The organism is Sphingomonas sp. 77B (assembly GCF_056497825.1).
Map to the genome: position 1 here is coordinate 2,566,983 of NZ_JBWMBY010000001.1, position 105,518 is coordinate 2,672,500.

The following is a 105,518-nucleotide window of genomic DNA, read 5'->3' on the forward strand; positions in this document are numbered from 1 at the left end:
GCCGCTCATCGGATCGTCGGGGATCAGGCGCGCGCGATACTGGCCGTCGACGCCGCCGACCTCCATGTGATGGGTGCCGCCGGGCGCCAGATAGACATGGCCGGGCAGCAGCGGCTGGCCGTGACGCGCCTCGGCCACGGTGGGCTTGGACAGCCGGTCGAGCCGCGCGGCGAAGCTGGTCGTGAAGGTCGCGGGCATGTGCTGGACGATGACGGTCGGCGGACAGTTCGCCGGAAAGCCGCTCAGCACCTGGATCAGCGCCTCGACGCCGCCGGTCGACGCGCCGATCGCGATCAGCGAGCCGGGGATGGGCTTGAAATCGGCCATCGGCGTAGGCGCGGCGGGCGCCATGTCGCGCACGCGGATGCGGCGGCTGCTGGCGGCGGCCTTGACGCTTTCGGCGATGCGCGGGTCGACGCAGTTGGTCGCGGGCTTGGCGCAGCATTCGACCGCGCCCAGCTCCAGCGCGCGGATCGTGGTGTCCGCCCCCGCCTGGGTCAGCGTCGAGAGCATGACGACCGGCATCGGGCGCAGGCGCATCACGCGCTCCAGGAAGTCGAGGCCGTTCATGTCGGGCATCTCGACGTCGAGGGTGATGACATCGGGGTCGAGCGCCTTGATCATCTCACGCGCCTGGTGCGGGCCGTTGGCGGCGCCGACCACTTCGATATCGGGGTCGCGGCTCAGCATGCCCGCGATCAGCGCGCGCATGGTGGGGGAGTCGTCGACAATCAGGGTACGTACGGCCATCAGGATACTTTCTGGAAAGCGGTGCGACCGATGCAGTGAAAGCGCGCCGATACTTCCGGCGGGATGCGCTCGGCATGACCAATATAAAGGATGCCGCCGTCGACCAGCTGGTCGGCGAAGCGGGCGAGCAATTGGGCCTTGGTCGGTTCGTCGAAGTAGATCATGACGTTGCGGCAGAAGATCACGTCAAAGGGCCGCCGCATCGGCCAGTTGCGCAGCAGGTTGAGTTCGCGGAACGCAATCGGATTGCGCAGCGCGGGGAGCAGTTCGTCCATGTCGCCCACGCGCCGACACCAGGTCGATCGCATCGCGGCGGGCATGGCGCGGGTGGTGTCGAGCGGATAGCGGCCCGCGCGGGCCGTCGCGATCACGCTGGGCGACAGGTCGGTCGCGAGAATCTTGAAATCCTGGTTACCCAGCTTCTCGGCGGCGCGGACATCCTGGCCCGCGATCGTCATCATCAGCGAATAGGGTTCCTCGCCGCTGGAGCAGGCGGCGGACCAGATCCGCACCCGCCCGCCGCTCGCCAGGCGTTGCGAGAAGCCCGGCCAGAGCTGGTCGTGGAAATGCTCGAAATGATGATTTTCGCGGAAGAACGAGGTGTGGTTGGTGGTCAGCGAGTCGACCGCGCGGGCGCGTTCGGCCGGATCATTCTCGATCAGCGCGAGATAATCGGGAAAGTTGCTGAGCCCGCACGCGCGCAGGCGCCGGGCCAGCCGCCCATAGATCAGCTTCGCCTTGCTCTCGGGCAGCAGGATGCCCGATTCGGCGTAGATGATGTCGGCGATCGCGCGGTGGTCGGACGCCGAAAAGGCGAACTCCATCTCCCGCTGCGGCTCGCGCGACGCCAGGGCGGCAAGCGCGTTCACGCGGCCATATCCTCAAGGAAGGCGCTTGGCCCACGCCCGTCACGGCGCCAGCGGCCGATCAGCGCATCGACGTCGAGAATGAGCGCGACCCGGCCGTCGCCCAGGATGGTGGCACCGGCTAGCCCGTGGATGGCGCGGTAATTGGCCTCCAGGCTCTTCACGACGACCTGACGCTGGTCCTGGATCGAGTCGACCATCAGCACCGCCTGGCCCTGGTCGCTTTCGACCACGATCAGCACCGCGTTTTCGGGCTTGGCGATCGCGCCGGTCACGCCAAGCTGCTCGCCGACGCGGTGGACGGGGACATAGGTGCCGCGCACGTCGAGCAGCGGCGACTGGCCGCCGACCACATGCACTTCGTCGATGCCGGGGCGCAGGCTCTCGACGATATGGGTCAGCGGGATGACGAAGGTCTGGTCGCCGACGGTCACGATCATGCCGTCGAGCACGGCCAGCGTCAGCGGCAGGCTGAGCGAGAAGCTCGACCCCTTGCCCAATTCGGACTGGATGCCGATGCGGCCGCCCAGCGCCTGGATGTTCTTGCGCACCACGTCCATGCCGACGCCGCGGCCCGAGATGTTGGAGACGACGGCGGCGGTCGAGAAGCCGGGAGCGAAGATCAGATTGTCGATCTCTTCCTCGGACAGCTGCGCATCGGGGGCGATGATGCCGCGCTCGATCGCCTTGGCCTTGACGCGCGCGCGGTCGATGCCGCGTCCGTCATCGGCCACGGTGATGACGATCCGGCCCGACTGGTGCGCGGCCGACAGGGTGACGACGCCCTCGCCGTCCTTGCCCGCCGCCTTGCGATCGGCCGGGGTTTCCAGGCCATGGTCGACGGCATTGCGGATCAGGTGGGTCAGCGGCTCGCCGATGCGCTCGACCACGGTCTTGTCGACCTCGGTCATCTCGCCCTCGACTTCCAGGCGGACGCGCTTGCCGGTCTCGACCTCCAGTTCGCGGATGATGCGCGGCACGCGGCTGAAGACGGTCTTCATTGGCTGGGCGCGGATCGCCATCGTCGAATCCTGCAGCTCGCGCGTCAGGTGATCGAGGTCGGACAGCTCGGGGATCGAGCCCATTTCGTTTTCCGACAGACGCTGCGCCAGCATCGCCTGGGTGATGACCAGCTCGCCGACCAGGTTGACCAGCCGGTCCAGCTTGTCGAGGTCGACGCGGATCGTCTGCGCGGCGGCGGCGGCGACGCGCGGGCTGCTCGCCGCCTCGACGACCGACACGATGGGTGCGGCGGCGGGTGCGGGCGCGGCCGCCGGAGCGGGGACGGGCGGCGGTGGTGCGGCGGCGACCACCGGCGCGGGGGCCGGTGCCGCGACCGGCGCGGGCGCAGGGGCGGGCTCGGCCTGCGCGATCGGCAGCGGGATGATGTCGGCGGTCGGCTCGGTGGCGGCGGGTTCGACCTCAACGGCGGCTTCGACGACGGCCATCGCGGGATCGGCGCGGGTGACGGTCAGGCGGCATTGCGGATCAGCAAAGTCGAAGACCGCGCGGATATCGTCCTCGTCCAGCGTACCGGGCATCGCCATGGTCACGCCGATATAGGCTCGCTCGGCATCCAGCCCGTCGAGCTGCGGCAGCTCGGACAGGTCGGCCGACAGCGTACGGCCGCCCATGCGCGACAATTCGCGCAGCGCCAGCATCGGCTCGGCGCCATGGTCGAAGGCACGCGGGCCGGGATGGACCGAGACGATCCACTCGGCGGGACCAGCGGGCTCGGCGGCGGGCGCCGGATCCTCGAGCATCGCGAACAGCGCGTCGAAATCGTCCAGCGCGGCGGCCGCGACATCGGAGGTGGGCGCGGCGAAAGCGATATCGGCGACGGGTTCCGGCTCGGCGACAGTCGCAGCGGCACCACCGACCTCACCCAGGGCGGCGGCGGCCAGCCGGTCGAGCATCGCCTGGTCGGCGGGCACCCCGCCCTCGCCGCGCGCGGCGGCGACATGATCGGCCAGCGTGTCGAATGCCGCGACGATCAGGTCGATCAACGGCTCGCTGAGCGGCAGCGTGCCGTTGCGGATCAGGTCGAGCACTGTTTCATAATGGTGCGAGAAATGCTGGAGCCGCTCATGCCCGAACGCGCCCGCGCCGCCCTTGATCGAGTGGACCGACCGGAAGACGGTGTTGATCGTCTCGTCATCGTGGCGGTCGCGCTTCAGGTCGGCAAAGGCGGTTTCGAGCGCGCCGAGACCTTCTTCGCATTCCTGGAAGAAAATCTGCTGAATCTCGTCGAGGTTCATCGGGTCAGGCCTTTCAGGCTTCGGCAACGAGGCTGTCGAGCCCCGCCAGCGCGATCATCGAAGCCAGCGGCTCGGATGGACTGTTCAGTTCGAAATCGGTCGGGATCGACGCGGCCATCGCCTGCGCGCTGGCCAGCACCTGAAGGCAGGCCTGGCCCGCCTGGGCCACCTGCGACCCGTCGAGCGTGATCGGGTCACCCGACGCGATCAGGTCGAGCAGCGCCTGACGCAGCGGAACGGCGGCGGCGGTGTCGAGCACGGGGGCAAGGGACAGAGCGGTCACGGCGAGACTCCAGTCGCGGGTTTCGGGGCGCAGCATGGCGCAAAGGTCGTTAAGAAAGCGTGGGTTAATCGATTTTTACCCTTGAACCCGGCCGGGTGCCCGACCGCACCGGGCAAGGGCGATCAGAATTCGGTCCAGTCGTCGTCGCTGACCGCCAGCGCGGCGTTGCCCATCGCCTGGGGCGCCGCATGGACCGGCATGGGGGTGGCGGCGGGAGCGGGGGCAGGGCGCGCACTCTGGGCGATTCGGCGGCCGGCGGCGGCGACGCGCTGCTGCATCTGGTGGACCGGCTGGACGGGGGCGGGGGCGTGGCCCGGCTGATTCGCGACCCGGAAGCGCGCGATTTCACGGGCCAGGGCATCGGCCTCGACCGCCAGCGAGCGGGCGGCGGCGGTGGCCTGTTCGACCATCGCGGCATTCTGCTGGGTCACGCCGTCCATCGCGGACACGGCTGTGTTGACCTCCTGAAGCCCGGTCGATTGGCGCTCGGCGGAGCTGGCGATGTTTTCGACCAGCGTGCTGATTTCGCCGATCTGGCCGATGATCCGCTCCAGCGCCTTGCCGGTTTCGCTGACCAGGCTGACACCCGATTCGACCTGTTCGGAACTGGCGAGGATTCGTGACTTCACGTCCTTGGCCGCGTCGGCCGAACGCTGGGCGAGCGCGCGGACTTCGGAGGCGACCACGGCAAAACCCTTGCCCGCGTCCCCGGCGCGCGCCGCTTCGACGCCTGCGTTGAGTGCGAGCAGGTTCGTCTGGAAGGCGATGCCGTCGATGACGCTGATGATCTCGGAGATTTCGCTCGACGCGCGTTCGATCCCGGCCATGGCGTCGACCGCGCGGCGGACGACCTCGCCCGATTGCTGCGCCTCGATCCGCGCATCGGCCACGGCGCGGTTGGCGCGGTTCGCACCCTCGGCGGTCTGGCGGACGGTCGAGGTGATCTCGTCCATCGCGGCGGCGGTTTCCTCCAGGCTGGCGGCCTGCTGCTCGGTCCGCTGCGACAAATCGTCCGACGCCTGGCGGATGTCGCTGGCGCCCGCGTTGATGCCGTGGGTGGCGACCGTAACCGCGCTCATCGCGCGACCCATGGATTCCATCGCGCGGTTGAAGTCGACGCGCAGCTTTTCATAGTCAGCCGGGAAGGGCGTATGGATCGTATCGGTCAGATTGCCGTCGGCAAGTTCGCTCAGTCCCCGTCCCAGCGAGGTGACGACGAGCTGCTGCGCCTCGCCCGCCTTCTTGATGTCGGCGGCGTGGCGGCGAAAGACGTGCATCGCGCGGGCCATGCGGCCGACGCAGTCTTTATAATCGTTATACAGGATTTCCCGATCGACGTCCCCGGCGGCGAGATGCTCCATCGTCACGACGCTGCTGACATAGGGGTCGCAGATCAGCTTGCGGGCCACCCGCATCGCGACCAGCGACAGCACGAGGGCGACCGCGGCCGCGATGACGGGCAGCGAGAAGGAGAAACTGCCCTGGGCGGCGATCGTCGCTATCAGTCCGACCGCGCCGATCGCCCCGTATAGGGCGGTCAGCACGTCGAATTTCAGGCGAATGGGTGCCGTCTTGGCAAACCAGGACAACATAGCGGCATATCCTCCAAAAACCCTTGGCGAGCGGAAGCACTCGCCGGATGCGGCGGAGGATATGAGCTGGCTACGATCCCTCCGGCGTGTGTGCCCATAATGGGCAGAATCGGTAAATATCCCGTTTCGAAACTGTCACGACGCCGTAGGATTTTTCCTGAATTATTGACCTGGGTTAAGGCTGTCGGTCATGCCCTTGGCGGACAAGATCTCGATCCAATAGCCGTCGGGGTCGGTGATGAAGGCGATGTCCTTCATCTTGCCGTCCTGCGGGCGCTTCTTGAAATTCACCCCGAGCGTTTCGAATCGCGCACAGGCTTCGGCAACATCGGCAACGCTGATCCCGATATGGCCGAAGCCGCGTGGATCGCTGTTGCCATCGTGATAGCCCTTGAAATCGGGGTCCGATTCGGTCCCCCAATTATGGGTCAGTTCCAACGTCGTTTCGCGTTCGAAGATGAAACGGGCGCGCTCGGCGGGATCCTGCGGAATGGTTTCGCCCTCGCCCAGATAGGCGAGGAAATAGAGCGAGAAGCGCATCTCCTCGAAATCCAGCTGCTGGAGCAGGGTCATGCCCAGCACATCCCGGTAGAAGGCGAGCGAAGGCTTGGGGTCGCGAATGCGCAGCATCGTCTGGTTGAGCGCGAAGCTCTCGGTTCCGGCGGGGCGGGTCGTCATCATCGGGTCCTTGAAAAACGGCAAGGCCCTCCGCCGCTGGGGACGAAGGGCCTCGAATGGTGTGAAGCGGGACGGCTCAGGCGAGGGTCAGGCCGACATCCACATTGTTCCGCGTCGCGTTGGAATAGGGGCAGACCTGGTGTGCGGCGTGCATCAGCTTTTCGCCGTCGGCGCGGTCGACACCGGGCAGGTTGACCAGCAGGTCGACGGTGATGCCATAGCCGCCTTCCTCACGCGGGCCGAAGCCGACCTCGGCGGTGACGGTGGCGTCCTGCGGCACCTTCACGCCTTCCTTGCCCGAAACCGCCTTCATGGCGCCCAGGAAACAGGCCGAATAGCCCGCCGCGAACAGCTTTTCCGGGTTGGCGCCATCGCCGCCCGGGCCGCCCATTTCCTTCGGGACGACCAGCTTGACGTCGACCGAGCCGTCTTCCGACCGCGCCGCGCCGTCGCGGCCGCCGGTTGCCGTCGCCTTGGTCTTGTAGATCACATTCACGCCCATAGCGGATCTCCCATTGTTCACTCGGTTGGCAGTGTCGGTTCGGGGGCGTCAGCGCGCAACCCCGTGTCCGTGTTCCATCGACCGTTCCCAGTCATGAAAGCGATTGCGGTAACCCTCCCCGAATGCGCATCTATCGCGCCGTCGCCTGGATGGCGTCGGGCGACCAGCCGCCGCCCATCGCCTGATACAGGGTGATATAGGCGGTCAGCTGACTGGCCTGCGCCTCGGCGAGCGCCAGTTCGGCGGTCAGCAGCCCGCGCTGCGCATCCAGCTGCTCGAGATAGGAGGAATAGCCCGCGCGGTAGCGGTTGGAGGCGATGCGCAGCGCGTCGGCCTGCGCCGCACGCTGTCCGGCCAGCGCCACCGCCTGCTCGCCCGAGCGGCGGACGGAGGCCAGGCTGTCATCCACCTCGCGGAACGCGGTCAGCGCGGTCTTGCGATAGGCGAAGGCCGCCTGGTCGCGCCGCGCCGCGCTGGCATCGGCCTGCGCCCGCAACCGGCCTGCATCGAAGATCGGGGCCAGCACGCTGCCGCCGATCGAGAAGAGGGTGATCGGATTGTTCAGCGCATTGGAAAAGGCGACCCCCGCCGAGCCGGTCAGGCCCAGGCTGGGCAGCATCGCGGCCCGCGCGCTGTCGAGTGATCGGTCGGCGGCGACCAGTGCCTGTTCGGCCTGATAGAGGTCGGGGCGGCGGCGCAGCAGGTCGGCGGGCAGGCCGTCGGGAATGGCCGGGCGGACCAGCCGGTCGATCGGCAGACCGCGCGGGATCGTCCCCGGCGCGCCGCCGATCAGGACGCTCAGCGCGTTCTCCTGCCGCGTGACGGCCAGCCTGGCGGCGGCGACCAGCTGTTCGGTCGCGCGATACTCCCCCTCCGCCTGCCGCAGTTCGAGATTGGAGGTATAGCCCGTCGTCGCCCGCCGCCGGGCGATGCGCAGCGCGTCGGCGCGCGCGGCCAGCGTCTCCTCGGCGATGTGCAGCCGGTGGTCGAGTGCGCGCAAAGTCACATAGCCGCTCGCCACCCCGGCGGCGAGCGCGAGCCGCACGGTATCGCGCGCCGCCTCGGTCGCCAGCAATTGTGCGCGGGCGGCGGCGCGGGCGCTTCGCAGCCGCCCGAACAGGTCGAAGTCATAGCTCGCCTGGACCAGCGGCGTTGCTCCGAGCTGGTCGAGCCCGGTGCCGAAAGCGCTGACGGTGCGTCCTTCCGTCAGCGGCAGGCCCGCCGTGACGTTGGGCGAGAGTTGTGCACGCGCCAGTCGTTCCTGCGCCCGTGCCTCCTCGATCCGCGCCGCCGCGCTGCCCAGATCGGGATTGTCGGCCAGCGCCCGGATGACGAGCGCGGTCAGCTGCGCGTCGCCGAACGCCTGCCACCAATCGGCCGCGATTGGGCTGCCCGGCCCCAGCGCGGTACGCCAGGCGGGCGGCGGCACCACGGCGCTGGCGGCGGGGGCGGCCGGACGCGGGCCGATGCACCCGGCGAGCAGCAGCGCGGCGGCGAGGGGGAGGGCGGCGTGTCTCATCGCACCTTCGGCCCGCCCGCCGTGTCGACACTGGCCTGCACCGACATGCCGGGGCGCAGGCGCGCGGCCAGGGGCTGGCCGGGGTCGACGCGGATACGCACCGCGATACGCTGCGGCACCTTGGTGAAATTGCCGGTGGCGTTGTCGGACTTCAGCACCGCGAACTCGGACCCGGCGGCGGGCGAGATCCGCTCGACATGCCCCTTCAGTCGTGCATTGCCCAGGCCGTCGACGGTGAAGCTGGCGGGCTGTCCCACCGCCATGCGCGCGGTCTGCGCCTCCTTGAAATTGGCGATGACCCAGGTTTCGGGCGGCACCAGGAACATCAGCTGCGATCCCGCCGTCACATATTGGCCCAGCCGCACGCCGACCTCGGACAGGCGGCCGTCCTCTGGCGCGCGGACGATCGTGTTGGCGAGGTCGATCTGCGCCAGCCGCCGCGCGGCCTCGGCGCCCGACACGCCCGCCTGCTGGCCGCCGCGCCCGACCACGACGGTGCGGACATCCTGTTGCGCGATGTCGCGCGCGGCCTTGGCCTGGCGCAGCTGCGCCTGGGCCTGGCGGAGCGCGGCCAGCGTCTGGTCGCGTTCGCGCAACGATACCGAGCCGTCGGTCACGAGGTCGTTGACCCGCGCCATGTCGGCCTGCGCGCGCATCAGCTGCGCCTCGGCATTGGCGACGGCGGCGTCCTGCGCGGCGAGGCTGGCGGTGCGAGACGCCTGGGCCTGGCGGCTGTTGGCAAGCGTCGCCGCCTGTGCCGCGACCTGCGCGCTCGCTTGGTCGACGCGCTGGCGGTAGATGCGGTCGTCGATCTTCACCAGCGGCTGCCCGGCGCGCACCGTCTCGAAATCCTTGACCAGCACGGCGGTGACATAGCCGCTGACCTGCGGCGCGATCACCGTCGTCCGGCCACGGACATAGGCGTTGTCGGTCGACTGGAGGTCGCTGGAAAAGGGCGGCAGGCGCCACGCCGCCAGCACCGCCGCGATGCCGCCGATGACGAGCAGCGCGATCAGCGCGCGCGACCGCCACCCGCCCGAGGGCGGTCGCCAGCCCGATGCGGCGGCGGGCGGCGGCACGGGAGCGGGCGCAGGGGGCGGGACGCCCGCTTCGGCGGCGGCTTCCTCGGTCATCGGGGTGGGCGAGACGGGCGATCGCGTGTCGGTCATGGTTGCACCTTGGCCGCCGCACGGGCGCGGCGCGCACGCCGCCAGGTCAGCAGCGCGAGGAAAAGGGTGACGGCGGCCGCAAGCACTGCGACCAGGCGGAAGACGTCGTTATAGGCGCGGATATTGGCCTCGCGCGTGGCGGCCTGCGACAGGAGGGCGGCACCCTCGGCCCGCGCCAGTGTGGAGTCGCCGACCACGCCCGACACGCGCGCGCCGCCCGCCGCGATCCGCTGCGTCACCTGCGGGTCGGTCGGGTCGATATTCTGGACGATGGCGGCGCTGTGCGTCTTTTCGCGCACTACCTGATAGGTGCCGAGCAGCGCGGTGCCGCCCAGGCTGCCCACCGAATTGAGCATCCCGAACAGCGCGATGAAGCTGATGACGTGCCCGGCCCCCTGTTGCAGCGCGCGGGTCATGCCGAACAGCAGCGACGGGCCGAGGAAGAAGGTGGTGGAGAAGGCGATCACCGCCTGGGTCGCGTACAGCTCGGGCGCGCGGGTCAAATTGGTCGAGAAGCTGTCGGCATAGGCGGCGATGGCGACCAGCCCGATTGCGAACATCACCGGATGGGTCAGCCGCGTCACGTCCAGCGTCACCGCGCTGGCGATCACGCCCGCGACCGACGCCACGAAGGCGATGGTGAAGAGCGTGCCGAACTGGTCGTTATTCTGGCCCAGCGTGGTCAACAGCCCGACCGCGCCGAAATTCTGTTCCGAAAACACGATGCGCGCCATCAGCGTGACGATGGCGAAGCGCACGATGTCGATCGACCCCAGCCAGCGCGTGTTGAGCAGCGGATTGGCGCGGTGATGCTCGATCCACAGCGCCAGCGCCAGCAGCGGGATGGCGATGACCAGCGCCCAGCCGATCCAGGCGGCCTGCGTCCACCAGACCAGCCGCCCCTGGCCCAGCACCGCGCAGAACAGGCCGATGGCGGGCGCGTAGAGCGCGAAGGTCAGAAAATCGAGTGGCTCGAACGCCTTGAGTCGCTGAGTCGGCGGCAGGCGCAGCGTGATGATCGCGGCCAGGCTGATCGCCGCCAGCCCGAACTCGAACAGGTACAGCGTGCGCCACTGCGACATGGCGAGCAACTCGGGCGAGAAGAGCCGCGCGAGCGGCGCGGCGCATTGCGGCACGCCGATGCCCAGCACGATCGCCTTCAGCCGCCATTTCGACGGCAGCGCCTGCATCATGTAATAAAGGCCCAGCGACGACAGCGCCGCCGCCGCCATGCCGCTGGCCCCGCGCACCGCGATGGCGGTGGCGAAATCGCGCACGAACAGATGGGCGAAGGCCAGGATCGTGTAGAGCCCGGAAAACAGCAGCGCGAAGGGCCTGAGGCCGAATTGCTGGCGGAACTTGATGAGCAGCAGGTTGATCGACGCGTTGGTCATCACATAGACGATGGGCAGCCACGCGATCTCGGTTGGATCGAGCCCCAGCGCTCCTTGCAACTGCACGGTATTGACCTGGACCAGCGCATTGCCGAGGCCGCCGGTCAACCCGATCAGCACCGCGATCACGCCGTACGCGATGCGCCGCCGGTTGGGGTGATCGAAATTGCCCGGCGAGCCGGGAATGGTCGGCCGCTCATGGGGAGCGAAGGACCATTCCTCCTCGCTCCAGAATTGCCGAAACCGCGATGCCATCCCTGTCCTTTCGTCCCGTCGCGCTGAACGCGCAACCCGCCGACTCGGGTGCGTGGGGGTGACGGGGGCGTGCAGCATCCCCCGCAAGCCGCCGCCTGTCCGAATCCGGTTCGCACGGTGGAGACATATCCGATCACCCAGAACCTGCTTTTTCGGCCGTCAGCGTCTTTTTCGTAGACCTTGATGAAAATTTGGTACTTTTCGACCAAGGGTCTCACCGGCAAGCGGCCAATCATGAATATATGATCTACATTGGCGCTTGCCAGCAAGTCGATCTGCCCTCTTAATGGGCTGTCGACGATGACGGGCCGGTCTCGCGGCGTGGGCCGTCAGGCGATCAGAGAGGACCGGATTTGCGACGAGAAGAGTCGGAACCCGTCTATCGGGAACTCGTCGCCGGTCTGGCCGACAATGTTGTTCCGATGGTGGTCCTGTGCGCCATGATGATCCTGTCGGGCGCGCATATCCTGGGCAAGCACTTCAGTCCCGCCCTGCTCGCCGCGACGATCATCAGCGCCGTGACCATCCTCATCAAGATCGCGGTCATCCTTTATCACCGGAAATATCGCGACTTCTATCATGCGGCATCGATCGACCGGGTTCGAAGGTTGGAAATCGTCCACGCGGTGACGACGATCCTGGTATGCCTGTCGGTCAGCGCCTTTTCGGTCGTCGCCTATCTGATGCCCCAGGCGCCCTTCCACCTGGTGCCGGTATGTATCTGCTTCGGTTATAGCGCGGGTCTGATCGCCCGGGTGTCGATCCGGCCGCAGATCGCGAGCGGTGCGATCCTGTGCCTGGGCGTGCCCAGCGTTTCCACCATGCTCTGGCTGGGCGGCGAATATCTGTTCGTTGCGCTGGTCTGGGCCGTCTTTGTCGGCGCGGGCCTGCAAAGCGTGAATTTCGTCTATGCCACGGCCCGGCGGGCGGTCACGTTGCGGCTGGACATGGAGACCCAGGCGCGCCGTGACCCGCTGACCGGCGTGGCCAACCGGCTGGGGCTTCGCGAGGCGTTCGATGCGCTGATCCGCAGCGCGCCGTCCGCGATCGCGGTACATGCGTTCGATCTGGACGGGTTCAAGGGCGTCAACGATCGACTGGGCCATGCGGCGGGCGACCGGCTGCTGGTCCTGCTCGCCGCACGGGTGCAGCAATGCGTGCCGGACAGCGCGGTCGTCGCCAGGACCGGCGGCGACGAATTCATCGTATTGCAGACCGGGGATGACGCGGCGGCGCGGCGCCTGGCCGAATGTCTCCATGAGCGCCTGACCCAGCCATTCGACCTGGGCGACGGACGGGTCGTGTCGCTCGGGCTGAGCCTGGGCTTTGCCTTCGCCGCAGGTGAGAACTTCGGGCTGGAGGACATGATCCAGCGGGCCGATGCGCGTTCCTATGCCGCCAAGCGCGCGGGAGGGGGAATCAGGGGGCCGGGCGATCCCGTCGACGAAGCGCGGCGCCGCCGGTCGCTTGCGGCCGATCCCCAAGCCCACCCACCCCTCACGTGTCGAGCATAGACCGTATCCGCGCCGCCAGATCGGCGAAGTCGAACGGCTTGGTAATCAATGCGACCCCGGCATCCAGCCGCCCGCCATGGACGATCACGTCGCGGGCATAGCCGGTGGTGAACAGCACCTTCAGTTCGGGGTGCAGCGACCGCGCGGCCGAGGCCAGGTCGGCCCCCGTCATCCCGCCGGGCAGCACCACGTCGGAAAACAGCAGCGCGATCCGCGACGCATCCGGCGAATCGAGCAGCGCCAGCGCGGAGGCGCCATCCTCCGCCTCGACCACGTCATAGCCCAGCTCGCGCAGCGCCTCGGTCGAATAGCTGCGGACATCGGCATCGTCCTCGACCACCAGGATCGTCTCCGACCCACGTGCGGGATGCGCGGTGGGTTGTGCCAACTCGACGGGCGCGGCGGCCTCTCCCTGGAAGCGTGGCAGGAACAGGGTGACGCAGGTGCCTTGGCCGGGGCGCGATTCGATCTGCACCTGTCCGCCCGATTGCTTGGCGAAGCCGTACACCATCGACAGGCCTAGCCCCGTGCCCTTGCCGACCTCCTTGGTGGTGAAGAACGGCTCGAACACCCGGCCCAGCGTCGCGCGGTCCATGCCGGTGCCGGTATCGCTGACGTCGATCGCGACATAATCGCCCGGATCGGTGGGATAGGGCACCGGCCCCGCCGCCATCGTCGCCAGCCCGTCCAGCGTCGCGTTGCGCATCGTGATCGACAGGGTGCCGCCATGCGGCATCGCGTCGCGCGCATTGACCGCCAGGTTCAGGATCGCGCTTTCCAGCTGGTTGGGGTCGGCCTCCGTCACCCACAAATCGGGGGCGGACTTAACCGACAGCCGGACCTGCTCGCCCAGCGTCCGGGTCAGCAGGTCGGACAGCCCATCGACCAGCCGCCGGGCATCGACCGATTGCGGCGCCAGCGGTTGCCGCCGAGAAAAGGCGAGCAGCCGCTGGGTCAGCGTCGCCGCGCGCCGGGCGCCCGTCATCGCATTGGTCGCGGCGCGCTTGGCGCGGGGGTGATCGTCGGTCGGCAGGAATCGGTCGAGCATCTCCAGATTGCCGACCACGACCTGGAGCAGATTGTTGAAGTCGTGCGCGATGCCGCCGGTCAGCTGGCCGACCGCCTCCATCTTCTGGCTCTGGCGCAGCTGCGCCTCCATGTCGTGCAGCCGCTCCTGCTGCGCCAGCCGTTCCGAGACGTCGGTCGCGAACTGATAGGCCCCGATCGGTGTGCCTTCGGCGGAGACCAGCGGGCTGAAGCGCAGTTCGTAATGGTGCCGCTCGCCCGCCATGTCCTCCAGCGCCTGGATGACCGAGAAATCCTCGCCCGCCAGCGCGCGGGTCCAATAATCGCGCATCACCGACAGGATTTCGGGGCGATGGGCCATCGCCTCGCCCTTGTGCTGGCCGATCTGCGGACGCGTGCCGAAGATCCGTTCGAAATCCTCGGCGGCGGCGCGGTTGACCGCCAGATAGCGATGATCGAAGCCCAGCACCTGGACCATCGTGCCGGTCGAATCGATGATGTCGGCGAACAGCTTGCGCTCGGCCAGCGCCTCCATCACCCGGCGTTCCAGCACCGCATTGACGTCGCGCAGCGTCGCCTCCGCCCGGCGGCGCTCGTCGATATCGATGACCGACCCGATCATGCCCAGATAGGTGCCGTCATCGTCGAAGCGCGGAATGGCGGAGACCATCATCCAGTGATAGCCCGCGTCCGTGTGAGCCAGCCGGAACTCGATCTGGAAGCTCCGCGTCTCGGCGATGGCGTCGCGGAACGCCTGTTCGACCGGCTGGCGATCCTCGGCGTGGAGCATCCTGACCCAGCCGAACTCCAGCCCCTGCTCCACGTCCTGCCCGGTCTGAACCTGCCAGGCGCGGTTGATATAGGTGCAGTGCCCGTCGGCATCGGTCACCCACATGATGATCGGCGCGTGATCGGCGACGTTGCGGAACCGCGCCTCGCTCTCACGCGCGGCGGACAGCGCGACCTCGCGGTCCTGCCGGTCGCGCATCCGGGCGCTGCTGTCGATGACGGTCGCCATGATTCCGGCCGGGCGGCCACTTTCGTCGGCGATAGGGGTATAGTCCAGGTCCAGCCAATGCTGTTCGGGCTTGCCGTTCTGATGGAGCAGCATCGCCTGGTCGCGATAGGCAAGCGTGCGACCCGCCAGCCCTTCGGCGATGACCTGGGCATTGAAGGCCGCGGCCTCGGGCCAGACGCCGACAAGCGGCACGCCCAGCATCGCCGGATGCCGGTCGCCCGAAAATTCGGCATAGCCCGCATTGTAGATCAGGATGCCCTCGGGGCCCCAGATCGTGGCGATGGGAATCGTGGAGGCCAGCGCGATGGCGATGGCGGTCAACCGGCTTTGCGGCCATGCCGAAATCGGCCCCAGCGGTGTCGCTGCCCAGTCGTGCCCGGCGATCAGCCGTCCCATCTCGCCGCTGCGCGCCAGAACAGCGGCAAAACCGGCAGGGATGTCGGCAGGGTCGTGGGCAGTCGCGGTCATGCTTGGTCGGTCCCCCCTCGAAACCCGGCGCCCTTGCCGCTGTAGCGTTGCTTTTGCGGGAGGAATAGAGGGGGTGGGCGGTATCTTGCTCTGAATGGATGCAATTGTCGCGACGACCCCCCTCTCGTCTTGGGCGGGCGGCCACGCCATTATGACCAACGGTCGTCATCGTGGCGACATTTTGCGCCGTCATCCGGTCTTGGCCCAGGACGCACTTTGTCACGGAGCCGATAGGCATTTGTGATGTTGGACTGCTAAAGGTGCGACAAAGATCAAGGAGAGACAGGCATGAGCGCCCATGTTCACCCCGTTCCCCAATGGGCCGATAGCGCGTCCATGGATGCGCAAGGCTATGCTCGCGCCTATGATGCCGCGAAGAGCGACCCGGATGGCTATTGGGGCGAACAGGCGAAGCGGCTGGACTGGATCACGCCCTTCACCAGCGTCAAGGATACCAGCTTCGACGAGGCGGATTTCCGCATCAACTGGTTCGCCGACGGCCAGCTGAACGTCGCCGCCAACTGCATCGACCGCCATCTGGAAACCCGCGCCGATCAGGTCGCGATCCTGTGGGAGGGCGATGCCCCCGGCACCGATCGCCGCATCACCTATCGCGAACTGCACGAGCAGGTCTGTCGCCTCGCCAACGTGCTGAAAGATCTGGGCGTCGCCAAGGGGGATCGCGTCACCCTGTATCTGCCGATGATCCCGGAGGCGGCCTTTGCGATGCTGGCCTGCGCGCGGATCGGGGCGATCCATTCGATCGTCTTCGGCGGCTTCTCGCCCGAAAGCCTCGCCAACCGGATCGTCGATTGCGATTCGCGTATCGTCATCACGGCCGATGGCGGTTGCCGCGGGGGCAAGGCGGTGCCGCTCAAGGCCAATGTCGACGCCGCGCTGGAGCATGACGGCGTGGCGGTCGACCATGTCCTCGTCGTCCGCCACAGCGGTGTCGACGTGACGATGAAGGACGGCCGCGACCAATGGTACGGCGATCTGGTCGACGCCGCATCCGCCGACTGTCCTCCTGAGCCGATGGGCGCGGAGGACCCGCTGTTCATCCTCTATACCAGCGGCTCGACCGGCAAGCCCAAGGGGGTGCTTCACACCAGCGGCGGCTATCTGCTCTGGGCCGCCTATACCCACCAGCATGTGTTCGACTACCGCGAGGGCGAGGTGTTCTGGTGCGCCGCCGATGTGGGCTGGGTCACGGGCCACAGCTATGTCGTGTACGGCGCGCTGGCGAACGGCGCGACGACGCTGATGTATGAGGGCGTGCCCAACTATCCCGATTTCAGCCGCTTCTGGCAGATCGTCGACAAGTACAAGGTCGCGACCTTCTATGCCGCGCCGACCGCGCTGCGCGCGCTGATGCGCGAGGGCGACGAATGGGTGAAGAAGACCGACCGCTCGTCGCTTCGCGTGCTGGGGTCGGTGGGCGAGCCGATCAACCCGGAAGCCTGGGAATGGTATTACAACGTCGTGGGCGAGGGGCGCTGCCCGATCGTCGATACCTGGTGGCAGACCGAAACCGGCGGCCACATGATCGCGCCGATCCCTGGCGCCGTGGCGCTCAAGCCCGGCTCGGCCACGCTGCCGCTGCCCGGCGTCCTGCCGCAGATCGTCGATGCCGAGGGCAAGGTGCTGGACGGCGCGGTCGAGGGCAATCTGGTCATCGCCGATAGCTGGCCGGGGCAGATGCGTACCGTCTGGGGCGATCATGACCGCTTCTTCCAGACCTATTTCACCACCTATCCGGGCAAATATTTCACCGGCGACGGGTGCCGCCGTGACGAGGACGGCTATTACTGGATCACCGGCCGGGTCGACGACGTCATCAACGTCTCGGGCCATCGCATGGGCACCGCCGAGGTCGAATCGGCGCTGGTCGCCCATGCCAAGGTCGCCGAGGCGGCAGTCGTCGGCATGCCGCATGACGTGAAGGGGCAGGGCATCTACGCCTTCGTCACGCTGAACGCCGGTGTCGAAGAGGACGAGGCGCTCCGCGCCGAGCTGGTCCAGTGGGTCCGCCGCGAGATCGGGCCGATCGCCACCCCCGACGCGCTGCAATTTGCGCCCGCTCTCCCCAAGACCCGCTCGGGCAAGATCATGCGCCGCATCCTCCGCAAGATCGCCGAGAACCAGGTCGATGCGCTGGGCGACACCTCGACCCTGGCCGATCCGGCGGTGGTCGATCATCTGGTCGCCAACCGGATCGAACCGGGTAAAAAGGCGGCGTGATATGGGGCGGGGCCGCTGTTTAAGCGGCCCCGTCTTCCCTTGGCCTTCAATTTTGCTCAGGCTGAGCTGAGCGAGGGAGCAGGGCCACTCGCCGCAAACCTCCGTTCAGCCTGAGCGAAGTCGAAGGCCACGCCCCGACGCCAACCTCAGGGTGTCTTTCGAACCGGCGGCAAGGCCGCGCAGATATCCACACCCCCCGCAGGCACCGTGAAGAAGTCGTTCTTCCGATTCTCCCGCCCCTTGATCCACGCGGCGAAGCGCGGCGACACCGTCTCGCGATACTGGAAATGCGGGCGCTCGGCGGCGGGCATGTCGCTCACCAGCCGGGCCGACACGATCGGTACGCGTTGCCCTTCGTCCTTGTAGAAGCCCAGATCGCCCGTCCCGCGCGGCAGGGTGGACAGCGCATCCATCCCGTCGACCACGCGGCCGACGATCGCGACATTGCGGTCCAGCCCGCGCGGCGAATGACCGATGAGAGTGTATAATTCGGCACCCGTCCCGGTGCTCGGCGCCAGATCGCGTGCGACGCCGACCATGCCATAGCAATGCGGGATCCACTCGCGCGTCGCATTGCCCGCCAGCGGCCAGCCGTCGCGGCTATAGCCATCCCAGGTCGAATAGGGGTCGGCCTTGCTCAGCCGCGCCACCGCGCTCGCCCCTGCGCGATCATATTCGGCCGGAGGATTGGCGATGATGCCGGACGGCAGCGGCTTCTTCTCGGTCGCGTCGCCCCATTGCGCGACGTAATTCTCCTGCACGCGGTAGACGCTGGTCCCCGCATCCCACCAATGCGCCCGCGCCAGCGCCCGGATATTGGCGACATGGACCGGCGCTTGCCCCGGTGCCAGCCGCAGCGTCACCGTGCGTCCATTGGCCAGGGTGAAGACCAGCAGCTCGTCATCGGGCACCGCGATCCAGTCGCCGGGCAAGGGATCGCCCGGCTGCACGGCCGGAGCGGGGGAGGGCGAAGCCTGCGCCAGCAGCGCGGCGAGCAAGAGCGCGATCGTCATGATGGCAGACTGCATCACGCCCGGCCTCCACGCAATCGCTTGCGCGGCGCGAGGAAGCGCATTAGGGGCGCGTGTTCCAGGCATGGACTCATGCGGAGCGGTGGCCGAGTGGTCGAAGGCGCTCGCCTGGAAAGTGAGTATACGGCAAAACCGTATCGAGGGTTCGAATCCCTCCCGCTCCGCCATTTACCAAGCTAAGATGTTGAATCCCGACGATATTTTTTGCCGTGCATTTCGCCGGCCAACATATCGTCCAACTTCAAGATAACAGTTCGCATCGGGCCAGTATTTTTCGCTAAGAGAGGGTTGACCGTTCGCGCGTCTATCGTAAAGTGGATGACCATTTACGCGTTTAGCCCCTTGTTGGGGTGTCTGGTGTTTCGCTGGACGTAAGTCGATTGCCGAGTTTTATCGGTGCGAAAGAGGGTGATGTCTCATCGCCTTCGGCCGCTACGCTCGATAAGACATCACCCTCTTTCTCACCTTCACAGGTAAATGGCTGCCTTCCACCCCAACGACCTGATAGCAAGCATGAAGGCCGACAGCGTCCGCGTCCATGCCCCAAGTCAAGTTGTCTTTCTGTGTGGTGGAGCAATAGACGATTCGTTAGATACGCCGGTAATGCTGCGTGATGCTTTCCATCGAGCCGCAGTAGCCCTTGGTGTTCCGTATAGCATAGTACTAGCGGAGGCAGCCGAGCCGTTGACAACCGATGCCGGATATAAAGACCTTTTTAGTTTTGAATCTGACATTGCCCAAATTGTTGGTCTGATCCTTCTCTTTGCAGAGAGTGCGGGAAGCCTTGCGGAATTGGGCGCTTTTGCCGCAATTGATACCATTGCGCCGAGCCTGCTCGCTGTTCTCGACGAGTATTACTACAATCAGGTATCGTTCATCAGAAACGGTCCAGTTAAATTCCTTGAACATCGGTATGGTGACGAATGGGTTCACGTCCTTGATAGACTTGAGGTTGGCATTGATGAGAACGGCGGTATTGCCGGGATAAACAGTGCTAATTTTTCAGCAAGCATCATGCCTGCGGTGCAGAATCGCTTAGATTCGCGACCAAAATCGACTAAGCTTAATAACAAGATTGCCGGACACGCAATCTTGCTAATGGTGGGGCTTTGCAGGGAATTTGGCGCTTTAACTCAAGGTGAAATTAGGAAATATCTAACCCAATTTGGTTTTGCCGATATTAGATTCGACAACTTCTTTTATTGTGCCAATCTTCTTGGTTGGCTTGGCAAGGTGCGAAAAGGTAATCATATTTTCTACGTGGCGACGGGTGGAAACAGCGCCATAGATTACCATATTGTTGACACCGCGCCATTTAGAGAAAAGCTGCGATGGCGGAACGATATTCGGGCGTTTTGGAAAGCTAACGACACTCCGCGCTTCAATGCCATTGTGCAACTCACGCCGATGCCAACACTATGAGTAACCTTCTAGCAGTTCTCGTAACCGAAACCGGAATGGATCCTGGTGATATTTTGCGTATCATCCGGTCTGCGCCAAGCCGCTACAAGGTATATAACATTCCCAAGCGATCCGGTGGGTCTCGGGAAATTGCGCAGCCTGCTCGCGAACTTAAAGTACTTCAACGGGTTCTTGTAGATAAGGTTTTACGAGATCTTCCCGTTCATCCGGCGGCAATGGCATATCGGCAGGGTGTATCAATTCTAAATAATGCAAGTGCCCATAAGGGCGGTACTCCGATTTTAAAGCTTGATTTCGAGAACTTTTTTCCTTCGATAACTTCAAAAGATTGGGTTCGGTATTGCAACGAGCACAATATTTTGGATGAAATAGACCGTGATATGTCTGCTAGATTACTATTCAGAAAGGCTAAAGGGGAACGCATTCTTAAGTTATCTATTGGTGCGCCGTCATCGCCAATATTGTCTAATATTCTTATGTACAAATTTGACACTCTTGTACAGTCCGCTGCTGACAAGCGCGGGCTTAAATATACTAGGTATGCCGACGACCTGACGTTTTCCGGTCAACGAGTAGGTATGCTAAAAGATATGGTCAAAGAGGTTCCAGAGGCAATTAGAGTTTCAAAGTACCCGAGATTGAAGCTGAATATTAGCAAAACGACATTCGTTACTATGGCGACAAAACGTTCTGTAACGGGTGTTGTTCTTTCTAATGATGGTACGGTTGGCATTGGTCATCATAGAAAGAGGTTGATTTCTGCTAAGGTTCATCATGCGGTATGCAAAAAGCTTAACTCGGACGAGGTTCGGCAGCTTGCTGGCGAACTCTCTTACGTAAACGTTGTCGAGCCAAATTTTTTGCTTTGGCTTCGCAATAAATACGGTGACGCCGCAATTGAAACTATAAAGAGTGTTTCCAAACCAGATCAATGAACTATTCTGCTAGCCGTGATTGATAATATGGCTCTCTAATCGACCGCTTCTGATACACACGAATCGCGATGCATGCTCGTATCACGACAGCATTCAATCGGTCTTTTGAGGTAAACCCTAACGGGACAATCGACCGAGACAAAGGAATCGTCCCAATAGGGTTGACTCTTGACCAATGAGACATGAAAAGCTGAATGTCTAAGAGGCTATTGGGACATTCCGCTATGTCGACCATCATCGGCTACGCCCGCGTTTCCACAGACGATCAGGATTGTGAAATCCAAGAGGCGGCGTTGCGCGCCGCTGGTTGCTCGATCATCCGTTCGGAAAAGCGGACGGGCACGACTGTCGAAGGGCGTATCGAGTTAGACACGGTTCTTTCGTTCATCCGCGCTGGCGATACGCTCATGGTCACCCGGATTGATCGCCTCGCAAGGTCGGTCGCGGATTTGGAGAAAATCGTTGCCGTTTTGAAAGAACGGGGGGCGTTCCTTCGGGCAACGGAACAGCCAATTGATACCTCCACCCCCGCTGGCGTTGCCTTTCTTCAAATGCTTGGCGTGTTCGCGCAATTCGAAACGGCGATTCGTAAAGAACGCCAAGCCGAAGGAATCGCGAAGGCCAAAGCTGCTGGCGTCTACAAGGGCCGCAAACCTTCGGTTGATATCGCTGCCATCAACTCCCTTCGTGCCGAGGGTGTTGGCGCTACTGAAATCGCAAAGCGATTGGGTATCGGTCGTGCGAGCGTTTATCGGGCCTTTGCCGATGATGCCTACTGTCGGAGCGTGGCGGGTAGAACCCGTTTGAGGGGGCAATTGATGGATGCTCTAGTTGCCGCCGAGGAGGGTTGACGTTTAGCGGTCGTAGGAGCGGTGTATCCCGTGCTGCCATCCAGCGGATGGAGAAGCGCGCCGCTTAGTCGTTTGCCTCCATCCCTTTAACGCACAAAAACAGGCGGTTGCGAATCGTTCATGTTTTGTTCTAACTTGGCGGGAACAACGGAGCATCGGTCATGCAGCACGATATGCAGCTAAGGGCAGCAGCAGAGGCAATCTACAACGAGGTTTACCCATCGGAAGATTGGAGTCCGCTGCCGTTCGAGGCTGCCGAACGATACGGCACCATTCACTACCGACAAGCGGTAGGGGCAGCACAGCGAGCAAGGGCGGTATTGTCCGAAGATGGGGTGCAATTACAGCTAACCGCCGTTCTGTAAGCTGGTGTGCTGAACGACGACGAATACGATCACCTAAACCGCAAACTTCGCAATCTAGAGCATTGCGCCCTTCATCGGCGAACGATTGAGGTTACCTGTTTGCGGTGTAACCGAGTTAGACGGTTCGATGCCGTTGCCCTATGGTGGCTCTTTGAAAGGCGACATTGGGATGATAGCCTAACTGATGCCGCTAAGCGCTTTCGATGCTCTAGGCGCAATCATCCCGCAGCAGAACGCAATATGCTTATGTGTGATCTATATAAAAATGTGCAAAAAATCGCAATTCCTGCCCAGTATAGCGAGCATGGATATGTGTGCCTTTATTTACTAAACTAATCTTGCATATCATCTGAATTATACGCAAGTTTAATTAATATGTTAAAAGCCATATTTTAGCTTATCGTACCAGCATACCAGTTTTTTCCACGCCGTAACATAAAATGTCTCGGTAAAATGATGCTTATTTTCTTGGAGTTAACTACGAAGCACTTCAAGGTCTACGGCATTTCTGTCTTGGAACGGTAGTATCAAAAGAGACTCTTTCTGGTTTGCGGCGTTATCTATTATGCCTTTTGTGTCGTAATCCGAAAATCTGTCCTCGAACCGCTTCTTGTAATACTTCGTCAAGTATGCGTCTTCCCCACTCATTTTTGCGACAATCTTCTTCGCACCAAGAAATCTTGAAGATTCCAAGGATTCAAGATTTTCCACCCCAGCTTCTTTCAGGTATCGATACACAGGCGTAAAAGTTCTATTGCTTCTGCCCAGGACGGGATAGGCCCCGTCAAGAAGTGGTATGGCATCAAAGCTGCTTTCGACTTTTATAACATCATCGAATAATTCTTCGGCGGATATGCCTTGATAGCCGCGCTTTGCCAATGTGTCCTCAATTGCCGTTTCATACTTTTCCCGGTTTCCGGCAACACCAACGCCAACGACAAACTCTATATCGTCCGTTTCTTTCAGGCTTTCATAATCTATAACCGCTAACTTGGTGCTGGTAGCTTCGGGAGATTGAACAAAATCATACATTTGTTCTTTAAAGAATCTCAATAGTCTTGCGGGTAGCTTTCTCTTTCTTCCGCTAAGAGCCTGATACACATCGTCGAACGAATCAACCTTTGCTACCATCAACGATACGTTAAATTTGCCAAACTGTAGCGTAGTCTTTTCTATAGCGGGGGGATTTCCTTTTGCTCGCTGAATAAATACCAAATTTCTTTCAAAGTCGCCAATCTTTTCCTGCGGCAGGCACTGTGCAATAGATTCAATTATTGCTTGAATGTGAGGATCATTTATTGAATACCCCAAAAATATGATAGGATGTTCTACAAATATGGTGACAAGCTTAGCGGCTAGGTAAGGATTCTTCTTTTCAAAATTCACATAATCATCGGTGGTCAGTATAAGAGAATTTGGATCGGTAGCCGTTCCGTGTATTTTGTATATTTCGGCTATCGATTGTGGGTTTGAAAATAGTAACTCATATTGGCCAACATATACCGTGTAATCAGGGAATGCCTCTTCAATAAGTGTATCCCAGTTTGTAGTAATTATTCCATCGACAGATATATCTGCAAAATTTGCGATTTCATCAGCAAATCCTGACGTCTGAACGTCAAGAAGGGAGTGAGTGATAAGATAATTGCAAATTTCAATTTTCAGGGGGTCCGCTCTTGTTTGGACCTTTCCTGAAAAAATTTCGCGGCTTTCCTTGGTTTCGGCAGATTTCCACCACCATTCGTAATAGTCCTCGGCCATAAGGCTTGCGGCTTGCGGAAGATCGTTATTTGCCTTGGCGCGATAATAGTCGAAGCTTTCGATTGGTTTGCAAAAACGCTCCAATAGCCCTGCCCAATCTTCAAGCCCGAGATATCGGCGTGAAAAACCAGAGCCAATGAAAAGAAATGGCGCGGCAGGGTGCCGATCAAAAATATCTTTCAGAGACGCGATGATATTTGTCATGCCCAAACCCGAAGCTAAATTTCGGCAGAGTAGCAATGCAGTTTTTTGCTGCAAGTGCGTTCGACTGTCGTGCCGTGCTTTATGAGGCGAAAGTAGCAATAAATCGAATTTTTTGGGTGGGGTACCCATCATTCACTTTTGCTGCCCAGCAGCCTCGACATGGTATGCAGAGGGTTTCTGCCCAAGGTCGATGGCGACCGAAGCAACTGCAATAAGGCGGTTGTAGGGGATTGCCCGCTATTGCGCTGCCTTCAATACGTTGGCAATCAGCCTACGCGCTTCGGCAAATTCCGGGCGTGGGGCGTAGGAACCCCTTTGTCACGTAGCCTGGTCGAGTTTCTCGGCCGGGTGCCGTCGTGCTGTCCAAGGATTCGTCCCAAAAACGACGGGCCTTGTGCTACGTGCAGGGTTCCTAACACCCGGCTTTCGCCGGGTTGCCTCTTCCTAGTTTTCAGTGGGGTAGGAGAGGCAAATGAAGCTTCGATATGTGCTTCCGTTGTTCGTTTTGGTGGCAGGCTGTCAGCAAGCAGGCCCCAACGACAATTTTCAAATGGAAGTCGAACAAAAAGTTCGCAACGAATTGCGCGATCCAGAATCAGCGCAATTTAAGGACCACTATCTCTATCCCGCGAATGACGTTGCCTGTGGGTCTGTGAACTCCAAAAATGGATTCGGCGGGTACATCGGTTTCCACTACTATGCCTACGCTGATGGTAGGGTCTATTTTGCTGACGGCGATACCACCGGATTTTCCCGCGTTTCCGAGGAATGTTCGAAGCTCGAAATTGCTTCGCATCAGGCGGAAAGAGAAGAACGTCGAAAAGCGCGTGAGGCTCGTAAAGCCAATCGTGAATATTGAACCCTTCGGCCTGTGGCGCATTCCGGGGGCGGCCAATCCGCCCCCCTAAACCTTTTACTCGCCCGAACCGCTTAAATGGGCCTGTGCAGCGGCCTTAGCGTCTGCAACTGTCTTACCCTTACGAGCGGGCTTGGCTGCTGCCTTTGGGGCTTCCTGTGCCTTGGGGCTTTGACCGGGCTTACGACCCAAGCCGATCTTCTTCGCCATAGCTTGCCGTGCAGCGCTGTAGGACGGCGCAACAAGTGGATAATCTGCTTTCAGGCCGTAGCGCTCCCGATATTGTTCGGGGGTAAGGCCATGGGTCGAGAGGTGACGACGTAGCGTTTTATACGGCTTCCCGTCGATCATCGAGATAATGTAATCGTTGGACGCGAGCGATTTCCGCACCGATACGGCAGGGGTGTATTCGATAGGGGCTTCCGCTTCGACCTGTTGTGCTGCTCCACCGAGCAAAGCCGAAACCGTTTCATGCATTTTGCCAAGGAATGCGGGAACCTCACTCGCTTCGGTGCGGGTATTGGGGTTGCCCAACCACGCCACGGTCAAGTCGGTCGCCAATTCAACGGCATTAACGTTCACAGTTTCGTCTGTCATGGTAACTCCGATCGGATGGGATTTGGTGTAGATAATACCCAAATCCATAACGACCAATTGATTTTGCGGTTCAGCTAATGTGGATCGATCAATCTGTGGGACCAATTATGCTCTATTTTGCGATTTAAGGGGGGCATAGAGAGCCATTTGTGAATTTAGCCAATAATGCGCCTAGAGGCGACCAATGCGCCCTGTGGCGGCTTAAATCGCAAAGTCCTGCCATCGTTCTGTTCGTCGCGTCATCATAGGCGCTCACAGGTCCTAAGATCGCAATAGAACGATCCTGCCAACTCTCTCTCATGCAGCTTGACTCGTTCGCGACGAGTTGGAGCCATTAGCATCTGGTCCTGTTCCGCATCGGGTTTAGACGCAAAATAGCGCTCTCGCTTTATTGCCGCATCCCGTAATTCGGTAGGGCAATGCCAGCCGAATAAGCCCACGTCTTTGTCTGATAGGCGCTGTTTCTTGGCTGCCCTGATATATGGGGCCATGCACTCATGATAACGCACAAGCGCCTTAAACGACTGCCCCTCTAGCGGGGTCATGTAAATCCCTTGGGAGGCTCCCGGCTTATCCCAAGTGATAGCCAGCAAAGGTATCAGCATCATGGTGGGCAATATGCGGCGCATAGTGGGATGATGGCGGATGCAACCGAACGCTGCAACTGCACAAATAATATGCACCGGGTTTAGCAGGGGCGAAGTCCTAGAAAAATCCGGGGCGGCTCACACCAGTCCATTTACAGTAAGCCCCCCAGATTTCTATAGTGTGAGTATTCGCTATAAGTTTAACAAGCGAGTAAGCGGCCTAAGCCGCTATAAATCGCTCAATCCGTCGTTCCATAAGCTGTTCGCCGTGGATCTTGATCGGAATCACGTCCGCCGATAGATTGAAGACGAAATACTTGTGGGCAACCTCGACACCCAAATTGGCCAGCGCGGCTACAACGACTCCCTTCTTCAAAACATTAGCGAAGCTACTTTCGTTTACGATCCCTGCCAGTTCGCGGACTTCCGCCTTCGGAACATCGCCGACCCGCTCTTGTGCCCTTAGCTGCCTAACGGCGTCCACAATGTCCTTGGCTTGCCCCGTGAGAGCCTTTTTAACAGGCTCCCATGGCTCGATACGGCAATTGGGGAGTGCTTCTCTAACCAGCGTTTCCGGGGACGGATTTGGCGGTGTGATGAAATACACGTCGCACTTGCCGCATTGCCCATTTTCGCCCAGTCGAACCGTGCCCCGACTAAAGGCTTGAAGCAGGTTTCCCTTTAGGTGCCCCTGCCGCATTTGGGTCCATTCATCGCCTATGACGCTTTCAGGATCGGCACCCGTCGTCGCCATGTGCATGGCCTGATAAACCGTGTCGCGGTTTAGGTGGCAGCCGATGACCACCAGCCTATCAATATCCCGAAATTCGTTCGTGCCGTAGTGGTTGCCCCAATGCCGGAAGTGCAGCAGTTCGGGCTTGTCCAAGTAGGATTTGAGTTCTTCAAATAGACCGCAATCACCCTTATTCATGTATGCAACGAGCAAAGTAGCCCGCTCATCAGCGTTCATCATTTTGGCGATCGGTCGAAGTAGCTTGTCTCGATTGGTTGGGTTGGCCAGAAAATCCCGTCCGCAAGCTGTTTTCCAAATATGGACAAAAAGATTATCGTAATCGCGGACGAGTGGGTCCATGATTTCGACGTTACAGTCCACGTCTGCCCATAGCTGGTAATTCTCTACCACCCGTGCAGATGCGTCGAATATGAAGAGTGGTGCGATATCAGCCGGTAGCGGATGACCCATTCCGATAAGGGTAATCCCATATTTCTTGCCGCTTACCGCCTTGAGTCTTCTGCCCTTTGCGGCTTTTATATACCGTAGAGTTTCTAGCTGCTTATCCGTCAGGTGTGGCCCACCATGTTCAACAAACGAATACTGACGACCCTTGCCAAACCGATCAGGGAATCTAATTATGCTGTTTGGTTTTAGAGCATGAATATGGCTTGCGAATCTCTCCAATCCTTCGACCCATTCCGGGAAGTATGGTCGTAATGGCTCTATGACTTGTAGTAGGCTGTCGCGGCCTAGGTGAATATATTCCGCCCGATAAAGTGCTTCATCCGCGATACGAAGCCCGCGTGGCTTTCCTTGAAAATAGAACTCTGATGCCTTGCTGAACGACTTCTTCAAGGTACGAAATCTCAACATCGCATGAGTTGTTAGGACTAACCGGGATTGGTTAGGATTGTCATACCCTAATAAGTTTGCTTCCTCGTTTCTGGTGACGACGGCTATCTCATGCCGGTCAAATCCAATTGCCTCTATATAGCGGCATATCTCCTCAACGGTAGACAGGAATAAGATGCAGCTTTCTCCATTCTGAAATCCCTTGGCTTTCCACTCCCGGAGAAAGTTTTGGACTCTCGTTGACTTCCCTAAACCTGTATCGATTGGAAAGACCCTGATTTTTTCATCAGGGTTTGAAGTCAGATTTTTTCTGAAAAGGTCAAAAATATTTGAAAAATAGGATTGGTGCTTTTTGTTAAATTCTTCGGATTCTACGTAGATCTTCATTTTTATACCTAATAAAATTGTAGTTCATATCTCACTCCTATATATTATAGGGAAATGTGAAGTTGGTTAGGGGCGCGCAGCCACAAGCTGCGCCCCATCGAAAACCTAACCGGATGACTGTATATTTATCTATATTTAGTCATGTTTATAGAAAATGATAATTTTTTTCCCATTATTAAGTTATCGGTGTTGAAATTTCCGCCATTTAAACATGTCCCAAAAACCATTCCCGGTATGCCCCTTGGGGAAATATCGTTGAGTGATAGTTAGAAACGTTGATGGCGTTGTAGTTTGAGTTAGAAAAGCCAACCCTCACTCATCTTCCGGTTTTCAACAGGCGCAAGCCATCGCCCGGTAAACCGGGTAACGGCATGAGCCGTGTTGAGCGTGTTATTTGTTTGACGGGCCTGTCACCGGCTAGATTGAGTGTTCAATCCATCCGGTATCCATGTGTGTATGCGCGGTGCCGGTGGGCTGCAACCGTTAGCTCTGCCGCATTGTTAAACCTATCTTGCGGTTCTTAATGCGGTTTCGATTAGGCGTATCGGAGCTTGCATCGTCCCGATGCGATGCTGATAGCTAACTATTTAATAGGTCGGCGCGCTTCTTATGCGGATCGAACGACGAACGTCTTAATAAGGCCGATGTTATCGTTTTCTTCTAGCACGGCTTGGATCGCGTCACGAACCAATCGCATATCAGTGCCGTCAAAGCCGGTGTTTCCGTTACCGCCATCGCTAACAAGCTCACGATTGGTCAAAATGACAATCGTGCCGTAGGGCGACGGATCATCCAAATTCCAAGTCCATTCGATATTGGTTGAGGCAATCAAAGGGTTGATCAAATCATTATCAGGCAGCCTCGCCTTGATTATATCTGTCGTAATTGCAGTCACTATTAATATATTCCTTTATCATAAATCTAAAGACATCACATTTTAAAGAATTTAAAAGGTCGCTCGCGTCTTCCATCCACTTAACAACGGTGCTTAGGCGCCAACGCACTGATCCCGAACCAATGCGAATTGGGCGAGGGAAGGCGTTTTTCTTGATGTATCGGTAAAGTGTAGCGCGACTGATCGCGCACATGCGCTCCACATCGCGGCGTCTAAGAAGTTGGTCCATGTTTGTCTCCGGCGAGGGTGGCGCAATTAGGACGTTGGAAGAGGGAAATCAACAAAAAAATCGCAGACGTCAAGAAAAACGCCTGGAGACGCAAAACAATTCTTTGGATTGTATTATTTGTTGGGAAATTTTTTTGGTTCTCTTTCTTCGGTTTCTCTTCTTAAATATCACTTCTAATTTCCACTTTCTAATTTTAGGTAGTTGCTCCAATCTGTCATTAGTACGCGTCTCTTTTCAAAAAGGTCGGATCGCGCATAAGCTGCTTCTGCCTTGTCCTTAATGACGTGAGCCAAAGCGAATTCGATAACCTCGCGCGGATGGGTGGTCGTTTCCCCTGCCCAATCGCGGAAGGATGATCGAAAGCCGTGTGGAACGGCTGCAATCTTCAAATCCTTCATAAGCTTGGAAAGTGTCATGTCGGACAGGGGCTTAGTGTCCTTCGTGCCGGGGAAAACCAAGTCATCCGTATCGCGCTTCAACGACTTGGCTTCGACAAGGATGGCGATGCAGCGTGGTGACAAGGGTACACGATGAGGCTTCTTCGCCTTCATGCGAGCCGCCGGAATCGTCCATAAGCCCTTTTCCAGGTCGAACTCGCTCCATACCGCTAGTCGCGTTTCCGCTGATCGGGTGGCGGTCAGAACGAGAAATTCAAACGCCAGCTTTGTGGTCATGCCAGCGTCGCTATTCCGTATTTTGGCAATCGCGCTGCCGACCTGGTCGTAATGCAGGGCTTTCCGATGCTCGGTTTTCGACCTGTCGTGTTTCGGAAGCGCTTTGGTGATCGTCTCTGCCGGGTTGTCGGTGCGCCAGCCGCTCGCCATCGCCCATTTAAAAACCGAGCTTAGGCGTTGTTTGACCCGCTTGGCCGTCTCATGCTTTTCATTCCATATAGGCATCAGTACGGCCAAAACGTCCGCGCCGCTGACAGTGTCTACACGCTTCGAGCCCAACGTGGGAAAGGCGTAGGCCGTCAGCGTATTTATCCATTGGTCGCCATGCTTATCGTTGCGCCAGGTGGGCTTGGACAGTTCATGAACCTTACGTGCAGCTTCTTCGAGCGTCAGAATGCCGGTAGATCGCCGCTTAAGCGCTATAGGGTCTTCCCCCGCCCGTGCGGATTTTCGCTGCTCCAAGGCCAGTTCCCGGGCTTCCGATAGGCTGACAAGGCTGGCTGATCCCAAGCCGATATCGCGCCGCTTGCCATGAATGACGATGCGCTGGACCCATCGCTTTGCCCCGGAAGTATCCACTTTCAGGTAAAGCCCGTGCCCGTCACCATAAAAGCCGGGTTCTTTGATCGTGCGCACCGTGGCGGCAGAAAGCCGCTTCTCTCTATGCTGTCCTACGGGCTTCGTTCCGCTCATGCTGTACCACATATCAACCAACATAAATGTTGGGAATGGGGTAGTCCGAATGAGCCTATATGAGAATGGAATGTGTCTTAAGTATCTAAAAGATATGAATAAATGAGATTCTTCAAGATCGATTGAGAATGCTTGCTGGCGGACTCCCGCTCCGCCATATTTCAGAATTTTTCGTACCTTCAAAAAGGTCGGGTTTCGCTCTCGGCGATGTCCGCCATCGCGGCACATTCCCTCCGCCCCGGAGGATGGCAATGGCTCGGGATCGCGGCGCGGCTCTCCGGCCAGGCATTCGTGCCCTTCAGCTCCATTCCCCTTGCGATAACCATTTGCACCCGCCGCATAACCGCCTAGACGGCGCTATCCCCGGGGGGCCGCTGATGCGCGGTTGAGAGGTGGGCAGCAGCCCATGACCCGCTGAACCTGATCCGGCTCATACCGGCGTAGGGAGGGGTGGCGGTCCTGTCGTCGTCCCTCCGTGTGAAGTGGACGTACAGACGATGCCGGTTGCGATTTTCCGCCAATGCAAGCTGATGGGCCGAGGTGTCCTGCTGTTGTCGACCGCGTGGCCCATGGCGGCCGCAGCGCAGCAAAGTGCCGACGCCCCGGCCGATATCCGCGTGATCGGCCACCGCGATCCCGAAGGCCTGCTGCCCGATCAGACCGATCCCCATGCGGTGAGCGAGGTCGGGGCCGACTTCATCGTCAAGCAGGCGCCGACCCAGAACGCGTTTCAGCTGGTCAACCTGCTTCCCGGCGCGACCGTCGCCTCCAGCGATCCGTATGGCCTGTCGACCAGTTCGAGCCTGACGCTGCGCGGCCTGGGGCAGGACGAGATTGGCGTGCTGATGGAGGGCGCGCCGCAGAACGATATAGGCTATTATTACGCCTATCCGTCGCAATTCGCCGACCCCGAAAATCTGCGCCGGATCGCGCTGTCGCCGGGATCGGTGAATATCGACGCGCCGACGGTCGTCGGTGCGGGCGGTCTGTTGTCGCTGACGCTCGACGATCCCAAGGCGACGCGCCAGCTGCTCGCCGATGTGGCGCTGGGGTCCTATGGCCTGCGCCGGGTCTTCGCTCGGGTCGATACGGGGGAGATCGGGAATAGCGGGCTGAAGGCGTTCGTTTCCTACTCCAACACCCGTGCGGACAATTGGCGCGGTGCGGGCTTTGATACGCGTCAGCATATCGACGCCAAGCTGCTGCACGAATGGGGCAACGGCAACCGCGCCAGCCTGGCTTTGTCCTACAACAACGCCAATTCCTCCAGCTACCCCAGCCCGACGCTGGCGGAGTGGCAGGCGCAGGGACGCGGGTTCAATTACGACGCGCGCTACACGCCGGGCGACACCAATTACTGGCAGCTGTACCGCGCGCCCTTCCGCAACCTCTATGCCTCGGCGCCGGTGCATCTGGTGCTGGACGACCGGCTGACGTTCGACGGCACCAGCTATCTCCAGTTCGGCTATGGCAACTCGCCCTATGGCACGCAGCTGGCGACGACCGGCAATTTCCTGGGCAATGAGGAGCTGGCCGATCCGATCGCGCTGCCCGGTGCCGTGGACGGCGTGGCGACAGTGCTGGGTAACTATACCGGCGACCAGATGCGGCTGGGGCAGGTCGCCAGGCTGACCTTGCAGGCGGGTATCCACCGGCTGACGGCGGGGCTGTGGTTCGATTACGGCACCGACCGGGTGACGCAGACCTATACCTCGGTCGATGCGGAGGGCCGCCCGGCCGACCGCTGGGGCTATCGCAGCAGGGCGATCCGCACCGCCGACGGCCGCCTGCTCGCCTATGAGAACCAGCGCACCGTTACCGTGACGAAGAGCGTCTTCCTGGCCGACTCCATCGCGCTGACCCCGCGCCTGACCGTCAATGTCGGCTTCAAGGGCGTCAACCTGCTGCGCAACGGCCGCAATGACCTGCCGGGGCCGCAGAGCGCGGTTCGCCGCGACAGCTTCGTCGCGCTGCCCCGTGCCGCCGTCCATTACGAGATCGACGACCGGCAGCAGCTGTTCGCCAACATCACCACCAATTTCCGCGCGCCCAACGAGTTCACGCTGTATGACAGCTATTATGGCGGGGTCGTCACGACGCGCGGCACGGATGCGTTGAAGAACGAGTATTCGGTGTCGCAGGAACTGGGCTATCGCTATATCGGCCCGAGCCTGTCGGCGTCCGTCACCGGCTTCCACTATAAATTCCGCAACCGCCAGCTCGGGACCGTGATCGACAATGGCGGCGCGCTGGTCAATTCGTCGCTGAACGTCGGGGGCCAGACCTCCTACGGCGTCGATGGCGAGATCGACTATCGCCCGGCCAAGGGCGTCAGCATCTATGTCTCGGGCGAATATCTGCGCGCGCGGATCGACGACGACCTGCCGGTCGGGGCGGATTTCCTGCCGACGCGGGGCAAGCGCGCGGTGTCGAGCCCGACATTCCAGATCGGCGGCGGCGGCACCTATGACGACGGGCTGTTGTTCGGCAGCATCGCGGGCAAATATGTCGGTCGCCAATATGCGACGTTCATGAATGACGAGAGCATTCCCGGCTATGCGACGCTGGACCTGGCGATCGGCGTTCATCTGGCGGACTGGCTCGACGGCAAGCGCACCGACCTGCGGATCAACGCGATCAACGTCACCGACCCGCATGTCCTGGCGGGTGTTCAGGCGGTGACGACCAATGCCCGCGATACGATCGGGCGCGGGGGCACGGTCATCACGGGCAATGCTCCGGCCTATTATATCGGCGGCGGTGCGGCGGTCGTCGCCACCGTGTCGCGCGCCTTCTGAGCATGAGCGATCCGGTCGGCGAGCATCGTGTCCACGGCATGGGGCTGGCGCTGGAGGCGCCGACCTGGCCCGCGATCACGCCCGACGAGGCGGCGGCGGTGCTGGCTCTCTATCCGGGCGCGGCCCCGATCGAGGCGCTGCACTGGCATTCGCCGCGTCCCTTTTCCGCCGCGACGCTGATCCAGAGCAGCGACGATATGCTGCTGTTGAAACGGCATGACCGCCGGGTGCGGAGCGTCGAGGGATTGGCGGAGGAGCATGGCTTCATCGCGCATCTCGCGGCCGCCGGGATGCCGGTGCCCGAGCTTCTGCGCACGGCAGAGGGGGCCAGTGCGGTCGCGCTGGGTGAGGGGACCTATGAGCTCCACCGCCAGTCGGCCGGGTCGGATCTGTACCGGGATCAGCCGTCCTGGACGCCGTTCCGCGCCGATGGCCATGCCCGGGCCGCCGGGGCCGCCCTCGCCAAGCTGCACCGCGCCGCCCGGGGATATGAGGCCCCCGCCCGCCGCGTACAGCCACTGGTCGCCAGCTTCTCCATCCTGCCCGCCCCCGATCCGATGGCGGCGGCCGAGTCGTATGTCCGCGCCCGCCCGGCCCTGGCCGCGTTTCTGGAGAAACGGTCGTGGCAGAGGCGATTGGCGTCGCTGTTCGCGGCGGCGGACGACGGGCTGGCATCGCTTCTGGCCCGTCAGACGCCCTTGTGGACGCATAATGACTGGCATCCCTCCAACCTGCTCTGGGCGGCGGACGGCACGGTCGAGACGGTGTTCGACTTCGGGCTGGCCGACCGGGCTTGTGCGGCGCATGACCTGGCGACCGCGATCGAGCGAACCGCCTTTGCGTGGCTGGATCTGGGGCAGGGGCGGGACGAGGACATTGCCGACCCGGCCGCCGCCTTGTCCCTGATCGCGGGGTATGAGGCGATCGGCCCGCTGGACGCCGCCATGAGGGAAACGGTCCTCCGCCTCCTGCCGCTGGTGCATGTCGAATTCGCCTTGTCGGAGATCGACTATTTCGCCGGGGTGGTCGACGATTCCGACGCGGCGCTGCTGGCGTGGGAGGGGTATCTGCTGGGACATGCCGACTGGTTTGGGTCGCGGGCGGGGCGCGACTTCCTCGCTTCCTTGCGCGCTGGGTTGGGCATGTCATGACGCCGCTGGAGGGCATGGCGGTCGCGATCAGCTTTCTGGCGATCTGGCTGACGGCGCGGCGCGACATGCTGTGCTGGCCGTTGAACCTCGTTGCCTGCGCGCTGTATTTCAAGCTGTTCCTCGACGTGCGGCTCTATGCGGACATGGCGTTGCAGGCGGTGTTCGGCCTCGGCATCCTTTATGGCTGGATCGTCTGGCGCCGGAACAGGGCCGATACCGGCGCGGTCGTCGTCAAGCCGCTGTCGCGGGCCAAGGCCGTGGCGGGGCTGGCGGTCGGCGGCCTGGGCGCGCTGGCGATCGGCTGGTTCACCAGCCGCCATACCGATGCGACGCTGCCATGGCTGGACGCGACGCTGAGCAGCTTCAGCCTGGTCGCGCAATATTGGACGTCGCGGCGGCACCGCGAGAACTGGCTGCTCTGGATCGTGGTCGATATCGTCTATGTCGGGATGTTCGTCTTCAAGGGCCTGATGCTGACCGCCGGGCTGTACGCGGTGATGATCGGCTTGGCGGTCATCGGATACCGGGACTGGCGCAAGGCCATGTCACCCGATTGACCAACGAGGCCCGAGCCCTGCGATGACGCATTTCCAGGCGCCGTTGCTCGACCGATTCCAACAGCCATCCCGTGGAAAGGAAGGGGCCGACCAAGACGTTGCGCCGGGCAGGATCCTTGGCCTGCCCGGCTAGGCGGCCAGTGCGTAACGTCGGCAGTGGTCGAGATACCCGGCCTCGTGGCTGCCCGAGAGGGCGACGACGCTTTCCCACAGCCATGACGGCGTATCGAGCCCGCCGCGACGATCCGCCTCTAGCGTGGCCAGCCATCCGGCGCGGGTCGCTTCATCCATCTGGCGGCCATGGGCCGTTCCCACGACGAAGGCCAGATGGCGGGCGGCCCGGACGGCTTCGCCCTGGCTGAACTGCTCGACCTCCAGCTTCAGGTCCTGCGGGGTCAGTTCGCGGATGAACAGCGAGCGGTCCAGCATCGTGACGGGCATCATCCGCGCGCCGAGATACGGGGACAGGTGCCGGGCCGCCGTCACCACACGTTCGGCATGATCGCGGGGCATGTCCGCGCCGCGCGCCGCCGGGGCGACCGAGGCGGTCGCTTCCTTCAGGTCGATCAACGCATAGGACCAGTTGCCCTTGCGTGTCCGGAGCGCGACGATCGCGGCATAACGCAGCAGGCCGAGCGAGCTGCATCCCTTCATCCAATAGGCGGCGTCGACCAGCCGGACCTCGCGGTCCCGCGGCTTGCCCTTCAGCGACAGGACCATGGCGCCGACCCGTTCGTCGGCGAACAGCGCGGTCAGCGCGTCGCGTTCCTCGGGCGCCAGTTCCCAGAATTTCTTGCCGAGCGGAAGGCGCGGCTCGACCGCATCCAGGCGCTCCTTCGCCAGATGGCGCCAGCGTCGGCCGAGCGCCTCGCGCTCGACGCTGCGCACGACTTCCGATTCGATGACGGGTTCGCCGCCCGTCGGATCGTGGAGTGCGGCGGTATAACCGTCGATCATCGCCTCCATCATCCGCATCGTGACGACGCCGGGCAGGTCGGAGCCGCGCGCGGCGGTGGCCAACGACAGGCCCAGCCGGATCAGGTCATGCGCGGGATTGCCGATCACCGCCTGGTCGAGATCGCGGATTTGGATCTCTACCGAACCCTCGCCATCGGCGATCGGCCCCAGATTGCCGAGATGGCAATCGCCGCAGATCCAGACGGCCGGTCCCTTCGGAACGCGCCGCGCCGCGTCGGACGCCGCCAGCCATTCGTAGAATTTCGCCGTATTGCCGCGAACATAGGCATGGGCGGATCGCGCCATCTTCAGCGTGCGCCGGGATTCCAGAAGAGAATGACGATCGGCGGGCAGGGGCATGTGTAACGGTACCTCGGACAGACAGTCCTTCGACAACGCGGCATCGCCGTGAAAGTAACAAAATATTGCTGTCCGCCGAGGTCGCGCCGTTCAGGGCCGGGCCTGATGGCTCTGCCCCAGGCGCAGCGTCATCCCCCACAAGGTCTGGACCGGCTGGCTTGCCCGGACGGACGTGCCGGGCAGCATCGCAACCAGCCCGCGTGCCAGCGCCAGGCCCAGATCGCCCAGTTCCAGCGAGAAGCAGGTCAGGTCGGGGGACAGCGCGCGGCAGGCGGGGTTGTCGCGCAGACCGATCACCGCGACGTCGCGACCCGGCTCCAGCCCCAGGCCACGGAGTGCGCGGTAAGCCCCGACCGGCGCCGTCTCCCCCATCAGCAGCAGCGCGGTCGGCCGGTCGGACAGGGCCATCAGCTCGCTCGCCGTCGCCTCTCCATCGTTCTCGTCGGTTTCGCCGTGATGGACGAGCATCGGGTCATAGGCGATGCCCGCCTGCGCGAGCGCGTGGCGATAGCGTTCCACGACGATATGGCTGTTGTTGATCGTCGCGGGGGGCGCGACCAGGCCGATGCGGCGATGGCCCGCCTCGGTCAGCAACGTCATCGCATCGGCCACGACGCCCTCGAAATCCAGGTCGATCCAGGCATGGTCGCGATCGATCGCGGTGCGGCCCAGCGCGACGAAGGGGATGTTGCGGTCGAGCAGGAAGGGGATGCGCGGATCCTCATGCTGCGTACCCGACAGCACCCAGCCATCGACCGTCCCGCGCGAGACATGGCGGCGTAGGAAGGTCAGCGCATCCTCGCCCTTGCGCGCCAGCAGCACCACGAGGTCGAGGTCCTGCTCGCTCAGGCCGTTCTGCAAACCTTCGAGCAGCGCCATGAAGAAGGGATCGCCGTGGATCGCGCTGTCATGTTCCAGCGTCAGCATGAAGCCGACCGTGCCCGTCCGCCCGCTGCGCAGCGTCCGCCCCGACTGGTTGGGGATATAGCCGTGCTTCGCCGCCGCCTCGACCACCCGCTTTCGGGTCGCCGGGCTGACGTCCTTGCGATCGTTGAGCGCACGCGACACCGTGCCGATCGACAGCCCCAGGTGGCGCGCAAGTTCGCGTATGTCCATGTGCCCGTAGTCGCGGCGCGACGGGTTTCGCACAAGTCCCCCGCCGGTCGATGACCAACAAAATCATTGACAGGGCACCGCAAAGGGCTGAAACCCGTAAACGTTTACGGCCACCGAAGAATGGCATGGAGAGGATCGCGTCGTTTTGGACACGCTTGTTCTGGAAGACCGCGCCATCGCGTGGACCTATAATGGGGACTGGTTGCGGATCGAGGCGCATGGGGCCGACGGCCTGCGCCTGCGCGCGTCGCCCTTTGCCGACTCGGGGGCGCGGGCCGGGGCGCTGCTGCCGCGCGATGCGGCCGCGCAGGCCATGCCGGTCGTCACCCGCGACGGGGCGACCGCGCGCATCACGCAAGGCCGGATCACCGCCGAGGTCGACCTGCAGGGCCGAGTCCGTTTCCTCAACGCAAGCGGCGAGTTGCTGCTGGAAGAGAAGTGGCGGCAGCGCGACACGATCAGCAAATTCTGGACGGTCGGCACCGACGAGGTGCGCACGATCAGCGCGCTTGGGCTGGCCGGACGCGAGTTCAAGCCGCTGACCGGTGACGCCGCGCGCATCACCGTCCGGTTCGAGGCGAAGCCGGGCGAACGGCTGTATGGCATGGGCCAGTATCAGCAGCCCAATCTGGACCTGGCCGGATGCACGCTGGAACTGGCGCAGCGCAATTCCCAGGCCAGCGTGCCCTTCGTCGTCTCCAGCCATGGCTATGGCCTGTTATGGAACATGCCCGCTGTCGGCGCGGTGCATTTCGCCGCCAACGGCGCGACCTGGACCGCCGAGGCGGCGCGCGAGATCGATTACTGGATCACCGCGGGTGACACGCCCGCCGACATCGTGCGCAACTATGCGCAAGTGACGGGCACGGTGCCGATGATGCCCGACTATGCGCTGGGGCTGTGGCAGAGCAAGCTGCGCTACCGCACGCAAGATGAGCTTCTGGCGGTGGCGCGCGATTATCATGCGCGCGGCATTCCGCTGGCGGTGATCGTCGCGGACTTCTTTCACTGGCCGGTGCAGGGCGACTGGCGGTTCGACGAACGCGAATGGCCCGATCCCGCCGCGATGACCGCTGAACTGAAGGCGATGGGCACCGAACTGCTCGTATCGATCTGGCCGACGGTCGATCACCGCTCGGAAAATTATCGCGAGATGGTCGAGAAGGGTTATCTGGTGCGCTCCATCCGTGGGCTGGACGTGCAGCAGGAATTTCTGGGCAATACCCGCTTCATCGACGTCACCCATCCCGGCGCGCGCCGCTTTCTGTGGGACCGGGCGAAGCGCAACTATCGCGACAAGGGCGTGGCGCTGTTTTGGCTGGACGAGGCCGAGCCCGAATACAGCGCCTATGACTTCGACAATTACCGCTATCACAGCGGCAGCGTGCTGGAGGTCGGCAACGCCTATCCGTTGCATTACGCGCAGGCCTTTTACGACGGCCTGGCCGCGGAGGGCGAGACCGAGATCGTCAGCCTGATCCGCTGCGCCTGGGCGGGCAGCCAGCGTTACGGCGCGCTCGTCTGGTCGGGTGACATCCATTCCTCGTTCGAGGCGATGCGCAACCAGCTGAGCGCCGGGCTGAACATGGGGCTGGCGGGCATCCCGTGGTGGACGACCGATATCGGCGGCTTCCATGGCGGCGATGTCGAGGACCCGGCCTTTCACGAGTTGATGATCCGCTGGTTCCAATGGGCGGTCTTCACCCCCGTCCTGCGGATGCACGGCCACCGCGACCCCGTGACCCCTCCGTCCGAGCCGTTCCGCGACGGCGTGGCCCAGTGCGACACGGGCGCGGGCAATGAATTGTGGAGTTTCGGCGAGACGGTCTTTGCGGTGTTGCGCCGCTATGCGGCCTTGCGCGAACGGCTGCGGCCCTATGTCGCGGAGCTGATGCGGATGGCGCATGAGCGCGGCGATCCGCTGATGCGGCCGATGTTTTACGACTATCCGGCCGATCCGCGCTGCTGGACGGTGGACGATCAATATATGTTCGGCCCCGACCTGCTGGTCGCCCCCGTGACCGAGGCGGGGGTTGCCGAACGCAGCGTCTATCTGCCGGAGGGCGTCTGGCGCGATGCCTGGACTGGCGAGCGGATCGAGGGCGGCGGTGACGTGACCTGCCATGCGCCGGTCGAGCGGATTCCGGTCTTCGTCCGGGACGATGCCGGGGTGGCGCAGGCTTTCGAGGAAAACGACTGAACGACACCGTCAAAAGGCGGGCCGGACGACAAAGGAGAAGGACGTGGCGACAGCGGCACAGGTCGGGGATGGTCAGGAGGGACGGCGCGGCGACGCGCAAGCCTCCCGCATCCCGTTCGTCGAGAAGATCTGCTATGGTTTCGGCGACGCGGGGGGCACGATCGTCACCGGGCTGATCGCCAATTTCCTGACCTTCTACTATACCGACGTCTTCGGCCTGGCGCCGGGCATCGTCGGCGTGCTGTTCCTGTCGCTGCGCATCTTCGATGCGGTGTCCGATCCGCTGATCGGGATTATGGCCGATCGGACCACGACCCGCTGGGGGCGGTTCCGCCCCTATCTGCTGTGGACCGCGATTCCGGTGGGCCTGAGCTGTTTCCTGACCTTCCAGGCCCCCGATTTCAGCTATGACGGCAAGGTCGCCTATGCCGCGATCACCTATTTCCTGCTCGCTTTGTCCTATTCGCTCAACAACGTGCCCTATTGTGCGCTCATCACCCGGATGACCGACAGCGAGCGGGAGGGCGTGTCGTGCCAGTCGGTGCGTTTCGCGATGGTCGCGATCGCCTCCTTCTGCGTCTCGGTCGGCCTGCCGATCCTGGTGCGCCATCTGGGCGGCGCGGACATCGCGCGCGGATATCGCGACGGGGTGGCGATCCTGAGCGGCGCCGCCGTCATCATGTTCCTGATCTGCTTCCTGTTCGTGCGTGAACGGGTGGTCGCCGCCGACACGGCCGAGGTGCCGCTCAAGCTCGCCATCGCCAACACGCTGAAGAACGACCAGCTGCGCTGGACCTTCCTGATGACGCTGCTGCTGATCGCGATCTTCAATACCAAGGGGGGCGCGGCGCTCTATTTCATCACCTATGTGCTGAAGGGCGATACCACCTATCAGGCGCTGTTCTTCGGCACCGCGACGGCGGGCGGGTTCCTCGGCTCGATCGTGGTGCAGGCCTTTACCCGGCGCTATGACGTGCGCAGCATCTATATCTGGGTGAACCTGATCCTGGTCGCCGGGCATTTCGCCGCCTTTTTCGTGCCGGGCGATTATCCGACCCTGTGGCTGGTGCTGGTCGGGCTGTGCTGCATCGTGCTGGGCTGCACCCTGCCGCTGCACTTCACGCTGATCCAGCTCGCCGACCAATATGGCGAGTGGAAGCTGGGGATGCGCTCCTCGGGCATGAGCTTTGCGTTCAACCAGTTCTTCGTGAAGCTGGCCTGGGCGGTGGCGGGCGCGCTCATCAGCGGGGTGCTGGTCCTCGTCTCATACAAGGCGGGGGCGGGCAACCAGACGCCGCTGTCGCTGACCGGCATCCGCATGTTGTCGACCGTCATCCCCGGCCTGATGCACCTGGCGCTGGCCTTTGCGATTTCCCGCCTGATCCTGAACCGCGCGACCATCGCGCAGATGACCGCCGCGCGCACCGCATGACTCTTATCCCGGAACCCCTGATGGCCCAGCCCTTCCGCACCGCCCCGCTCTTTCTCGCCGCCCTGCTCGGCTCGGTCGCGATGCCCGCCCTCGCGCAGGAGCGGATGACGGTCGACCTGGCCAGCGATACCGGCCCCTTCCATGGCGGGGCCTCGGGCACGCTCTACGGCCTGTACGATGCGCGGTTGCCGCATCCCAATCTGGTCGAGGGGATCGGGCTGCGTACCGTGTCGACCAAGGCGCAGGACGGGCCGCAGCATCCCGGCGCCGACGCGCTGGAGGTCTCGACGCTGCTCACCGATGCCTCGGGCGGCGACACCTATATCTACATGACCGACATCAACCGCGAATTCCCCTATGACTGGAAGACCGGCGACTGCGCGCAGTCGGTGACCAATTATATCGAAAAGCTGCGCGCGCAGGTGCGGCAGGTTAAGGGCATGGCGCCCCGCTATCGCGACCGCATCGTCTTCGTCCCCTTCAACGAGCCCGACGGCAACATGTTCTCGGGAGGGGACAAGGGCTGTAACGGCGTACCGTGGCAGAAGGACCCGACCGCCTTCAACGACGCCTGGGACCGGGCGGTACGGATGATCCGCCAGGAACTGCCCGGCGCGCGGATCGCGGGGCCGAACACCAGCATCCTCTATCCGGAAGTCGAAGGCTTCCTGCGCCATGCCATCGCCGCCGACACCATGCCCGACATCGTGACCTGGCACGAACTCAGCAACCCGGCGGCGGTGCGGACCAGCGTACGTAAGTACCGCGAATGGGAGGACAAGCTGTTCGCCGGGACCAAATGGCAGGGCCGCCATCTGCCGGTCAACATCAACGAATATGCCTATAACTACCACACCTCGGTCCCCGGCCAGATGGTGCAATGGGTGGCCGCGATCGAGGATTCCAAGGTCGATGCCGATATCGCCTATTGGAATATCGACGGAAATCTCAGCGACTCCGCCGTCCAGGCCAATCGCGGCAACGGGCAATGGTGGCTGCTGAACGCCTATGCGACGATGAGCGGCCACACGCTGGCGGTCACCCCGCCGCATCCCGACCAGAGCTATACCTTGCAGGGCGTGGCCACGCTCGACCCGGCGCGCGACCAGATGCGATTGCTGTTCGGCGGCAAGTCGGGCGACGCGACCATCGCGCTGACCCATGTGCCCGCCAGCTTCGGCGACACGGTACGCGTCCGCGTGCGGGAGATCGACTGGACCGGACAGCTGGGCGACTCCCCGCCGCCGGTGGTGATCGGCGACCGGATCGTGCCGGTGAAGGACGGGCAGGTCGACCTGACCTTCGGCCAGGGCGGCTGGCCCGCGCTGCGCGAGGAGGCGGCCTATGAGCTGGTCCTGTCGCCCGGCCAGGGCGTGCGCCCCGCCGCCGTGACCCCACGCTGGCGGCAGGATTACGAGGCGGAGAAGGCGACCCGGCAGGGGCAGGGGCTGACCGTACGCGGGCCGGAGGGCTCGCCCGATCATGTCGATCGCTTCCATGTCTCGAACGGCTATCTGGTCGAGGGGTTCAAGACCGGCGCGGACGCCGCGCTGGACTTCGCGGTCGATGTGCCGCGCGACGGTCGCTACGACCTGAGCGTCCTCGCCAGCAGCTTCAACAAGGACCCGCTGGTCGAGCCGCAGGGGGCGACCAACGTCTTCCTGCGGATCGACGGCAAACCGCAGGGCGAGTTGTTCCTGCCTTTGGGCTACAAGCCCGCCGTGCTCGATCATGTCGATACGGTCGTCCACCTGACGCGCGGTCGCCACATCCTGACGCTCGCCACCCGCAGCCTGGACGGCACCCGGCGGACGCAAGGCAATGCGATGGTCGACCGCATCACCCTGACCGCCGCCGATCCCGCCGCGACGGTCGCCCGCTATGACGTGGCCGACGCGGTGGTGAAGGGCGGCCGTGCGACCTTCTGGGTCTATGCCGCAAAGGATGGCTTGGCGCGCCTGACCCCCGAGGTCAGCGGCGGCGCGGTGCACATGACGGTCAACGGCCGGGAAACGAAGGGCCGCGCCTTCCTGCTCGGGGGGATCAACAAGGTGGTGCTGACCGCCACGGGATCGTCGGCCGTTCGCGGCCTGTCGGTGACGCCCGAGAACGGCCCCGCGCCCTATCTCTATGAGGCGGAGGATGCCCAGGTGGCCGGAACCGCGCGGATCGGCGCGGCCTCGCGCGCGAGCGGCGGCCGGGCGGTGTTCGACATCGGCGGCGCGCCCGGCAACGGCAACACGCTGACCTTCCCCAGGGTGGCGGTCCCGCGCGCCGGGACCTATGCGCTGACCCTGCGCTTCTCGAACGAGGAGCAGGCCAAGGCGACGCACTATAATCCCGATCCGCTGGCCCGGATCGCGCGCATCTCCGTCAATGGCGGAAAGCCCATGCTGGTCAGCGCGCCGCACAGCTTCAACGCCAACAACTGGTGGGAGATGACGGTGCCGGTCGTCCTGAAGGCGGGCGCCAACACCATCCGCATTGCGGGCGAGGAACAACCCAATTGGGACGGGCGCACCTATGCGTCGCAGACCTGGCCGGGCGTCCAGCTCCGCTCGCGCTACGCACCCAATATCGACCGGATCGCCATCACGCCGCTGCCCTGAGCCCGGACCCGTAAAGGCGGGCTGACTCAGGGTTTTTTCAACCACCAACCGTAAACGTTTTTAGATACAGTCTCAGGAGGGGTTTTCCATGAAACAGCATAAGATCGGCGCGCTGCTCGCCTCGGTTTCGACGATGATGGCGGTCGCGCTGGCCGCGCCCGCCCAGGCGCAGGACGCGGCCCCGCCCCAGGATCAGGCAGCCGCCGGAGCCACGCCTGCGCCCGCCGATCAGAACGCGACGAGCACCGCCGACATCGTCGTGACCGGCATCCGCCAGAGCCTGAGCAATGCGCAGAATATCAAGCGCAACTCGGACGCGATCGTCGATGCGCTGGTCGCCGAGGATATCGGCAAATTCCCCGACAACAACGCGGCCGAGGCGATCGCGCGTGTCACCGGCGTGCAGGTCACGCGCTATGCCGACGAAGCGAACGGCGTGCTGATCCGGGGCCTGCCCAATGTCCAGACGACGGTGCAGGGGCGTGAGATCTTCACCGCCGACGGCCGCTCGGTCTCGATCCAGGACTTCCCCGCCCAGGCGCTGTCGCGGGTCGAGGTGTACAAGGCGACGACCGCCGAGAATCTGGAAGGCGGCATTGCGGGCCTGATCGATGTCGGCCTGCGTCGCCCGTTCGACTTCAAGGGCTTCCAGATCGCAGGCGCGGCGCGCGGCGTCTATAATACGGAATCGCGCAAGGTTGATCCGATCGGCAGCCTGCTCGTCAGCGACCGTTGGCAGACCGGGATCGGCGAGATCGGCGCGCTCATCAACGCCTCCTTCACCCAGACCCGCTATCTCAATTCGATCCGCTATCAGGGCTTCCAGGACAATGTGCCCGCCAACCAGCAGATCCTGCCCGCCTCGGTCGGCCGCAACTTCACCTTCCCGCAGGACATCGGCCTCTATTACCGGCGCGGCAACCGCCAGCGTCCGTCGGTCAACGGGTCGATCCAGTGGAAGCCCGCCGACAATCTGATGATCTATCTCGATGGCCTGTATCAGGGCTATCGCGACCGGGTCGCCAACGACTTTTTCGGCATCCCGATCCAGTCCAACCCCAATGGCGGCAATCCGCCGACGATCCGTAACGCGGTGCTAACGCAGGACGGTACGACGCTCCAGTCGTTCGATGTCGACCTGGGGCTGGTCAATGGCCCGTCGAAGGAATTCGGCACCAGCCGCACCGACACCTATCAGGGCGCACTCGGCGCGAAGTGGGAGACGGGCAACGCGGTCTTCACCACCGACCTCGCCTATACCAAGTCGATCGCCAGCGGAAACTGGGGCCAGTTCCAGACGCAGGTGGCGACGCCGCTGTCGCTAGCGGTCAAGCTGAACGACCAGCGCGGCGTCAACTTCACGCCCAGCGGCGTCGATTTCAGCAACCCCAACAGCTTCTACATGCGCGGCCTGCTCGAAAACCGCAGCCGGTCGGCGGGCGACCAGTGGCAGTGGCAGGGCAATCTGGTGCTGGACACGGATTCGTCGCTGTTCCCGAAATTCATGTTCGGGCTGCGCTATGGCGATCGCAGCGCCAGCTCGGTCTACGGCGACCGTTATGCCTCGCTCGTCAGCCTGAAGGACACGATCGACAAGGTGCCGACCGTCGCGCAGGGCGGCATGATCCAGCCGGGCTTCCAGGGCGACGACGTGCAGCAGTTCCGCAGCTGGTTCGCGCCCAACGCCTTCCTGTTCAACCAGCAGCTGAACAGCGTCCGCGACTATATCCGCCAGGCGCTGGTCCGTTCGGGTGCGGATGCCGGAACCCAGGCCGCCTGGGCGCCCGAGCAGCCCAACCTCAACCCGCTCAACGCCTTCCAGGCGCGCGAGCAGGTCTATACCGCCTATGCGCAGGTCAATTACGCCTTCAACATCGGCATTCCCGTCGATGGCGTGATCGGCGCGCGGGTGATCCTGACCCGCAACAAGCTGAACGGTACCAACCAGTTGCCGACCTCGGCGGGCGGCACAGTGCTGGTTCCGATCAACTCCTCGACCCAATATACCGACATCCTGCCCAACATCAGCGCGCAGCTGCACTTCACCGACCGGCTGAAGCTGCGCCTGTCGCGGACCCAGGCGCTGTCGCGGCCCGGTTTCAACCAGATCAATCCGACGCTGACCGTGTCGCAGGGGACCGTCGGGGGCAACATCTCCTACACCGGCAATGGTGGCAACCCGAACCTGCAGCCCATCCGGTCGGACAATTACGACGCGTCGCTGGAATATTATTTCTCGCGCACCGGGTCGGTGTCGGTCGCCGGCTTCTATCGCAAGATCAACGGCTTCATCAATTCGCTGCCGCAGATCGTCAATGTCCAGCCGTTCGGCGACATCCTGGTCTATCGCCCGTCCAATGCCGGGTCGGGCACCATCAAGGGGATCGAGGTGGCGGGCACCACCTTCTTCGACTTCCTGCCCGGCGCGCTGCGCGGGCTAGGTGCGCAGGCGAACTTCACCTATATCGACGGCGAGCAGGTGCTGCCCTCGGCCGCCAACTTCACCGGCGGGCGCAACACCCTGCCGGGCGTGTCGAAGTACAGCTTCAACCTGATCGGCCTGTATGAACTGGGGCCGACGAGCGTGCGCCTGGCCTATAATTATCGCAGCGCCAATGTGGACGGGTTCGGGGCGCCGGGCGTGTTCACCACCGTCTATTCGGGCGCGGTCGGGCGTCTCGACCTGTCGGCCAGCTACAATCTGAACGACAATGTCACCCTGACGGTGGATGCGACCAACCTGCTGCGCACGCCGTACCACAGCTATGTGAAGGACCCGCGCTATCCGCGCGACGTGCGTTGGGAGGCGAGCCTGTTGTCGGCGGGCGTCCGCTTCCGGTTCTAGAGCATAATGACATAAGATTAATTCACCCCTCCCCTTCAGGGGAGGGGCCGGGGGTGGGGCGCCTCCGCAAGCGTGCGGCCCGTGGCGAGGCCCCACCCCAACCCCTCCCCTGAAGGGGAGGGGCTCGCCTTGGTTCAACGCAACGTCATCACGGTCTAAGGGCGGAGCGCCCTACAGAACTTCTGCCCCTGTAGGGGGAGGGTGCGCGAGCAGGGTGGAGGGGTGTGCCAGTCGTGGGAGAAGTCCTCTCTCGCCGGCTGGGGCACCCCACCGCCAGGCCTTCGGCCTGCCACCTCCCCTGCAAGGGGAGGAAAGGGTTTCAAAAAGGGGGAATATGATGGGCAAGTGGCGGTTGATATGGGGCATGGTGGCCGGAGTGGCGATAGCCCTGACACCCCTGAGCGCGGGCGCGGACAATCCGATCATCCAGACGCGCTTCACCGCCGATCCCGCGCCACTGGTCCATGACGGCGTCGTCTATCTCTATACCGGCCATGACGAGGACGATGCGGGCGGGTTCAAGATGCGCGACTGGCGGCTCTACAGTTCGACCGACATGGTCAACTGGACCGATCGGGGTTCGCCCGCGTCGCTCAAGACCTTTGCCTGGGCGCAGCAGGACAATGGCGCCTGGGCGCCGCAGGTGATCGCGCGCGACGGCAAATTCTATCTTTATGCGCCCGTTCGGGTCGCGGGAAATCCCGACACGGCCATCGGCGTCGCCGTCGCCGACCGGCCCGAGGGGCCGTTTCGCGACCTGCTGGGCAGGCCGCTGATCGCCGCGCGGCTCGGCGCGATCGATCCGACGGTGGCGATCGACGATGACGGCCAGGCCTATCTCAACTGGGGCAATCCCGACCTGTGGTATGTCAAACTCAACCGCGACATGACCAGCTATTCCGGCGCGATCGTGAAGGTCGCCAAGCCGATCGACTATCAGGAGGGCCCCTGGTTCTATAAGCGCGGGCCCCATTACTACATGGCCTATGCCTCCAGCTGCTGCCCCGAGGGGATCGGCTATGCGATGAGCGACCGGGCGACCGGCCCCTGGGTGCACAAGGGGCCGGTGATGGACCCCAATGCCGCGTCGACCGGCAACCATCCCGGCATCATCGACTATAAGGGGCACAGCTATCTGTTCGGCTTTCATTACGAGCTGAACTTCGCGATGACGCCGATCCATCACGAGCGGCGCTCGGTGACGCTGCGCGAGTTCCGCTACAATCCCGACGGCACCATTCCGCGCCTGCCCTGGTGGACTGACGAGGGCGTGGCACAGATCGCGACCCTCGATCCCTATCGCTGGGTCGAGGCAGAGACGATCGCCTGGACCTCGCGCATCGGCCGCGACCGCGACCGGCCCTATCGCTGGGCGCCGGGCGTCACGACCGATAGCGGGGCGGATGGAAGCGTCCATGTCACCCGCATCGCCGACCGCAGCTTCATCAAGATCGGCGGCGTCGATTTCGGACGCGGTGCGGCCAGCTTCGCGGCCAGCGTGGCGCGGGTCCGCGGTCGCCCGACGATCACGCTCCATCTCGACCGGGTCGACGGCCCGCAGATCGGTACGCTGGCGCTGAACGGCGGCGAAGGCGCGGACTGGGGGACGCAGACCACCACCGTGACCGGGGCGAACGGCGTGCATGACCTGTTCCTGGTCTTCCATGGCGATGGCGACGACCTGTTCGACTTCGATCGTTGGCAGTTCCGCCGCCCGTAGAGCAGGATGACGTGAAATGAACCCACCCCTCCCCTTCAGGGGAGGGGCTCGCCTTGGGTCGACCCTATGTCATCTCGCCCATAGGGAAACGCGGTCAGGCGGCGCCGATGGTCAGTGTGATCCGGTCCCCGGCCCGGGTGGCGATGCGAATGCCGTCCTTCGTCGTACGGATCGGAACCGCTTTGCCACCACGGGTCGCGGCGCGGACCCGGCGACCGGCGGGCAGCCGGACGACCAGTTCACCGCCCGGCGCAGACACCAGCTCGGCCTGTTCCAACTGTCCGCCCGCCCAGCGCTGGTCGACAGTCACGCCGCCGCGCGCCCGCAAGCCATGGGCACTGCCGTCGCGCCACGCCGGGGGCAGGGCGGGCAGCAGCGCGATCGCGCCGTCATGGCTTTGCAGCAGCATTTCGGCGATGGCGGCGGTGATCCCGAAATTGCCGTCGATCTGAAAGATCGGCCCCTTGTTCGAAGGATGCGTGTCGAACAGATTGTCGAGCGTACTGCCCTTGAAAAAGGCATCGATCGAGCGGCCCGAACGCGCGGCATCGCCCATCCGCGCCCAGATGCAGGTCGCCCAGGCCCGGCTCCATCCGGTCTGCGCGCCGCCATTGTCCTCGCGACGCTGCATCGAGGTCGCGACCGCCTTGGCCCATGCGGGCGTGCGGCGCGGCGTGAACTCGTCGCCCGGATACAGGGGATAGAGGTGCGAGATGTGGCGATGGCCCGGCTCGGACTCGGCAAAGTCGCGCGACCATTCCTGCAACTGGCCATGGCGGCCGATACGATAGGGCTCCAGCCGTTCGACCAGCCCGCGCAGCTTGGTCGCGAAGGCCGTATCGGTCTTCAACAGCGCGCTGGCGGTGATGCAATTGACGAACAGCTCGCGGATCAGCGCCAGGTCCATGGTACAGCCGGTGCTGATCGAGGCGGGCTTGCCGTCGGGGGCGAGGAACTCGTTCTCCGGCGAGATGGAGGGCGCGGTGGTCAGCCGCCCGTCCGGCCCCGCGACGAGCCAGGCCGCGCAGAACTCGGCGGCGCCGCGCATCAGCGGCCACGCCCGGTCGCGCAGGAACGCCAGGTCCCCGCCGAACGCATAATGCTGCCACAGATGCTGCATCAGCCACGGCCCGCCCATCGGCCAGTTGGCCCAGATCGGCGCGGCGCTGCCTTCGCCGACCGGGTTGGCCATCGCCCAGATGTCACTATTGTGGTGCAGGCACCAGCCGGGCATCCCGTAATAGCTTTGCGCGACGCGCGCGCCCCGCACCGCCACCCGCTCCAGCCAGTCGAACAGCGGCGTGTGGCAATCGGCGAGATTGGCTACCTCGGCGGGCCAGTAATTCATCTCGGTATTGATGTTGGTGGTGTGGTTGCTGCTCCAGGGCGGCCGGACCTCGGCGTTCCAGATGCCCTGGAGGTTGGCGGGCTGGGTTCCGGGGCGCGAGCTGGCGATCAGCAGATAACGGCCGAAATGAAACAGCAACGCGGCCAGCCCCGGATCGCTCGCCCGTTCGTTGCTCGCGCGGCGCTCGGCCGTCGTGCCCGTCGCCTGCCCCGCGAGCTTGAGCGCGGCCCGGCGATAGAGCGCCTGATGGTCGGCGACATGGGCGGCGCGCAGGGTCGCATAATTGGTCCCCCGCGCCGCCGACAGCGCTGCCACCGCCTTGGCATCGATCGCGTCGATGGGCAGGTCGGGCGACTGGTCGAAGCCGCGAAAGCCGGTGGCGGCGCCGATGCGGATTTCGACGCTCCGGGCGCCGCGCACCGTGATGGCATCCCCCGCGACGCCCACGCGGCCACCCTCGTTCAAAACCTCGGCCACGGCGGCGAACATCATGCCGCGCCCGGCGGCATCGTCATAGCGGATGGGATCGGGGACGGAGTGGTAATTGGGCGCGGCATAGGACGGCGCCTTGCCGTTCAGGATCAGCCGGTTGCCCTCGGCCCGCACCGATCCGCGAAGCAGTGTCGCCAGCGACAGATCGGCATCGATCGTCCCGCCATCCGCCGTCAGCCGCACGACGACCAGCTGCGCCGGATGCGACACGAACACCTCGCGGCGATAGCGGGTCTGTCCGGCGATGTAGGACACGCCGACCACCGCCTGGTCCAGATCGAGTTCGCGGCGGTAATCGCTCACCGCACCACCACCGGGCAGCGCGATCATCAGGTCGCCGATCGGCGCATAGCTGTTGGAAAAGGCCCCTTGCAGCTTCTTCGCCTGGGCATCGGCGGCGTGATACTCTCCCGCCAGCGTGGCCCGCCGTACATCCGCCAGCGAGCCTTGCGCATCGGGCCTGGCGTCGCTGGCCGGATAGCCCGACCACAGGCTGTCCTCGTTCAGCGAAATGACCTCACGCTCGGTGCCGCCGCGTACCATCGCGCCCAGCCGCCCATTGCCGAGCGGCAATCCCTCGACCCAGCGGGTGGCGGGTGTATCGAACCACAGGCGATGGGAATCGTCCGGGGCGACCGGCTGCGCCCGAAGCGGCAGGGCGCCGAGTCCGCCCGCCGCCATCGCCAAAGCGCCTGCTTCCAATACGCCGCGTCGCGTCAGATCGGCCATTCGTCCCCGCCCGATTGTTGGTCCAGCGATGACGGTGACGCATTCAAGTGCATGACGAAAGAGGAAATTGTCGCTGTCCAAGCCCCGCGGTGCGCGGCGTTGCACGGGACGGATTGGAATCGTTAAGGGTCTGCCCCTATCGACGGCGGGAGCCCCGGCGCCGTTCGGCGGTTGACGCCGCGCCATGGGAGCCGCCGATGCATGACGATACGGGCCGCGACGCCCCCGCCCCCGTTCCAGCCGAGATGATAGCCGACGCACTGGTGGCTGGAACGCCGGGCTATCGCCGCCTGACCTGGGCGATGCTGTTCGCCGGTTTCTCGACCTTTTCGACGCTCTACGCGGTCCAGCCGCTATTGCCGCTGCTGGCGGCGCATTACCGGATCAGCGCGGAGGCGTCGTCGCTGGCGGTGTCGCTGGCCACCGGGCCGCTGGCGCTGGGCATTCTCGTGGCGGGCGCGGTGTCGGATCGGCTGGGGCGGCGGTCGCTGATGGTCGCGGCGATGATGATCGCCGCCGCGCTGACCCTGGTCGCGGCCATCGTGCCGGGCTGGCACGCGCTGCTGGCATTGCGTTTCCTGGCGGGCCTCGCGCTGGCGGGCGTCCCGGCGGTGGCCATGGCCTATGTCGCCGAAGAGGTGGACGCGCGCTCGATCGGCGCCGCCATGGGCCTATACATCGCAGGCAGCGGCATGGGCGGCATGGGCGGGCGGCTGGTCGCCAGCATGGTGGCCGCGCTGGCCGACTGGCGCTGGGCGCTGGCGGCGGTCGGGGTGAGCGGCCTCATCATGGCCGAGGCGTTCCGGCGTCTGGCCCCTCCGTCCCGGCGTTTCGTGGCGAGCGAGGCGGACTGGCTGGCCCTGCCGCGCGGCGCGGCGGCGCTGTTCCGCGATCCGGGCCTGCGGCTGCTCTATGCCGAGGGTTTCCTGCTCATGGGAATCTTCGTCACCATATACAATTATGCCGGTTTCCACCTGCTCGGCCCTCCGTACGGCCTGAGCCAGGCGATGGTGGGCGCGGTGTTCCTGCTCTATATCTTGGGGTCGATCAGTTCGAGCCTGTTCGGCAAGCTGGCGGGCAAGGTCGGGCGGCGGCGGATATTCTGGATGCCCGTCGCGCTGACGATGACCGGGGTCGCGCTGACCGCCGCCCGGCCGCTCTGGCCGGTGGTGCTGGGGATTGCGGTGGTCACGATCGGCTTTTTCGGCGCCCATTCGATCGCCAGCGCCTGGGTCGGTCGGCGCGGCGGCGTGGCGAGGGGGCAGGCGGCGGCCTGGTATCTGTTCTTCTATTATATGGGGTCAAGCGTGCTGGGCTCGGCGGGCGGCATCGCCTGGACGCGCGCCGGATGGCCCGGCGTCGTGGCCTTCTGCCTGATGTTGGGCGCATTGGCGCTGGCGGGCGGCATCCTGCTGTTCCGGGTCCGCCCGCTCGCCGAAACCGAGCAGGCCCGCCCCACAGGGCCGGTCACACCAGGCTGAATGGCAAAGGCCATGATCGACCGCGTGCCGGATTGGCTTGTCCGGGCGCCAGCGACGAGCTAGCCTTTCTGGGATCGAAGGGGGCGAAGATGCTGGCACGGTGGCGTGGACTCGTGGCGCTGGGGCTCGCCCTTCTGGGGCAGGGGGCCTGGGCGCAAACCGCCAATCCCGTACTGACGGCCCATGCGGGCGGCATCCGCGACGCCGCGCATGGGCGCAATCTGTCGCTCAAACAGCTGGACATCGCGGTCGAGCAACGCGGTAGCGTCGTCGAGACGACCGTCACCGCCGCCTTCGCCAATCCCGAGCCCGAGCAGCTGGAGGGCGATTTCCGCCTGACCCTGCCCGAAGGCGCGGTTGTCACCGGCTATGCGCTGGACGTCGGCGGCCGGATGGTCGACGGCGTGCTGGTCGATCGCCCGCGCGCCAAGGCGGTCTATGAAGCGCGGGTCCGCCAGCGGGTCGATCCCGGTCTGGCGGAGGTCAGCGCCGACAATGTCTTTTCGACCCGCGTCTTTCCGATCTGGCCCGGAAACGGGCGGACGATCCGGGTGCGCTTCGTGGCGCCGGTCGGGGCGGGGGGCTGGCGCCTGCCGCTGGGTTTCGACGGCCCGGTCGGCGACTGGTCGATCCGGGTCCATGCCAGCGGGACCGCCGCGCAGCCCAGGGTGACGCTGGGCGACACGCCGATGGCGATCACGGCGGACGGCGAGGGCTGGGGCGGTTCGGTGAGCGGGAAGGGCAAGCCGCTCTCCGGCACATTGGCGATCACGCCCGGCCGCTTGGCCGATCTGGTCGCGAGCACCCATCATAATGGCGAGCGGGATCTGGAACTGGGCGGCGACCTGCCCGCTTCGGCAGGTGATACGGCGCCGTCGCATCTGCGCATCTATTGGGATCGTTCGCGCTCGCGCTTGAAGGCCGACACGGCCCGCGAAATCGCGCTGGTCCGCGCGGCGATCGATCGCCGGCATCCGGCCAGGGTCGAACTGGTCGCCTTCAACAGCAGCGGTGCCCAGACCAAGGCGGTCGCCACCGCCGAGGAAGCCGCCGCCTGGCTGGGCGGGCTCGACTATCGCGGCGCGACCAGTTTCGCGCCCCTCTCCCAAGGGGAGGCTGCCGACCGCTGCCTGGTCTTTACCGACGGTCGCGCGACCATCGACCGCGATGCCGCGATCACCCCGCGCTGCCCGTTGGATGTGGTCAGCAGCGCGGGTGGTGACGACCGTGCGTGGCTGGGCCATCTGGCACGCGCGCATGGCGGGCGGCTGATTATGCTGGGCAACGACCCGGCGGCGGCGTTGACGCTGTTGCAGGAGGGCGCGACGGGGGTGACCACGGTCACCGACCGCGATGACCGGCCCTTGCCCTTCGTGCCGCTGCCCGCGCCGCAAGGGCGCTGGGCGGTGCTGGTCCGCGCGCCGGGCTTCGGCCCGGTGAAGATCCGACTGAGGGCGGGGCAGGAGGTCGTCCGCGCGATCGATGGGGATGGCGTCGCTTTCGACGGCCCTGGCGCGCTTCTGGCGCAGGACGCGCTGGCGACGCTGGGTGCGACCGAGCAGCGCGACGCCTATGTCGCGCTCAGCCGCCGCTACGGCATCGCCAGCCCCAGCCTGTCCTTCCTCGTACTGGAGAGCGTCGGCGACTATCTGAACGCCAGGATCGACCCGCCCGCGACCCTGCCCGCCGAATGGCGCGACGATTATGCCCGCCAGCGCAAGGCGATGGAGGCGGACGAGGCTCACGTTGCGCAGCGCCATTTCGATACGCTGCTCCAGGATTGGCAAGAGGAGGTCGCCTGGTGGAAGACCAGGTTCGACCCCGCCGCCCAGCTCAAGCGGATCGCCACCTCGCGGCGTGTCGCGCGGAGGGTAACGGCGCCGCCCGTCGTTTCACTTCCCTCGCCCATGATGGCCCCTCCGCCGCCACCGCCGCCGCCGCCACCTCCTCCGCCACCCGCGCCGGAGACGATGGTTCTGTCTGCACCTGCGGCCCCTGCGGCTCCCCCCGCACCTCCGGCGCCGCGTGTCAGTCCGGCGACCGACGACATCATGGTGACGGGCAGCAAGGTGAGCACAATTCCGGCGGCCCCCTCGGTCCAGATCGACGCATGGCAACCTGATCGCCCCTATCTGGAGCTGTACGACGGAAAGCCCGCCGATTTTGCCGAGCGCTTCCGCGAGGCGGAGGCGCGGCATGGCGCCTTGCCGATCTTCTATCTCGACACCGCCGCCTGGCTCGCCAGGCGCGACCGGCTGGCCGAGGCGCGCGAGATGGTGCTCTCGGCGCTGGAGTTGCCGACGGCCGACGACACCACCCTGGGCATGGTCGCCGACCGGCTGGAGCGCTACGGCGACTGGGATCGTGCGGTCGAACTGCGCGAGCGGCAGGCGGCGCTCGATCCCGACCGGCCGCAGCCGCGCCGCCTGCTCGCGCTGACGCTCGCCCGCCGGGCCGCCGCCCATCCGGCGCAGGCGAAGGCCGACCTGACCCGCGCGATCACCCTGCTATATGGCATCGCCACCCATCCGCAGGCGGACCAGTGGGAGGGCATCGACCTGATCGCGCTCAACGAGGCCAATGCCCTGCTGCCGCGTCTGCGCAAGCTGGGCGGCAAGGTGGAGATGGACCCGCGTCTAGTCATGCTGCTCGATGTCGATGTGCGCGTCGTCATCGACTGGACCACCGATGCCTCGGACATGGACCTTTGGGTCGACGAGCCGACTCGCGAGCGGGCGATCTACAACAACAACCGCACCGCGATCGGCGGTCGGCTGTCGCGGGACATGACGCGTGGTTATGGGCCGGAGGAATATATGATCCACGCCGCGCCGCCGGGGACGTATACGGCGCAGGCCAATGTCTATGCGCCCGACCGGATCGATCCCAATGGCGCGACCATCCTGACCGCGCATCTGTTCCGCAATTTCGGCCGGGCGAACGAGACGGTCGACAGCGTCGATATTGAGCTGAAGCGCGACGAAAAGGGCGCGCGGATGATCGGCCGGGTCGTCGTGCCCGGCAAGCCGATGACGAGTCCGGCCCCCGTGAAGGGCGCGGTTCCGCTGCCCTGAGCGGGACGGGGGTATATCGTCCGGTTCGGCTGGTTTTGTGGGGCGATAAGGGTGTAGAGGCCGGACATGACCGATCAGAGTCCGCCTCTTGCCTCCTTCCGGAAATGGACGCCCGCGCGCTATCGTGCGCTGCTGCGGAAGCAGGGGCCGGGCTCGGTCAAGTTCCGCACCCGGCTGGCGATCCTGATTGGCGCGGTTGCGATCGGGTTGGCGGCGACGGTCTTTGCCGAGGCGGCCGACGCGGCGGGTGAGATGTTCCACCATTTCTCGGGCCGTTATCACTGGGCGCCCCTGGTCGTGACCCCGCTGCTGTTTGCCGGGCTGGTCTGGTTTACCCGGCGCTTCGCGCCGCTCGCGCGGGGATCGGGCATTCCGCAGGTGATGGCGGCGCAGGCCGATCCCGAACAGGCGACCGGCGGGCTGGTGTCGCTGCGCACGGTGATCGCCAAGGCCGGGTTGACCCTGGCGGCGGTGTTGGGCGGGGCATCGGTCGGTCGCGAAGGGCCGACGGTCCAGATCGCCGCCGCGATTATGGGGGTGACGCACCGTATCCTGGGCGTGCCGTTGCGCGGCGCGGTCCTGATCGCGGGCGGCGCGGCGGGTGTCGCGGCGGCGTTCAACACGCCGCTGGCCGGGCTGCTCTTTGCGATCGAGGAACTCGCCTCGGCCTATGAGCAGAAGGTCACGCTGCTGGTCATCGCGGCCATCGCGATCGCGGGCATGGTCGCCCAGTCGGCGCAGGGCGATTACGTTTATTTCGGGCTGATCGGCGCGCACATGCCGATCGTGACCGCGCTGATCGTCGCGCCGGTCGCGGGCATCGTCGGCGGGCTGGCGGGCGGCGGCTTTGCCCGGCTGATGCTGATGATGGCGACGGGCACCAACCGCGTGACCCAGTGGAGCAAGGCGCAGCCGATCCTGTTCGCCGGGCTGTGCGGCGTGGTCGTCGCGGGGCTGGGCGTCGGCACCGGGCTGACCTGGGGCACCGGCTATGGTGCGGCGCGGGCGATGATCGTCGGGGTCGATGCGCCGCTCTGGTACGGCCCGGCCAAGTTCCTGGCGACGCTGGCCACCGCTGTCGCGGGGCTTCCCGGCGGCATCTTCGCGCCGTCGCTGTCGGTCGGGGCGGGCCTGGGCAATCTGCTGCGCTCGGTCTTTCCGGATTCGCCTGCGTCGGCGATCGTGATCCTGGGCATGGTCGGCTATTTCGCGGGGGTGGTCCGCGCACCGCTGACCGCCGTCATCATCCTGTCCGAGACAACCGCCAGCCGGGGCCTGATGCTGCCGATGTTCGCTACCGCCTTCATCGCCGACGGGGTCAGCCAGTTGATCTGCCGCGAAAAGCTGTACCACGGCCTGTCGCGGACCTTTGCGATGGCGCCGGTGAAGCGGGCGGGGCAACCGTAAACCGGCCGATCGGAAAGCGGCGGATGGCTGCCCCGCCGTCGATGACGCAGCAGAACGCTCACAATCCTACAATGCCAGCACCTCGCGCTCGTGGCGTCAGTGGACGCCGAATGCAGGGCGGGACGCGGCGGATTGCGTTTCGAGAGACCGGCAGGCGGATGATGGCTAGAGCAAGATGATATGAGATGAACTCACCCCTCCCCTTCAGGGGAGGGGCCGGGGGTGGGGCGCCTCCGCAAGTGTGCAGCCCGTGGCGAGGCCCCACCCCAACCCCTCCCCCGAAGGGGAGGGCCTCTCCTTGGTTCAACGCAATGCCATCACGGTCTAGGCGTCGCCGTCCTGCTCCGTCGCTGCGGCCTTTCGGGTTTGTTACCCCCGGATGCGGTCGGGACGTAAAACCTATTTCGGGGTGGCCTGCTGGGTTTCCAGGCCCTGGTTGCTCAGGACAATGGGGTCGGAGGCCAGTTCGTACAGATAGCGTCGCCGCTCCAGCGTTCCCGTGCGCAGCCGGTCTCGCGCCCTGACCTGAGCCTTGGTCAGTCGGAACGGTGTATAGCCGCGCGTGCGCAGGCAGGTGGCGACCGTATCTTGCATAAAACCCTGCGTCCGCGCGACGCCGCCGCGGATGCCGCGTTGATAGATGCTGCTATAGTCGCGTATCATTTGGTTGAAATCCTCGGGACTCAGCGTTCGGCCGCCCTTGGCCTGGGACCTGGCGGTGGCCCGGTCGATCTCCTTGTCCTGGTTGTGTGTCGCATCGAGCACGTCGCGGGTATCCTGTCGGCCCGTAATGTCGACCTTCGCGCCGCTGATGCCGCATTGCATCGTGTCGCGGCGGTAGGTGTCCAGGCTGATGCCCGCTTTGCCCCAGGATATGTCCCGAGCCGTTCTCGTTCCCGCCATGGAGGCCGAAGGGATCGAGAGCAGGGTTATTCCGATCAATGGGACCGCCAAGGCCCGCATGCGATTTGATGAAAGCGAAAGCATTGGCCAGCCCCTTTCGACACTAAAACAATGACTTCATTCCGCAGGCTTTGGATGACTATTCCCACACTTGTCCAAGGCATCCACTCTGCCGCCTCTTTGCATGCAAGGCTGGTAGGCACGTTACGCCTGCGAATCGCACTTGGCATTGCATGCGTCCGATCTATCGTGAGCCATCAAGGACATAGAAAAGGTTAAGTATGCCATTGGTAATAAAAGAAAATGCCTATCGAAATACAATACCCCGTTGAAATATACGCGAATCAGATCTTATTTTCTGATCGATGCGAATGATATTATGTATTGCGAATTATTCAATCGGCAATCACTTTGGAGTTGGGGTCCGTAGTCATTGCAGCCATTGCTTTTAGTAAGTGTGCGACGTCTTGTGGGCGCCACCGCCGCACGCCGCTGCGGTTGACGGACAGGAGAAGGCGCAACATCCGTCAATCCTTCACGCAAGGTCTGTCATCGCTTGTGGTAAGAACGGTTGCAGACGCTCCGTCTGCTCTTCGCCAGCCATGCAGGTTGCTTATACCCGTCTCCCTGCGGAGCCTGGAATCCGACCGCGACGGTCTTGCTTTCAGGTCGCAAGAGCGGAACTGCAATAGCTTGATGCCAAAAGCACGCGCGCTCCGTCCGGGTCAGCGCAAAAACACTGCTGGCTTTCGACTTAAGGCAACCGTGCCAATGCAATGCCCGCCAAATTCTGCGTTCGCTTGATGTGGCGTAATCGAAAGCGCGGCGGGCGGGGCAGGGCGGACCATTTCGCGAAATGCGCGACATGCGCTGGCGGCACCCGCACCTTGCCTGTCGCCTGCGCCACCACGGCCGCCGCGTCGCCCAACAGCAACGCATCGGCCAGTCCTGCCTCTTGCACCGCCTCGGTTGCCGCGATCAGGGCCAGCCATTCCGCCTCCATGCTGGTGCCGCGGCCCAGGTCGCGGACGATTCGGGCTCTCCCGCCGATCACCACGGCATATTCCATGCCGCCGGGGCGCAGCCCGCCGTCGAAGAAGATTTTCACCGCCCGCCCATGCTGCGCGCGACCGCCTCGGCCGTCTTGATGCCGTCGACCGCCGCCGATAGGATGCCTCCCGCATAGCCGGCGCCTTCGCCCGCCGGGTAGAGCCCGTAAGTGTTCAGGCTGTGACCGTCCTCGCCGCGCGTAAAGCGAACCGGCGAGGAGGTGCGCGTCTCGACGCCGGTCATCACCACGTCGGGATGGTCGTATCCGGCGATCTGGCGGCCAAAGACCGGAATCGCCTCTCGCATCGCCTCGATGACGAAGTCGGGCAGGCATTCGGACAGGTCGGTCGGCGTCACGCCAGGGCGATAGGAGGGGGTGACCGAACCCAGGCTGGTCGAGGGGCGTCCGGCCAGGAAGTCGCCGACCCGCTGCGCCGGTGCCTTGTAGTTCGAACCGCCCGCGACATAGGCGCGCTCTTCCCAATGGCGTTGCAGCGCCAGTCCCGCCAGCGGATCGCCGGGAAAGTCGCGTTCGGGGTTGATCGCCACGACGAAGCCCGAATTGGCGTTGCGCTCGTTGCGCGAATATTGGCTCATGCCGTTGGTCGCGACGCGGCCTTCTTCGCTGGTCGCGGCGACCACCGTGCCGCCCGGGCACATGCAGAAGCTGTAGACGGTGCGGCCGTTCTTGCAGTGGTGCGAGATGTGATATTCGGCCGCGCCCAGGATCGGATTTCCGGCCTGATGCCCAAAGCGCGCGCGGTCGATCCAGCCTTGCGGATGTTCGATGCGCACGCCGATGGAGAAAGGCTTGGCCTCGACATAGACGCCTGCCGACTGGAGCATCGCGAAACTGTCGCGCGCGCTGTGGCCGATGGCGAGGACGACATGGTCGGCCTCCAGATAGCCTCCGCCGTTCAGGTGAAGCCCGCGCACCCGGCGCTGGCCCGACCCGTCCGTCTCGACGTCCAGCCCATCGACGCGGGTGGAGAAGCGATATTCGCCGCCCAGTTCCTCAATGGTCGCGCGCATGCTCTCGACCATCGTAACCAGGCGGAAGGTGCCGATATGCGGATGCGCCTCGGTCAGGATTTCGGGTGGCGCACCTGCCTTGACGAACTCGGTCAGCACCTTGCGGTTCAGATGACGCGGATCCTTGATCCGGCTGTAGAGCTTGCCGTCCGAAAAGGTGCCCGCGCCGCCTTCGCCGTACTGAACGTTGGATTCAGGGTTCAGCACGCTGCGCCGCCACAGGCCCCAGGTGTCCTGCGTCCGCTCGCGCACCACCTTGCCGCGCTCCAGGATGATCGGCCGGTACCCGGCCTGCGCCAGCACCAGCGCGGCGAACAGGCCGCACGGGCCCGCGCCGATCACCACGGGCCGCTTCGTGTCCGGCGGCGGCGCGCTGGGCAGGTGATAGCGGGTGTCGGGCGTGCGCTGAATGTCGCGATCGCGGCGGAACCGCTCCAGCACGGCGGCCTCGTTCTTCAGGTTCACGTCGACCGAATAGACGAGCTGGATATTGTTCTTGTCGCGCGCGTCATGTCCGCGCCGGGCGACGACGAAGCGCACCAGCTCGCGCGGCGTCACGCGCAACCGGCGACAGATGGCGGCAGGCAGGGCCTCGTCCGCATGATGGAGAGGCAGTTTCAATTCACTGAGGCGGATCATCCCGCGCGCCATACAGAATTGCGTGACCTCCCGCCATGGCGGTGTGCAGGCGGTCGCCCTTATGCGGAGTGGCTGGGCGGTGTTACAGCCCCATGGCCGCGCGTTTCAGGGGTGCGTTGGGGACGCTGGGTTCCGCCAGGATCTGCGCCTGGAGCGCGGGCCAGCGTTCGCCGAACCAATAGTTGCCGCGCTCGGCGCGCAGGATGGGATCGTGCACCGTCGCGACATCCTCGATCGTCGTCAGCATATTGTTGGGAACGTCGAAAAAGGTGCGGACGATCGGCGAGGTCGGACTGTCCCCTTCCCGCATGACGATGCCCAGCCGATTGGAATGGAGCCGGACCAGCGCGGCAAAGGGCTGGATGCCCAGATTGGCGATGAAGGCGCGCAGCGTCTCGGGATCGAAATGGCCGTCCCATTCCAGCATCTGCGCCAGCGCCTCGTGCGGGGACCAGGCGCGCTTATAGGGGCGGATCGAGGTGACCGCGTCATAGACGTCGCACACCGATGAGATGCGCACGAACTGGCTGATCTCGTCGCCGCGCAGGCCATCGGGATAGCCCGCACCGTCCATCCGCTCGTGATGATGGCGGCACACGTCCAGGATGCGCGGGTCGAGATCCTGCATGTCGACCAGGATCTTGTGGCCCAGCCCCGGATGGCGACGGATTTCGATCATCTCCTCGGCGTTCAGGCGGCCGGGTTTGTCGAGCACGTCGGCGTCGATACGCATCTTGCCGATGTCGTGGAGCAGCCCGGCCATGCCTGCGACGTGCACATCCTCCTCGCTCAAACCCAGATGGCGCGCGAGGTTCATCATCAGCGTGCCGACCGCGACCGAGTGAATATAGATATATTGCTCGCGGTCCTTCAGCCGGGTGACGGCGATCATCGCGGCGGCGGACGTGGCGGTCGTCTCGGCAATGTCCGCGACGATCGGGACGAGGTCGCGGGTGCGGATCGTGCGGCCGAGCCGGGCCTCGCCGAACAGCTGGGCGACGGCGGCGGTGGCGCGCGCGGAGACGGCGCTGGCCCGCTCCAATTCGGTTGGCGGCTTGGCCCGACGCGGGCGGAGCGTGGTGACGATCGGCGTCACGGGCACCTCGATGACGGGCGGCGGCGAAACGGGGGTGTCGGTCGCCGCGATCATCGCCGGGCCGCGGCCTTTGGTCAGGTCGATGGTGACGGCAGGGACCGATTCACGGATTTTTGCCAGGTCGTCCGGGTCGGTGAGGAGGAAGGACTTTCGCCAAAATGGGTTGTGGATCCACGAGCAGTGCAGGGCATGAATGTACATACCCAGCGCGACCTGATGGCTTTCGATCTGGACATAACGATTCGAGGCGGACGGCTCTTCCATCCGTAAAATCTAACTCATGTGGCGTAAAATTTTGGTTTCGAGCCGCCGCCCCTTTTGAATTGGCGCGATTTTTTACGGAGCACCCTCGGGAAGCCCTGCGCTGCCCATTTCCGACAGGTCGGCCATTCGCCGGTGGCTATGGAAGATTTGATAATCACTATCAATCGCGTTGACAGTGCGAATGTTTCGCAATAGCGGGACCTTCAAAGGGGAAAGCATTCATGTCACATTCGTTCATCGCCCTGTCCTGCGTCGGCTTCCTGGCAACCGCGCCGCATGTCGCGGCCGCCGAAACCGGCCCCCTCGCCGACAGCGCGACGCCGCCCGCCGCTGCCGTCAGGCCGCAGGATTCGACCGGCGAGCGCGACGTGATCGTCACCGGCCAGCGCGCCGCCGGTGCCGCGATCCTGGAAAGCCCGAAGGCGACCGCATCACTGCTAGACACGCCGCAGACGATCACCGTGGTCAGTGAGCAGACGATCCGGAAACAGAATCTCCAGACGCTGCGCGACGTGCTCCAGACGCTGCCGGGGATCACCTTCGGCGCGGGCGAGGGCGGTGGCGGGTACGGCGACTCGATCAACCTGCGCGGCTATTCGGCCAGCAACGACATCACCATCGACGGCGTGCGCGACAGTGCGCAGTATAGCCGCACCGACCCGTTCAACCTGCAGCAGGTCGAGGTCTATAACGGCGCGAACAGCGTCTTCAACGGATCGGGATCGGTCGGCGGCACGATCAACCTCGTGTCCAAGGTGCCGGGGCCCGAGACGCTGACCATCATGCAGGGCTCGGTCGGCACCGACAATTATTATCGCGGTGCGATCGACAGCAATGTCCGCCTGTCGGACCTGGTCGCGGTGCGCCTGAACGGCGCATACCACCATAACGACGTCCCCGGCCGCGATATCGAGAAGATGCAGCGCTGGGGAATCGCACCCTCCGTCACGATCGGCATCGGCGGGCCGACCAGCCTGACGCTCGCCTATGTCCATCAGGAGGATCGCAACACGCCGGTCTACGGCATTCCCTGGTTCGACAATGGCCTGGTCGACGGTTTCGTGCCGGGTGCCAAGCGCTCCAGCTATTTCGGGATCGCCAATCTCGACCGGCAGGACAGCACGGTGGACCGCTTCACCGCGACCCTCCGCCATCAGATCGACGAGCATTGGAGCGTGCGCAACCTGACCCGCTGGCAACAGGTGACGCAGTATAGCGTGACCAGCGCGCCGCAGGGGGCCTTCTGTCTGGCCGCGACCAATCGCCAGCCGGTGACGGCGACGCCGGGTGCCACCATCGGCGCCGCGTGCCCGGCCAATGTTCCGGCGGGCTTCTACCTGCCCTCCGGCCCACGCGGGCTGGTGCGCGATCAGCAGAACCAGATGCTGACCAACCAGATCGACCTGCGCCATGAGGCAGGCACGAAGGGCGGTTTCCACAATGTCTTGAACATCGGCATGTCGGGCATGATCGAGAATTACCGCCTGACCCAGGGGTCGCTGCTGCGCAACCCGGACGGCAGCGTGGTGGCGCAGCCCGCGATTGATATCGCCAACCCGAACACCAATTATGCCGGCCCGATCAACTTCGTGGCCACCGCCCAATCGCGCAGCGAGACGCGCAACCTGGCCGTCTATGCGTTCGACACGTTGGCGCTGAACCGCTTCTTCGAGCTGAACGGCGGCGTGCGCTGGGAGTATCAGGAGGCCAGTTTCCGCGCGCTGCCGCTGGCGGCGGCCAATGCGGGGCAACTCGCCTATCTGCCGCAGGTCAGCCGCGAGAAGCTGTTCTCCTGGCGGGCGGGCGCGGTGTTCCACCCGGTCGAGAATGTCAGCGTCTATGCGGGCTATGGCAATGCCAAGACGCCGTCCTCGACGACCGTCCGGCTGGGCTGCGGCGTGCCGTCCACCGCGACCGCCGCGAACCCCTGCGCCGTGGCCCCGGAAACCGCCAAGAATTACGAGGCGGGGGTGAAGGCCGGGCTGTTCGGTCGCCGCCTGGAGCTGACCGCCGCCGTCTTCCGCAACGAGCGGACCAATTACCGCGTGCCATCCAACGATCCAGCGCTGCCGGTGGGCTTGCAGGTGTTGGACGGGCGCAGCCGCGTCGACGGCATCGCGCTCGGCGCATCGGGATCGATCACCCCGGCCTGGACGATCTTTGCGAACTATACCTATCTCGACGGCAAGGTGCTGCAGAGCATCTCCAACCGCGACAAGGCGGCGGGCGTGCTCGATCCGCAGGCGGGGGCCGAGCTGGTCCAGACGCCCGAGCATTCGGGCAGCCTGTTCACCACCTACAAGCTGCCCTTCGGCCTGGAGGTCGGCTACGGCCTGACCTATCAGGGATCGTTCGCGACCAACGTCCCCGTCGCAGGGAATCGGGTACAGTTCCATGTGGATGACTATCTGATCCACCGCGCCTTCCTGGCCTATACCATCGCCCAGCGCTGGACGATGCAGCTCAACGTCCAGAACTTCACTGACGAGAAATACGTGACGGGTGTGCGCAACAACGTCAACGCGACGACCGGCATCGTCGCCGGCGGTTGGGCGGTGCCCGGCGACCGGCGCCAGGCGACGCTGAGCCTGTTCTACAACTTCTGACCGGACTAGCCTTCGTCCATGCTGATCGTCCTTCCCGATATCCTCGATCCCGCCGGGGTCGCCCAGGTCCGCCGCGTCATCGATGCGGGCGCCTGGGCGGACGGCAACGCCACCTCCGGCCCGCAGGCGGCGCTCGCCAAGCGCAACGAGCAGCTGCCCGAGGATTCGGGCGTGGCGGTCGAGGCGGGGCGGATGGTCCTCGACGCGCTGGGCCGGTCGCCGCTGTTCGTGGCCGCCGCCCTGCCGCTGAAAGTCTATCCGCCGCTGTTCAATCGCTACGCGGGCGGGCAGGCGTTCGACGTGCATGTCGACAATGCGGTGCGGCTGAAGCGGGGCAGCGATTTCCGGATGCGCGCCGACCTGTCGCTGACCCTCTTTCTTGAAGACCCGAACGCCTATGACGGCGGCGAGCTGGTGGTCGAGGATCTGTACGGCGAACAGCGGGTGAAGCTGTCCGCCGGAAGCGCCGTCCTCTACCCCGCCTCCAGCCTGCACCGGGTCGAGCCGGTGACGCGCGGCACCCGCGTCGCCTCCTTCCTGTGGATCCAGTCGATGGTTCGCGACGATGGCGAGCGGCGCATCCTGTTCGACCTGGATCGCGCGGTGCAGCGGGTCGGCGCGGACAAGGGGCAGGGGGATCGCTCGGTCGTCGAGCTGACCGGCGTCTATCACAATCTGCTACGCCGCTGGGCCGACGCATGACCGCCGCGACCCTTGCCAAGCCGAAGAAGCGTAAGTGGCGCAGCTGGTGGTTGAAGCAATTCCACACCTGGCACTGGATCAGCGCGGCGGTGTCGCTGGTCGGCATGATGCTGTTCGCGATCACCGGGCTGACGCTGAACCACGCCGCCAGCATCTCGGCCAGCCCGAAGACGGTGCAGAAGAGCGGGCTGCTCGCGCCCGGCCTGCGCCCGCTGCTGGCCAATCCGAAGACGAATGACGCCCCCTTGCCGCCTCGCGTGGCAGAAGCGGTGGAGCGCGCGGTCGATCTGAACCCCGCCGGGCGGCCGGGCGAATGGTCGGACGGCGAAGTCTATGTCGCCATGCCGCGTCCCGGCGGCGATGCCTGGGTCAGCATCGACCGGACGAGCGGCGCGATCACCTCGGAGCGAACCGATCGTGGCTGGGTCTCCTACCTCAACGACCTGCACAAGGGGCGCAATGCCGGGACCGCCTGGTTCTGGTTCATCGACGTCTTTGCGGTCGCCTGTATCGTCTTCACCCTGACCGGGCTGCTGCTGCTCCAGATGCACGCGCGGCACCGGCCCTCGACCTGGCCGCTGGTAGCGGCGGGGTTCCTGCTTCCGGCGGCGGTCGCCGTTTTCTTCCTGCACTGATGGAGAGGCTCACGATGCGATCGACCGCTATTCTGGCGCTGGGCGTGGTGGCATGGCCGGGGGCGGCGGGGGCCGCGACGGTCAACGTCACCATCCCCCGGCTGAACGTCGCCGAATATCACAAGCCCTATGTCGCGGTCTGGCTGGAGCCCGCGACCGGCGGCCCGGCGCGCACGCTCGCCATCTGGTACGACGTCAAGAAGCAGGGCGGCGAGCCCGGCACCAAATGGCTTTCCGACCTGCGCGCCTGGTGGCGCAAGGGTGGGCGGAGCATGGCGATGCCCGCCAGCGGGATCAGCGGTGCGACCCGCGCGCCCGGCACCCATGCCATACCGCTGCCCGCCGACCTGAAGCCCGGCCAATATGTCCTGAACGTCGAGGCCGCGCGCGAGACGGGCGGGCGTGAGCTGGTACAGATGCCGCTGACCGTGCCCAACCCCAATGCGCGCGGGGCGGGCAGCCATGAGCTGGGCGCCGTGACCGTCTCGGCACGCTGACAGGGGGATCATCATGAAGAACCATCGTCTCAAACTGTTCGCCGCCGCCGCGTTGCTCACCATTCCCGGCCTCGCTTCGGCGCATCGCATGTGGCTGCTCCCCTCGAGCACGATCTTCTCGGGCACCGATAGCTGGGTGACGGTCGACAGCGCCGTCTCCAACGACCTGTTCTATGCCGATCATCAGCCCGGCCGGATCGAATGGGTGAAGGTCTGGCAGCCCGACGGCACGCCGGGGCACATCCAGAATGGATCGACCGGGCGCTATCGCTCGGTCTTCGACGTGCAGCTCGACAAGCCCGGCACCTGGAAGATCGGCAGCGAAATGTCCGGGATCATGGGCAGCTTCAAGGTCGACGGCGTCGAGAAGCGCGTCGGTGGACGCGGCGGCCCGCCGGGCCCCAACGGCGTGCGCCAGCCGCCGCTGACCGTCGCCGACATCCCCGCCAATGCGACCGACGTGACTCTCACCGAGACGCTGGGCCGCAACGAGATCTTCGTCACGGCGGGCGAGCCGACGCGCACCGTCCTGAAACCCGTGGGCAAGGGGCTGGAGTTCGATCCCGTCACCCACCCCGACGAATTGGTCGCGGGCGAGACGGCGAAGTTCCGCTTCCTGGTCGACGGCAAGCCTGTGCCGAACCTGAAGGTCACGATCGTCCCCGGCGGCAAGCGCTACCGCGATGCCGAGGGCGCGAAGGAGGTGACGACCGATGCGCAAGGCGTGCTGAGCTATGCCTGGCCTGCGGCGGGCATGTACTGGCTGAACGCGACGCTGACCGATGACAAGCCGACCGCCCCGCGCGCGACCCAGCGTCGGATGAGCTACACCACCACGCTCGAAGTGATGACGCCGTAACCATGCGCATCGTCCTGCCGCCCCGGATCGATCCGGATGCCGTGGCGAGCGACGATCCGGCGGCGGTCGTCACGCTGGGCGGCGAGACGATGGGGACGATGTGGCGATTGCTCTACGCCACCCGCGACGTGCCCGGTGCGCAAAGGCTGGGCGAAGCGGTGCAGGCGCGGCTGGACGATCTGGTCGCGCAGATGAGCCACTGGGCGCCGGATTCGGTGCTGGCGCGCTTCAACCGCTCCGCAGCGGGCAGCTGGAGCGCATTGCCGCCCGATTTCGCGGCGGTGATGGACACGGCTTTGCGTATCGCAGGCTTGAGTGACGGCGCGTTCGATCCGGCGATCGGGCATCTGGTCGACCTCTGGGGCCATGGGCCGAAGGGGCCGCAGCCCGCGCCCGATGCGGCGGCGATCGTGCGGGCCCGCGCGGCGGGCGGCTGGCACCGGCTGCGCTGGGATGCCGGTGCCGCGCGACTGTGGCAGCCGGGCGGCGTCGCGCTCGACCTGTCGGGTATCGCCAAGGGCTATGCCGCCGATGCGGTCGCCGACATGCTGGCGGGGCTGGGCTTGCGGCATTGCCTGGTCGAGGTCGGTGGCGAACTGGTCGGACGGGGCACCCGGCCCGACGGCGATCCCTGGTGGGTCGATCTCGAAACTCCGCCGGGTATCACGCTGGCCCCGATGCGCGTGGCGCTGTACCAGATGGCGGTGGCGGGCAGCGGCACCTATCGCAAGGGCGAGCATGGCCTCGATCCGCGCACCGGCCGCCCCCCGACCAACGGCGTGATCGCGGTCCATGTCATCGCACAGACGGGGATGCTCGCCGATGCGCTGGCCACGGCGGTGGCGGTGTTGTTCCCGAACCTGTCGGCGCTGGCGCCGTTGCAGGTTGCGGCGCGGATTCTGGTTCGGCGGGGGGGCGGAGTGGAAGAGGTTCTGACCAAGCCTCTCAAGGTGATGCTCGGCTAACTTTCCTCCCCTGCAAGGGGAGGAACAGGATCAGTTCAGAACCGCCCCCTGAGCGTCACCCGGACATTGCGAGGTGCGCCGGGCATCGTCCACACATCGGCATAGCTGCTGGCGACGTAATAGGTGTCGAACAGGTTATCGAGGTCGACCCGCACGTCGAAGCGCGGGTTGACCGCCCAGGTCGCGTCCAGCCGCGCGATCGTATAGGCGGGCAGGCGATAGCCGCTGGCATAGGGGTCGCCGTTGCGCGCGCCGACATGGGTGACGCCGCCACCGACCGTCACCGCGCCCAGCCGCTGATGCAGGTCGAGCGCCGCCAGATGCTTGGGCACGTTGGACAGCATCGTGCCGATCAGCGCGGCATTCTTGTCGTTGCGCACCGTTGCGTCGGTATAGGTATAGGTCGCGGTGCCGGTCAGGCCGCCGGTCAGGTGAAGGTCGGCAACCGTCTCGACGCCGCGCGACCGCTGGCGACCGATCTGGGTCTTGACGAACGGATCGGTGGCATTGGGGTTGAGCACGTTGCGCTTTATCATGGTGAAGAGCGCGGTCTGGCCGGTCAGCGCGCCGCCGAACAGGGTGTATTTCGCCCCGACCTCGGTCGAGCTGCTGCGCTCCGCATCAAAGCTGCTGATCCCGTCCGAGGGGTTGAGCCGCAGCGACTGGCCCCAGCTGGTGAAGAGCGAGAAGCGCGGGCTCGCCGACCAGGTCAGCGCGGCGCGCGGCGTGATGCCGCGATCGACGGTGTTCAGCACCAAATTGCCGCGCAGGTAATTGGTCATCGTCTCGCGAAAATTATTCCAGCGCGCGCCCACCAGCGCGGTGAAGTCGCCGAAACGGATCAGGTCCTGCGCATAGATGCTCTCGCTGCGGAAGGAATGGTGGCGATCCTGGAACGGGGTGGTCACCGGCAGCGGCTGGCCATAGACGGGGTTGAAGGCGTCGATGGTCAGGATCGGCGCACCCGGACGCCCACGCGCCTGGTCCATGCGGAAGTCGAGGCCGTGCCGCACCCGGTCGACGCCGATGCGAATGTCGTGCGACAGGCCCAGCCAGTCGGCCTTGGCGGTCAGCTCGACGCGCGCGGTCAGGTCCTGCCAGCGGAAGTCGTGGAAACGCCGCGATCGGCCGATCGTCCGGCCATCGGCCTGCACCCCGCGTGCGCCGAAATCGACCTGGGTGGCATAGCCGGTCAGGAATCCGTCGCGGCTCGACACACCGGCCTCCAGCGAGACACGGTCGGACAGCGCGGCAAAGACGCTGCCTTGCTGCCACAGCATCCGCTGGGTCATGCGGCCATCGGCGGGTTCGCCCAGAAAGGTATCGCGGTCCATGGCGCGCGCGTCGCCCTTGATCGCCGCCACGCCGCGATCGATCGGCGCGCGGTTGCGCATTAACTCGGCCTGATAGAGGAAGCGCAGGTCCCGGGTCGGCGTGAACGAGACCGAGGGTGCGATCAGCAGGCGGTCGGTATGGACATAATCACGGAAGCTGTCGCCTTCCTCCGACACTCCGATCAGCCGGGCCGACAGGGTGTTCGTCACCGGGCCGCTGATGTCGCCGGTCGCGCGCACCCGGTTCCAGCTGCCATAGCTGAGCGACGCTTCGCCCTGGGGTGTCGCGGTCGGCGCCTTGGTGACGATGTTGAGCGACCCGCCCGGCTCACCCAGTCCCGACAGTGCGGCGGCGGCGCCCTTCAGAAACTCGAACCGCTCGACCGTGGCGACGTCGACCGGCGCGTTGAAGCCGAGATTGCTGCTGAAGCGGTTGATGAGGATGTCGGGGCCGCTATTCTCGTTACCCGCAAAGCCGCGGATCGCGTATTTGTCCCATAGCCCGCCAAAGTCGTTCTGCCGCGACACGCCGCCCGCCAGGTCGATCGTGTCGTCCAGCCGCGTCGCGCCGGTTCGGTCGATGATTGCGCGGTCGATGACGCGCAGCGACTGCGGGTAGCGATTGGGCGGCGTGTCGGTGCCGGTGATGCTCGCATTGGCGTCGCGCAAACCCGTGACGACGACATCCGCCTGCATCTCGCCACCCGGCTCCGCCACCGGCGCGGCCAGAGTCTGCGCGCCCGCGGTCTGGCCCATCGCCACCCCGGCTAGCAAAATCCCGTGCCAGATCATCTTCGACATGCACTGCCCCCAATCGATTTCGGCGCGGCCAATATCGATAATGCTAATAACTCGCAATCATAAACTAGGTAAACTTGGTCGGGATGGATGTCACGCGCCTGCCATGCGACACGGCCATGGGTATCGGGCGGCGCTGCGCCGTGATGGAAAGGCGTGAAGAATGAATGGCATGGCGGTGTTGGGGCGGACGGTTCGGAGCGTGGCTCTGCTGACGGCAGGGCTGTTGATCGCGACGGGGGCGATGGCCCGGTCGCCCGCCAAGCCCATCGCCAGGCCGATCAAGGTCATGACCTTCAACGTCCGCTATGCCTCGGATGAGGGCGCGACGCGCTGGGCGGTGCGGCGGCCGGTGATGGTGGAACTGATCCGCCGCGCCGCGCCCGATGTGATCGGGACGCAGGAACTGCTCCAGCGACAGGGCGACGACCTGACCCGCGCGCTGCCCGGCTATCGCTGGTTCGGGCGCGACCGGATGGGCGGGCATGCCAATGAGTATATGGGCATCCTCTATCGCCCCGACCGCCTGACGCTGGTCGGGCATGGCGATTTCTGGCTGTCCGAGACGCCGGACGTGGTCGGCAGCCAGAGTTGGGGCACCGACCTGCCGCGCATGGCGAACTGGGCGGTGTTCGAGACGAAGGAGGCCATGCCGCACCGTTTCCTGTTCCTCGACACGCATCTGGCGCACCGCGACGAGGATGCCGAGGCGCGCGACAAGGCGGCGGCGCTGATCCTGGCGCGGCTGCCCGCGCTGGCGAAGGACCTGCCGGTGGTGGTGGCGGGCGACATGAACGCGCGACCTGACACGGCCGCCTATCGGCGTTTCGCCAGCGCGCTGACCGACGCGTGGCCCGCCGCCGCGCGGCGTGAGGGGCCGGAGATGACCTTCCACGACTTCACCGGCACGCCCGACCGTCGGATCGACTATCTGTTCCTGCGGGGATTCCGCGCGGAGAGGATCGCGACCGATACCTATCATCAGGGCAAGACGTATCCGTCGGACCATTTCCCGATCGAGGCGACGCTGACGTTCGCCAAGTAAAGCTATTCCTCTCCTGCAAGGGGAGGTGGCGCGCGCAGCGCGTCGGAGGGGTGTCCCCTTCTCGATAGCGCGACACCCCTCCGTCAGGGCTTCGCCCTGCCACCTCCCCTTACAGGGGAGGAATAGGTGCGAGTTTCCCGATAGCGTTATCATTTGGCCGCTCCTATGATCGATGGACAGCCGATCGCGGCGCGGAATCGCGTGGTCGCGGGCATAGGAGAGGGATGACATGCGGATGGGGCATTCGGGGTCCGGCGCCGGGCGGCGCGTAGGTTTGGCACTGCTGCTGGGCACGGCGGCGGCCTGGCCCGCCCTGGCGGAGGCGCGGCCGCGAATCCTGACCCCGATGAGTGCCCATGCCGTGCTGCAGCGCGACCGCCCGATCGTCGTCGAGGGCGCGGCCGATGCGGGTGAGGGCGTCACCGTTGCTCTGGGGGGTGCCAGCGCCACCGCGACCGCCGATGGCAAGGGCCGCTGGCGCGCGACCCTGCCCGCTATGGCGGCGACCGCGACCCCGCTGACCCTGACCGTGACGGGCAAGGACGGTGCGGCCGACACGCTGGACGACCTGCTGGTCGGCGATGTCTGGTTGTGTTCGGGCCAGTCCAACATGGAATATCCGACCAAGCAGGCGCTGAACGGCGAGATGCTGGTCAACACCGCCGCCAATGACGGGATCCGCCTGCTCGACGTGGCGCACCATGTCGGCCTGTCCGCCGACGAGATGCTGGAGAAGCGCCCGGTCTGGGCCGCCGCATCGCCCGCCAGCGTGCGCGATTTTTCGGCCGCCTGCTATCTGATGGTCAAGGAGATGGCGGCCAAGGCCAATGTGCCGATGGGCGCGATCGATTCGAGCTGGGGCGGGACCAAGATCCTGCCCTGGATCGACACGACCGACGCGCGCAAGCTGCCGGGGCTGGCCGCCGATGTCGACCTGCTGGCGCTCTATGCGCGCGACCATGCGGCGGGGCTGCGTGCCTTCGGTGATCGCTGGGGCGAATGGTGGCGCAAGGCAAGCGGGACGAAGCGCGGGCAGGAGCCGTGGAATGCGCCCGACCGGCTGAGCTGGACCCCGGTGCCCAAATTCGGCCCGTGGGAGGAATGGGGCGTGCCCGCGCTCGCCGACTATAACGGGCTGGTGTGGTTCCGGCAGGGCTTCGACCTGGCCCAAGCGCCGACGGGCGACGGGGTGATCGAACTTGCCGGAATCGATGAGCTGGATACGGTCTGGATCAACGGGGTGCCGGTCGGCGCGACCTTCGGCTGGGGCGACTGGCGGCGCTATACCGTGCCGCGCGCGGCGCTGAAGAAGGGGCATAACGAGATCATGGTGGCGCTTGGCGACACCTATGGTCCGGGCGGCATGTTCGGCCCCGCCGACAAGATCCAGTTCACCCCCGCGGGCGGCCAGCCGATCCCGCTCGGCACCGGCTGGCGCTATTCGGTCTATAAGCCGAACGACCAGAGCTATCCGCGCAGCCCCTGGGAAAGCCATGCGGGGCTCGGCACGCTGTACAATGGCATGATCGCGCCGCTGGGGCCGATCGGGTTGAAGGGCGTCGCCTGGTATCAGGGCGAGTCCGATGTCGGGCTGGCCAGCTATGGCGACCGGCTGGCCGCGCTGATGACCGGCTGGCGGCGGCAGTTCCAGAATCCGGACCTGCCCTTCCTGATCGTCCAGCTCGCGAATTTCGGCGCGCCGCCGGTAAAGATCGAGAACAGCGCCTGGGCGGCCCTGCGCGAGACTCAGCGTCTGGCGGTTCTGCGCGATCCCCATGCGGCGCTCGCCACCACGGTCGATATCGGCGTGCGCAACGACATCCATCCGGCGGACAAGAACGAACTCGCCAAGCGGCTGGTCTTTGCGCAAGCGCATCTGGAGGCAGGCGACCGCGCCAATGCCTCGGGGCCGATGATCGCCTCGGCGACGCGCACCGGAGGCGAGGTGGTGCTGCGCTTCAACGGCGTGCAGGGGGCGCTCCATGTGTGGAGCGCCGCCGCGCCGATCGGGTTCGAGCTGTGTGACGCGTCCGCCTGTCGTTATGCGAATGCGACGGTGAACGGCGCGGAGGTGCGGCTGGCCGATGCGAAGCCCGGCGATGTCCGCGTGCGCTATGCCTGGGCCGATGCGCCGGTCGTCAATTTCTACGACGAAGCGCCGCATCCCGTCGTGCCGTTCGAGGTGACGATTACCGGGAATTAAGCCGTACCACCCTCACCCTTCCGGCGCTTCGCGCCTCCCTCCCTCTCCCACTGGGAGAGGGAAGGGGCCCGCCCGCGTCAGCGGGTGGGAAGGGTGAGGGCGGTTCAAGACGCCGGGATAAACACCACCAATCGACGCGTTAACCCGATCAACGCCCCCAAAATGCGCTTGAAATAAAATGTCATCCGGTTGAAAGATAGCAACGACCCGGCATGAATCGGGCGAAGCGTTGAGGAGAGAGCATGGCCGTGCCGCCAGAGGGCATTTTGCGCGCCAACCTGGCCCCGTTGCAGTTGCACGTCCCCGAGCCGAAATTCCGGCCGGGCGATGCGGTCGACTTTGCCGGTGTCGAGGTTCCGCCCGCCGGTGCGCAGCGTCGCCCGGACACCGCCGCGCCCGCCGACAGCTTCCATGAACTCAGCTATACGCTCGTCCGCGTGCTGGACGATGACGGCCGCGCGGTCGGGCCCTGGGACCCCAAGCTCTCGCCCGATCGCCTGCGCCGGATGCTGCGCCACATGGTCCTGCTCCGCGCCTTTGACGAGCGCATGTTCCGCGCGCAGCGCCAGGGCAAGACCAGCTTCTACATGAAGGCGCTGGGCGAGGAGGCGGTCGCCGTCGCCGCTGCCCATGCGCTGGATTATGAGGATATGTGCTTCCCCTCGTACCGCCAGCAGGGGCTGCTGATCGCGCGCGACTGGCCGCTTACCGACATGATGAACCAGATCTATTCCAACAGCGCGGATCGGCTGGGCGGCAAGCAGCTGCCCATCATGTATTCCGCGAAAGAGGCTGGTTTCTTCTCCATCTCGGGCAATCTGACGACGCAGTATCCGCAAGCCGTCGGCTGGGCGATGGCCTCGGCCGCCAAGGGCGACACCCGCATTGCCGCGGTTTGGTGCGGCGAGGGTTCGACGGCGGAGGGCGATTTCCACTCGGCCTGTACCTTCGCCGCCGTCTATCGTGCGCCGGTCGTCATGAACGTCGTCAACAACCAGTGGGCGATCTCCAGCTTCTCCGGTTTCGCGGGCGCAGAGGCGACGACCTTTGCCGCGCGCGCGATCGGCTATGGCATTGCGGGCCTTCGGGTCGACGGCAATGACGCGCTGGCGGTCTATGCCGCCACGCAGTGGGCCGCCGAGCGCGCACGGACCAATCAGGGCGCGACGCTGATCGAGCATTTCACCTATCGCACCGAGGGGCACTCCACCTCCGACGATCCCACCCAGTATCGCTCGGCGGGTGAACCGACGGCGTGGCCGCTGGGCGATCCGATCCGGCGGTTGAAGGACCATCTGATCGCACTGGGCGAATGGGACGAGGAGCGCCACTCCGCGCAGGACCGCGAAGTCGCCGAGGAAGTCCGCGCCGCGCAAAAGGCGGCCGAGGCGAACGGCATCCTGGGCCACGGCCTGCACCAGCCGCTCGACAGCCTGTTCGACGGCGTGTTCGAGGAAATGCCCTGGCATCTGCGCGAGCAGCGCCGGCAGATGCTCGACGAGGAAGAAGCGAGCGGACGGCCATGGGCGCGGAAGTGAATTTTCCCTCTCCCAGCGGGAGAGGGAGGGGCCCGCTTGGCGCAGCCGAGTGGGAGGGTGAGGGTGTCCTCGCCGTGCGTCCCACCCTCACCCTTCCGGCGCTTTGCGCCTCCCTCCCTCTCCCGATGGGAGAGGGACAGTGAGCGACATCATGACCGAGACTGTCGAAGACGTGGGCGAAACCACCCGCATGAACATGATCCAGGCGATCAACTCCGCCATGGACGTGGTCATGGCGCGCGACCCGGATGTGGTCGTGATGGGCGAGGATGTCGGCTATTTCGGCGGCGTCTTCCGCGCGACGGCGGGCCTGCAGAAGAAATATGGCAAGACCCGCGTGTTCGACACGCCGATCACCGAATGCGGCATCATCGGCGTCGCGGTCGGCATGGGGGCGTACGGCCTGCGGCCCGTCCCCGAAATCCAGTTTGCCGACTATATCTACCCCGCGCTCGACCAGCTGGTCAGCGAGGCGGCGCGGCTGCGCTATCGTTCGGCGGGCGAGTTTACAGCACCCATCACCGTGCGCTCGCCCTTTGGCGGCGGCATCTTCGGCGGCCAGACGCATAGCCAGAGCCCTGAGGGCATCTTCACCCATGTCTCGGGCATCAAGACGGTGATCCCCGCGACGCCCTATGACGCCAAGGGCCTGCTGATCGCCGCGATCGAGGACAATGACCCCGTCCTCTTCTTCGAGCCCAAGCGCATCTATAACGGCCCGTTCAACGGCCATTGGGATCGCCCGGCCGAAAACTGGTCCAAGCATCCCGGCGGTGAGGTGCCCACCGGCTATTACAAGATTCCGCTCGGCAAGGCGGCGACGGTGCGCGAGGGCGAGGCGGTGACGATCCTGTGCTATGGCACCATGGTCCATGTCTGCGCCGCCGTGGTCGCCGAGATGGGCGTGGATGCCGAGATCATCGATCTGCGCACGCTGGTGCCCCTCGACATCGAGGCGATCGAGGAATCGGTCAAGAAGACCGGCCGCTGCATGATCGTGCATGAGGCGACGCGCACCGGCGGTTACGGCGCGGAGCTGTCCGCATTGGTCCAGGAACGTTGTTTCTATCACCTCGAAGCGCCGATCGCGCGCGTGACCGGCTTCGACACGCCCTATCCGCACAGCCTGGAATGGGCCTATTTCCCCGGCCCGGTCCGTATCGGCCAGGCGCTCAAGACTTTGCTGAAGGACGCCTGACATGGCTCGTTTCACCTTCCGCCTGCCCGATATCGGCGAAGGCATTTCCGAGGCCGAGATCGTCGCGTGGCACGTCAAGCTCGGCGACCGCGTCGAGGAGGACCAGTCGGTCGCCGACATGATGACCGACAAGGCGACGGTCGAGATGGAATCGCCCGTGTCCGGCACGATCGTCGAACTGGCGGGCGAGGTCGGCGACCAGGTGCCGATCGGATCGGCGCTGATGGTGATCGAGACGGATGCGGTCGAGGAATCCGTGTCGCCCGCGACGGAAGAGGCGGTGCTCGAAGCCGAAAATCCCGGCGTCGAAGAAGCGCAATCTCCCTCTCCCCCTGTGGGAGAGGGCCGGGGTGAGGGGGCGCCGCAAGCTGCTGCCCCCGTGGCCACCCCTCACCCCGACCCTCTCCAGCAAGGGGAGAGGGAGCAGGAGAAGAAGGTGCTGGCCTCGCCCGCCGTTCGCGCCCGCGCGCAGGATCTGGGCGTCGACCTCGCCAGCGTGAAGCCCGCCGAGGGCGACCGCGTTCGCCATTCCGACCTCGACGCGTTCCTGCGCTACGGCTCGGGCCAGGGCTATACCCCCGCCCGCGCGCCGCGCGCCGACGAAGCGGTGCGGGTCATCGGGATGCGTCGTCGCATCGCCGAGAACATGGCGGCCTCCAAGCGCGCCATCCCGCACTTCACCTATGTCGAGGAAATCGACGTCACCGCGCTGGAGGAGACGCGCGCGCAGTTGAACGCCGGGCGGGGCAACCGGCCCAAGCTGACCATGCTGCCGCTCTTGATCGTCGCGATCTGCAAGACCCTGCCCGACTTCCCGATGCTCAACGCGCGCTATGATGACGAGGCGGGCGTGGTGAATCGTTCGGGTGCGGTGCACATGGGCATGGCGACCCAGACCCCGGCCGGGCTGATGGTGCCGGTGATCCGCAACGCCGAAAGCCGCAACGTCTGGCAGCTGGCGACCGAGATCGGCCGCCTCGCCGAAGCCGCCCGCGCGGGCAGCATCGCCAGCGGCGACATGGGCGGCGGCACGATCACCCTGACCTCGCTCGGGCCGCTGGGCGGGATCGCGACGACGCCGGTCATCAACCGGCCGGAGGTGGCGATCATCGGCCCCAACCGCATCGTCGAGCGCCCCGTCTTCCGCTCCGACGGGCGCGGCGGAGAGACGATCGCGCGGGCCAAGCTGATGAACCTGTCGATCAGCTGCGACCACCGCGTCGTCGATGGCTATGATGCGGCGAGCTATGTCCAGGCGTTGAAGCGGTTGCTGGAAACGCCGGTGATGCTGTTCGCGGATTGAGGGTGTGCGCTGGGCGAGGGCGTGGCGTGCGCTTCGACTTCGCTCAGCGTGAATGGCTGTCGGGGGACATTCCTGATTCCCGTTCAGCCTGAGCGAAGTCGAAGGCCACGTCCCGCCCTCGCCTTGAACCAAATCCCGCCCCCGGCGTCCTATCCCCGATACAAGGAGGATGCCATGCGCGGAATGACGGCGGGATCGCTCGAAGTGACGTCGGACGGAACGGTGCGCGGGATGATCGGCGGTGACGTCCTTGTCGCTTCCGGCGTCCATGCGACCATCAAGGGCATGCTCGCGGGCGACGTCATCGTCGAGCGTGGCGCGTCGGTGCGGATCACCGGCATGGTGTCAGGCCGGGTCGTCAATCTGGGCGGCGCGGTCGAGGTGAGGGGCATGGTCGCCGGGTGACGCCCGGCTTGCCATCCGCATCCCAAGCGTGAACAGGGGCGGCATGACAACCGCTTCATCTGCGCGCACCGGACTGTTGCTGGGCATCGGCGCCTATATCAGCTGGGGCATATTACCGCTCTATCTCAAACTGTTGAAGGGCGTGCCCGCGCTTCAGGTGCTGGCGCATCGCATCTTGTGGTCGCTCCTGCTGCTGGCCGTGATCGTGCTGGTCGCCAGGCGCGGCAAGGCCATCATGGCGGCGGCGCGGGGGCGGACGCTGTTGCTGCTCTGCGCCAGCGCGGCGCTGATCGCGGTGAACTGGCTGGTCTATATCTGGGCGGTCCAGAACGACCATGTGCTGGAGGCAAGCCTCGGCTATTTCATCAATCCGCTGGTCAATGTCGGGCTGGGCGTCGCCTTGCTGGGCGAGCGAATCCGGCGGTGGCAGGCGATCGCGGTCGGTATTGCGGGCATGGGTGTCGCGGTCCTGGCGATCAGCGGTGGCGGCGCGATCGGCATTTCGCTGGCGCTGGCCTTGTCCTTCGGTTTCTACGGCTTTGTCCGCAAGATCGCGGCGATCGACGCGCTGGGCGGCCTGACGGTCGAGACGCTGCTGCTCGCAGGGCCTGCCTTGTTCGTGCTGTTCCAGGCGAGCGGCAACGGCACGGCGGCGTTCGGGGTGGATCGGCATCTCGACATGCTGCTGATCCTGGCCGGCGCGGTCACGGCCGCGCCGCTGTTGATGTTCGCGGCGGCGGCGCGGCGGATGCGTTACGCGACGCTGGGCCTGCTGCAATATATCGCCCCGACGCTGCAATTCGCGCAGGCCGTGCTGCTCTTCGGCGAGCCGCTGAAGCCCGTGCACATCGTCACCTTCGCGCTGATCTGGACGGGCTGTGCGCTCTACGCCTTTGACAGCGTGCGGGGGAGCCGAACACACGCTACGGCCTAATAGGTTCGCACGGTGGCGCGGAGACGCGGAGGTCTCTGGATATGCCGGACCGGCGCCCTCCCTATCGATCGGCAGACGAACCCGCGCCGTGGAGAATGGAGGCAGCCTGCGGCTGGACCGGCGCCTCCGCGCCTCCGCGCGAACAAACCTATTTTCTTCCACTCTGAAGCCGGGCGACCGCCCGCCGCAACGCCCCGCGCGGCGCCACCCGGGTGCTGGCGGCGGTCAGCCGGTTGAGCAGCCCCGACACCATCACCGCCTGTCCCCGCTCCAAAGCGGCGAGGCCGTCACGTACCACTTGTTCGGATTCGGACGCGAAGCGCTCGAACAGCGGCGTCTCCGCCATGCCTGCCACATCGGCAAACTCGGTCTTCGTCGGCCCCGGGCACAGCGCCGTCACCGTCACGCCGCGTCCCTTCACCTCCTCGTGCAGCGCCTCTGAGAAGTGCAGCACGAACGCCTTGCTGGCATAATAGACCGCCATATAGGGCCCGGGTTGAAAGGCGGCGGTCGAGGCGACGTTCAGCACCTGCCCGCGGCCGCGTGCCAGCATCGGCGGCAACAGGGCGTGGGTCAGCGTCACCAGCGCCCGGACGTTGAGGTCGATCATCCCCATCTGGGTGGCAAGATCGCTGTCGGCAAATTCGCCCAGCGCGCCATAGCCCGCATTGTTGATGAGCGTATCGATCCGCAGCCCCCGATCGGCGACCCCGTCGAGCAAGGCCTTCACGCCATCGATCCGCCCCAGATCGGCGGAGACGACATGCACCTCGACCCCCGGTCGCGCGCCCAGTTCCTGCGCCAGTGCCGCCAGCCGATCGGATCGCCTGGCGGTCAGCACCAACGTCACCGGCTTTTTCGCCAGCGCCCGCGCGAAATCCGCGCCCAGTCCGGCCGACGCGCCGGTAATCAGGATGGTGTCGGGCATCGCCATGTCTCCGAAGGAGCGGCCATCGCTTCGGTCGGCCGCCGCTGAGTCCAGACTCTAGCAATCCGCATCGGACGGGCGGGTTCCGTCGCATCGTCACCGGCGCTTTGGATGGGTCGGGCGTAGGGGGAAAGGGCGGCCCGTTTTACAGGCCGCCCGGCATCCCCTCCCGGCACGGAGCCGTGAAGCTCCCGATGCCTAGGCGCCGCCTGTTATCGGCCGGTCACCCTGACATGCACATTCCCTAATCCGGTTTGGGGACATGGCTCAAGCATCCATTGATGCTTGCCTGCACTATGTCCGGCTTCTGTGCCTTTCGAGCAACGGGTATGGCGCTGGCCTATCTTGGGAAAGGCGGGTTAATAGGACGTCATGACTATCGAAATTCGCCATGACGGGCCCGTTGCGATCCTGACGCTACGGAATCCGCCGAATAATCACCTGGGACTGGGAACCATTTCGCAATTGGTGGAGGCGTTCGACGATGCGGACTCGGACCCCGCGATTCGCGCCATCCTGCTTCGATCGGAAGGTCGGGTATTTTGTGCGGGCGCGGATCTGGTCAATGCGAATCCGGTTGCGGACCCCTTGCTGCCCGGTGCGCGCAGCCCGTTCTACATGGCGGCGGCGCGATTGTTCGGGGTGGCGACGCCGGTGGTCGCAGCGGTGCAGGGGGCGGCGGTCGGCGCGGGACTGGGGCTGGCGCTGGTCGCCGACTTCCGCGTCGCCACGCCCGAGGCGCGCTTCGTGGCGAATTTCGTACAATTGGGGCTGCATCCGGGCTTCGGCATTTCGGCGGTGCTGGAGCGGGTGATCGGTCGCCAGCGCGCGGCGATGATGCTGCTGACCGGGCGGCGCATCCGGGGTGAGGAAGCGGAGCGCTGGGGGCTGGTCGACCAGCTGGTATCGGCGGAGTCGCTGGAGGCGACCGCGCTGGCCCTGGCGCACGAGATCGCCGCGGCGGCACCGCTGGCGGTGGCATCGACCCGGCGGACGCTGCGCGGAGAGTTGCGGGCGCTGGTCGAGGCGGCGACCGACCATGAGCTGGCCGAGCAGGCCGAGCTGATGCGAACCGAGGATTTTGCCGAAGGGGTGCGCGCCGTCACCGAACGGCGGCCGGGGCGGTTTGTGGGGCGTTAAAGAACACCCCGCACCCAATCCCGCCCTCCGTTCCGCCTGAGCGAAGTCGAAGGCCACGCTGGTTCATCGCGGCTAGAGCATGATGACATGAGATGAACTCAGCCCTCCCCTTCAGGGGAGGGGCCGGGGGTGGGGTGCCTCCGCAAGCGTGCAGCCCGTGGCGAGGCCCCACCCCAACCCCTCCCCTGAAGGGGAGGGGCTCTCCTTGGTTTAACGCGCCGTCATCGCGGCTAGGCTGGAATCCCTCGCGGCGAGGTTTTTCCCTTGGCCTTCGACTTCGCTCAGGCTGAACGGGGTCAGGGAAGGCCTCAGCCTTGGCGCGCCGCCAGTTCGGCCTTGCGGGACGGTAGCGCCGACAGGATCGCGCGGCGTTCCTCGGCAGGTTTGGCGCTCCAGTTCGAAATCTCGCGGATGGTGCGCGCGCAGCCCAAGCACCAGCCGGTCGCCTTATCCATTGTGCAGACATTGACGCACGGGCTGGCGACGCTTGGCGACTGGGGTTCGACGAAGCTGATGATGTCGAGCGGCATGGACAGCGTCAGATCCCGAACGAGACCTTCAGGAAGTCCGGGATCGGGCCGTTCCAGCTGCCGTCATCGGGCGTCTCATCCTGATGGGAGCGGCGACGGTCGCGACGACGGTCGTCGTTACGGGCCTCGCGCGGTTCTTCCCGGCGAGGCTGTTCGCGCTGAACCTGCTCGCGGCGTGGTTCCTCGCGACGGCTGCGAGCGGGGCGAGCGCGGGGCGCGTCCTCGACCGCTTCGGCCACCGGAGTGGCCTCGACGTCGACCTCGACCGGACGGGGCGCACGGTCGCGGCGGGTGCGCCGGGCAGGGCGCTCCTCTTCCGCCGGGGCGGGCAGTTCGAGCCGGTCGATCTTCTGGCCGGTCAGCTTCTCGATATTCTCAAGATTCTCGGCGTCATCCGGCGCGACGAAGGTATAGGCGGTGCCGGTCGCGCCGCCACGCCCCGTCCGGCCGATGCGGTGGACATAATCGTCCGGGTGCCAGGGCGCGTCGAAGTTGAAGACGTGGCTGACGCCCTTTATGTCCAGCCCGCGCGCCGCGACGTCCGAGGCGACGAGGATGTTGATGTCGCCACGCTTGAAGAGCTCCAGCTCGGCCAGGCGCTGCGGCTGTTCCATGTCGCCATGGATTTCGCCCGAGCGGAAGCCGTGCTGCTTGAGCGACTTGTTCAGCTCGCGCACCGTCGTCTTGCGGTTGCAGAAGATGATCGCGGTGCGAACCTCTTCCTGCCCCAGCAGCTGGCGCAGGCGCTTGCGCTTCTCGAACGACTGGGGTGCGACCGGCACCACGAACTGGGTGATGTTGATGTTGGTCGATGCGGGACGCGCGACCTCGATCGTCTTGGGATTTTCCAGGAACTTGTCGGCCAGCTTCTTGATCGGCGGCGGCATGGTCGCGGAGAAGAGCAGCGTCTGGCGCTGCTTGGGCAGCTTGGTGCAGATTTCCTCGATATCGGGGATGAACCCCATGTCGAGCATCCGGTCGGCCTCGTCGATGACCAGCATCGAACAGCCGGTCAGCAGGATGTTGCCGCGCTGGAACAGGTCCATCAACCGGCCCGGCGTCGCGATCAGCACGTCGACGCCCTTTTCCAGCGCCTTGATCTGGTCACCCATCGACACGCCGCCGATCAGCAGCGCCATGGAGAGCTTCTGGCCGGCACCGTATTTCTCGAAATTCTCGGCGACCTGTGCGGCGAGTTCGCGCGTCGGCTCCAGGATCAGGCTGCGCGGCATCCGTGCGCGGCTGCGGCCATGCGCCAGGATATCGATCATCGGCAGCACGAAGGCGGCGGTCTTGCCCGTGCCCGTCTGCGCGATGCCGATGATGTCGCGCATCATCAGCACGGAGGGGATGGCGGAGGCCTGAATCGGCGTCGGCTCGGTATAGCCGGCGTCGGTGACCGTCTTGAGAAGTTCGTCGGAGAGGCCGAGATCGGCAAAGCTCATGCAATTTTCCGGAATTTGGTGCGGAATGGGAATCGCCCCGCACGCGCCCAGCAGCCTTAGCCGCTTGCGGATTTGGCGGCGAAAGTCAAGTTTTCCACATGGGGGAGGGGGCGATACGTACGGAACCTCGACGTCATCTTTCCTTCTTACTCCCCTCCCGCAGGCGGGAGGGGTCGGGGGAGGGCAAGGAGTCTCACCGAGAGTATCGCTTGTGGCATGCCCTCCCCCATCCCAGTTGCAGGTAAACGATGCCCCGCATCGTTTAGGTCATGCCGGGGGCATGACCGACCTGAAACTCGCCTGCGGGAGGGGCGTGCTGGCGGCGAGGGCCCGTTCCAATTCGATCGAATGGCTGGAGGTGCCGCAGTTAGTGGGATCGGTTCAGCGCACCGGAACCAGGCTACGAAACCGCTCGATCTCGCAGGTGCGGCCCGCCCGCGTGCGGATCGGGTCGCGTCCGGCGCAAATCTGGCCGTCCGGCCCGGGGCGGATATAGAAGCTGGAATAATAATCGATCTGGCGACAGGCGCGGATCAGCCGGGCGCGGACACGCTTGCCGCCGGTCAGTACGATGTCGACCGCGCCTTCCTCGGCCGGAAGCGCGCCCGCCAGTTGCTGGGCGGGGATGCAGCGCGGCCCTTTGCGCTCCTTCCAGCGGTTTGGCGTGGCGGGCGGCGGCGCGGCGCGGGGCACGCGGATGACGACGCGCTCATGGATGATGACCTGCGCATATTGGGCCCGGGCATAGCGGTCGGTCGCCCCCAGCAGGGCGGGCGTCGTCAGCGTCATCAGGGCGATGGCGATCAGGTTTCGATGGCGGGACAGCATGTCGGCGGGATCCCTTCATAGGGTCGATGATTGAACGCTTTATGAACCTGACCTAACTGACCCCCGTGATGACCCCCGCCCAGACCGCAATGCTCCAGGCCCTGAGCCCCATATTGAGGGACAAGGGCATCGTTACCGACCCCGCGCTGATCGCGCCGTGGGAAATCGACTGGCGGCGACGCTTTTCCGGCCATGCGCCCGCGATCCTCGCCCCGGCCGACACGGGCCAGGTGCAGGCGGTACTGCGCGCGGCGGCCGAGCATCATGTCCCGTTGGTGCCGCAAGGGGGGAACAGCTCGATGGTCGGCGGAGCAACGCCGCCCGCCGACGGATCGGCGCTGATCCTGTCCACCCGGCGGATGAATCGCATCCGCCGGGTGGATGCGGAGGCGGGCATGGTGGTCGCCGAGGCGGGGGTGATCCTCGCCGATCTGCACGCCGCCGCCGAAGCGGAGGGGATGCGCTTTCCATTAACGCTGGGGGCCAAGGGCAATGCCACGGTCGGCGGGCTCGTCTCTACCAATGCGGGGGGTACGCAGGTGCTGCGTTTCGGCACGATGCGCGGGCTGACGCTGGGCGTGGAGGCGGTGCTGCCCGACGGATCGCTCTATGACGGGTTGTCGGCGCTGAAGAAGGACAATCGCGGCTATGATCTGGGTCAGTTGCTGATCGGCGCGGAGGGGACGCTGGGTATCGTCACCGCCGCCGCGCTGCGGCTCGCCCCCGGCATCGCGCGGTCGGCGACCGCCTGGGTCGGGCTCGCCGATCCGGCGGCAGGCCTGAGCCTGTTGCGCCGGTTGCAGGCGGCGACCGACATGATCGAGAGTTTCGAGATCATGCCCGCCGAAAGCCTGGCCGCCGCCGTCGCGCATCTGCCCGGCGCTCGCTCGCCGCTGGAGGGCGTGTACCCCTGGCATATCCTGATCGAGGCGGTGACCGGCGATGCACAAGCCGATCCGACCGCGATGCTGGAAGCGCAACTGGCCCGCGCGATCGAGGACGACGTGGTCGCCGATGCGGTGATCGCCGCGTCGCAGGCGCAATCCGAGGCCTTCTGGCTGCTCCGCCACTCGCTGTCCGATGCCGAGCGGGCGCTGGGTCCGGCGGTGCAGCACGACATCGCGGTGCCCGTCGACGCCATGCCGCGCTTCATGGTCGAGGCGGCGGCGGCGTGCGACGCGCACTTCCCCGGCACCCATGCCTCGGGCTTCGGGCATCTGGGCGATGGCAATATCCATTTCCATGTCCGCGCCGCCCCCAGCGCCGATCGCGACCGTTTCTATGCCGAGGATGCCGCGACGATCACCCGCTTCGTCCACGATCTGGTGATGGCGGCGGGCGGCACGATTTCGGCCGAACACGGCATCGGCCAGATGAAGCGCGACGAACTCGCCCGCCTGTCGCCCGAACGCGTCGCGGCGATCCGCGCCATCAAGACGGCGCTCGATCCGCACGGTCTGTTCAATCCGGGCAAGCTCGTCGCTTGCGCATGAGGCGCTAGGCCCATAGACACGGGCGCAGGACACGCGGCCGGGGGGCTCGCGTGGATCGAGTTTTTTGGAGAATATCATGGCGAGCGCGCCGTCCCTTCCGCTTTTCTACAACGGCCTGGAGCCGCTTTCGAGCGAGGCTCATGCGAACTACAAGGTTCGCCCGCAGGAGACCGCGCCCTTCCTGGTCGGCCAGCACGCCATTCCCGTGACCGTGGACGAATTTCCGCTGGTGCAGCGTTTCATGCCGATCGTCTTCTCGGTCGGCGACCAGCCGATCCCGCTGGCGCTGATGGGCCTGAACGAGGGCGTGAACGTCTTCGTCGATGACGAAGGCCGCCTGACCGAGACGAACTTCTACGTCCCCGCCTATATCCGCCGCTATCCGTATATGCTGGCGCGCCTGCGCCCCGAGTCGGAAGAGCTGTCGCTGTGCTTCGACCCGACCTCGCCGACGATCGGTGCGTTCGACGACGGCGATGCGCTGTTCGACGGCAACCAGCCGAGCGAGCTGACCAAGAACATCCTCCAGTTCAACGAATCGTTCGAACAGGCGGGCGCCCGCACCCAGAACTTCATGAAGGAACTGGGCGAAATGGGTCTGCTGATGGACGGCGAAGTCTCGATCCAGCCGGACGGCGCGGACCAGCCCTTCGTCTATCGCGGCTTCCAGATGGTCAACGAGGAAAAGCTGGTCGACCTGCGCGGCGATCAGCTGCGCAAGATGAGCCAGTCGGGCATGTTGCCGCTGCTCTATGCGCACCTCTTCTCGCTCTCGCTGATGCGCGACATCTTCGCCCGTCAGGCGCAGCTGGGCAAGATGCCGCAGCCGCAGCTTCAGCCGGTCGGCTGATCCCGATGCGCGGGCCGGTCCTTTCCTCCAGTCCGCGCTACAGCCGGGTCGCGATCGTCTTTCACTGGACGATCGCAGGCCTGGTCGTGGCGAACCTTGCCATCGGGCTGCTCCATGAGAGCCTGCTCAAGGGCACCATCCCGCTGCACATGGCGATCGGCCTGACCGTGCTGGCGCTGACGGTGGCACGGATCGTCTGGCGTCTGGGGCATCGCCCGCCGCCGCTGCCCGCCGAAATCCCGGCCTGGGCACGCGGGAGCGCCCATGCGCTACACATGATCTTGTATTTTCTGATGATCGCCATGCCGCTGACCGGCTGGGCGATGGGCTCGGGCCGCGCCGTGCCGCGCCCGGTCAGCTGGTTCGGCCTGTTCGACGTGCCGCCACTCCCCATCGGCAAAGCCGCCGCCGGGGTCGGGCACGAGGCGCACGAGATTCTTGGTTGGGCGATGCTGGTGCTGGTCGCGATCCATGTCGCGGCGGCGCTGCGCCACCATTTCCTGCTGCGCGACGGCGTGCTGACGCGGATGAGCTTGCGTCGGGGGTAAGCCCGTCCTTGGGCTTACCGATGGAACATACTCTGTTGATTGCGCAGATCGCCGTCCGTTGCCGCATTTCTGAACGAGCGTAGACGGCAGGAATGGGTAGATAGCAGACCTTACGGGATGCCCGGCGAGCGATCCGCGTCCGTGCCCCGGCGGACACGAAACAGAGAGAGGCCAGCTCGCTTGACCGCTTTCTGCGCCTTGGTGACGCATCGGCGGGGCGTGTTACGATCCGTCAGTATCTCAATCCCAGCGGATGCTTTGTAGCTTTGCCGCAACGTCTCGGTTAGCTGGTCGGCGTCCTCCCCGGCATCAGTCATGAAAAACGTGCATTGTCCACGATCCGTGGCGATCCGCACGACATAGCTACGAGAGAAGTCCATCGTGTCTGTCGAGGAGCCGGTCGTGACTTGAGCGGCAGAGGCGAGCAGAGCGAGTGCGAGGGACATAACGAACAATCTGCCATGCGGCCCGGATGTCGGCAAATGGGCAATTGCAGACAGCGGGTGTATTGCGCGCCACCGTCTGACGCTCACAGCGCGGCGGCATGCCCGTCCCGCCACCACCCGTTACGAAAAAATGACGAATTGCGGGGGCGGGGGTTGAACCAAATAGGCCCCTTCTTATTTATACCAGTACGACATCGTGTCCCCCCTTTCGCGGTGTCGTGCGACACGCTTTCAGCGTGTCTCCTCCCTGAACCTTGGCCGCCTCGCGCTCTTCCCCCTTGCGCGAGGCGGTTTTTTTCATTCGGCGGCCATCGCCTTTGGCTGGCCCAGCGCTTCGGCGGTCAGGGCGGACAGGATGCGACGCACCAGCGCGACCGTCGCGTCGAAGCCCGGCCCCGGCGCCTCCAGCGCGGCATCCAGATACAGCGAGCGGTCGAGCTCCAGCTGGATCGCGTGCACGCCCCGTCGGGGATCGCCATGCCGCTCCACGATATGTCCCCCGGCATAGGGCGCGTTGCGGGTCACGGCGAAACCGCTCTCGCGCGCCTCAACCTCGATCCGCCGGACGAAGCGGGTGGCGGCTGTCGTGCCATGCCGGTCGCCGATGACGATGCGGGGCACCAGCCCTGGTGCCCCCAGCGGCGGCATCGAATGCAGGTCGAGCAGCACCGCCACCCCGAACCGAGCTCGCGCCGCCGCCAGCCGCTCGGCCAGCGCATGATGGTAGGGGCGATGATCCGTCTCGATCCGCGCCACGATCTCCCCATCGGTGAAGCGTCGCGTCCAGATATCGCCATGCCCCGCCACCCGGCGCGGCACCAGGCCCAGCCCGCTGCGCAGCTTGGCGGACGCGCGTGGTGCCATCCGCGCGCCTTCGTCGATCAGCGGATCGCGCTCGCGCTCGTCGCGGTTCAGGTCGATCCAGGCGCGCGGGGTGGTCTGGACCAGCATCGGCTCGCCCTCATGCGCGGCCAGGCCGACCTGGTCGATCAGCCGGTCCTCCAGCCCCATCACGGCGGCGACGGGCACGCGCAGCGCCGCGACCATCTCCGGCGGATAGGCGCGCCCGCCATGCGGCACCGAGATCACCACCGGGCCCAGGGGCACCGGATCGCCAAAGCTCTGAAAGGATGCGCCGAAGCTCGGGCTGGCCATTAGCGCCAATCCTATGGCGGCAATCGGATGCGGGCAATGGTCTGGAAATCTTAACCGCCCCGCCGCTAAGCTGGCCTTCGACATGAATCGGGATGACGCGATGTTCCATATCCTGCTGGCCGAAGACGACGAGGTCATGCGCGAATATCTGACACGGGCGCTGACGCGATCCGGCTACCGGGTGACGGCGGTCGATCGGGGCACGGCGGCGATGCCTTTATTGGAGAGCGAACATTTCGACCTGCTGCTGACCGATATCGTCATGCCCGAGATGGACGGTATCGAGCTGGCGCAACGCGCCGCCTCGCTGGTGCCCGACCTGCGCGTGATGTTCATCACCGGCTTTGCGGCGGTCACGCTGAAGGCCGGGCAGGCGGTTCCCAACGCTCGCGTCCTGTCCAAACCCTTCCACCTGCGCGACCTGGTGATGGAGGTGGACCGACTTTTTGCAAAAGAATCGGCCGACGGCGCGATTTAGGGCTTGCCAGCCCCGCCGAAACTGCTAATTGCCCGGCCTCCGGCGGGCGTGTAGCTCAGTGGTAGAGCACTGTGTTGACATCGCAGGGGTCGCAAGTTCAATCCTTGCCACGCCCACCATCGAAAACCCCGCTAGGCGCAAGCTTAGCGGGGTTTTTGGTTTTCAGGCCCTTTCGCTCAGAATGACGGCGCGGTCGGCGATGGCGCGCATCAGGCCGGTGTCGAATGCCTGGGCCAGCGATCCCTCCACGAACCGATCGGCCCGCAGCAGATATGTCAGGATCCAGCCGATCTGTCCGACGCTCGCATTGGCGAGGGCGGAAGGGTGCTCGATCATGTGCATGGCCGTGGAACGGGCTTCGTCGTCCACGGGCCTGAGATAATGGGCGGCCACATCCTCGCTGGCGATCGCGGTGACGAAGGCGGCGGCGGGTTCGGACAAGCGGAACCAGGCCATCGTCATGACGCCTTCGGCGGATCGCTGGGGTTCGGTCCACGCGCCCGCCGTGAAATCCGGTTCAGCCAAGAGGGGCGCGAAGGCACCGATGTTGCGAAGCGTGGCCATGTCCATATTCTGATCCTATCCGCCTCGTGAGGGGTGGCCACCGTTTTTGCGTAAGGGTTTGATGATGACCGACCCGTTCGACCGCGATCTCGCCCGATTGGCGCATATTCGTCCGCCCGCATCCCTGGATGGGTTGGAGCAACGCGTTGCGACCGCGATCGATGTCGGGTCTTCGGAAGCGGGCGGCCTGTCGCCCCGCGGGCTGGTGCTGGCGGGTGGCGCGGCGCTGATGCTGGGGATCGTCGGGGGCGGAGCGGTCGCGGGGCGGATCGAGGCGCGGGAGCGGCCGGTCGCCGTCGTCGCGCTCGATGCGGGCCTGGCGCCCTCGACGCTGTTGCTCGGCCGATGAGCGGGGTGATTGGCAAATCGGGGCGGCGGCATCTGCTGACGCTGGTGATCGCGTTCGTCGCGGCGCTCGCCGGGGTGGCGATCGGGTGCCGGTTGCTGATGCCCGCCGAGCCGCAGGCCAGCGACATCCATGTGTTGATCCACCGCGACATCGCGCTCGATCCGAAGCAGGCCGTCGCGCTCGACCGGCTGGAGGCGCAGTTCGCGGTGCGACGCGCCGAGCTGGAGGCGCGGCTTCGGGGCGATAATGCCCGGCTGGCCGCCGCGATCGAGGCGGAGCACCGTGACGGCCCGCAGGTCACGCAAGCCATCGACGCGGTGCATCACAGCATGGGCGAGCTGCAAAAGGCGACGCTGGCGCATGTCTTTGCGATGCGGGCGGCCCTTCGCCCCGATCAGGCGGCGACCTTCGATCGGCTGGTGGCGGCCAAGCTGACCGACACAGGCCGATAATCGGGCACGTGGGGGAGCGCGATCTGGCGGGGCTGGCCGATGGCGATCTGGTCGCGCTGGCCAGAGGCGGGCGGCCGGGCGCCTATGCCGCGATCGTCACGCGGCACAAGGCGGCGCTCTATCGCCTGATCCTGGCGCAGGTCCGCGATGCCGACGAGGCGCTGGATTTGGTGCAGGAGAGCTTCGTCGCGGCGCATGGCGCGCTGGGCCGGTTCGACGAGACACGGAGCCTGCGCGCCTGGCTCAGCCGGATCGCGCTCAACAAATGCCGCGACTGGGCGCGGCGGCGGCGGGTGCGCGCAATGCTGGCGCGGGTGCTGCCGGTTGAGGCGGCGGCCGAGGTGGCCGACGATCGGATCGGGGGCGAGGCGGCGGCGATCGAGCGGGATTCGCTGGCGCATACGCTGGCCGCGCTCGACGCCTTGCCCACGGCGTTGCGCGAGCCATTGATCCTCTGCGCGGTCGAGGGGCTGAGTCAGGCCGAGGCGGCGGAGGCGCTCGGCGTGAGCGTCAAGGCCGTCGAACTGCGCATCCGCCGGGCGCGCGCCGCCTTGCGCGACCAGACCGGGTTAGGGGCCGGGTGAGGGGAGGGCGGCCCCCATGCGTATAAGGGGGCATGATCGACCCGACGACCGCGATACGCCGCCGTGACCTTCTGGCCGGGGGCGTCGGCCTGACCACTCTTGCCGCCATGCCTACCTGGGCACAGCAGCATGGTGTCACGCCGCGCGTTGAGCTGATCGGCCCCGACATCACCCTGACCATCGCGCGCCAGCACATGATGATCGACGGCAAGCCCTATCATGCGATCGGCATCAACGGATCGGCCCCCGCGCCGCTGATCCGACTGCGCGAGGGGCAGCGGGCGCGGATCACCGTGGTCAATGCGCTGGACGAGGAAAGCTCGATCCACTGGCACGGGTTGCTGCTGCCCTTTCAGATGGACGGGGTGCCGGGGATCAGCTTTCCGGGCATTCCGGCGGGCGGCCGCTTCACCTATGAATTCCCCGTCGTGCAGGCCGGGACCTATTGGTACCACAGCCATTCGGGGCTTCAGGAGCAGGAGGGGCTGTATGGCCCGATCGTAATCGATCCCACCGGGGCCGATCCCATCGCGTCGGATCGCGAGCATGTGGTGCTGCTGTCCGATCACAGTCCGCTCCACCCCCATGCGATCTTTCGCCGGTTGAAGCTGCAGGGCGGCTATTTCAACTATCAGAAGCAGACGCTGGCCGGATTGCTGGCGGGCAGGGACCAGCCCTTGCGCGAGCGGCTGGACTGGGGGCAGATGCGGATGGACCCCAGCGACGTGTCCGACGTGACGGGGTCGACCTATCGCTATCTGGTCAACGGCCATGGTCCGGCGGACAATTGGACCGGGCTGTTCTCGCCCGGGGAGCGGGTGCGACTGCGAGTGGTGAACGCGTCGGCGATGACCAATTTCAACCTTCGTATCCCCGGCCTGACGCTGACCGTCGTGCAGGCCGATGGGCAGGATGTGCGGCCAGTGACGGTCGACGAGCTTCAGATCGCGGTCGCCGAGACCTATGACCTGATCGTCACGCCGACCCAGGACCGCGCCTATACGCTGGTCGCCGAGGCATGGGATCGATCGGGCATGGCGCGGGGCACGCTGGCCCCCCGGATGGGGATGGTCACGCCTGTCCCGGCGCTGCGCCCCCGGCCGCTGGCGACGATGAAGGATATGGGGATGGGCGGCATGGACCACGGCGCCACGGCGGGCGGCTGTTCGCCCGAACATGCCGCGATGGGGCATTGCCAGCCCGGTGCTGCGGTCCCGATGGATCACGGCCAGATGAGCCATAGGATGCGCGACTTCGCCAACGCCCCCGGCCTGCCGCGCACGCCCGTCGTCCAGACGGTCGCGCCGATGCCGGTCGACCGCACGGGCGAGCCGCCGCAGGGGCTGGCCGATGTCGGTCACCGCGTCCTGACCTATCGCGACCTGATGAGCGTGAAGGTCAATCCCGATACCCGCACCCCTTCGCGCGCGCTGACCATCCATCTGACCGGCAATATGGAACGCTATATGTGGGCGTTCGACGGGGTGAAGCTGAACGCCGTGACCGCGCCGATCCCGTTCCGGCTGGGCGAGCGGGTGCGCGTCACCTTGGTCAACGACACGATGATGGCGCATCCCATCCATCTGCACGGCCATTTCTTCGAGCTGGTGACGGGGCATGGCGATCATGCCCCGCGCAAGCATACGGTCAATGTCGCACCGGGCGGCACCGTGACCTTCGACCTGACGGCGGATGCCGAGGGCGACTGGGCGTTCCACTGTCACATGCTCTATCACATGCATGCGGGCATGATGCAGGTCGTCACCGTCCGGCGGGACGCGGACAAGGGAACGGCGGCATGATCGCGTTCGCACTTCTGCTCGCCGAACCGCAGCATCAGCATGACATGATGCCCGGCATGACGATGCCTGGCATGACCATGGCGCCTGCGACGAAACCGAAGGCGAAACCGGCCAAGCCCGCCCGCAAAACGGCGCAGCGTCGACGCGCGCTTCGCAAGACCGAAGCGGCGACCAAGCCCCGGGCGGCGGCGTGTTCGGTCGAACATGCCGCCATGGGTCATTGTACGCCGACCGAGGCGTCCGCCACCATGGATCACGGCGCGATGCCGGGCATGGGGACCATGTCGACGACGGTGGACTCCTGCCCCCCCGAACATGCGGCGATGGGGCATTGCAAGCCGGCCGCCCCAGCGCATGACGCGCCGGGCGCGGAGGCTTCGATGGATCGCAGCGCGATGCCCGGCATGGCCATGGATCATGGTGCGATGGCAGGGATGGCGCCGGGGCCGGTCGGTAACGCCCTGCCGCCCCCGATCCCGCGCGACCGCGCCGCCGACCGTTTCTACGACCCCGCCGCCATGGCCGCCGCCGATCGGCAGATGCGGATGGAGCATGGCGGCATGCGCTTCTCGCAGGTCCTGTTCAATCTGGCCGAGGTGCAGATCCGCGACGGGCGCGACGGCTATCGCTGGGATGGGGAGGGCTGGTTCGGCGGCGACATCCACCGGCTGGTCGTCAAGAGCGAGGGCGAAGGGACGTTCGGCGACAGGATCGGCACGGCGGAGGTGCAGGCGCTCTATGCGCGCGCGATCGACCCCTATTGGAACCTGCAAGCGGGCGTGCGGCAGGATGTAGGCAGGGCCGCACGGCGGACCTATGCGGTGGTCGGGGTCGAGGGGCTGGCCCCCTATTGGTTCGATGTCGAGGGGGCGCTGTTCCTCTCGGACAAGGGCGAGGTGCTGGCCCGTACCGAGGCCTGGGTCGACCAGCGGATTACCCAGCGCGCGATCCTGCAACCACGTCTGGAGGTGAACTTCGCCGCGCAGGACGTGCCCGATCAGCGGATCGCGGCGGGTGTCTCCAGCCTGGAGCTGGGCCTGCGCCTACGCTACGAGATCGCGCGCGAGTTTGCGCCCTATGTCGGGATCGACTGGGAACGCCGCTACGGCCCCGCCGGTGGTGGCGGGGCGGCGTTGGCTCTGGGCATCCGAACCTGGTTCTAGAAATAGCGTAGCCAGCGCAGGTCGCGGCGGCGGCGCTTCAAGTCGGCGAACCACCGGGTCGGGTAATAGAGCGGTACGATCAGCAGCAGATAAACCAGCCACATCGCCCCGACCGAAGGCAGGCCGAACACCTGCCCCTGATTGGTGCCCCAGATCGCCACCGCGCCCAGATACAGCGCGCGCAGCACATAGAGGTGGAGCAGGTAGAAGGCCATCGGCGCGCCGCCCATCACCGCCAGCTTGCGCGAAACCGACCCGCTCCGCCCCTCGAACAGCGCGAGCAGCAGTGCCGCCACGCCCAGTGTCGGCATCAGGAACAGCAGGGACGGCGGATATTTGGTCAGCGCGACAAAGCTCATGACGCTGCGCAAGCCATCGCCCGGCACCGGCGCCCAATGGGCGTCGCCATAGCCGTTGACCGTGCGCAACAGGACGAAGCCCAGGATCAGGCCCAGCCCGAGCATGGTCAGCCTGCGCCGTCGCTCCTCGGCCGGGCGGGTGAACCAGGGGCCGATCGCGTAACCCAGCGCGATGACACCGATCCAGGGCAGTACCGGGTAGGTCGTCTTGATGGTGATCCCCATCCATTCGAACGCGCTGCGCTTGTGGATCAGCGCCCAGGGCTTGAACCACGGACTGTCGGGCGAAAAGGTGATGGGGTCGAGCAGGTTGTGCCCGGCGACGATCGCCACCCCGATCGCCGCCACGCCCCAGCGCGGCAGATGGATCAGCCCGGCGAGCGCGATCATGCACACGCCGATCGCCCAGATGACCTGCAACCAGAGCGTCTGGGGCGGAAACTGCGCCGACCAGGCAAAGCCGACCAGCGTCACCTCCAGCAGCATCAGGAACAGGCCGCGGGTCAGCAGGAAACGGCTCGTCTCCGCACGGCTGTGCGTCTGGCCATAGAGCCAGGCCGATAAGCCGGTCAGCGCGATGAAGGTCGGCGCGCAGAGCGAGGCCAGCGTTCGGCCGAAGAACAGGGTAGGCGCGACCAGGCGCGCGTCCATCGGATCGCCGACCACCCAATGCGTGCCCAGCGTATCGCGCACATGGTCGAGCAGCATGATGACCATGACCAGCCCGCGCACCGCATCGATGCTGGCCAGCCGGGCGGCGGCGGCGATGGGTGGCGTGGTCGTCCGCATGGCGTCACGGGGCAGGGCTAGGCTGGTCATGCCTCCTCCTCCGGCCAGGGGGCATCGATGACCAGCAGCAGCCGATCCTCGCCGGTGCCCGCGATCGGCGGCGAGCGATGGATGATCGCCCGGTCGCCCGCGCGCTCGCGCCCCTTGAACAGGCCGACATCGCCCGCCGACAGCGCGCGGAGGGTGGCGTCATCGGTCGCGCCCTGCGGCAGCCACTGGGTCGCCTGCCCGCAATAGGTGGTGATGAGCCGCAGCCCGACATAATCGGCGTGGAATTTCCAGCAGCCATTGCCGGTGACGCGTTCGATCCGCACCTCCACCCGTTCCTCGCCGGTCCAGGTCGCATAGAGCGCCGCCAGATGCGCCACGTCGGCGGCCAGCGTGTCGTGCCAGGGCTCGGGGGACAGGGCCGTCAGCGCCTCGCGGATACCCGCCGCCACCGAGGACGTCACCGCCGCGAACCGGATCGTCGGGAAATCGGTCAGGTCGGGCGCGGGGATCGGCGATGTCCGCTCCCAGACCGCCAGCGTCACCTGTGGCTGGTCGATCGTCGCCAGCACGGTCGAATCGCGGTCGATGCGGACATGATCGGGAAGGGCGGGGGGCGGCGGGAGCGGGGCGGTATCGGCCGTCGGCGTCATGACTGTCGTCTTCGATTGTTCGTGTTACGGTGTAACATTACCAGAGCCATGGCAGGAACGAAACCCCGGGGTGCTTCTCACGCAAAAAGGGGCGGCACCTCGCGGCACCGCCCCTCATTTTGCGTTTTCTGTGGCCGCGGATCAGGCGGCGGTGTCGTCCGGGAAGATATTGGCGGGCTTCGACCCCCACAGCGCATAGGCGAGCACGACGACTTCGCAGGCCATGGTCAGGAAGAACGAGTTCTGAAGGCCGTAATGATCGGCCAGCCAGCCCTGCACGACGACGAGCGCGCCGCCCGCGATCGCCATAATCATCAGCCCCGAACCTTCCTCGGTCAGCGGGCCCAGGCCACGGATGGCGAGGGTGAAGATGGTCGGGAACATGATTGAGTGGAACAGGCCCACCGCGATCAGCGCCCACATCGCCATCGGACCCGTGGTGAAGGTGGCGATCGCAACGACGACCAGCGCGCCGAAGGCGAAGACGGTCAGCACGCGTTCCGGCGCGATCTTCTGCATCACGAAGCTGCCGACGAAACGCCCGACCATCATGCCGCCCCACAGCAGCGACAGGTAACGCGACGCCTGTTCGTGGGTGACGGCCGCGATATTGGGCTGCGACACGAAGTTCACGAACAGATTGGCGACGCCGATCTCCGCGAGCAGATAGGCGATCATCGTCGGGATACCGAGCGTCAGATTGCGATGCTTCCACAGCGAATGCTGCTTGCGCTCGGCCTTGGCGGCGCGCTGCGTCGACGAACCCAGCGCGGGCAGCGGGAAGCGGGCGATGACCACCGCCAGCACGACGAGCACGATCGCGACCAGGACATAGGGCAGGATCACCGACTGGGCGTCGGCATAACGCTGCGCCTGGGTCAGCGTCGCCCCCGCCTCGGCGGTGCCGCTGCGGCTGCGGCCGAGGATCAGATAGCCGGCGAACAGCGGCGCCAGCGTGGTGCCCAGCGAGTTGAACGCCTGCACCAGGTTGAGCCGCGACGAGCCGGTTTCCGGCGGGCCGATGACCGTCACATACGGATTGGCCGCCACCTGGAGCAGCGTGATGCCGCTGGCGATGACGAACAGCATGACCAGCGTCACGCCGTAGGACGGCAGGCTGGCGGCCAGCGTCATGCCCAGCGCACCGGCCGCCATGATGAGCAGGCCGATCACGATCGACTTCTGATAGCCGACCCGCTCGATCAGCTTGGCCGAGGGGATGGAGGCGAAGAAATAGGCAATGAACCAGACCGACTCGATCAGGGTCGTCTGGGCATAATCAAGCTCGAACACCGAACGCAGATGCGGCAGCAACACGTTGTTGATGACGGTGATGAAGCCCCACATGAAGAACAGGCTGGCGAGGAGAGTCAGGGCGGACCCGTAATTCGCCGCCTTCCCCCCGACAGGCGTTGCGCCGTTGGCACGGGACGTGACGGGTGGTGCGGCCATTGCAATCCTCTCCTTTGCGCCGGCGATCATCATCAAAAGATGTTCGTTGACCGGCTTGCTCCTGATATTTTGTCTGACTATAGTGACGCAAAAGGCGCGTCAATGGCGTCTGGCGACGAAAGGGTGAGGCATGTCGATGGCGTCAATCAAGAGCTTTCTTACTTTGGTAGCGGTAACCTCCGCAATGACTTCCACGGCCGCTCTGGCGAGCGAGGCAAAGCGCGCGCCCGCAGGCTATTCGGCCGACGGCGGCGCCATCGAAACGGTGACCCTGACCAACAAGGCCGGGCTGTCGGCGCGCGTCCTGACTTACGGCGCGACTCTGCAGTCGCTGATGGCGCCCGACCGCAACGGCAAGTTCGCCGATGTCCTGCTCGGCTATGACAAGGCCGAGGATTATGTGAACCATCCGAACTTCTTCGGGGTCACGGTCGGCCGCTTCGCCAACCGCATCGCGGGTGGCCGCTTCTCGCTCGACGGCCAGAGCTATCAGCTGCCGCTGAACGACAAGGTCAACTCGCTCCACGGCGGGGCCAAGGGCTTCGACAAGCATCTGTGGAAGATTGTGTCGATGAAGGACGGCCCCACCGCCAGCGTGGTGCTGGCGCTGACCAGCCCGGACGGTGACCAGGGCTATCCCGGCAAGGTCGACGCCACCGTCACCTATTCGCTGGACGAGGCGGGGTCGCTGACCATCGCGTTCGAGGCGAAGACCGACAAGCCGACCGTGATCAACATGACGAACCACGGCATCTGGAACCTGAACGGCGAAGGCTCGCCGCTGGGTGCGACCTTCCACAAGCTGACCATCCCGGCCACCGCCTTCACGCCGGTTGACGCCAAGCTGATCCCGACCGGCGAGCTGAAGCCGGTGGCGGGCACGGTGTTCGACTTCCGCGCTGGCCGCGTCGTCGCGGACGGCATTCGCGACGGCAACGACCAGCAGATCCGCTACGGCCAGGGCTACGACCATAATTTCGCGCTCGACAAGGGGCTGACCGCCACGCCGCAGCTGGCCGCACGGCTGGAGGACCCCGCCTCGGGCCGCGTGATGGAAGTGCTGTCGACCGAGCCGGGCGTGCAATTCTATACCGGCAACTTCCTCGACGGCACCTATGTCGGCAAGAAGGGCCATCTGTACCGCATGGGCGACGGCATCGCGCTCGAGCCGCAGAAATTCCCCGACTCGCCCAACAAGCCGTCCTTCGTTTCCCCCCGCGTCGATCCGGGTAAGCCTTACCGGCATACCATGATCTATCGTTTCTCCATCGCCCGCTGACCTGAAAGCCTGACATGACCGACACGCCCACCCAGAAGCTGCGTAGCCGCGCCTGGTTCGACAATCCCGACAATATCGACATGACGGCGCTCTATCTGGAGCGTTACCTGAACTTCGGCCTGTCGCTGGAGGAGCTTCAGTCGGGCAAGCCGATCATCGGCATCGCGCAGAGCGGCTCCGACCTGAGCCCCTGCAACCGTCATCATCTGGTGCTGGCGGAGCGGGTGCGCGAGGGCGTGCGCGAAATGGGCGGCATCGTCCTGGAATTCCCGGTCCACCCGATCCAGGAAACCGGCAAGCGTCCGACCGCCGGTCTGGACCGCAATCTGTCCTATCTGGGCCTGGTCGAGGTGCTGTACGGCTATCCGCTCGACGGCGTCGTGCTGACCATCGGTTGCGACAAGACGACCCCGGCGATGCTGATGGCGGCCGCGACGGTCAACATCCCGGCGATAGCGCTGTCGGTCGGACCGATGCTGAACGGCTGGCACAAGGGCGAGCGCACCGGATCGGGCACCATCGTGTGGAAGGCGCGCCAGATGCTGGCGGCGGGCGAGATCGACGATGCGGAGTTCATCCGCCTGGTCGCATCGTCGGCCCCCTCGACCGGCTATTGCAACACCATGGGCACCGCGACCACGATGAACTCGCTGGCCGAAGCGCTGGGCATGTCGCTGCCCGGCTCGGCCGCGATTCCCGCGCCGTACCGCGATCGCCAGGAAGTCGCCTATCTGACCGGCAAGCGCATCGTCGAGATGGTCAATGAGGATCTGAAGCCCTCCGACATCCTGACCAAGGACGCGTTCCACAACGCGATCAAGGTCAACTCGGCGATCGGCGGCTCGACCAACGCACCGATCCACCTGGCGGCCATCGCGCGCCACATCGGGGTCGACCTGCCGGTGCAGGACTGGGAGAGCGAAGGGCATAAGATCCCGCTACTCGTGAACCTGCAGCCTGCGGGCGAGTATCTGGGCGAGGATTATTATCGTGCGGGCGGCGTGCCCGCCGTGGTCAACCAGCTGATCGAGCAGGGCCTGATCCACGAGGACGCGATGACCGTCAATGGCAAGACCATGGGCGCGAATTGCCGCGGCGTCGCGATCGAGGACGAAAAGGTCATCCGTCCCTTCGCCCAGCCGCTGGTGGAGGAAGCGGGCTTCATCGTCCTGTCGGGCAACCTGTTCGACGCCGCGATCATGAAGACCAGCGTGATCTCGCCCGAGTTCCGCGAGCGTTACCTGTCCAATCCCGACGACCTGAACGCCTTTGAAGGCCCGGCGGTCGTGTTCGACGGGCCGGAGGATTATCACCACCGGATCGACGATCCCGCGACCGGCATTACTCCAGAAACGCTGCTGTTCATGCGCGGCGCCGGGCCGATCGGCTATCCGGGTGCGGCCGAAGTCGTCAACATGCGTCCGCCCGCCTATCTCATCACCGAGGGCGTGCACTCGCTGCCCTGCATCGGCGACGGGCGCCAGTCGGGTACGTCGGGCTCGCCCTCGATCCTGAACGCCAGCCCGGAAGCGGCGGCGATGGGCGGCCTGGCGCTGATCCAGACCGGCGACCGGGTCCGCATCGACCTGAACACCGGCAGCGCCAACATCCTCATCTCCGAGGAAGAGCTGGCCGAGCGTCGCAAGACGCTGGCGGCGGCGGGCGGGTACAAATACCCCGCGTCGCAGACCCCGTGGCAGGAAATCCAACGCTCGGTGGTCGGCCAGATGTCGACCGGCGCGATCCTGGAGGGGGCGGAGAAGTATCAGCGTATCGCCCAGACCCAGGGCCTGCCGCGCGACAACCACTGATGACGGCGACCGGCCGGACGGATTTCGCCGTCCGGCCGGTCGGCCCACGCCTCGACATGCGCGGGCTCGCATCCCCGTCACACTCCGCAATCGGGGGCGGTATCCATGAAATGCGCATGCGCCCGTGTTGGCCAAAGCCCGTCGGACGGGAATGTACGGCCGATCGCAGGCGGTTTGGGTCGAGGTGACCCGTTCGGCGCCTCTTGACCTCAACCCGGCAGCAATCGATACCGCTAACAAATCTGCGGAGAGGAATTATGGCCAGCAATCTTACCGACCTGATGGGCGCTTTGCCCGACGATTGGCGCGATGGGCGCTTTGTCGGTCGGATCGACCGTGGCGAGGGGCCTTGCCCCATCCTGGTCGAGAAGGGCCAGGTCTATGACATGAGCCGCGTGGCCCCCACCGTCTCCGCGTTGTTGGCGGGCGGAACGGTCGAGGCGTCGCAAGGCGAGGCGCTGGGTGAGCTGGCCGAGCTGAACCTGTCGCCCGAACACGGCGCGGCCAACCGTCTGTTGTCGCCGATCGACCTGCAATGCGTGAAGGCGGCGGGCGTGACCTTTGCCGTGTCCGCGCTGGAACGCGTGATCGAGGAGCGCGCGCGGGGCGACCATGCCAAGGCGGCTGGGCTTCGCGGCACGCTGGAAGCTGCCCTCGGCGGCAATATCCGCTCGGTCGTGCCCGGCTCTCCGGAGGCGGCGCAGCTGAAGGACGCGCTGATCGCCGAGGGGCTGTGGTCGCAATATCTGGAGGTCGCGATCGGTCCGGATGCGGAAATCTTCACCAAGTCGCCGGTCCTGTCGACGGTGGGCTGGGGGATGCCGGTCGGCGTCCGCTCCGACTCGACCTGGAACAACCCGGAGCCCGAGGTGGTGCTGGTCGCCGACACGCATGGCAAGGCGGTCGGCGCGACGCTCGGCAACGACGTCAATCTGCGCGATTTCGAGGGGCGCTCGGCGCTGCTGCTCGGCAAGGCGAAGGACAATAATGCGTCCTGCTCGCTCGGGCCGCTGGTCCGCCTGTTCGACGACGGCTTCACCATGGACGATGTCCGGTCGAGCGAGGTCAAGCTGACCATCACCGGCACCGACGGCTATGTGCTGGAAGGCGCCAGCTCGATGGACCAGATCAGCCGCGATCCCGAGGACCTGCTCGGCCAGGCGCTCAGTGAGCATCACTATCCGGACGGCCTCGTGCTGTTCCTCGGCACGCTGTTCGCGCCAACCCAGGACCGCGACGAGCCGGGTCGCGGCTTCACCCACAAGGTCGGCGACACGGTCGTCATTTCGAATCCGCGCCTCGGCACGCTGGTCAATCCGGTGATGACCTCGGCCGATGCCCCTGCCTGGACCTTCGGGCTGGGCGACCTGATGCGCAACCTGGCCAAGCGCGGCCTGTTGTGACGGAGACTTCCATGTTGCAGAAGACCAGCGCCGCGACCGACATGGTCGCGCGCTACCCCAGCCTGATCGACAAGCGCGTCATCGTGACCGGCGGCGGCTCGGGGATCGGCGAGGGGCTGGTCGAGGCGTTCGTGGCACAGGGCGCGCGCGTCGCCTTTGTCGACATTGCCGAGGACGCGGCCCGGGCGCTCGTCGACCGGCTGACCCCCGACGCGCGCCATGCGCCGATCCAGCGCCGTTGTGACCTGACCGATATCGACAGCCTGAAGGCGATCTTCGCCGATCTGGAAGCGGCGCTGGGCGGGGTCGATATCCTCGTCAACAATGCGGGCAATGACGATCGCCACAGCATCGACGAGGTTACTCCGGCCTATTGGGACGAGCGGCTGAACGTCAATCTGCGCCATCAATTCTTCGCAGCGCAAGCGGTGATCCCCGCGATGAAGCGGGCGGGCGGCGGGGCGATCCTGAACTTCGGGTCGATCAGCTGGCACCTGGGCCTGAACGACCTGGTCCTCTACCAGACCTGCAAGGCCGCGATCGAGGGGCTGACCCGCAGCCTAGCGCGCGATCTGGGCCGCGAGAATATCCGCGTAAACACCATCGTGCCCGGCAATGTGCAGACGCCGCGCCAGGAAAAATGGTATACGCCCGAAGGCGAGGCGGAGATCGTCGCGGCCCAGTGCCTCGACGGGCGTATCCAGCCATCGGACGTGGCGGCGCTGGTGCTGTTCCTCGCCTCGGACGATGCGCGGATGTGCACCGGCCACGACTATTTCATCGACGCCGGTTGGCGATAGGACCCTGGAACGAACCGGGCGAGAGCATAGGAGAGAGAGTGATGCAGCAGGCCGAACATTGCCTGACCGTGGGTGCGACGCTGGGCGAGGGCCCGATCTGGGTCGATGACGCGCTGTGGTTCGTCGACATCAAGCAGCAGCGCATCTACCGCCACGATCCGGTTGCGGGCACACTCGATCACTGGGCCTCGCCCGAAATGGTCGGCTGGATCGTGCCCGCCGAGCGGGGCGGCTTCGTCGCCGGGCTTAAGTCCGGGCCGCATCAATTCGATCCCGCGACGGGCGGCTTCGAGCGGCTGGCCGAGGTCGATACGCATCTGCCCGCCAATCGCCTGAACGATGCGTGCGTCGACGGGCAGGGGCGGATCTGGTTCGGCACGATGGACAATGACGAGACTTCGCTGTCGGGCCGCCTGTTCCAATGGGCCGCAGGGCTTGTCACGCCGACCAGCGCGGATGCGGTGTGCATCACCAACGGCCCGGCCATCTCGCCGGACGATTCGACGCTCTATCATGTCGATACGCTGGGCAAGGTGATCCTGGCGCATCCGATCCTGGGCGACGGCACGCTAGGCCCCGCGACCGAGTTCGCGCGCTTCGGCGATGCCGACGGTCATCCCGACGGCGCGATCTGCGATGCCGAGGGGGGCGTGTGGGTCGGCTTCTTCGGCGGCTGGTCGGCACGGCGCTATGGCCCGGACGGCGTGATGACCGACGAGGTGCGCTTCCCCGTGTCCAACATCACCAAGATCGCGCTGGGCGGCCCGGATGGCCGCACCGCCTATGCCACCACCGCGCGGCAGGGCCTGTCGGAGGAGCAACTCGCCGAGCAGGTGCAGGCGGGCGACATCTTCACCTTCCGGGTCGAAGTTCCGGCCAAGCCTCTCCACCGCGCGGCGATCTGAATTTTCACTCCCTCTCCCCTGGATAGGGGAGAGGGATAGCGGAGCTTGCCAGCGTGCTGGCTAGCGCAGCTTGGGTGAGGGGTTGAGCGAGCCAAAGGCTCGCGCGCTCGCGTCCCGCGAACGCCCACCCCTCACCCAGCTTCGACTAGGCCTTTGCTCTTGCAAAGACCAAGTCTGCGCAACCCTCTCCCCTCGATGAGGGGCGAGGGGAGGAAAAAGCACCACAGAATGTCGATCCGCGCTGAAAATCCCCATTCCCGAACCCGGCGTCTCGGGTGGCCCGCTCCCTTGCCGGGGGCGGGCCTTCTATCCTTCCATCGCGCTGCGGGTATCCTCCAGCGCCAGATCGACGAGCAGCCGCATCGCCTCTCCCGCCGCCTCGACATCGCCCGCCGCGATCGCGTCATAGACCTTCACATGGTCGGGCACGGGATTGCGGGGCAGCGCGCGCGACCGCTGCTTGAACTGGGTGGTCCAGGCGACGGCGGCGCCGATGCTGGCGGTCAGCACGACCAGCGCGTCGTTGCGCGTCGCAGCCAGAACCGCATTGTGGAAATCCCGGTCGGCCGCGCGCCCCGCATCGGTCGCCAGCGTGTGGCGGCGCATCGCGGCCAGCGCATCGCGCATCTCCTTCAGATCGGCTTTGTCGCGTCGCTCGGCGGCCAGCCGCGCGGCGGCGGGCTCAACGATCGACCGCAGCTCGAACAGGCTGCGCACGAAATGGATGTCCGGCTCACCCGAAAAGGCCCAGGCCAGCACATCGGGGTCGAGCAGGTTCCAGCGATTGCGCGGCAGGACGCGGGTGCCGGTCTTGGGTCGGCTTTCGACCAGCCCCTTGGCGCTCAGTACCTGCACCGCCTCCCGATATGCGCTGCGCGACACGTCGAGCGCCTCGGAAAAGGCGACCTCGCCCGACAGCGTATCGCCGGGCCGATATTCGCCCGAGACGATCGCCGCGCCCAGCTTGTGCGCGATCGCGCCGTGCAGGCGACGGCCGGTGCCGCGCCTGGCCTTGGGGGCGGCATCCTCCGGCGCCGCGTCAGCCAGGGATTTGGGCGATGCGTCCCCATTCGTCATGCTGTCACTCATCGATTGTACCTCTCCGCCCCCATCTTTGCGCACAACCTTTAACATTGCCATCGCTCCGTCAAACTAATATGTCGGAGTAATATAAAGGAGCTTCCCCAATGACCGATTTCCGTTCGATCGACGCCGCGACCGGCCAGCCCGTGGGGGAGCCCTTTGCGGTGCATGGCCCGGCCGATGTCGACGCGGCCTGCGCGGCCGCCGAGGAGGCGTTCGACGTCTATCGCGCCACCAGCCGCGAGGAGCGCGCCGCCTTCCTCGACAAGATCGGTGCCGAGATCATGGCGATCGGTGACGACCTGATTCAAGCCGCGATGCGCGAAAGCGGGCTGCCGCGCGCGCGTCTGGAGGGTGAGCGTGGCCGCACCGTCGGCCAGCTGGGCCTGTTCGCCAAGGTGCTGCGCGCTGGGGCCTATCTTCAGGTCCGCATCGACCCCGCCATGCCCGACCGCCAGCCGCTGCCGCGCCCCGATCTGCGTCTGCGCATGGTGCCGCTCGGCCCCGTCGCGGTGTTCGGTGCGTCGAACTTCCCGCTCGCTTTCTCGACCGCTGGCGGCGACACCGCTTCGGCGCTGGCTGCCGGTTGCCCGGTCGTGGTGAAGGGCCATCCCGCCCATCCGCAGACTGGCGCGCTGGTTGCCGCTGCCATCGAGCGCGCGGTCGAAGCCTGCGGCCTGCCCAAGGGCGTGTTCAGCCACCTGACCGGCCCAAGCAACGAGCTGGGCGCCGCTTTGGTCCGCGATCCGCGTATCGCGGCGGTCGGCTTCACCGGCTCGCGCGCCGGTGGTCTGGCGCTGGTCAAGATCGCGCAGGAACGCCCCGTTCCGATCCCTGTCTATGCCGAAATGTCGAGCATCAACCCGGTCGTTCTGATGCCGGAAGCGTTGAAGGCGCGCGGCGCGGCGCTCGGCACCGCGTTCGTCGGTTCACTGACCATGGGGGCAGGCCAGTTCTGCACCAATCCGGGCCTGCTGCTCGCGATCGAGGGCGAGGGGCTGGACGCGTTCGTCGACGCAGCCCGCACCGCGCTGCCCGATGCGGCGGCGCAGACCATGCTGACGCCGGGCATCCATGCTGCCTATACCAAGGGCACCGAGTCACTCGCGAGCCATGACAAGGTCGAGACGGTCGCGCAGGGCAAGGTGGGCGAGGGCATCACCGCCGGTCGCGCCGCCTTCTTCCAGACCACGGCGGAGGCTTTCCTCGCCGACGAGGCACTGGGCCATGAAGTGTTCGGGGCGTCGTCGATTCTGGTCCGCTGCCGCGACGAGGCGGAACTGACCGCCGTGCTCAAGGCCGCCGAGGGCCAGCTGACCGCGACGATCCAGATGGACGAGGGCGATACCGA

Annotated in this window: 84 protein-coding genes, 2 tRNA genes and 1 riboswitch (2 of these 87 cut by a window edge); of the genes, 49 read left to right on the forward strand and 37 right to left on the reverse strand. The window is 65.2% G+C overall.

Annotated features, from left to right (window positions below):
* The 10 genes from AC1GI4_RS12110 to AC1GI4_RS12155 all read right to left on the reverse strand — a co-directional run.
* Positions 1–750: the 5' portion of a protein-glutamate methylesterase/protein-glutamine glutaminase gene (locus AC1GI4_RS12110; RefSeq protein ID WP_479629664.1), read on the reverse strand. It extends 267 nt beyond the left edge of the window; only the first 750 of its 1,017 coding nucleotides appear in the window; its start codon is at positions 748–750; its stop codon lies off the left edge, out of view.
* Positions 750–1,619, reverse strand: coding sequence for a CheR family methyltransferase (locus tag AC1GI4_RS12115; RefSeq protein ID WP_294268611.1), 870 nt, complete (start codon positions 1,617–1,619; stop codon positions 750–752). Before AC1GI4_RS12115 ends, AC1GI4_RS12110 begins: the two co-directional genes overlap by 1 nt.
* Positions 1,616–3,874, reverse strand: coding sequence for a chemotaxis protein CheA (locus tag AC1GI4_RS12120; protein ID WP_433909089.1), 2,259 nt, complete (start codon positions 3,872–3,874; stop codon positions 1,616–1,618). The genes AC1GI4_RS12115 and AC1GI4_RS12120 overlap by 4 nt, the downstream gene beginning before the upstream one ends.
* 13 nt (positions 3,875–3,887) lie before the next feature.
* Positions 3,888–4,193, reverse strand: coding sequence for an STAS domain-containing protein (locus AC1GI4_RS12125; RefSeq protein WP_479629665.1), 306 nt, complete (start codon positions 4,191–4,193; stop codon positions 3,888–3,890).
* Between the two features lie 86 nt (positions 4,194–4,279).
* A complete protein-coding gene (locus AC1GI4_RS12130; protein ID WP_479629666.1) occupies positions 4,280–5,749 on the reverse strand; it encodes a methyl-accepting chemotaxis protein in 1,470 nt (489 codons plus the stop codon).
* 162 nt (positions 5,750–5,911) lie between these two features.
* Positions 5,912–6,427, reverse strand: a complete 516-nt coding sequence (gloA, locus tag AC1GI4_RS12135) for a lactoylglutathione lyase (RefSeq protein ID WP_294268617.1) — start codon at positions 6,425–6,427, stop codon at positions 5,912–5,914.
* A gap of 76 nt (positions 6,428–6,503) precedes the next feature.
* On the reverse strand, positions 6,504–6,929 hold the full coding sequence (locus AC1GI4_RS12140; RefSeq protein ID WP_294268619.1) for an organic hydroperoxide resistance protein: 426 nt from the start codon (positions 6,927–6,929) through the stop codon (positions 6,504–6,506).
* Between the two features lie 130 nt (positions 6,930–7,059).
* The gene (locus tag AC1GI4_RS12145; RefSeq protein WP_479629667.1) at positions 7,060–8,448 is read right to left on the reverse strand and encodes an efflux transporter outer membrane subunit; all 1,389 of its coding nucleotides are present in this window, start codon (positions 8,446–8,448) and stop codon (positions 7,060–7,062) included.
* Positions 8,445–9,617, reverse strand: coding sequence for an HlyD family secretion protein (locus tag AC1GI4_RS12150; RefSeq protein WP_294268623.1), 1,173 nt, complete (start codon positions 9,615–9,617; stop codon positions 8,445–8,447). The genes AC1GI4_RS12145 and AC1GI4_RS12150 overlap by 4 nt, the downstream gene beginning before the upstream one ends.
* On the reverse strand, positions 9,614–11,266 hold the full coding sequence (locus tag AC1GI4_RS12155; protein ID WP_294268625.1) for an MFS transporter: 1,653 nt from the start codon (positions 11,264–11,266) through the stop codon (positions 9,614–9,616). Before AC1GI4_RS12155 ends, AC1GI4_RS12150 begins: the two co-directional genes overlap by 4 nt.
* Before the next feature lie 353 nt (positions 11,267–11,619).
* Between AC1GI4_RS12155 and AC1GI4_RS12160 the strand changes: the two genes are divergently transcribed.
* A complete protein-coding gene (locus AC1GI4_RS12160; RefSeq protein ID WP_479629668.1) occupies positions 11,620–12,780 on the forward strand; it encodes a diguanylate cyclase domain-containing protein in 1,161 nt (386 codons plus the stop codon).
* On the opposite strand, the gene AC1GI4_RS12165 is transcribed toward AC1GI4_RS12160, so the two are convergent.
* On the reverse strand, positions 12,764–15,292 hold the full coding sequence (locus AC1GI4_RS12165) for a PAS domain-containing protein (protein WP_479629669.1): 2,529 nt from the start codon (positions 15,290–15,292) through the stop codon (positions 12,764–12,766). The two genes, AC1GI4_RS12160 and AC1GI4_RS12165, sit on opposite strands and share 17 nt — an antisense overlap.
* Positions 15,293–15,580: 288 nt before the next feature.
* On the opposite strand from AC1GI4_RS12165, the gene acs reads away from it, so the two are divergent.
* Positions 15,581–17,533 carry an acetate--CoA ligase gene (gene acs, locus AC1GI4_RS12170; protein WP_479629670.1) on the forward strand — a complete coding sequence of 651 codons (1,953 nt, stop codon included), beginning with the start codon at positions 15,581–15,583 and terminating at the stop codon, positions 17,531–17,533.
* Positions 17,534–17,679: 146 nt separating this feature from the next.
* Here acs and AC1GI4_RS12175 read toward each other — a convergent pair whose 3' ends face one another.
* Positions 17,680–18,546 carry a peptidylprolyl isomerase gene (locus tag AC1GI4_RS12175; protein ID WP_479629671.1) on the reverse strand — a complete coding sequence of 289 codons (867 nt, stop codon included), beginning with the start codon at positions 18,544–18,546 and terminating at the stop codon, positions 17,680–17,682.
* Between the two features lie 94 nt (positions 18,547–18,640).
* Here AC1GI4_RS12175 and AC1GI4_RS12180 point away from each other — a divergent pair.
* The 5 genes from AC1GI4_RS12180 (at position 18,641) to AC1GI4_RS12200 (ending at position 22,137) form a co-directional block, all read left to right on the forward strand.
* Positions 18,641–18,731, forward strand: a tRNA-Ser gene (locus AC1GI4_RS12180).
* Positions 18,732–19,077: 346 nt separating this feature from the next.
* Positions 19,078–19,986 (forward strand): retron St85 family effector protein, encoded by a 909-nt coding sequence (locus AC1GI4_RS12185; protein WP_479629672.1) that lies wholly within the window; start codon positions 19,078–19,080, stop codon positions 19,984–19,986.
* Complete coding sequence (locus tag AC1GI4_RS12190; RefSeq protein ID WP_479629673.1) at positions 19,983–20,921, forward strand: retron St85 family RNA-directed DNA polymerase; 939 nt, start codon at positions 19,983–19,985, stop codon at positions 20,919–20,921. The genes AC1GI4_RS12185 and AC1GI4_RS12190 overlap by 4 nt, the downstream gene beginning before the upstream one ends.
* A 224-nt stretch (positions 20,922–21,145) precedes the next feature.
* A complete protein-coding gene (locus AC1GI4_RS12195) occupies positions 21,146–21,772 on the forward strand; it encodes a recombinase family protein (protein WP_479629674.1) in 627 nt (208 codons plus the stop codon).
* 161 nt (positions 21,773–21,933) lie between these two features.
* Positions 21,934–22,137 carry a hypothetical protein gene (locus AC1GI4_RS12200; RefSeq protein WP_479629675.1) on the forward strand — a complete coding sequence of 68 codons (204 nt, stop codon included), beginning with the start codon at positions 21,934–21,936 and terminating at the stop codon, positions 22,135–22,137.
* Positions 22,138–22,611: 474 nt separating this feature from the next.
* On the opposite strand, the gene AC1GI4_RS12205 is transcribed toward AC1GI4_RS12200, so the two are convergent.
* On the reverse strand, positions 22,612–24,102 hold the full coding sequence (locus AC1GI4_RS12205) for an SIR2 family protein (protein WP_479629676.1): 1,491 nt from the start codon (positions 24,100–24,102) through the stop codon (positions 22,612–22,614).
* A gap of 472 nt (positions 24,103–24,574) precedes the next feature.
* Between AC1GI4_RS12205 and AC1GI4_RS12210 the strand changes: the two genes are divergently transcribed.
* Positions 24,575–24,961: a hypothetical protein gene (locus AC1GI4_RS12210; protein WP_479629677.1), complete on the forward strand. Its 387-nt coding sequence runs from the start codon at positions 24,575–24,577 to the stop codon at positions 24,959–24,961.
* Between the two features lie 54 nt (positions 24,962–25,015).
* Here the strand turns inward: AC1GI4_RS12210 and AC1GI4_RS12215 are convergent, their stop codons facing one another.
* The 5 genes from AC1GI4_RS12215 to AC1GI4_RS12235 all read right to left on the reverse strand — a co-directional run bounded on the left by AC1GI4_RS12215 (position 25,016) and on the right by AC1GI4_RS12235 (position 30,608).
* Entirely contained in the window at positions 25,016–25,555 is a 540-nt protein-coding gene (locus AC1GI4_RS12215) for a Ros/MucR family transcriptional regulator (RefSeq protein WP_479630400.1), read from the reverse strand.
* An 807-nt stretch (positions 25,556–26,362) separates the two neighbouring features.
* Complete coding sequence (locus AC1GI4_RS12220; protein ID WP_479629678.1) at positions 26,363–28,117, reverse strand: hypothetical protein; 1,755 nt, start codon at positions 28,115–28,117, stop codon at positions 26,363–26,365.
* A gap of 607 nt (positions 28,118–28,724) precedes the next feature.
* The gene (locus AC1GI4_RS12225) at positions 28,725–29,012 is read right to left on the reverse strand and encodes a hypothetical protein (RefSeq protein WP_479629679.1); all 288 of its coding nucleotides are present in this window, start codon (positions 29,010–29,012) and stop codon (positions 28,725–28,727) included.
* Entirely contained in the window at positions 28,969–29,241 is a 273-nt protein-coding gene (locus AC1GI4_RS12230) for a helix-turn-helix transcriptional regulator (RefSeq protein ID WP_479629680.1), read from the reverse strand. The genes AC1GI4_RS12225 and AC1GI4_RS12230 overlap by 44 nt, the downstream gene beginning before the upstream one ends.
* A gap of 173 nt (positions 29,242–29,414) precedes the next feature.
* Positions 29,415–30,608, reverse strand: a complete 1,194-nt coding sequence (locus tag AC1GI4_RS12235; RefSeq protein ID WP_479629681.1) for a tyrosine-type recombinase/integrase — start codon at positions 30,606–30,608, stop codon at positions 29,415–29,417.
* A gap of 354 nt (positions 30,609–30,962) precedes the next feature.
* Positions 30,963–31,072: riboswitch (TPP riboswitch) on the forward strand.
* A 66-nt stretch (positions 31,073–31,138) separates the two neighbouring features.
* On the opposite strand from AC1GI4_RS12235, the gene AC1GI4_RS12240 reads away from it, so the two are divergent.
* Genes AC1GI4_RS12240 through pnuC form a run of 3 tightly spaced genes read left to right on the forward strand, consistent with a single transcriptional unit; the run spans position 31,139 to position 35,114 of the window.
* Positions 31,139–33,406, forward strand: coding sequence for a TonB-dependent receptor (locus AC1GI4_RS12240; RefSeq protein ID WP_479630401.1), 2,268 nt, complete (start codon positions 31,139–31,141; stop codon positions 33,404–33,406).
* Between the two features lie 2 nt (positions 33,407–33,408).
* Positions 33,409–34,557 (forward strand): phosphotransferase enzyme family protein, encoded by a 1,149-nt coding sequence (locus AC1GI4_RS12245; RefSeq protein ID WP_479629682.1) that lies wholly within the window; start codon positions 33,409–33,411, stop codon positions 34,555–34,557.
* On the forward strand, positions 34,554–35,114 hold the full coding sequence (gene pnuC / locus AC1GI4_RS12250) for a nicotinamide riboside transporter PnuC (protein ID WP_479629683.1): 561 nt from the start codon (positions 34,554–34,556) through the stop codon (positions 35,112–35,114). The genes AC1GI4_RS12245 and pnuC overlap by 4 nt, the downstream gene beginning before the upstream one ends.
* Positions 35,115–35,243: 129 nt before the next feature.
* On the opposite strand, the gene AC1GI4_RS12255 is transcribed toward pnuC, so the two are convergent.
* Both AC1GI4_RS12255 and AC1GI4_RS12260 read right to left on the reverse strand, forming a co-directional pair.
* Positions 35,244–36,431 (reverse strand): DUF2252 family protein, encoded by a 1,188-nt coding sequence (locus AC1GI4_RS12255; protein ID WP_479629684.1) that lies wholly within the window; start codon positions 36,429–36,431, stop codon positions 35,244–35,246.
* Between the two features lie 90 nt (positions 36,432–36,521).
* Positions 36,522–37,547 carry a substrate-binding domain-containing protein gene (locus AC1GI4_RS12260; RefSeq protein ID WP_479629685.1) on the reverse strand — a complete coding sequence of 342 codons (1,026 nt, stop codon included), beginning with the start codon at positions 37,545–37,547 and terminating at the stop codon, positions 36,522–36,524.
* Positions 37,548–37,692: 145 nt separating this feature from the next.
* Between AC1GI4_RS12260 and AC1GI4_RS12265 the strand changes: the two genes are divergently transcribed.
* The 5 genes from AC1GI4_RS12265 (at position 37,693) to AC1GI4_RS12285 (ending at position 48,353) form a co-directional block, all read left to right on the forward strand.
* Positions 37,693–39,747 (forward strand): glycoside hydrolase family 31 protein, encoded by a 2,055-nt coding sequence (locus AC1GI4_RS12265; protein WP_479629686.1) that lies wholly within the window; start codon positions 37,693–37,695, stop codon positions 39,745–39,747.
* A gap of 43 nt (positions 39,748–39,790) precedes the next feature.
* Positions 39,791–41,179, forward strand: a complete 1,389-nt coding sequence (locus tag AC1GI4_RS12270) for an MFS transporter (protein ID WP_479629687.1) — start codon at positions 39,791–39,793, stop codon at positions 41,177–41,179.
* A 20-nt stretch (positions 41,180–41,199) separates the two neighbouring features.
* Positions 41,200–43,788 (forward strand): cellulosome protein, encoded by a 2,589-nt coding sequence (locus AC1GI4_RS12275; RefSeq protein ID WP_479629688.1) that lies wholly within the window; start codon positions 41,200–41,202, stop codon positions 43,786–43,788.
* Between the two features lie 88 nt (positions 43,789–43,876).
* Positions 43,877–46,633, forward strand: a complete 2,757-nt coding sequence (locus AC1GI4_RS12280; RefSeq protein WP_294275198.1) for a TonB-dependent receptor — start codon at positions 43,877–43,879, stop codon at positions 46,631–46,633.
* Positions 46,634–46,967: 334 nt separating this feature from the next.
* Positions 46,968–48,353 carry a glycoside hydrolase family 43 protein gene (locus tag AC1GI4_RS12285; RefSeq protein WP_479629689.1) on the forward strand — a complete coding sequence of 462 codons (1,386 nt, stop codon included), beginning with the start codon at positions 46,968–46,970 and terminating at the stop codon, positions 48,351–48,353.
* Positions 48,354–48,447: 94 nt separating this feature from the next.
* Here AC1GI4_RS12285 and AC1GI4_RS12290 read toward each other — a convergent pair whose 3' ends face one another.
* A complete protein-coding gene (locus tag AC1GI4_RS12290) occupies positions 48,448–50,922 on the reverse strand; it encodes a glycoside hydrolase family 95 protein (protein WP_479629690.1) in 2,475 nt (824 codons plus the stop codon).
* 197 nt (positions 50,923–51,119) lie between these two features.
* On the opposite strand from AC1GI4_RS12290, the gene AC1GI4_RS12295 reads away from it, so the two are divergent.
* From AC1GI4_RS12295 to AC1GI4_RS12305, 3 genes are all read left to right on the forward strand, one after another.
* Entirely contained in the window at positions 51,120–52,403 is a 1,284-nt protein-coding gene (locus AC1GI4_RS12295) for an MFS transporter (protein ID WP_479629691.1), read from the forward strand.
* Between the two features lie 89 nt (positions 52,404–52,492).
* Positions 52,493–55,477 (forward strand): VIT domain-containing protein, encoded by a 2,985-nt coding sequence (locus tag AC1GI4_RS12300; protein ID WP_479629692.1) that lies wholly within the window; start codon positions 52,493–52,495, stop codon positions 55,475–55,477.
* A 66-nt stretch (positions 55,478–55,543) separates the two neighbouring features.
* A complete protein-coding gene (locus tag AC1GI4_RS12305) occupies positions 55,544–56,884 on the forward strand; it encodes a chloride channel protein (RefSeq protein ID WP_332753381.1) in 1,341 nt (446 codons plus the stop codon).
* A 399-nt stretch (positions 56,885–57,283) separates the two neighbouring features.
* Here the strand turns inward: AC1GI4_RS12305 and AC1GI4_RS12310 are convergent, their stop codons facing one another.
* The 4 genes from AC1GI4_RS12310 to AC1GI4_RS12325 form a co-directional block, all read right to left on the reverse strand.
* On the reverse strand, positions 57,284–57,787 hold the full coding sequence (locus AC1GI4_RS12310) for a hypothetical protein (RefSeq protein WP_479629693.1): 504 nt from the start codon (positions 57,785–57,787) through the stop codon (positions 57,284–57,286).
* Positions 57,788–58,541: 754 nt separating this feature from the next.
* Positions 58,542–58,895, reverse strand: coding sequence for a reverse transcriptase-like protein (locus AC1GI4_RS12315; protein ID WP_479629694.1), 354 nt, complete (start codon positions 58,893–58,895; stop codon positions 58,542–58,544).
* On the reverse strand, positions 58,892–60,508 hold the full coding sequence (locus tag AC1GI4_RS12320) for an NAD(P)/FAD-dependent oxidoreductase (protein WP_479629695.1): 1,617 nt from the start codon (positions 60,506–60,508) through the stop codon (positions 58,892–58,894). The genes AC1GI4_RS12315 and AC1GI4_RS12320 overlap by 4 nt, the downstream gene beginning before the upstream one ends.
* 82 nt (positions 60,509–60,590) lie before the next feature.
* Positions 60,591–61,868: an HD-GYP domain-containing protein gene (locus AC1GI4_RS12325; protein WP_479629696.1), complete on the reverse strand. Its 1,278-nt coding sequence runs from the start codon at positions 61,866–61,868 to the stop codon at positions 60,591–60,593.
* 221 nt (positions 61,869–62,089) lie between these two features.
* On the opposite strand from AC1GI4_RS12325, the gene AC1GI4_RS12330 reads away from it, so the two are divergent.
* Genes AC1GI4_RS12330 through AC1GI4_RS12355 form a run of 6 tightly spaced genes read left to right on the forward strand, consistent with a single transcriptional unit; the run spans position 62,090 to position 68,132 of the window.
* Positions 62,090–64,474 carry a TonB-dependent receptor gene (locus tag AC1GI4_RS12330; protein ID WP_479629697.1) on the forward strand — a complete coding sequence of 795 codons (2,385 nt, stop codon included), beginning with the start codon at positions 62,090–62,092 and terminating at the stop codon, positions 64,472–64,474.
* Positions 64,475–64,492: 18 nt separating this feature from the next.
* Positions 64,493–65,176: a Fe2+-dependent dioxygenase gene (locus AC1GI4_RS12335; RefSeq protein ID WP_479629698.1), complete on the forward strand. Its 684-nt coding sequence runs from the start codon at positions 64,493–64,495 to the stop codon at positions 65,174–65,176.
* The gene (locus tag AC1GI4_RS12340; RefSeq protein ID WP_479629699.1) at positions 65,173–65,811 is read left to right on the forward strand and encodes a PepSY-associated TM helix domain-containing protein; all 639 of its coding nucleotides are present in this window, start codon (positions 65,173–65,175) and stop codon (positions 65,809–65,811) included. Before AC1GI4_RS12335 ends, AC1GI4_RS12340 begins: the two co-directional genes overlap by 4 nt.
* 14 nt (positions 65,812–65,825) lie before the next feature.
* Positions 65,826–66,308: a DUF2271 domain-containing protein gene (locus AC1GI4_RS12345; protein WP_479629700.1), complete on the forward strand. Its 483-nt coding sequence runs from the start codon at positions 65,826–65,828 to the stop codon at positions 66,306–66,308.
* A 13-nt stretch (positions 66,309–66,321) separates the two neighbouring features.
* A complete protein-coding gene (locus AC1GI4_RS12350; RefSeq protein WP_479629701.1) occupies positions 66,322–67,167 on the forward strand; it encodes a DUF4198 domain-containing protein in 846 nt (281 codons plus the stop codon).
* A 2-nt stretch (positions 67,168–67,169) separates the two neighbouring features.
* Entirely contained in the window at positions 67,170–68,132 is a 963-nt protein-coding gene (locus AC1GI4_RS12355) for an FAD:protein FMN transferase (RefSeq protein ID WP_479629702.1), read from the forward strand.
* 35 nt (positions 68,133–68,167) lie between these two features.
* Here AC1GI4_RS12355 and AC1GI4_RS12360 read toward each other — a convergent pair whose 3' ends face one another.
* The gene (locus AC1GI4_RS12360) at positions 68,168–70,267 is read right to left on the reverse strand and encodes a TonB-dependent siderophore receptor (RefSeq protein ID WP_479629703.1); all 2,100 of its coding nucleotides are present in this window, start codon (positions 70,265–70,267) and stop codon (positions 68,168–68,170) included.
* Positions 70,268–70,466: 199 nt separating this feature from the next.
* Between AC1GI4_RS12360 and AC1GI4_RS12365 the strand changes: the two genes are divergently transcribed.
* From AC1GI4_RS12365 to rarD, 7 genes are all read left to right on the forward strand, one after another.
* Positions 70,467–71,309, forward strand: coding sequence for an endonuclease/exonuclease/phosphatase family protein (locus AC1GI4_RS12365; protein WP_479629704.1), 843 nt, complete (start codon positions 70,467–70,469; stop codon positions 71,307–71,309).
* 274 nt (positions 71,310–71,583) lie between these two features.
* Positions 71,584–73,512, forward strand: coding sequence for a sialate O-acetylesterase (locus AC1GI4_RS12370; protein ID WP_479629705.1), 1,929 nt, complete (start codon positions 71,584–71,586; stop codon positions 73,510–73,512).
* A 242-nt stretch (positions 73,513–73,754) separates the two neighbouring features.
* Positions 73,755–75,050 (forward strand): thiamine pyrophosphate-dependent enzyme, encoded by a 1,296-nt coding sequence (locus AC1GI4_RS12375; protein WP_479629706.1) that lies wholly within the window; start codon positions 73,755–73,757, stop codon positions 75,048–75,050.
* 190 nt (positions 75,051–75,240) lie between these two features.
* Positions 75,241–76,248, forward strand: a complete 1,008-nt coding sequence (locus AC1GI4_RS12380) for an alpha-ketoacid dehydrogenase subunit beta (protein ID WP_479630402.1) — start codon at positions 75,241–75,243, stop codon at positions 76,246–76,248.
* 1 nt (position 76,249) lies between these two features.
* A complete protein-coding gene (locus tag AC1GI4_RS12385) occupies positions 76,250–77,551 on the forward strand; it encodes a dihydrolipoamide acetyltransferase family protein (RefSeq protein WP_479629707.1) in 1,302 nt (433 codons plus the stop codon).
* Positions 77,552–77,725: 174 nt separating this feature from the next.
* Positions 77,726–77,956, forward strand: coding sequence for a hypothetical protein (locus AC1GI4_RS12390; protein ID WP_479629708.1), 231 nt, complete (start codon positions 77,726–77,728; stop codon positions 77,954–77,956).
* Positions 77,957–77,999: 43 nt separating this feature from the next.
* Positions 78,000–78,890: an EamA family transporter RarD gene (gene rarD / locus AC1GI4_RS12395; protein ID WP_479629709.1), complete on the forward strand. Its 891-nt coding sequence runs from the start codon at positions 78,000–78,002 to the stop codon at positions 78,888–78,890.
* A 148-nt stretch (positions 78,891–79,038) separates the two neighbouring features.
* Here the strand turns inward: rarD and AC1GI4_RS12400 are convergent, their stop codons facing one another.
* Positions 79,039–79,818 carry an SDR family NAD(P)-dependent oxidoreductase gene (locus AC1GI4_RS12400; RefSeq protein ID WP_479629710.1) on the reverse strand — a complete coding sequence of 260 codons (780 nt, stop codon included), beginning with the start codon at positions 79,816–79,818 and terminating at the stop codon, positions 79,039–79,041.
* Positions 79,819–80,190: 372 nt separating this feature from the next.
* Between AC1GI4_RS12400 and AC1GI4_RS12405 the strand changes: the two genes are divergently transcribed.
* Complete coding sequence (locus AC1GI4_RS12405; protein WP_479629711.1) at positions 80,191–80,958, forward strand: enoyl-CoA hydratase/isomerase family protein; 768 nt, start codon at positions 80,191–80,193, stop codon at positions 80,956–80,958.
* Positions 80,959–81,266: 308 nt separating this feature from the next.
* Here AC1GI4_RS12405 and AC1GI4_RS12410 read toward each other — a convergent pair whose 3' ends face one another.
* The 3 genes from AC1GI4_RS12410 to AC1GI4_RS12420 all read right to left on the reverse strand — a co-directional run bounded on the left by AC1GI4_RS12410 (position 81,267) and on the right by AC1GI4_RS12420 (position 83,761).
* Positions 81,267–81,488, reverse strand: a complete 222-nt coding sequence (locus AC1GI4_RS12410) for a DUF1289 domain-containing protein (protein ID WP_479629712.1) — start codon at positions 81,486–81,488, stop codon at positions 81,267–81,269.
* Between the two features lie 8 nt (positions 81,489–81,496).
* A complete protein-coding gene (locus tag AC1GI4_RS12415) occupies positions 81,497–82,933 on the reverse strand; it encodes a DEAD/DEAH box helicase (RefSeq protein WP_479629713.1) in 1,437 nt (478 codons plus the stop codon).
* A gap of 381 nt (positions 82,934–83,314) precedes the next feature.
* Entirely contained in the window at positions 83,315–83,761 is a 447-nt protein-coding gene (locus AC1GI4_RS12420; protein WP_479629714.1) for a hypothetical protein, read from the reverse strand.
* A gap of 68 nt (positions 83,762–83,829) precedes the next feature.
* Here AC1GI4_RS12420 and AC1GI4_RS12425 point away from each other — a divergent pair, with 68 nt between their 5' ends.
* The 3 genes from AC1GI4_RS12425 (at position 83,830) to AC1GI4_RS12435 (ending at position 86,652) form a co-directional block, all read left to right on the forward strand.
* Positions 83,830–85,254 (forward strand): FAD-binding oxidoreductase, encoded by a 1,425-nt coding sequence (locus AC1GI4_RS12425; protein ID WP_479630403.1) that lies wholly within the window; start codon positions 83,830–83,832, stop codon positions 85,252–85,254.
* 76 nt (positions 85,255–85,330) lie between these two features.
* Entirely contained in the window at positions 85,331–86,104 is a 774-nt protein-coding gene (locus AC1GI4_RS12430) for a SapC family protein (RefSeq protein ID WP_294275170.1), read from the forward strand.
* A gap of 5 nt (positions 86,105–86,109) precedes the next feature.
* The gene (locus AC1GI4_RS12435) at positions 86,110–86,652 is read left to right on the forward strand and encodes a cytochrome b (protein WP_479629715.1); all 543 of its coding nucleotides are present in this window, start codon (positions 86,110–86,112) and stop codon (positions 86,650–86,652) included.
* A gap of 110 nt (positions 86,653–86,762) precedes the next feature.
* Here AC1GI4_RS12435 and AC1GI4_RS12440 read toward each other — a convergent pair whose 3' ends face one another.
* Together AC1GI4_RS12440 and AC1GI4_RS12445 are read right to left on the reverse strand one after the other, a co-directional pair.
* Positions 86,763–87,098: a hypothetical protein gene (locus tag AC1GI4_RS12440; protein WP_479629716.1), complete on the reverse strand. Its 336-nt coding sequence runs from the start codon at positions 87,096–87,098 to the stop codon at positions 86,763–86,765.
* Between the two features lie 297 nt (positions 87,099–87,395).
* Positions 87,396–88,253, reverse strand: a complete 858-nt coding sequence (locus tag AC1GI4_RS12445) for an N-formylglutamate amidohydrolase (RefSeq protein WP_479629717.1) — start codon at positions 88,251–88,253, stop codon at positions 87,396–87,398.
* A 100-nt stretch (positions 88,254–88,353) separates the two neighbouring features.
* On the opposite strand from AC1GI4_RS12445, the gene cpdR reads away from it, so the two are divergent.
* Together cpdR and AC1GI4_RS12455 are read left to right on the forward strand one after the other, a co-directional pair.
* Positions 88,354–88,731 carry a cell cycle two-component system response regulator CpdR gene (cpdR, locus tag AC1GI4_RS12450; protein ID WP_433909043.1) on the forward strand — a complete coding sequence of 126 codons (378 nt, stop codon included), beginning with the start codon at positions 88,354–88,356 and terminating at the stop codon, positions 88,729–88,731.
* 44 nt (positions 88,732–88,775) lie between these two features.
* Positions 88,776–88,850: transfer RNA gene (locus tag AC1GI4_RS12455), tRNA-Val, on the forward strand.
* A gap of 43 nt (positions 88,851–88,893) precedes the next feature.
* On the opposite strand, the gene AC1GI4_RS12460 is transcribed toward AC1GI4_RS12455, so the two are convergent.
* Positions 88,894–89,301: a DUF6508 domain-containing protein gene (locus AC1GI4_RS12460; protein ID WP_479629718.1), complete on the reverse strand. Its 408-nt coding sequence runs from the start codon at positions 89,299–89,301 to the stop codon at positions 88,894–88,896.
* Between the two features lie 58 nt (positions 89,302–89,359).
* On the opposite strand from AC1GI4_RS12460, the gene AC1GI4_RS12465 reads away from it, so the two are divergent.
* The 5 genes from AC1GI4_RS12465 to AC1GI4_RS12485 are packed head-to-tail and all read left to right on the forward strand — an operon-like array spanning position 89,360 to position 93,645.
* Complete coding sequence (locus AC1GI4_RS12465) at positions 89,360–89,644, forward strand: hypothetical protein (protein WP_479629719.1); 285 nt, start codon at positions 89,360–89,362, stop codon at positions 89,642–89,644.
* Positions 89,641–90,096, forward strand: a complete 456-nt coding sequence (locus tag AC1GI4_RS12470) for a periplasmic heavy metal sensor (protein ID WP_479629720.1) — start codon at positions 89,641–89,643, stop codon at positions 90,094–90,096. The genes AC1GI4_RS12465 and AC1GI4_RS12470 overlap by 4 nt, the downstream gene beginning before the upstream one ends.
* Before the next feature lie 8 nt (positions 90,097–90,104).
* Positions 90,105–90,680 (forward strand): RNA polymerase sigma factor, encoded by a 576-nt coding sequence (locus AC1GI4_RS12475; RefSeq protein ID WP_479629721.1) that lies wholly within the window; start codon positions 90,105–90,107, stop codon positions 90,678–90,680.
* 32 nt (positions 90,681–90,712) lie between these two features.
* Positions 90,713–92,482, forward strand: coding sequence for a copper resistance system multicopper oxidase (locus AC1GI4_RS12480; RefSeq protein WP_479629722.1), 1,770 nt, complete (start codon positions 90,713–90,715; stop codon positions 92,480–92,482).
* Positions 92,479–93,645 (forward strand): copper resistance protein B, encoded by a 1,167-nt coding sequence (locus AC1GI4_RS12485; RefSeq protein ID WP_479629723.1) that lies wholly within the window; start codon positions 92,479–92,481, stop codon positions 93,643–93,645. The genes AC1GI4_RS12480 and AC1GI4_RS12485 overlap by 4 nt, the downstream gene beginning before the upstream one ends.
* Here the strand turns inward: AC1GI4_RS12485 and AC1GI4_RS12490 are convergent.
* From AC1GI4_RS12490 to AC1GI4_RS12500, 3 genes are all read right to left on the reverse strand, one after another.
* Positions 93,642–94,823 (reverse strand): acetyltransferase domain-containing protein, encoded by a 1,182-nt coding sequence (locus tag AC1GI4_RS12490; RefSeq protein WP_479629724.1) that lies wholly within the window; start codon positions 94,821–94,823, stop codon positions 93,642–93,644. The genes AC1GI4_RS12485 and AC1GI4_RS12490 overlap by 4 nt on opposite strands.
* On the reverse strand, positions 94,820–95,434 hold the full coding sequence (locus tag AC1GI4_RS12495) for a DUF1826 domain-containing protein (RefSeq protein WP_294275159.1): 615 nt from the start codon (positions 95,432–95,434) through the stop codon (positions 94,820–94,822). Before AC1GI4_RS12495 ends, AC1GI4_RS12490 begins: the two co-directional genes overlap by 4 nt.
* A 141-nt stretch (positions 95,435–95,575) precedes the next feature.
* The gene (locus tag AC1GI4_RS12500) at positions 95,576–96,886 is read right to left on the reverse strand and encodes a sugar MFS transporter (protein ID WP_294275158.1); all 1,311 of its coding nucleotides are present in this window, start codon (positions 96,884–96,886) and stop codon (positions 95,576–95,578) included.
* A gap of 184 nt (positions 96,887–97,070) precedes the next feature.
* Between AC1GI4_RS12500 and AC1GI4_RS12505 the strand changes: the two genes are divergently transcribed.
* From AC1GI4_RS12505 to AC1GI4_RS12525, 5 genes are all read left to right on the forward strand, one after another.
* Positions 97,071–98,165, forward strand: a complete 1,095-nt coding sequence (locus tag AC1GI4_RS12505; RefSeq protein ID WP_294275157.1) for an aldose epimerase family protein — start codon at positions 97,071–97,073, stop codon at positions 98,163–98,165.
* Positions 98,166–98,179: 14 nt separating this feature from the next.
* The gene (locus tag AC1GI4_RS12510; protein ID WP_479629725.1) at positions 98,180–99,976 is read left to right on the forward strand and encodes an IlvD/Edd family dehydratase; all 1,797 of its coding nucleotides are present in this window, start codon (positions 98,180–98,182) and stop codon (positions 99,974–99,976) included.
* Positions 99,977–100,233: 257 nt separating this feature from the next.
* Positions 100,234–101,379 (forward strand): fumarylacetoacetate hydrolase family protein, encoded by a 1,146-nt coding sequence (locus tag AC1GI4_RS12515; protein WP_479629726.1) that lies wholly within the window; start codon positions 100,234–100,236, stop codon positions 101,377–101,379.
* A gap of 11 nt (positions 101,380–101,390) precedes the next feature.
* Positions 101,391–102,179, forward strand: coding sequence for a D-xylose 1-dehydrogenase (gene xylB / locus AC1GI4_RS12520; protein ID WP_294270682.1), 789 nt, complete (start codon positions 101,391–101,393; stop codon positions 102,177–102,179).
* Between the two features lie 41 nt (positions 102,180–102,220).
* A complete protein-coding gene (locus AC1GI4_RS12525) occupies positions 102,221–103,084 on the forward strand; it encodes an SMP-30/gluconolactonase/LRE family protein (protein WP_479629727.1) in 864 nt (287 codons plus the stop codon).
* 306 nt (positions 103,085–103,390) lie between these two features.
* Here the strand turns inward: AC1GI4_RS12525 and AC1GI4_RS12530 are convergent, their stop codons facing one another.
* Positions 103,391–104,161 (reverse strand): FadR/GntR family transcriptional regulator, encoded by a 771-nt coding sequence (locus AC1GI4_RS12530; RefSeq protein ID WP_294270685.1) that lies wholly within the window; start codon positions 104,159–104,161, stop codon positions 103,391–103,393.
* Positions 104,162–104,271: 110 nt separating this feature from the next.
* Between AC1GI4_RS12530 and AC1GI4_RS12535 the strand changes: the two genes are divergently transcribed.
* Positions 104,272–105,518 carry the 5' portion of an aldehyde dehydrogenase (NADP(+)) gene (locus AC1GI4_RS12535; RefSeq protein ID WP_433909032.1) on the forward strand. Its footprint extends 277 nt past the window's final position, so 1,247 of the gene's 1,524 nt are visible here — the first part of the coding sequence; it begins with the start codon at positions 104,272–104,274; the stop codon falls past the right edge of the window.

Bases quoted from the DNA above. Each gene is read 5' to 3' on its own strand.
- AC1GI4_RS12425 (WP_479630403.1), top strand. From the start codon at position 83,830: ATGACCCCCGCCCAGACCGCAATGCTCCAGGCCCTGAGCCCCATATTG.
- AC1GI4_RS12440 (WP_479629716.1), bottom strand. From the start codon at position 87,098: ATGTCCCTCGCACTCGCTCTGCTCGCCTCTGCCGCTCAAGTCACGACC.
- pnuC (WP_479629683.1), top strand. From the start codon at position 34,554: ATGACGCCGCTGGAGGGCATGGCGGTCGCGATCAGCTTTCTGGCGATC.
- AC1GI4_RS12140 (WP_294268619.1), bottom strand. From the start codon at position 6,929: ATGGGCGTGAATGTGATCTACAAGACCAAGGCGACGGCAACCGGCGGC.
- AC1GI4_RS12130 (WP_479629666.1), bottom strand. From the start codon at position 5,749: ATGTTGTCCTGGTTTGCCAAGACGGCACCCATTCGCCTGAAATTCGAC.
- AC1GI4_RS12480 (WP_479629722.1), top strand. From the start codon at position 90,713: ATGATCGACCCGACGACCGCGATACGCCGCCGTGACCTTCTGGCCGGG.
- AC1GI4_RS12165 (WP_479629669.1), bottom strand. From the start codon at position 15,292: ATGACCGCGACTGCCCACGACCCTGCCGACATCCCTGCCGGTTTTGCC.
- AC1GI4_RS12255 (WP_479629684.1), bottom strand. From the start codon at position 36,431: ATGCCCCTGCCCGCCGATCGTCATTCTCTTCTGGAATCCCGGCGCACG.
- AC1GI4_RS12310 (WP_479629693.1), bottom strand. From the start codon at position 57,787: ATGGCGGGAACGAGAACGGCTCGGGACATATCCTGGGGCAAAGCGGGC.
- AC1GI4_RS12150 (WP_294268623.1), bottom strand. From the start codon at position 9,617: ATGACCGACACGCGATCGCCCGTCTCGCCCACCCCGATGACCGAGGAA.
- AC1GI4_RS12400 (WP_479629710.1), bottom strand. From the start codon at position 79,818: ATGCCCGACACCATCCTGATTACCGGCGCGTCGGCCGGACTGGGCGCG.
- AC1GI4_RS12525 (WP_479629727.1), top strand. From the start codon at position 102,221: ATGCAGCAGGCCGAACATTGCCTGACCGTGGGTGCGACGCTGGGCGAG.
- AC1GI4_RS12295 (WP_479629691.1), top strand. From the start codon at position 51,120: ATGCATGACGATACGGGCCGCGACGCCCCCGCCCCCGTTCCAGCCGAG.
- AC1GI4_RS12245 (WP_479629682.1), top strand. From the start codon at position 33,409: ATGAGCGATCCGGTCGGCGAGCATCGTGTCCACGGCATGGGGCTGGCG.
- AC1GI4_RS12435 (WP_479629715.1), top strand. From the start codon at position 86,110: ATGCGCGGGCCGGTCCTTTCCTCCAGTCCGCGCTACAGCCGGGTCGCG.
- AC1GI4_RS12495 (WP_294275159.1), bottom strand. From the start codon at position 95,434: ATGACGCCGACGGCCGATACCGCCCCGCTCCCGCCGCCCCCCGCCCTT.
- AC1GI4_RS12360 (WP_479629703.1), bottom strand. From the start codon at position 70,267: ATGTCGAAGATGATCTGGCACGGGATTTTGCTAGCCGGGGTGGCGATG.
- AC1GI4_RS12345 (WP_479629700.1), top strand. From the start codon at position 65,826: ATGCGATCGACCGCTATTCTGGCGCTGGGCGTGGTGGCATGGCCGGGG.
- AC1GI4_RS12200 (WP_479629675.1), top strand. From the start codon at position 21,934: ATGCAGCACGATATGCAGCTAAGGGCAGCAGCAGAGGCAATCTACAAC.
- AC1GI4_RS12175 (WP_479629671.1), bottom strand. From the start codon at position 18,546: ATGACGATCGCGCTCTTGCTCGCCGCGCTGCTGGCGCAGGCTTCGCCC.
- gloA (WP_294268617.1), bottom strand. From the start codon at position 6,427: ATGACGACCCGCCCCGCCGGAACCGAGAGCTTCGCGCTCAACCAGACG.
- xylB (WP_294270682.1), top strand. From the start codon at position 101,391: ATGTTGCAGAAGACCAGCGCCGCGACCGACATGGTCGCGCGCTACCCC.
- AC1GI4_RS12240 (WP_479630401.1), top strand. From the start codon at position 31,139: ATGGGCCGAGGTGTCCTGCTGTTGTCGACCGCGTGGCCCATGGCGGCC.
- AC1GI4_RS12490 (WP_479629724.1), bottom strand. From the start codon at position 94,823: ATGACCAGCCTAGCCCTGCCCCGTGACGCCATGCGGACGACCACGCCA.
- AC1GI4_RS12505 (WP_294275157.1), top strand. From the start codon at position 97,071: ATGACTTCCACGGCCGCTCTGGCGAGCGAGGCAAAGCGCGCGCCCGCA.
- AC1GI4_RS12280 (WP_294275198.1), top strand. From the start codon at position 43,877: ATGAAACAGCATAAGATCGGCGCGCTGCTCGCCTCGGTTTCGACGATG.
- AC1GI4_RS12465 (WP_479629719.1), top strand. From the start codon at position 89,360: ATGACCGACCCGTTCGACCGCGATCTCGCCCGATTGGCGCATATTCGT.
- AC1GI4_RS12195 (WP_479629674.1), top strand. From the start codon at position 21,146: ATGTCGACCATCATCGGCTACGCCCGCGTTTCCACAGACGATCAGGAT.
- AC1GI4_RS12515 (WP_479629726.1), top strand. From the start codon at position 100,234: ATGGCCAGCAATCTTACCGACCTGATGGGCGCTTTGCCCGACGATTGG.
- AC1GI4_RS12300 (WP_479629692.1), top strand. From the start codon at position 52,493: ATGCTGGCACGGTGGCGTGGACTCGTGGCGCTGGGGCTCGCCCTTCTG.
- AC1GI4_RS12290 (WP_479629690.1), bottom strand. From the start codon at position 50,922: ATGGCCGATCTGACGCGACGCGGCGTATTGGAAGCAGGCGCTTTGGCG.
- rarD (WP_479629709.1), top strand. From the start codon at position 78,000: ATGACAACCGCTTCATCTGCGCGCACCGGACTGTTGCTGGGCATCGGC.
- AC1GI4_RS12320 (WP_479629695.1), bottom strand. From the start codon at position 60,508: ATGATCCGCCTCAGTGAATTGAAACTGCCTCTCCATCATGCGGACGAG.
- AC1GI4_RS12305 (WP_332753381.1), top strand. From the start codon at position 55,544: ATGACCGATCAGAGTCCGCCTCTTGCCTCCTTCCGGAAATGGACGCCC.
- AC1GI4_RS12350 (WP_479629701.1), top strand. From the start codon at position 66,322: ATGAAGAACCATCGTCTCAAACTGTTCGCCGCCGCCGCGTTGCTCACC.
- AC1GI4_RS12445 (WP_479629717.1), bottom strand. From the start codon at position 88,253: ATGGCCAGCCCGAGCTTCGGCGCATCCTTTCAGAGCTTTGGCGATCCG.
- AC1GI4_RS12510 (WP_479629725.1), top strand. From the start codon at position 98,180: ATGACCGACACGCCCACCCAGAAGCTGCGTAGCCGCGCCTGGTTCGAC.
- AC1GI4_RS12385 (WP_479629707.1), top strand. From the start codon at position 76,250: ATGGCTCGTTTCACCTTCCGCCTGCCCGATATCGGCGAAGGCATTTCC.
- AC1GI4_RS12220 (WP_479629678.1), bottom strand. From the start codon at position 28,117: ATGAAGATCTACGTAGAATCCGAAGAATTTAACAAAAAGCACCAATCC.
- AC1GI4_RS12430 (WP_294275170.1), top strand. From the start codon at position 85,331: ATGGCGAGCGCGCCGTCCCTTCCGCTTTTCTACAACGGCCTGGAGCCG.
- AC1GI4_RS12485 (WP_479629723.1), top strand. From the start codon at position 92,479: ATGATCGCGTTCGCACTTCTGCTCGCCGAACCGCAGCATCAGCATGAC.
- AC1GI4_RS12355 (WP_479629702.1), top strand. From the start codon at position 67,170: ATGCGCATCGTCCTGCCGCCCCGGATCGATCCGGATGCCGTGGCGAGC.
- AC1GI4_RS12155 (WP_294268625.1), bottom strand. From the start codon at position 11,266: ATGGCATCGCGGTTTCGGCAATTCTGGAGCGAGGAGGAATGGTCCTTC.
- AC1GI4_RS12470 (WP_479629720.1), top strand. From the start codon at position 89,641: ATGAGCGGGGTGATTGGCAAATCGGGGCGGCGGCATCTGCTGACGCTG.
- AC1GI4_RS12235 (WP_479629681.1), bottom strand. From the start codon at position 30,608: ATGAGCGGAACGAAGCCCGTAGGACAGCATAGAGAGAAGCGGCTTTCT.
- AC1GI4_RS12145 (WP_479629667.1), bottom strand. From the start codon at position 8,448: ATGAGACACGCCGCCCTCCCCCTCGCCGCCGCGCTGCTGCTCGCCGGG.
- AC1GI4_RS12460 (WP_479629718.1), bottom strand. From the start codon at position 89,301: ATGGACATGGCCACGCTTCGCAACATCGGTGCCTTCGCGCCCCTCTTG.
- AC1GI4_RS12260 (WP_479629685.1), bottom strand. From the start codon at position 37,547: ATGGACATACGCGAACTTGCGCGCCACCTGGGGCTGTCGATCGGCACG.
- AC1GI4_RS12120 (WP_433909089.1), bottom strand. From the start codon at position 3,874: ATGAACCTCGACGAGATTCAGCAGATTTTCTTCCAGGAATGCGAAGAA.
- AC1GI4_RS12390 (WP_479629708.1), top strand. From the start codon at position 77,726: ATGCGCGGAATGACGGCGGGATCGCTCGAAGTGACGTCGGACGGAACG.
- AC1GI4_RS12380 (WP_479630402.1), top strand. From the start codon at position 75,241: ATGAACATGATCCAGGCGATCAACTCCGCCATGGACGTGGTCATGGCG.
- AC1GI4_RS12325 (WP_479629696.1), bottom strand. From the start codon at position 61,868: ATGGAAGAGCCGTCCGCCTCGAATCGTTATGTCCAGATCGAAAGCCAT.
- AC1GI4_RS12410 (WP_479629712.1), bottom strand. From the start codon at position 81,488: ATGCCGCTCGACATCATCAGCTTCGTCGAACCCCAGTCGCCAAGCGTC.
- acs (WP_479629670.1), top strand. From the start codon at position 15,581: ATGAGCGCCCATGTTCACCCCGTTCCCCAATGGGCCGATAGCGCGTCC.
- AC1GI4_RS12530 (WP_294270685.1), bottom strand. From the start codon at position 104,161: ATGACGAATGGGGACGCATCGCCCAAATCCCTGGCTGACGCGGCGCCG.
- cpdR (WP_433909043.1), top strand. From the start codon at position 88,354: ATGTTCCATATCCTGCTGGCCGAAGACGACGAGGTCATGCGCGAATAT.
- AC1GI4_RS12125 (WP_479629665.1), bottom strand. From the start codon at position 4,193: ATGCTGCGCCCCGAAACCCGCGACTGGAGTCTCGCCGTGACCGCTCTG.
- AC1GI4_RS12330 (WP_479629697.1), top strand. From the start codon at position 62,090: ATGTCACATTCGTTCATCGCCCTGTCCTGCGTCGGCTTCCTGGCAACC.
- AC1GI4_RS12335 (WP_479629698.1), top strand. From the start codon at position 64,493: ATGCTGATCGTCCTTCCCGATATCCTCGATCCCGCCGGGGTCGCCCAG.
- AC1GI4_RS12205 (WP_479629676.1), bottom strand. From the start codon at position 24,102: ATGACAAATATCATCGCGTCTCTGAAAGATATTTTTGATCGGCACCCT.
- AC1GI4_RS12215 (WP_479630400.1), bottom strand. From the start codon at position 25,555: ATGACAGACGAAACTGTGAACGTTAATGCCGTTGAATTGGCGACCGAC.
- AC1GI4_RS12210 (WP_479629677.1), top strand. From the start codon at position 24,575: ATGAAGCTTCGATATGTGCTTCCGTTGTTCGTTTTGGTGGCAGGCTGT.
- AC1GI4_RS12415 (WP_479629713.1), bottom strand. From the start codon at position 82,933: ATGAGCTTTGCCGATCTCGGCCTCTCCGACGAACTTCTCAAGACGGTC.
- AC1GI4_RS12185 (WP_479629672.1), top strand. From the start codon at position 19,078: ATGAAGGCCGACAGCGTCCGCGTCCATGCCCCAAGTCAAGTTGTCTTT.
- AC1GI4_RS12340 (WP_479629699.1), top strand. From the start codon at position 65,173: ATGACCGCCGCGACCCTTGCCAAGCCGAAGAAGCGTAAGTGGCGCAGC.
- AC1GI4_RS12285 (WP_479629689.1), top strand. From the start codon at position 46,968: ATGATGGGCAAGTGGCGGTTGATATGGGGCATGGTGGCCGGAGTGGCG.
- AC1GI4_RS12275 (WP_479629688.1), top strand. From the start codon at position 41,200: ATGGCCCAGCCCTTCCGCACCGCCCCGCTCTTTCTCGCCGCCCTGCTC.
- AC1GI4_RS12500 (WP_294275158.1), bottom strand. From the start codon at position 96,886: ATGGCCGCACCACCCGTCACGTCCCGTGCCAACGGCGCAACGCCTGTC.
- AC1GI4_RS12375 (WP_479629706.1), top strand. From the start codon at position 73,755: ATGGCCGTGCCGCCAGAGGGCATTTTGCGCGCCAACCTGGCCCCGTTG.
- AC1GI4_RS12420 (WP_479629714.1), bottom strand. From the start codon at position 83,761: ATGCTGTCCCGCCATCGAAACCTGATCGCCATCGCCCTGATGACGCTG.
- AC1GI4_RS12405 (WP_479629711.1), top strand. From the start codon at position 80,191: ATGACTATCGAAATTCGCCATGACGGGCCCGTTGCGATCCTGACGCTA.
- AC1GI4_RS12190 (WP_479629673.1), top strand. From the start codon at position 19,983: ATGAGTAACCTTCTAGCAGTTCTCGTAACCGAAACCGGAATGGATCCT.
- AC1GI4_RS12230 (WP_479629680.1), bottom strand. From the start codon at position 29,241: ATGGACCAACTTCTTAGACGCCGCGATGTGGAGCGCATGTGCGCGATC.